Here is a 115343-nt window from a genome sequence, read left to right on the forward strand (position 1 = left end):
TAGGCCAGACCGCGGTCATCGCCCGGCACACGATCGGCGCGTTCGCCATCGATGATCATGGAATCAGCCATGCGCATTGCCGGACGAGTCCACGAAGCTTCTGAGCACGCCTCGGGCCTTGACACGCGTTTCCTCCAGTTCCTTGCCCGGATCTGAATCGGCGACGATTCCCGCTCCGGTGCGTAACGTCAGCTGCCGGCCTTGCTGGGTGAGCGAACGGATCACGATATTGCTATCCATGCGTCCACAGCGGCTCAGGTAGCCGATCGCGCCGGTATAGGCGCCGCGACCCTCACCCTCGAGCTCGGCGATGATCTCCATGCAGCGCACCTTGGGACAGCCCGTGATCGTGCCGCCGGGAAACACTGCCGCGAGCGCACGGCCCGGGCCGACGCCTTCGGCCAGAACCCCGCGTATGTTCGACACGATATGATGAACGTGCGCATACGATTCGGTGACCATCAGTTCGTCGACCGCGATACTGCCCGGACGACAGACACGGCCGAGATCATTTCGTTCGAGATCGATCAGCATGATGTGCTCGGCCCGCTCTTTCGGATGCATCAGAAGCTCCCGGGTCATCCGTCGATCGGTGCCACGCGTGCGTGGTCGGGTTCCCGCGATCGGCCGCGTTTGTGCGACGCGAGCGTCGATGAGCAACAGTCGTTCGGGCGAAGAGCAGCATAGTGCCACGCCGGACCATTGAACGAGTGCCGAAAATGGTGCGGGATTCGCCGCACGCAGCGCTGCATAGACGCTCGCAGGCGGCACATCGTCGGCGAGTTTGCCCGACCATTTCCGCGACAGATTCACCTGAAACACGTCGCCTGCGCGGATCAGCGCGCGTATCGCCTCCACCTGCTCGCAATAAAGTTCGCCTTTGGATTCGCACCATGCGGCTACCGGTGCGTATCGGGCCGCGTCTCGATGGCGACGCAAATCCTCGACCATTGTCGTTACACATTCGTGGTCGCGATTCTCCGCAAGCACGTACAGGCGTCCGGCCTGGCGATCGTGCACGACAGCGGCCGGACATCGAACCGCCAGCGCATCCGGCAACGCCGCATCGGAGGGCCGAGGCAACGCAAGCCTCGGCTCGACACCGGCTGCCATCTCATAACCGAGATACACGAACCAGCCACCGATGAATGGCATGCCCGGTATCGGGTGCGCAGCGGTCGTTTCGGCGAGATGGTCCAGCGTATCGAAGAACCGGGATGCGGGAGCGTCGGCGCCCACCGCGATCTGCTCGCTCGGAAAAGCGAGTAGCAGATCGTAGCGACTTTGTGCCGACGCACCGGCACTGCTCTCCAAAAGAAACGGATAGCGATCCGGGCTCGCCGAGGCTAGCGCGAGCAGATCGGCGGACCCTGCCGGAGACGACCACTCCGCCACCGCTACATCGCCTGCCTCATATCGGCGCGGCGCACTGGTGTACACCGGGTCAGACCCGACGAACGACGCTCAATCGAGACGCTTGAAGATCAGCGACCCGTTCGTGCCGCCGAAACCGAACGAGTTCGACAGCGCAGCATTGATTTTCATCGAACGCGCCTCGTGCGGCACATAATCCAGATTGCATCCGTCGGCCGGATTGTCGAGATTGATGGTCGGCGGTGCGACCTGATCTCGGATCGCCAGCAGCGTGAAGATCGCCTCGGCAGACCCTGCCGCGCCGAGCATATGGCCGGTCATGGATTTCGTGGAGCTGACCGCCACGTCCTTCGCTGCGCTGCCCAGCACCGACTCGATCGACTGGCTTTCGGCGACATCGCCCACGCTGGTCGACGTGCCGTGGGCATTCACGTACTGGATATCGGATGGGTTGAGCTGAGCGTCGGCCAGCGCATTGGCCATGCACTGACGGGCGCCGCGGCCACTCGGCTGGGTGATGTGATACGCATCGCCGCTCATTCCGAACCCGACGACTTCACCGTAGATATTCGCGCCGCGGGCCTTGGCCTGCTCGTACTCCTCGAGCATCAGCACGCCAGCGCCATCCGAGAGCACGAAGCCATCACGGTCGACGTCCCAGGGCCGGCTCGCGGCCTGCGGATCATCGTTGCGCGACGACAGTGCCCGGGCGGCGCAGAAACCGGCGAGACCGATCGGGTTGACGGCCATTTCACAGCCACCCGCGAGCATCGCATCGGCATCGCCGGCCGCGATCAGACGGGCAGCCAGACCGATGTTGTGAACACCGGTCGTGCAAGCAGATACCGCCGCGATGTTGGGCCCGTGCAGGTTCAATTGAATCGAGACCTGGCCGGCCGCCATGTTGGCGATACTGCTGGGAATGAAGAAGGGGGAGACTTTCTTCGCGCTGTAGTTCGACTCGTGGAAACCGACACAGGTCTTCAGGATCGTGCCGATCCCGCCGATACCGGAGCCGACGGCCACGCCGACCCGGTCGTTGTACTCGTCGTCGAGCGTCAGCCCACTGTCGTTGAACGCCTGTACGGATGCCGCCACGCCGTAGTGCACGAACGGATCGTAGCGCTTGGCTTCCTTGGCAGACATGTACTGCGTGACATCGAAGTCACGAATCGGCCCGCCGAAGCGGGTCGGATAACCGGACACATCGAAGCTTTCGATGGTCGAAATCCCACTGCGACCGGCGAGGATTCCCTCCCAGGTCGATGCGACATCCAGTCCGAGCGGGGAGATCAATCCGAGCCCGGTTACCACTACGCGACGCTGTCTCAACGACGCCCCCTATTGCTAATCGCCGCCACTGGCGACGGTTTGGAGTTCAGCCGGCCGGCATGACGCGCGGCCGACAGCGTGGAAGTGCCTAGCCCTCGGCGTGCGACTTGATGTAATCGACCGCGTCCTTGACGTTGACGATCTTCTCGGCTTCCTCGTCGGGAATATCGATTTCGAATTCCTCTTCCAGAGCCATCACCAGCTCGACGGTGTCGAGCGAGTCGGCGCCCAGATCGTCGACGAACGACGCTTCCGAGGTGACCTGATCTTCGCTGACCGACAGCTGCTCGGCAATGATCTTCTGTACTCGTTCTTCCACACTACTCATCGGGTTCTCTCCTGTTGACTATCATTTACGCGCGTCGCAGACGTGTCCGCCGATGCGAAACGCGCGCCATTCTAGGGAAAAAGGGTGGCTCTCGCCAGCGTCATGCCCCCATGTACAGACCGCCGTTGATCGACAGCGTCTCGCCGGTAATATACCCGGCGGAAGGCGATACGAGAAACGCCACGCTCGCGGCGATGTCATCGACCGCACCAAGGCGCTGCAAGGGAATCTGCTCGAGCATGCGGCTGCGGGTCTTGTCGTCCAGATCGCGTGTCATGTCGGTCTCGATAAACCCTGGTGCAACGGCGTTGACCGTAATCTGACGCGATCCGACCTCGCGTGCAAGCGAGCGGGTGAAACCAAGCAGTCCTGCCTTGGCGGCGCTGTAGTTTGTCTGACCGGCGTTGCCCATCAGCCCGACCACTGAGGCCACGTTGACGATCCGCCCGCCCTTGGCCTTCATCATGCCGCGCAGCACCGCCTTTGAAACGCGGAACACGCCCGTGAGATTGGCATCCAGCACCGACTGCCAGTCGTCTTCCTTCATGCGCATGAGCAGGTTGTCACGGGTGATCGCCGCGTTGTTCACGACAATCGTAGGCGCGCCGAATTCGCTGCCGACGGTCTTGATGAGGGCGTTGACGTTCTCCTCGTCGGTCACGTCCAGCCGACGGCCGGCGCCGCCACTGGCTTCCAGCCGCTGCTGGATGCGCTCGGCGCCATTATCGGTGGTAGCAGTCCCGATCACCGTGGCCCCGTCGGCGGCCAACCGGTCGGCGATCGCCTCTCCGATACCGCGCGAGGCGCCGGTGACCAGGGCGATCTGTCCACCCAGGGGTTTGTTGCTGGTGCTCATCTAACTCTCGGTGCGTCGCGTCGACGCAGTCGTTGTTACTCGTCTTCGACGCGGGTGGCGTCCAGCGCTTGTCGAAGGCTTTCGATATCCGACAATGGCAGCGATTGTGCGCTTTTGTCGATACGCTTGTTCAATCCGCTGAGCACCTTGCCCGGGCCGCATTCGACAAACAGCTCGCAGTTGGCGGTACGCATGGCGCGGATCGTATCCGCCCACAACACTGAATGATCGAGCTGACGAACCAGTGCCTTGCGGATACCGTCGACCTCTTCGCGCGGCTGCGCGTCGACGTTGTGCAGCACGGTGAGCTTCGGCTGTCGCAGCGGAATTTCAAGCAGATGGGACTGTAGCCGCTCGGCGGCCGGTTTCATCAGCGCGCAATGCGACGGCACGCTCACCGCCAGCGGTTTGACCAGCTTTGCGCCCTTGGCCTTGGCGATACGCCCAGCGGTCGCAACGGCGTCTGCATGGCCGGCCACCACGACCTGGAGCGGCGCATTGAAATTGGCGGCAGATACGACCAATTGTGCATCCGCGTGTTCGGCTTCCGCCTCGCTGCAGGCCGCCTTTACCGCATCGTCGTCGAGACCGATGATCGCCGACATGGCACCCTCGCCCGGACCAACGGCGCTCTGCATGGCACGGCCGCGCATCTGCGTGAGCCGCAATGCGTCGCCGAAATCCAGCGCATCAGCGGCAACCAGAGCGGTATATTCGCCCAAGCTGTGCCCTGCCAGAAGCGTGGGCGCGGGGCCGCCGCGGCTCTGCCAAACACGCCAGGCCGCCACCCCGGCGGCAACCAGCGCGGGCTGGGTGAACTCGGTCTGATCGAGACGCTCGCTCGGACCCTGGTCAATCAAGGCACCCATGTCGTAGCCCAGCGCTTCGCTGGCCTCGGCATAGGTCTCGCCGACCACGGGATAACGCTCGGCCAGCGCCGACAGCATTCCGACCGACTGGGCCCCCTGGCCCGGAAACAGCATCGCAAAACGCGACATATATACGACATCCTGCAAACGGTGTCGGCATCATACGCAGCCACCGCGGCCTTGGCCACGTGAAAAGATGCCATTTGTTAAACTCAAGCTCGTTATCGCCTGCTCAACGACCGGAGTTGTCTGACTTGGTACACGCCGAATTGACCGTGGCCGCCGTCGTCGAACGCAACGCGCGTTTCCTGGTGGTCGAGGAGATCGCCGGCGGAACGCGTGTGCTCAATCAGCCGGCCGGGCACGTTGAACCCGGCGAGAGCATTCTCGAAGCGGTGATCCGGGAAGCTCGCGAGGAAACCGCCTGGGGCTTCACGCCCACCGGTCTCGTTGGCATGTATTACTGGCCCCACGTCGATGGCCGTACGACACTGCGCTTCGCGTTCTGCGGCCAGGTGGACGACCATGCCGTCGATCAGGCACTGGATGAGGACATCATCACCACCCACTGGATGACCGCAGCCGAACTCGCCCGACGCAACGATTTGCGCAGCCCGCTGGTACTTCGTGCGATTGAAGACTATGCCGATCATCCGCCGCTGCCCTTGGAGCGGGTGCGTCATATCCGGAGTGCGCCGTGAACCCGAGCTGGAGCCAGCGGCCCGCGAGCCAGATCAGAGTGATCGTGGGCATGTCGGGCGGCGTGGATTCATCGGTGGCCGCGCTGAGGCTGGTCCAGGCGGGCTATCAGGTCGAAGGCCTGTTCATGTTCAACTGGAGTGACGACGAGGCCGGCCGCTGTCAGGCCGCGGAAGATTTCGACGACGCAGCCGCCGTAGCCGAGGCGCTGGATATACCCTTGCATCGCGCCGATTTCTCGCGCGAGTACAAATCACGCGTCTTCCGCTATTTCCTGGATAGCTACGCCGCTGGACGCACCCCCAACCCGGACGTGTTGTGCAATCGGGAGATCAAGTTCGATGCGTTCCTCCGTCATGCCGAACGGCTGGGCGCGGACGCCATCGCCACGGGACATTACGCCCGGCTGATTCACGACACCCGTTCCACACAGCTGCTACGCGGGCTCGACCCCGGCAAGGACCAATCCTATTTTCTCGCAGCCGTACCCAGGGCCGCACTTTCGCGCGCCCTGTTCCCGATCGGGGACATGCACAAAAAGGATGTTCGTGCGCTGGCCCGGGCCGAAGGCCTGACGATTCATGCCAAACCCGACAGCACCGGCGTTTGCTTCATCGGCGAGCGCGACTTCGAAGGTTTTCTGCGTCAATACCTGGCGGGACGCGCCGGGCCGGTGCGCATATCGGGCGGCCCGCTGGACGGACGCACCATCGGCGAGCATGCCGGACTGATCTACTACACCATCGGCCAGCGGCGCGGGCTCGGTCTGGGCGGCGTTGCAGGGGCCTCGGATGCGCCCTGGTATGTAGCCGCCAAGGATCTGGACAGCGATACCCTCTGGGTTACCCAGGACGACGCGCACCCGGCGCTGATCGAGACCGGATTGCGCACCGGCAAGCCCCACTGGCTGATCGAGCCACCCGAGCTGCCGCTGCACTGCAGTGCTCAGGTACGCTACCGTCAGCGCGCGCTCAAATGCAGCGTGGCCCCGGACGCCAACGGCGGACTGCGTGTGCACTTCGATACACCGCCGAGAGCCATTGCGCCCGGCCAGTACGTGGTGTTCTACGACGGCGATCACTGCCTGGGCAGCGCCGAGATTCTGGCGGCCGGGCTGACCGACGACGCAGGGAGCACCATGCACCACGACCACGCGGTTTCCTCGGCATGAGCGAACGACCTGCCCATACCCTGCGCGACCAGGCACTGGCTTTGGCCGGGGTGGCCCAGTTCGCGCTCTATGCCCATGAGCTCGGCGCCGACGGCCGCGACGAGCCGGCCCGGATCAACGCGGCCCGGCACGCAATCTTCTGCACCGACCCGGATCGCGTGATCGATGTTTACGGCGACCTGTCCCAGGTCGGCGACGGCATTGCGTTTCTCAAGACTCAGCTTGCCGGGGAAAAACCCGATCGCAAGTCGGCTGTGGTCGCACGGTATATCGGCCAGCTGCTGCGCCTGTCGGGCAATCTGTTGAAGGACGATGCTGCGCTCAGCCGCATCCGCGGCGCGATCGATCGGGCACGTCTGGCCGACCCTGCCGAGGTGCCCGACATTCTGGACGGCGCATATCGCAACAGCATCAGCCCGATCCGGCCTCAGATCATGCTGCACGGCCATCCCACCTATCTCGGCAATGAGGCGATTCAGGCGCGGGCCCGTACTCAGCTGTTGGCGGCGGTACGCTGCGCGATTCTCTGGCGCCAGTGTGGCGGTGGCTTCATCACCCTTTTCTTCCGTCGCAAGGCCCTGTTGAAATCTCTCGAGGGTATTGGCCCGTCCGGCGCCGTGCGCTGATCGCGTTCCGCGTCCGGGTATCCGTGCCCCACCACGCGGGCGATCCGCCTTGATTGAGAATCCTTCGCGTCTGCATGCCGACACGCGAATGGCTATACTGTGCGCCGCTTTATGGTAGCCATAACGACCGGCAATGCATCGGCTCGTTCCACTGAGTGTTTTTGGAGAAGAACCCTATGTCGGACAGTTTCAATACGCGTGCGCAATTCACCGCCGGTGACCGCAGCTTCGATTATTTCAGCCTGAAAACGCTGGAGGAGCAGTTCCCGAACGTGGCCAAGCTGCCCTATGCGCAGAAGATTCTGCTGGAAAACCTGCTTCGGCATGAAGATGACAGCAGCGTATCCAAGTCCGATATCGAAGCGCTGGCCAACTGGGACGCCAAGGCCGAACCGGACACCGAGATCGCCTTCACGCCGGCGCGTGTGGTCCTGCAGGATTTCACCGGCGTGCCGGCGGTCGTCGACCTGGCCGCCATGCGTGATGCGATGGCCAAGCTCGGCGGCAGTCCGGACAAGATCAACCCCCAGTCACCGGCAGAGCTGGTCATCGACCACTCGGTCATGGTCGACGAATACGGTTCCAGCGGTGCCTTCGATCTGAACGCCAAACTCGAGTTCAACCGCAACAAGGAGCGCTATGCGTTCCTGCGCTGGGGCCAGGGTGCGTTCGACAACTTCAAGGTCGTGCCGCCGGATACCGGCATCGTGCATCAGGTCAACCTGGAATATCTGGCCCGTGTGGTGTTCGGCAACGAAGACACCAACCTGGCCTATCCCGATACGCTGGTCGGCACCGACTCGCACACCACGATGATCAACGGTGTGGGCGTACTCGGCTGGGGCGTCGGCGGCATCGAGGCCGAAGCCGCCATGCTCGGCCAGCCGATCACCATGCTCATCCCGCAGGTCGTCGGCTTCAAGCTCTCCGGCAAGCTCGCCGAAGGCTGCACGGCCACCGATCTGGTGCTCACCGTGACCGAAATGCTGCGCGCCAAGGGCGTGGTCGGCAAGTTCGTGGAGTTCTTCGGCGACGGCCTGGCCGATCTGCCGCTGGCCGATCGTGCAACCATCGCCAACATGGCCCCCGAGTACGGTGCTACGTGCGGTATCTTCCCGGTCGACGGCGAAACCATCCGCTACATGGAACTCACCGGTCGCCCGGCCGAGCAGCTGGATCTCGTCGAGGCCTATGCCAAGGCCCAGGGCCTGTGGCGTGAGGACGGCGCGCCGGATGCCAACTACACCGACGTGCTGGAACTGGACATGGGCACCGTGCAGCCTTCCCTGGCAGGGCCCAAGCGCCCGCAGGACCGCGTGCTGCTGACCGACATGCAGGATACCTATCGACGCGAAGTCGAATCCTTCGTCAAGGCTCGCCAGGACAAGAGCGACAAATCCATGGCCGAGGCCCGCGAGGAGGGCGAAGGCGGCATCCCGAGCAAGAGCGTCGGCGGCAGCGCCCCGGTCAAGTACAAGGACGCGGAGTTCGACCTGCACGACGGCTCGGTCGTCATCGCAGCCATCACCTCCTGCACCAACACGTCCAACCCGGCGGTGATGATCGGCGCAGGCCTGCTGGCTCGCAACGCCATTCGCCGTGGTCTGCAGGTCAAGCCTTGGGTGAAGACCTCGCTGGCGCCGGGTTCCAAGGTCGTGACGGAATATCTGGAAAAGGCCGGTCTGAACGTTGACCTGGACAAGCTCGGCTTCCAGCTGGTCGGCTACGGCTGCACCACCTGTATCGGCAACTCCGGCCCGCTGCCGGAGCCGATCGGCGACGCCGTGCGTGATAACAATCTGAACGTCGCTTCGGTGCTGTCGGGCAACCGCAACTTCGAAGGCCGTGTGCATGGCGACGTGCGTATGAACTTCCTGGCCAGCCCGCCCCTGGTCGTCGCCTATGCGTTGGCCGGCACCATCGATACGGATCTGACCAACGACCCGATCGGCCAGGACAGCGACGGCCAGGATGTCTATCTGAAGGATCTGTGGCCGTCGCAGAAGGAAATCTACGACACCATCGGCACGTCGTTGAACTCCGAGATGTTCAAGGACAGCTACGGCGACGTCTTCGCCGGCGATTCGCGCTGGCAGGGCCTGGACACGCCGGAAGGCGAGATCTACGAGTGGGACGAGGACAGCACCTATGTGCAGAACCCGCCCTATTTCGAAGGCATGACCGCCGATGTCGCCGATATCCCGAGCATCCAGGGCGCGCGTTGTCTGGCCCTGCTGGGCGACTCGATCACTACCGACCACATTTCACCGGCCGGTTCGATCACCAAGGACTCGCCGGCCGGTCAGTACCTGCAGGAACAGGGCGTCAAGCCGTCCGACTTCAACAGCTACGGCTCGCGCCGCGGCAATCATGAAGTGATGATGCGTGGCACCTTCGCCAACGTGCGTCTGCGCAACCTGCTGGCACCGGGCACGGAAGGCGGCTGGACCCGCTACCAGCCCTCCGGCGACGAGATGTTCATCTACGACGCTGCCATGAAGTACAAGGCTGAAGGCACCCCGCTGGTCGTACTTGCCGGTAAGGAATACGGCACGGGCTCTTCGCGAGATTGGGCTGCCAAGGGCACGCTGCTGCTCGGCGTCAAGACGGTCATCGCCCAGTCCTTCGAGCGTATCCATCGCTCGAACCTGGTCGGCATGGGTGTGCTGCCACTGCAGTTCAACGAGGGTGACTCCGCTGAATCGCTGGGCCTGGACGGCAGTGAGACCTTCGCCATCGAGGGGCTGAAATCCGGCGCGACCCAGGTCACCGTGAAGGCGACCAAGGATGGTGGTGACGTGACCGAGTTCCAGGCCAAGGTGCGTATCGATACGCCCAAGGAATGGGACTATTACCAGAACGGCGGCATCCTGCACTACGTGCTTCGCCAGCTGGCACAGGCGGCCTAGCCCGGCCGCAGACCGTAAAAGCCCCGCTTCGGCGGGGCTTTTTTTTGGGTCGTCTCATAGGTTCGGCGTGATCCGCCGTGATAAGCCAAGGCGCGATCGAGGCCGGCGTGTTCGCGCCGAGCACCCGCCCCCCAAGGCCTCGTCGCCTTGCCGGCGACCGCCGCGCGCATATCCGTTGGCTCCGGGCACCGGGGCGGCTATTTGCTCGCCGGAGTATGACCTGCCGCGGCTCGCCGCCCGTTCTGGCCAGCGGCATGGGGCTTGCGGTGGATGCGCCGGCGCGCCTCGACGCAGCGCCAGACCAATCCCTCATCTCGCTGGGGCATCGACCTAGCGCCCACCCGCGTGGGGGCGACATCGATCAGCGGCCGTATACGGCTGCGCCAGACGTATCGAGCCTGGCTGCCGGGTCGCGGTTTACGACGCGGACCGCGGCCGAGGTACGCAGTGACCGAACAGGCCCCGGCCGATCCGTAGTACGTCCCATCAATACGTGCAACGCCGGCGACCGCAATCAACCCAGTTCGGCGGCGAGGATCGCCTCCTGTTCGGGCACATGGCAACCGTCTCGTCGAACCTGGCCTGCGATGACCGACGGAGTACAACCCGGCCACGCGCGACGCGCCTTGACCGGGCCAGCCCCCGTCGGATCTTCGGGGGCTGGCCCTGGCGCTTCACGCTAGCCGGTCAGCAGCGCGTCGAGCTCGGCGGGCGCCTCAAGCACGACGTCGACCGATTCGCTACGGCTGAGCGCTTGCTTGAACTCCTGTATAGCCACCCGTGCGGGTTCGGTTACCTCTGCGACCGGCATGTCCGCCCGGCGGGCGACTTCGTTGAAGAACGTGTCAACGCTGACACCCTTGTCGGTCTGCAGCGCCTGGCGGGCCCCGTCTTCGGCGGCCTGAGCCAGTTCCCGTGGCAGCTGTGAGGCCAGGCGCCGCGTCTGTTCGGGCGGCAGGTAGACACAGATCGTCTCGATGACCGCCCGGGATACGGCATACGCCTGCGCGTGCTCATCGATACCGGCCGCCTTGGCCACGTCATTCACGAACTGTTCGGTCTGCATCGGGATCTCCTGTTGCTTGGCGCGCAGGATGGGCCAAACAACGAGACCGACCTATCCGCAGACCTACGGAGTCCTGGCCCGCATCGGCGCCGAGCTCACTCGCCCCAGGTAGCCTCGAGCGTGCGCAGCCAGTTGTCGCGGCACAGACGCGCCAGCATCAACGCGTCATAGCCGTGATCGGCCATGGCTCGTCGCAGCACCGCCAGCCCGGCCCCGTCGCCGATCGCTTCGGGCACGAGCGCGCCGTCGAAATCCGAGCCGATTCCGACGTGCTCCGGGCCCATGATATCGAGCATGTGGTCCAGATGCGCGAGCATCGTATCCACGCCGGTCGCAGCGATATCGCGGCCGTCGGGGCGTAGGAAACATACCGCGAAATTCAGGCCCGCGATGCCGCCGCTGTCCCGGATTGCGCGCATCTGGTCATCGGTGAGGTTGCGGCTGTGCGCACAGATCGCGTGCGCGTTCGAATGGCTGGCGATCAGCGGCGCATCGCTGAGCCGTGCGACATCCCAGAAACCGCGTTCGTTGAGATGCGACAGGTCGAGGGCGATACGCCGGTCATTACAAGCCCGCACCAACGCCTTGCCATGGCTTGTTAGCCCGGCGCCGGTATCGGGACTGGCCGGATACCGGAACGGCACACCGTGGCCGTATGCGGTCGGCCGGCTCCATACCGGGCCGAGCGAGCGAAGCCCGGCGGCATGAAACACATCCAGGGCATGAAAATCCGTATCGATGGGTTCCGCGCCCTCGAAATGAAGCACGGCGGCAATGACATCGGCCGCCATGGCGGCCCGGATATCGGCGACCGAGCGACAGATACGCAGCGCACCGGCGGATTCCCGTTCGATCCGATGCAGGATCGCTGTCATCGACAGAGCCGCGGGCAGTGCCTCTGCCTGGCTCATCGCCGGAGGCAGCGGCTCGTCGTAGGCGCTGGCCTGCACATCGGTCTTTCGCTCGCGTCGATGGGTGGGTGACGGCACGAACACCGCGAACAGCCCGCCAGCGAATCCACCCTCGCGCATACGCGGCAGATCCAGATGCCCGGCCTTGCGGCCATTCACGAACAGACGGGCTGCATCCTCGGGCTCGCCCTGATGCAATCGCAACAGCAGGTCGTTGTGGCCATCGAATATCGACGGCAGATCGGACAGGCTCATGCGCACTCCTGCAGATGACGATACCGGCAAAATCCTCGCACGCAGCCGGGCCGGCTGTCTGCCCTGGAGTCCGCGCGTCGGCGTTCTAGAACGCCGACGCCACGCGCCCGACATCGGCCAGAACGCGGTCGCGGGCGGTATTGTCCGCCCGTGACCCGGCGTAATACGCGCTCACCAGTATCGGGCCGCGGCCGTCCCGCCAGACGACAGCGACATCGTTGGCGCTGTTATGATCCCCCGAGCCGGTCTTGTCACCGACCTGCCAGGTCGAGACCAGCCCGGCCCGCAGCCGCCGATCACCCGTGCGGTTGGCCTTCATCCATGTCTGGAGTTGCGCACGCGAGTCATCGCTCAGCGCGTTTCCAAGTACCAGCCGCTGGCTATTGGCGAGCATGGCATCGGGCGTTGTCGTGTCCCGTTCATCACCGGGCGCATAGGCGTTGAGTTCCGGCTCATAGCGATCCAGACGCGTCACGCGATCACCCAGGCCGCGAAGATAGGCGGTCAAGGCGTCGGGCCCGCCGAAGCTCTCGAGCATCAGATTGCCGGCGGTGTTGTCACTCAAGGTCAGCGCGGCTTCGCACAGCTCCGCCATCGTCATGCCGTCGCTGACATGCTGCTCGGTCGCCGGCGAATAGGTGACCAGATCGGCCTCACGGTAGGTGATGCGCCGACTTAGGCGCTCCTGGCCGGCGTCCACGCGCGCGAGCACCAGGGAGGCGGCCAGCAGCTTGAACGTACTGCACATGAGAAAGCGTTCGTCGCCTCGGTGGGATAGGCGGCGCCCACTGTCCAGATCGAGAATCGATACACCCAGACGTCCGCCGTGGCGACGTTCCAACGCCTCGAGTTGATTGGCGAGGCGATCGTCGTGTGCGATACCTGCAGAGGCGACCGGTACAACGAGCCACGGCGCGGTCGAGGCCAGACCCAGTACAAACTGACGACGAGATAGCATAGACGCTCCCATTCCGAAACCGGCCCCCGCCGCACGCGCTGATCATACCGTTGAAGTACGCGCCTACTGAATGGCCGGGCCGGCTCAGGCGCAAGAAAAACCAGTCGGGCCGGTTTTTTGTGCCCGATCATTGACGGGCCCGCACGCCAAGTCAGGCATCATGGGTTTCGACACCCGTTGCCTCAGGCCATGCCCGCCGTTCGTCGGGTTTGTACCGGGCCACGTTCTAACCGACCGCAGGAGACCCGATGAGCCAGGCCGACACCACCCGCGAAGCACTCTACGAGCAGGCCCGACAACGCGATGTCCCGGGGCGTTCGAAAATGACCAAGGAAGAGCTGGCGCAGGCCCTGGAAGGCCAGGACAAGCGGCCGGTCGTGGCCTCGCGGCTGGATGCATTCGAGCGGCTCGCCGAAGCCGCCGCGGCGGGCGAGTTTGTCATGTTGCCCCGGTCGCTGACCGGACACGACCGGCGCCGCCACGTGCGGCAGTGTCTTCGCGAGGATCACGAGACCCGTATTGCCGAGCATTCGGACGATGCACAGATCAAGTTCGATGAACTGTCGGATTCACTGTTTTCGTTCTTTCGCGGCACTGCGCTGTTGTTCTATCGGGACATGGCCGGCGACGACGCCTGGATGCCGACCGTACTCACGCTGGGCGACGTGCATCCGGAGAATTACGGAATCATGCCCAACGTCAACAACGTGCCGATCTTTTCGGTGAACGATTTCGACGAAGCCTATTACGCGCCGTTCACCTGGGACATCAAGCGCGGCGCGGTGGGCTTCATGATCGCTGCCCAGGCCGAAGGCGGGCTCAAGCGCAAGCATCAGAACAAGATTGCGAGGCACTTCGTGCGCGGCTATGTCGAGGGCATGCAGCGTCTGGCACGCGAAGGCACCGAGCAGGACGAGGAAATGCGGGTCGACAACGCGCCCAAACTCATCCGGCAGCTGATCAAGGACTCCATGAAAGAACGGGCCGAATGGCTGGCCAAGGGGTATCTCAACGAGCACAAGACCGGATTCCAGTCCAACGACGATCTGGTGCCGGTCTCCTCGCGTCGCGAGGAGTTTCAGGCGATCACCGATCGGCTGGTGAGCGAAAATCGCATCGAGGTCCCCGCCCGGGCCGCCGAGATGCGGGTCAAGGACGTAGCGCTTCGCAGAGGTCAGGGCACCGGCTCGCTCGGGCTCAACCGCTACTATATTCTGGTTGAAGGTCCGGCCCGCGATGGCACGGACGATCTGATCATCGAGTACAAGCAGGCACGTCGCTCGGCCCTGGCCGGGCTGGTCCCGCCGTCGTCCTACGAAAACGACGGTCTGGGCGAACGCATCGTGCACGCCCAGGCCGTGCAGTTGGTCCGCGGTGACGTCTTCTACGGCCATATCGAGTTCAACGGCCTGAGCTATCTATCACGCGAACGCGCTCCGTTCCGCGACGATATCGATCTCGACGACCTGTCCAAGAGCCAGTGGAAAGACTATGCAGGCATCTGCGGACGGGTGCTGGCGCGCGTTCATGCGCTGTCCGACGATGCCGGCAACATCGACTACGACATCGAACCGGCGATCAACAACGCTATCGGTCCGCCCGAACTGTTTGTCGACGACATGCTCGAGTTCGCCACCGAGGCTGCGGATCGGGTCCGCCGCGATCACGAACTTTTCCGCGCCGACCACGCCCTCGGTGCATTCGAACAGCTGGATATCGTGCACCGATAGACGAATCAGCGCATTCGCTGAAGGATATCGTCGCGCACGACCCAGTAGTGATACAGGGCGGCGACCGCGTGGAATCCGATCAGACCGGCGAACACCCAGGCTACGATTTCGTGAAACTCGCCCAGCGCCGCACCCAGTCCCTTGGATTCGGGCAGCAGCTGGGGTATCTCGAACAGGCCGAACAGTGGCACCGTGTGCCCGTGCAACATGGTCATGGCGATACCGCCCAGCGGCTGGACGAACAGCAGCAGATACAGTGACCAGTGTACGAGCGCCGACAGTTTCTGCTGCCATACCGGCAGCCCGGCGTTCGACGGCGTGGCGGTGGTCAGGCGTGCCAGCAGGAGCAGCGCGCCGCCAATCAGAATGATGGTCCCGGTGGTGGTATGGGCGACGAACAAAACCGTATGCCCGGTCGAATGTTCGTCGAACAGTCCGAAAGAAAACACGATGGCGAACTGGAGTATCAGCGCGGCGAGCAACAACCAGTGCAGGCTGCGGAACACGCTCGCGTAGCGTGATGGGACGGGTGTCATCAGTCTTTACTCCTTATCTGGTATCCGGGCCCGGCGGATGGAACGATCATAGCCCAGCCAAGCGAGCCCGCCGCCGATGCGTGGCCCCCGCTGCATCGGTCGAGGCGTGGGGCATGTGCTGGACAATCACGCGGCCGAGCGGCGTGCCGCTCTGACGCCCGAGTCGGTCACCGACAGTCAGGCGAACACGGCCACTGGCAGCGCGAAGCAGACGGCCTACGCGACCGCACCGCGGGGCGGACGCTTGTCGATGGTCAGCACGGCGGGCCCATACCGGAATGAACGGGCCGAGGAAGACGGCGAGTGCACTGCTACCGATATGCCGCCCTGGCGGACTGCGAAAAACGCCGCGTGTGGTTTGGGTCATGATCGATCCATGGGGTGGCGGCCCGGTCGAACAGGCGAACAGGCGAACAGGCGAACAGGCGAACAGGCACGACCCTAGCCGGTGCAGGTTATCGGAGGCTTAAGCCACACGCCCGGTACGCCAGAGCCCGGGCCGCCGCACAGGCGCACCGCGCTCGGATGTCCGAAAACCGCAAGACCGCCGGGGTACACACGGCCTAAACTCGGCCCATGCGCCTGCACGACGACCAGTACTACGCCGCCTTGAGCGCACGTGACGCCCGTTTCGACGGCCTGTTCTTTGTCGGCGTGACGACGACCGGTATCTATTGCCGACCGATCTGTCGTGTGCGCTTGCCCGGGCGCGACCGCTGCCGTTTCTTCGGACATCCGGCCGCGGCTGAGGCCGCCGGTTTCCGTCCCTGTCTGAGATGTCGCCCGGAACTGGCCCCCGGCGACCCGACCACGGGCAGTGCCCGGCGGGTCTGCGATCGGGCCGTGGCACGAATCGAAGCCGGGGCGCTGTCGGAGGCGTCGGTCGACGAGCTCGCTGCGGAATTCGAAATGACCGCACGACAGCTTCGCCGGGTGGTCAAACAGGCCTACGGCGTCACGCCGATCGAACTCGCCCAGACCCGCCGCCTGCTCCTGGCCAAGCAACTGCTGGCCGATACGAGCCTGCCGATCGCCGACATCGCCTTCGCCAGCGGCTTTACCAGCGTACGCCGCTTCAACGAGCTTTTCCGAAGCCGCTATCAGTTGAGTCCGAGCGGCATGCGCCGACCGACCAACCGGACCGCGCCGGATTCGCTCCGGTTGACACTCGGCTATCGGCAACCGCTGGCCTGGTCAGCGCTGCTCACATTCCTGCGTGATCGGGGTGCCGACTGTGTCGAGCAGATCCATGGGCAGGTCTATCGACGCACCGTAGCCATAGGTGGGGCCCGCGGCTGGATCACCGCACAACTGGCCGGCCACGACGGTCGGCTAGTCGTGGATGTGTCGGACGGGCTGGTCCCCAAGCTGGATCAGTTACGTATGCGTCTGCGCCGGTTGTTCGATCTCGACGCCAATCCGCGGGTGATCGATGCCCATCTTGCCCTGGACCCGACGTTCGCTGAAGGTGTGAACGTTCTGCCCGGGCTGCGCGTACCCGGCACGCTGGACGGGTTCGATCTGGCCGCACGGACGGTGATCGGCCAGCAGGTCAGTATTGCGGCTGCCACCACGCTCTATACCCGTTTCGTTCACGCATTCGGCCGATCGTTGGACACGCCCTATGCCGGGCTGACCCATCTCACACCTCAGGCAGAGCACGTCGCCGGCTGCGATCCCGGGCGCCTGGCAGCGATCGGCCTGCCGAGGCAACGGGCGCGGACTCTCCATGCCCTCGCCTGCGCAGTGGCCGAGCGCCGTCTGATACTCGATCCCGAGGCCGATACGAAGACGATGCTCGACCGGCTCGCCGCGCTGCCCGGCATCGGTCCGTGGTCCGTACAGTACATTGCCATGCGCGCCCTCGGCCAGCCCGACGCGTATCCGGCCACCGATCTGGTTCTGCGCCGTTTCGCGCGCGATGCGCGCAGCTCTGGGTCGGCTGCGGCCGCGCGTCCCTGGCGTGCCTATGCCGCCATGCAACTATGGCACCATGCCGCCCACGGAGGATGACCATGCCCGTCTTTTATACCTTCATCGACAGTCCGCTGGGCCCGCTACGCCTGGTCGGCGACGGTCACGCCCTCTCCGGGCTGACCATGTCCGAACATCGCCATGCCCCGGACACGAAAGGAGACTGGATACGCGAGGATGCCCCCTTCGAGGCCACCCGGTCGCAGCTGGACGAGTATTTCGCCGGGCGCCGATCGACCTTCGATCTGGTAACGGCCCCGGCGGGGACCGCCTTCCAGCAGCGCGTGTGGCAGGCGTTGCAGCAGATCCCTTACGGACAGGCCGAAAGCTATGGACAGCTCGCCGAACGGATCGGCTCGCCGAAGGCCGCACGTGCGGTCGGCCTGGCCAACGGCCGCAACCCGATCTCGATCGTGATCCCCTGCCATCGCGTCATCGGTGCCGGCGGGCAGTTGACCGGTTACGGCGGCGGACTGGAGCGAAAACGCTGGCTGCTCGACCACGAAACACAAAACCGCTCGGTGGCCCGCGACGCGGTTTCCTGACAGGGGTATTTCAGCGCTGTTCCGATTTGGCTCGGATCACGCAGGCGCCGATAATGGCACGGATCCGTCGACTCGACCCAAGTGCAGCGATGAACGAGCAACGAATACGCGCCGGCGTACTGGATGTCCATTATCAGGAACATGGCCCGGACGACGGCACCCCGGTCGTGTTGTTGCACGGCTTTCCCTACGACATCCACGCCTTCGACGAAGTCGCGCCGCTCGTGGCCGATGCCGGGGCTCGCGTGATCGTGCCGTATCTGCGCGGCTACGGACCGACGCGCTTCCTCAACGCCGATACGCCACGCTCGGGCCAGCAGGCCAGTCTGGCCGCGGATCTGCTGGCGCTCATGGACGCCCTGGCCCTGGAACGGCCGGTTCTGGCTGGCTTCGACTGGGGCGGTCGCGCTGCATGTATCGTCGCCGCGCTCTGGCCCGAACGCGTACAGGCGCTGGTGTCCTGCGGCGGTTACAACATCCAGGATATCGCCCGCGCCGGCCAGCCTGCGTCCCCCGAACAGGAACACCGTTACTGGTATCAATACTATCTGCATGGCGAACGCGGACGGGCCGGACTCGAACGCTATCGAGCCGAGTTCTGTCGCCTGTTGTGGCAGCTCTGGTCGCCGACCTGGATGTTTTCCGACGAGATATACGAAATAACGGCCGAGGCCTTCGACAACCCCGACTTCGTCGAGGTGGTCGTGCATTCGTATCGACATCGTTACGGCCTGGTCGCCGGCGACCCCGACGTGGCCTCGATCGAAGACGCGCTGACCGAGCAACCCATGATCCGGGTGCCTACGATCGTCCTCGACGGTGCCGTCGACGGCATTCCGGCCTATGGATCACCGGTCGGCCACGACCGCCATTTCACCGGTGCTTACGAGCGACGGCTGCTCGGCGATGTCGGCCACAACCCGCCACAGGAGGCACCCGAGGCCTTCGCCGATGCCGTGTTGAGCCTGCTGGGCAAGGACTGAACGTCCGACGCTCAGTGGGCATCGAACCGTTCCGCCCGGAACGGCCGCATATCCACAACCGGGCTTTCGCCCGCCATCATCTCGCCGACCAGCCGGCCGGTGATTGGGCCCAAGGTAAAGCCCTGGTGGCCGTGCCCGAAGGCCAGCCACAGATTATCGTGCCTGGGCGCCGGGCCGATGACGGGCTTCATATCGCCCATGCACGGCCGCGCGCCTTTCCAGGGCTGCGCTTCGCGGCGTTCGCCCAGCGGAAAGATGGTGCGTACCTCGGCCTCCGCCGCTTCCAGCTGGCCGGTACGTGGCGGCGCTTCCAGGGTATTGAGCTCTGCACCGGTCGTCAGGCGCAGCCCGGCACGCTTGGGCGACAGCAGATAGCCTTTTTCATGGTCGAGAAACGCATGATCAAGCGTGGCGCCGTCGGCCGCACTGTAATGCATGTGGTAGCCGCGCATATGGAACAGCGGCATCTCGTAGCCAAGCCGCTCCAGCCATTGGTTGGACCACGGGCCGGTCGCCAACACCACGGCATCGCTGTCGATCGTCCCCTGGTCGGTATGCAGACGCCAGTGCCCGGCCTCGTTGTCGATGTCGTTTGCCTGCGCCTGGACAAACTGCCCACCGAGGGCTTCGAAAGCCGTTGCATACGCCTGCACCAGCGCCCCCGGATCGCTGACCGACCAGGAGTTGGTCCAGTGAATGGCGCCGATCAGCGCCTGGCCGAGATACGGCTCGGCTTCGGCCAGCGCTGTCTGATCGAGTACCGCATACTCGACGCCGAATCGCGTATGGATATCGGCCGCCCGTGCCTGCGCCTGCTCGAACACCGACGACGTACGGAAGACTTCGAACCAGCCATCACGGCGGATCAGGGACTCAGCGCCGGCGGCAGTGAACATACGCTCGTGCTCGGCGGTGCAATGCACGATCAGCGATGCATACTCCGGCACGATCTCGGCGAATCGCGCCGGCGCCGAACTGCGCCAGTATTCCAGCAGCGGTTCGGCGGCTGCGAACATCGCGCCCGCGCGGTAGCGGATATCGATACTGCGGTTGGGAAGCACTCGCCACATGTTGGCCAGATCACGCGGGAACGGATGCGGCATGACCGCTTCGCGCTGGATCAGACCCGCATTGCCAAAGGACGTCTCCCGACCGGGCGCACGCCGGTCGACCAGGGTGACCCGCTGGCCACGTAGTGCGAGATGGTAGGCAATGCTGACGCCGACCATGCCGGCGCCCAGTACGGTGGTGTGCTGCACGTCGTCGATACTCCGGCCGTGAATACTGGACATGAGAATGCGTCGGACCCGGGGTCGGGCGCCTAACCGTGTTCTGCCCGATCGCGCTCGGGCAGGCGCCAGCCGGGCCGGATGAAGTGACAGGTATAGCCGTTGGGATAGTGCTGCAGATAATCCTGGTGTTCGGGCTCTGCTTCCCAGAAATCACCGGCCGGCGCGACTTCGGTCACCACCTTGCCCGGCCATAGGCCGGAGGCCTCGACATCGGCGATGGTGTCTTCGGCGACGCGTTTCTGCTCATCGTCGAGATAGAAGATCGCCGAGCGATAGCTGGGCCCACGGTCGTTGCCCTGTCGATTGGGCGTGGTCGGATCGTGAATCTGGAAAAAGAATTCCAGCAGCCGGCGATAGCTGATGCGTGCCGGATCGAACACGATCTCGATCCCTTCGGCATGGTTGCCGTGATGACGATACGTGGCATTGGGAACTTCGCCACCCGTGTAGCCGACACGTGTCGATACGACACCGGGGTAATCGCGTAGCAATTCCTGCATCCCCCAGAAGCAGCCGCCGGCCAGTAGTGCGCGTTCGTTATCTTGCGTCATGGGTCGTCCGATTTTTCACAAATGGGTTCTATGCGGATACAGGGCTGTGTTTATGGGCGACACCGGAACAATTCCAGTGCCCAACGCGCCACTGCGTAGAACACGGGATTGGCAAGCTCCGGTCAACTGCGGATACTCGAACGCTCCTTCAGACTGCAACGTCATCGAGGTCATCATGAAACGTGTCGCCACATCCGTCGCCCTGCTGGGCACTCTTGCTCTGGTCGCCTGCGGCAACTCCGACCATCACCCCAAACCGCCGCCGGGCAGCGTGGTGGCGCCACCGGCCTCGCCGGCGATCCATTTCAAGGTCAGCGACGGCAACGGGAACCTGCTCGACCTGATGATCGAATGCGGGGCCGACACGTCGATCAAGGAATGCGCCAAGGTCAACGAGTCGATCATCGACAAGGTCAGCCGGATTCGCAGTCAGGCGGCCAACGGCGGTGCCCGGCCACCGCAACCCGGCCAGAAGGACTAGTCGGGCACGGTTTCGGGCCGCCGCGACATCGGCCCTGCGCCGGTGTCGCGGCCATGCCCGGCCCGCTCAGGCGTTCGGTTCGTCCAGATCCGACTCGGCCTGGGCGAGCAGGGCGAATTCCTCATCGGCTGTGGCCGCGACCAGCCGGTGACGGCTGAATACGAAGAAATAGATCGCTCCGACCACGAACAAGGCAATGGTATAGCCGAAGGCACGCGGGTCGAACGCATACACGCCGGTCAAAGCGACCAGCGATAGACACAGCGCGATCGACGAAGTCACGATCCCCCCCGGTGTGCGATATGGACGCTCAAGCTCCGGCCGGTTGCGCCGCAGCAGAATATGACTGGCCGCCATGAGCGCATACGACAACGTGGCCCCTACAACTGCCATGCTCAGAATCAGATCGCCCGCGCCGGTCAGCGAAACCGCGAAACCGAACACGCCCGGCACGATCAACGCCCAGGTCGGCGCCTTGCGCCGACTGGTCAGCGACAGGAAACGCGGCAGGTAACCGGCCCGCGAAAGCGCGAACACCAGCCGGCTGTAGCCGTAGATGATCGAGAAAAACGATGCGATGAGACCGGCCAGGCCGAGCACGTTGACCACAGTCGCCAGGGTCTGGCTACCGCTGTCCTGCAAGGCGGTGACCAGCGGCACGGCGCTGTCGCCGATCGCCTGCGCACCGGCTGCCCCGGCCAGCAGAAAGACGACCAGTACGGCCGTGCCGATCAGAAACAGCATTGCACCGATGATGCCGCGCGGCACGTCGCGCGCGGGATCCTTGGCTTCTTCGGCGGCCAGCGGCACGCCCTCGACCGCCAGGAACAGCCACATCCCGAACGGCAGCGCCGCCCATACGCCGTAGAAACCCAGCGGGAGAAAGCTCGATGCGCCCAGCGCGTCGGTCGGGGGCATGTCGAACAGGCGGCTGCTGTCGAAGTCACCGATCAGCGCCACGGCGGTAGCCACGATGGCCAGCACCGCAAGCCCGCTGATCACCATCATCACCTTCAACGCCTCGCCCACGCCGGCCAGATGAATCCCGATGAACAGCGCATAGAACACGGCGTAGACGATCGGTCCGTCGATGCCGATCAGCTCGGAGACCGCGGCCCCGATGAAGATGACGATGGCCGCCGGCGCCAACGCGTATTCGATGAGCACCGCCAGCCCAGTCAGATAGCCACCGGCCGGGCCCATCGCCTGTCGGGCGAAACTGTAGCCGCCCCCGGCGGCCGGTATGGCGGCCGACATCTCGGCCAGCGACAGCACCAGCGTGAAGTACATGATGCCCATGAGTACCGCGGCGATCGCAAATCCGCCCCAGCCGGCCTCGGCGATGCCGAAGTTCCAGCCGGCGAAATCACCCGAGATGACGTACGACACGCCCAGACCCGCCAGCAACACCCAGCCGGCCGTGCCGCGCTTGAGCTGGCGCTTGGCCAGATACGCTTCATCGACTGTCGCTTGCCCCATGACCGCCTCCCCCTGCCTTGAAATTCAGGAAATCAGAAAATTGCCCGTCCCTTCGTCGTGTTCGATGACATCCTCATCGCTGCGATCCTTGAGCTCTACGCCCGACAGATCACGCGTTCGTGCTTCACTCAGAAGGTATAACGCACGCTCGCTGGCCTGATCCGCGGACAATCCGGCCGGCCGGATGTTCGAGATGCAGTTTCGATATGCATCTGTCGTGCCGATTGTCGGATTCCAGGTCATATACAGCCCGAGACTGTCAGGCGAACTCAGCCCCGGTCGTTCGCCGATCAGCACGATCACCGCATCGGCGTTGAGCAGACTTCCGATCTCGTCACCGATTGCGACCCGCCCCTGTTCCACCACGGCCAACGGGGCCAGGTGCCAATCGTGGTTCGTGTCCGCGGCCAGCGCCTCACAGAAGACGCGCAGAAACGGCACGGCATTGTTCTGTACCCCCAGCGACGACAGTCCATCGACCACGACCAGGGCAAGATCCCGCCGCGTCTCGGCCTGGCCCGTGTGTGAGGCCAGGCGCTCGCACGAGGCCTCGTCCAGCCGGCGACCGTGATCCGGGCGCTGCAAATACGCCGTACGATCCTCGGCACGGCTATGCAGTCGAATCGGGGCGTCGTCCACGCCCGCCAGCGCCGCCTCGTCGAGCGCTTCACACAGCGCATCGACGTCCAGCGGCAGATGAACCGCGTCCTTGGCCTGGGCATGGGCAAGCTGGAACTCCAGCAGGCGGCGCGTAGGCAGACTGATGCCCGCCCGCCCCAGCCCGATACGTGCGTCGGTGAACGCGCGCAGCCCCCGCCAGGGGTTGGCGATCACACCGCCACCATCGCCCCGATCATTTCGGTTCGCGGGCTCTATCTCCGAACCGGGCGCCCCATGGTCATCGTCAACCATCCTGGGCCTCCGCGGGCAGCCGAGCCAGCGCATTATCGAACAACGCCGGCACGCTATCGTTGAGCTCATGGCGATCGATATCGCTGAATATGCGCGTGTCCGCCAGCCACTGCTCGAACTCCGGCGCCGGGCGCAGCCCGAGTGCGCGTCGAACGTACAGGGCATCATGGAAGGAGGTCGTCTGGTAGTTGAGCATGATGTCGTCCGATCCAGGGATGCCCATGACGAAATTGCAGCCCGCGACGCCCAGCAGCGTCAGCAGCGTGTCCATATCGTTCTGATCGGCTTCGGCATGGTTTGTGTAACAGACGTCGCAGCCCATCGGCACGCCCATGAGCTTGCCGCAGAAGTGGTCTTCCAGTCCGGCCCGAATGATCTCCTTGCCGTCGAACAGATATTCCGGGCCGATGAAGCCCACTACCGTGTTCACGAGCAGTGGCTCGAACTTGCGGGCCACGGCATAGGCCCGTGCTTCGCAGGTCTGCTGGTCGAGCCCGTGGTGGGCATCGGCCGATAGCGAGCTGCCCTGGCCGGTCTCGAAGTACATCACGTTGTCGCCGATCGTGCCCCGGCCCAGCGAAAGTGCAGCCGAACGGGCCTCGGCTAGATCGGCCAGGCCAAAGCCGAAGCTGCGGTTTGTGGCCTCGGTGCCCCCGATCGACTGGAACACGAGGTCGACCGGCGCGCCCTGCTCGATCGCCTCGAGGGTATTGCTGACATGCGTCAACACACAGGACTGCGTGGGGATCTCGTATTTACGTATGACGTCGTCCAGCAGCCGCATAAGACGCACCGACTGCGCGACGTTGTCGGTTGCCGGATTGATGCCGATCACCGCGTCACCGTTGCCATAGAGCAACCCGTCGAGAATGCTCGCCGCGATGCCGGTGGCGTCGTCGGTCGGGTGATTGGGTTGCAAGCGGGTCGACATGCGCCCCGGCTGGCCGATGGTATTGCGGAACGCCGTCTGCACGGGAGATTTCTGGGCGACCAGAATCAGATCCTGGTTGCGCATGATTTTGGCTACCGCAGCCGCCATTTCAGGGGTGATGCCGCTGCGTACCTGCTGCAGTACGGCCGGCGTGGTCGCATCGGCAAGCAACCAGTTGCGGAAATCGCCGACGGTCAGATGGGAGATCGGCGCGAATGCGGCGGCATCGTGATCATCGAAGATCAGGCGCGTGATCTCATCATCCTCGTAGGGAACCAGGGCCTCGTCGAGGAACGTCTTGAGCGGCAACTCTTCCAGCACCATCTGGGCCACGACACGCTCTTCGGCGGTCTCGGCTATGACCCCGGCCAACCGGTCGCCGGATCGAGCCGGCGTTGCCTTGGCCATCACGTCCGCCAGGTCTCGATACCCGTAGGTTCGCTCGCCGAGCGTGTAGCGGTATTTCTTCATGCTGTGCCTGGGCCGAATCCGCGTGCTCTCAGAATGCGCCGACTATCGGCAGAATGAAAGCGGAAGGCGCGCACGCTGTCTGCGAAGCGCGCAGCGGGCCGGATAACGCTAGTGTGGTGATCCGGCCGATACCGATCCACCCGTATCGGCAAACATCCGGGTCAGCACGATGCCCAGTCGCTCGATGATCGTATCGATCTCGACTGCCCTCAGTGGCACCAGCTCGAAAACCAGACGGGCCTGGCCGAGCTCGTGGGTCATCATGCGGATCGACGGCCGGTCGCCAGCCAGCGCGGCACAAACAGCCGCGGCGGCATCCCGCTGCTGCGTGTCGTCCAGCTGCAGCCGGACCCGATCGACCGGCATCCCGCCCGCGTCGGGCAACAGCGAGACATCGACGACGCCTGGCAGGTCGGCGATGCCGGCAACAAACCGATCGATCTTGGCCCTTTGAACGCGCTGCCATTCGACATCCGGCTCGGCGGCACGTGCTTCCAGCGCAGCCAGCACGCCTACAAGCGCTTCCTTGGTCGGCTTCATGGCGCGTCCGATACCGCGGCCCTGGGCACGTACCGCGGCCACCAGCGGTGCCGTACCGACCACCACGCCGGCCGTCGGCGACGCCAGATATTTGTGCGCGCTGACGAGCACCAGATCGGCCCCGGTTGCAACCAGCTTGCTGATCTGCCGGTCTTGCGCCGCCCCATCGACGATCGCCGGAACCCCGGCGCGATGTGCCGCTGCCACGGCGGCCGCAAGATCGATGGGTGCGCCGCGGACGAGGCGCGAGGCCACGATGAGCAGACAGGCCGTGTCGGGCTGTGCCAGGGCCTGCTCGAGTTCACCTATCTCGCAGCCGGCTTCACTACCAACGATCACCGGACGGGCCCCGGCCAACCGCACGGCGGTCGTGATCGGATGACCATAGTCGACACAATGGCCGGCCGGTATCACTACGCCGTTTGCCATGCCCGTGGTATCGGGCAATGCCGCAATCCGTTCGGCATCGACGCCGCTCATCGTGGCTGCGACCGAAAGCGACAGACCGGCAGCCACGCAGTGGCACACGGCACCCGACTCGGCACCGCTGTATCCGGCGAGTGCGCGACTGACGAGGTCTTCCAGCTCGTCGATCACGAAGAATTCGCCGAGCGCTTGTGCAACACGCTTTTGAACCAGCTCAGGCGAGCGCGACACGCCCAGCGGCGTATAGGTTCCGGCTGCATTGATCACCGGGGTCAACCCGTAACGTTCATGTAGGGACATGTGAGATCCGTAACATTGCGCAACCGTGATCGGCGGTCACAGCCGCTGAGTGGATGATCGATGCATGGACGAAGCGCTGGTCCGGCCATCGCGGCGGGTTCGGCGCAAGCCGCGCACCGTTGCCGAACGACCCGCAAGAATAATTGTACGGCTCGATTCGGTGCACAACGATTGCGGGATGGCCATGCACAGGCGCAGGATTGGAATCATCCAGTGCGCCGGAGAAATCGCATGAAGCCCATCGTCGGTCTTGTCATCGTGGCCTGTCTGGTCTGTAGCGGCAGTGCGGCTTTTGCGCAAAACGATACCGCGGCTGCAGACAGCACGTCGGAAACACCACAGACGCGTTCGATCGCGGGTCAACCGTTGACCCCGCGTGCGCTCGCCGCCGCCTTGAGCACGGTCAATGCGCTGCTCGGCGAGATGAACGACGGCCAGAGTGCGCCGGGTTACGACCTGCTCGCGCCATCGGCCCAGGAAACGGAAACCCAGGCGCAGTGGAACAGCCTGTTCACCGAACTGCACGATGCCGCCGGTGCGCGCAAACGCAGCACGTTCGGCTTTGCGCTGCGTACCGACCAGTTACCCAATGCGCGCCCCGGTGAATATGTGGTGATCGGCCTGAACAGCGATTTCGAAAAAGCCAGCCTCGCCGAGACGATTATCCTTACCGATGTGAATGGCCGGTATCTGATTTCCGGTTACCACTTCCAGAACCGAAGCCCGACGGTGTCACAGCCGTAACGTCGTATAGGTGGATTGCTGTCTTGGCCGCAGTCTTCGGCCGGCGCGATCTCAACCGATCCACTCGGCAACGATTAACGAAAGCTTCACGGTGCATGCGATAATATTGCCCGCTATCTATCTCTGCCCGATGATGTCCGCAACCACCCGGCCGCAGCTGCGCGGGCTAGGCAATCTTTCGCATTGCCCTGAACGGCACACGGCGCTATAACCGACCCACGCGCACGGCAAAACGTGCCCGATGGCGCGATCGTGCCCCGGCTCGACTCGTCATCTTTCGACCCGAGAGCCATGGAGGCCCCGATGGATTCCAACAACGCCCCCACCGATACCACCGTTTCCTTCCGTATCAACGGCCAGATGCAGCAGCTGGACCTGCCGCCCAACGTGGTGCTGCTCGATGCGCTGCGAGACCGGCTCGGCCTGACTGGCACCAAGAAGGGCTGCGATCACGGCCAGTGCGGTGCCTGCACCGTGCTGATCAACGGCGAAGCCGTCAATTCCTGTCTCGCGCTGGCCGTGGTGCACGACGGCGACGACATCACTACGGTCGAAGGTCTGGCAGACGGCGATGACCTGGCCCCGCTGCAGGCGGCCTTCCTCGAGCACGACGCCTACCAGTGCGGCTATTGCACACCCGGCCAGCTGATGTCGGCCACCGAGCTGCTGACCAACGAGCAGGTCGGCAGCGCCGACGCGGATGTGGCAGAAGCCATGAGCGGCAATATCTGCCGCTGCGGCGCATACAAGAACATCCTCGCGGCCATCCAGCAGACGCGGCAGAGCCGCTGAATCCAACGAACAAGGCTTAATACGCTATGCGAGAATTCAGTTACAGCCGAGCCGACAGTGCCGACCACGCGGTCAAGACCCATGCCGGCCAGCCGGCGGCCTATCTGGCCGGCGGTACCACGCTCATCGATCTGGTCAAGCTCGACGTCATGCAGCCCGAGCGGCTGGTCGACGTCAATCGACTGCCACTCGACGACATCGAGCCGACACCGGACGGCGGGTTGAAGATCGGCGCGATGGTGCGCAACACCGCGCTCGCCTACGACACCACCGTCCAACGGGACTACACGGTACTTTCGGAGGCTCTGCTGCAAGGTGCATCGCGCCAGCTGCGCAATCGGGCAACCACCGGTGGCAACGTGATGCAGCGTGTACGCTGTTCCTATTTCAGGGACGGCGTCTCGCCCTGTAACAAACGCGAGCCCGGCAGCGGCTGCTCGGCGATTGAAGGCCATAATCGCGAAGTGTTCGCGGTTCTGGGTACCAGCGCCCATTGTATTGCGAGCCATCCGTCCGACATGTGCGTGGCCATGGCCGCGATTGGTGCAACGGTGCATGTACAGGGTGATCAGGGTAGCCGAGAGATCGATTTCACCGACTTTCATCGTCTGCCCGGCGACACCCCGCATATCGAGCATGCGCTGGACGCCGACGAACTGATCACCCATATCAGCCTCGATGCGCCGATCGCCGGCGCCGGGTCGACGTACATCAAGCTGCGTGACCGGACGTCCTATCAGTTCGCCCTGGCCTCCTGTGCGGCCATTGTCGCCCTGGACGGCGATCGTATCGGCTCCGCCCGTATTGCGCTCGGCGGCGTCGGTACCAAGCCGTGGCGCTGTACCGAAGCCGAAGCCGCGCTGGTAGGCCAGCCGGCGACCGAGGCGGCTTTCAAGCAGGCTGCCGAGCTGGCCATGGCTGGTGCCACCCCGTACAAGCACAACGCATTCAAGATTCCGCTGGGCCGCAAGGCGATCGTGCGCGCACTGCGCGATGCCGCCGCACGCAGCCAAGGAGAAACGGCATGAGCAACCCCATCATCGGCGCGGCGTTGCCGCGCATCGAAGGCCCCGACAAGCTGACCGGCCGTGCCCGCTATGCTGCGGACTTCCATCCGCAAGACATGACGTACGCCTACGGCGTGTTCAGCACGATCTCCAACGGCCGGATCGTGTCGATCGACACGGCCGCAGCGATGAAATGTCCGGGTGTGATCGAGATTTTCCACCACGATAACTTCCCCGCGCTGCACCATTCGCCCGGCAAGTTCCCGGAAGAGAATGTAGTCGACGAGAAGCGCATCCCGTTCGAGGATGACGTGGTCTATCACAGCGGTCAGTTCGTCGCTCTGGTCGTGGCCGATACCTTCGAACATGCCCGCGCTGCGGCTTACCGGGTCAAGGTCGACTACGATAGTCAGGCCGCGACCGCCAACTTGGCGCAGGCGATCGAATCCGGGTCCAGCACGCACGCCAACGACAGCGAACGCGGCGATCCGGAAGGTGCCTATGACAGCGCCGCACACCGTATCGACGCCGTCTACACGACCCCGGTCGAGACCCATAACCCGATGGAGATGCATGCCACGACCGCCCAGTGGGTCGGCGACCGCCTCGTCGTGCACGACTCGACCCAGGGCGTGATCTTCACTCGAAACACCCTGTCCAAGGTATTCGACCTGGACCCGAGTCAACTCGAAGTCCATGCCGATTTCATCGGCTCGGGCTTCGGCGGCAAACTCTGGGTATGGCCGCACTGTGTGGCCACCTGTGCCGCGGCACGCGAGCTCGGCCGGCCGGTGCAGCTGATGCTGCCGCGTCAGCAGATGTTCACCACGGTCGGTCATCGTCCAGAGACACGCCAGCACGTACGACTGGCCGCGGACGATCAGGGCAAGCTGGCCTCGATCCGTCACGAGACGATCAACAGCACCTCGCCGCTGGGCACCGTAGTAGAGGCCTGTGGCGGCTCTACCGAAGGTCTGTACGACTGTGCCAATCTGCGCATCAGCCATGCCACGGCGATCACCCACCGGGGTACGCCCACCGCGATGCGCGCGCCGGGTGCCGGGGTGGGACTGTTTGCGCTTGAATCGGCCATGGATGAACTCGCCGCCGAACTCGGCATCGACCCGCTGGAGCTGCGACGCAAGAACTTCACGGCTCACGATCAGGGCGCGGACAAGCCCTATTCCAGCAACCATCTGCTGGAATGCTACGACCGCGCCGCGGAATCGTTCGGCTGGAGCCGCCGCACGGCCGAGGTCGGTTCCATGCGGGATGGCGATGCCATCCTCGGCTGGGGACTGGCCGCCTGCAACTGGGATGCCATGCGCAATCCTTGCGATGCGCGCGTGACCCTGCGCGTCGACGGAACTGCGACCGTCCACTGTGCGAGCCAGGATATCGGTACCGGCACGTACACCATTCTGGCCCAGATCGCGGCCCACGAGCTCGGCCTGCCGGTCGAGCGGATCAAGGTCATGATCGGCGACTCCACGTTCCCGCACGGCCCGATCTCCGGCGGCTCATGGGCGACGGCTACGCTGTTGCCGGCCGTCGCCGAGGCCGCACGAGCCGCGATCAAAAAGATCAAGGAATATGCCGCGGATCCGACCGGTCCGCTGGCCGGCACGAAGAAAAAGGAGCTGGTCTACGAGCAGGGCATGATCAAGGACGGCAACGGTAAGGCGGTATCCATTGCCGACGTGCTCAAGCCACAGTCGTTGGTCAGCGCCATGGGCGAAGCGCATACCGGCGGTGCGCCCGACAGCGGTTACTCCTTCGGCTCGTTCGGGGTGCATTTCGTGGAAGTCGCATGGGAGCCCGATATTGCCCGTCTGCGCGTTCGACGCGTGGTCAGCGCCATCGATGCCGGCCAGATCATCAACGACAAGTCGGCGCGTAATCAGGTCGAAGGCGCCGTGGTGATGGGTCTGGGTTCGGCGCTGTTCGAAGCTACCGAGTACGACGCCCGCAACGGCAAGCCCGTCAACAACAACTATGCCGAGTATCTGGTACCGGTCAACGCCGACATGCCGGACCTGGAGGTGATTCTGCTCGACCACCCCGACTATGAGCTCAACGAGTTCGGCGCCCGCGGTATCGGCGAAATCGGGCTCACCGGCATGCAGGCCGCCGTCGCCAACGCGGTCTACCACGCCACCGGCAAGCGGGTGCGCGATCTGCCGATCACGCTCGATAAACTCATGGACGACGACTGACCGTTAGCGTCCTGTTTTCTGAGCCGGGCCCGCGTGGCCCGGTTTTTTTTGGCCGCTGGCCGGCCCTATCACTGACCTATGGAACCCGCATGCTCCAGACAATCGACTTTCCCGCCGATCATGATGCTGTCGTCGCGCTCGAACTCGACGGCGAAATCGGCGATCGCGACTTCGAACAGGTACTCGCCGCGGTCGAGGCTCGTTTACGCCAGTGCGACACGCTCCGCCTGTATGTCGAAGTCCGATCGCTGGGCAAGGTATCGCCACAGACGGTCGTCAAGGACCTCCGGGCCGCCGTCAAGCATTGGAATCGGTTCGACAAACTCGCGCTGGTCACCGATATCTCCGCTATCAGAACCGCCATCGGCACGGCCAGCCGATTCATGCCCGGGATCGAGCTTGAAGCCTTCGATTTCCACCACCGCGAATCGGCCCGTCAATGGATCATCGCGTGAATAGACCGTAGCCCGGGCCGGCCGTTGCGACAGCCAGCCCGCTGAGCCGCCCCGTCCCATGTCAACCCCGGTACTCCCCTAACGTCGACTTGACCGAGTCGCTCATCACGGCAATGCTGCCCCGGTCGCTGACCCCAGCGCGGTCGGCCGCAGCGAATACACCGGCCCGCTTCGCGTGCCGTCTGCCACCCGAACGAACCCAAGGATCTCTTCGAGTATGAAACGTCGCCAATTCATCGCCGGCGCCGCGGGCGCGGCCGCCGCTGCCAGCACCGTCTTTTCCCCGCTGACCATTGCCAAGAACAAGACCTTCAAGCTGGACATGGTCACCTCGTGGCCGACTTCGCTGGACACCCTGTTCGGTACGGCCCAGTACATCGGCAAGGCGCTGGAAACCGCCACCGACGGCGATGTGAAGGTCGAGGTGTTCCCGGCCGGTGCGCAGGTCGGCGGTCTCGAGGTGTTCGACAGCGTGTCCAGCGGCGCGTTCGCCATGGGTCACACGGCCTCCTATTACTATATCGGCAAGGATCCGGCACACGCTTTTTTCACCGCCATGCCCTTCGGCCTCACCGGCGATCAGCAGGATGCCTGGTTGATGTCCGGCGGCGGTGAGGATTTATGGAACGAACTCAACGCGCCCAGCAATCTGATCGCGTTCACCGCCGGCAACACCGGCGGCCAGACCGGCGGCTGGTTCAACAAGGAAATCAACTCGCCCGCCGATCTGAAAGGCTTGAAGATGCGTTTCCCGGGTGTCGGGGGGCAGATTCTCGGCCGTGCGGGTGTGAACATTCAGAATCTGCCGGGCGGCGACGTCTACTTCGCACTGGATCGCGGTGTGATCGACGCCGCCGACTGGGTCAGCCCCTACGACGACGAGATTCTGCAGCTGCACAAGGCGGCCAAGTACTACTACATGCCGAGCTGGGCTGAACCGGGCGCAACCCTTGGGCTGTATCTGAACCACGACATTTTCAAGGATCTGCCCAAGGACATCCGTGAAACCATTCCGGTCGTGGCCCACGCAGCCAACGCCCGCATGTTCGCCGAGTACACCGCTCAGAATGGTCCGGCCCTCAAGCGGCTAATCGACGGCGGCGCCGAGGTGCGCACTTTCCCCGCGTCCGTGCTTGATCTGTTGTCCAAGTACAACGACGAGATCCAGGCCGAGCACGTCGAAAAGAATGCAATGTACGCCAAGATCCACAAGCAGTGGTCCGGCTTTCGCGACAACGTCCGCGCCTGGACCAACGTCAGCCAGTACAACTACCTGCGGTATATCAACGGCGACCTCAAATAGGCCGTTCGTTCCGGCAAGGCCGGGGCACGCAGTGGCCTACTGCGCCAGCCCCGGCAGCCAGAGCACCAGCTGCGGCCACAGCCACAGCATTACCAGCGCCAGCATCTGCACGCCGATAAAGGGAACGACGCCCCGATAGATGTCGGTCGTGCGGATTGCCGGCGGTGCGACGCCCTTGAGATAGAACAGCGCGAAGCCGAACGGCGGCGTCAAGAACGAGGCCTGCAGGTTCACTGCAATCATGACCGCGAGCCAGAGCGGATCGACTCCCAGCTTGATTGCGATCGGCGTGACCACCGGCACCACGATGAAGCTGATCTCGATGAAGTCGATGAAAAAACCGAGCAGAAAGATCACGAGCATCGTGAAGAACAAAAAGCCCAGGGTGCCGCCGGGTAACGCCAACAGCATTTCCTCGACCAGTTCCGGCCCGCCGAGCGAGGCGAAGACCATGGTGAACGCGGTCGCCCCGATGAGAATCACGAACACCATACCGGTGAGCTTGACCGTCTGATCCATGACCGCGCGCAGATTCGGCCAGTTCAGGCGTCGATTGAAGATCGCCAGCAACGTGGCCCCAAGCGCGCCCATCGCGCCGGCTTCCGTGGGTGTGGCCACACCGGCGAAGATCGTGCCCAGCACGATGAGGATCAGCGCCAGCGGCGGCACCATCAGGCCGAGTACGCGCAGCGCCAGGGCGCCGCCGGTGAAGTCGCGCGCCGAGGCGGGCAATGCCGGTGCGCGATCGGGATATCGCCAGGCGACCAAGGCGATCCAGGCAATGAACAGCATCGCCAGCATGACGCCCGGGATGAGCGCGCCCAGGAACAGATCGCCGACCGACACGCCCATCTGATCGCCGAGGATGATCAACACGATACTCGGCGGAATGATCTGGCCGAGCGTACCGGAGGCGGCCACGACTCCGCTGGCCAGGCCCTTGTCGTATCGATACTTGAGCATGACCGGCAGCGCCAGCACGCCCATGGTGACGACCGAGGCGCCGACCACGCCGGTCGAGGCCGCCAGCAGCGTACCCACCAGTACGACAGAAATCGCCAGCCCACCGCGCACTCGCCCGAACAGAACGCCCATGGTTTCCAGCAGATCCTCGGCCAGGCGCGATTTCTCGAGCATCACCCCCATGAACACAAAGAACGGCACCGCGACCAACTGGTAGTTGTCCATGATGTTGCCGAATATGCGCCCGGGCAGGATATTCAGGCGCGCCATCCGGAACAGCGGCTCCCACGGCAGACTCAGTCCCCAATGCGTGAGCATGTCGCTGCCGATCACGGTGAACAGCACGGCGGTGCCACCGAGCGTGAAGGCAACCGGGTAACCGATCAGCAACAGCCCGATGGCCACGACGAACATCCAGAGCGATAGATAATGCATCTAGAGCCCCTCGGTCTGGTCGGTCGCCGGCTCGGCCTCGACCACCCGGCCATAGCCCGGCACGCCGCGCAGGAACGCGACGTTCTTGATGACCTCGCTCAGGCCCTGACCAATCAGCATGACAAACGCCACAAGCATCATCGCCTTGATCGGGTAGCGAGGCAGACCGCCTGGGTTCGGGCTCTGCTCGAGATAGGACCAGGAGCGCTCTACGTAGCCGTAGCAGAAATACAGCGCGAACACGCAGAAGGGAATCAGGAAAACGAAGGTGCCGACGATATCCACCCAGGCACGACTGCGCGGCGACAGCCGGCTATAGACGATGTCGACCCGCACATGCGCGTCCGAGCGCAAGACATAGGCCGCGCCCAGAAGAAAGATCAGATCGAACGCATAGGTCTGCATCTCCAGATACACGTTCGCACTGAGTTGCATGCCCAGATAGTTGCCGAGATAGCGTGTGATCACGTTATAGGCGCCGACCAGTACCATTGCAGCGGCCAGCCACCACATCAGCTTGCCCACGGCCGTGGAGAACGCATCGATAGCTCGCGCCACCGCCAGCAGGATTGTCATCGCCACCCCCGGAAATCGAAACGCGGCCCGCGCCGCCAGCCCGCCACTTTAGCCGACACCGCCGCGGCCGACCAAACCCTTATCGTTCGTGCAGGCAACCGAATCCGCGCGGCACGCGTAGCACCGTCTCCGGTTCTGAACAAGACAACATCATGGCGAGACAAACAGGCGATCGGGTCACCTGGTCGTGGGGCGACGGTACCGCGGAGGGTCGCATCACGCAGATCTATACCGAGCGAGTCGAAAAGATGATCAAGAATTCGAAGATCGTCCGGAAGGCCACCCCCGACAACCCGGCCTATCTCATCGAGCAGGATGACGGTGATCGCGTACTCAAGCTCGGCTCCGAGCTTGACTGATTCACCTCGCACGACACATCGGCTAGGCTGAGCCGATGTGTACAGTGCACGACAACGCGACGCGACCGACCCGATGAGCCGAAACATCCTGATCACCGGCGGCAACAGCGGCATCGGCCTGGAGATGGCCCGTACCCTGGCCGGCCAGGGTGAGCGCGTCGTCATCGCCTCGCGCGATACGGAGCGCTCGGCGCGCGCGGTCACGCACATCAACCAGAACGCCCCGCCGATCCCGGTCGAGAGTATGCACCTGGATCTGGGCGACTTCGCCAGTATCGATAGATTCGCCGCCGACTTGCGACAGCGAATGCCGGTGATCGACGTGGCCGTACTCAATGCCGGGCTCTATACCCACGGCACGCGGCGTCTGGACAACGGTCTCGAGGCCATGATCGGCATCATGCATTTCGGCCATTTCCGGCTGATGCGCCATCTGAGCGAGTCGGTGACGGCCGCCGATGCCGGACGGGTCGTCATCACCAGTTCGTATGCTCACCGTATCGGGCGAATCCGTGCCCGGAGCTTCGAAGACCCCACGGTGCATCGCCTGTCGCTGGAAGGCTATGCACAGGCCAAGCTCGCCAACATTCTGTTCACCCGCGAACTGGCCAGGCGGCTGACCGATACCCGGGTGACCGTGAACACATTTCATCCCGGCTCGGTGGTCACCGGCATCTGGCAGGAACTGCCTGCCTCGCTCCGCCGGCTGTTCGGCCTGTTCCTTGTCGATGCTGCCACCGGGGCCGATACCGGTATCTGGCTGGCAAGCGCTCCGGAGGCGCGCGAGCACAACGGAGAGTATTTCTACAAGCGTCGACCGTCCAAGACCTCGAAGGCCAGCCGGGACCGCTCGCTTGCCGAATGGCTCTGGACGGAAAGCCAAGCGCGCATGTAGCCGTTCACGCCCCGGGTTGCCCGGGCGTGCATCCTGTGGCGATCGAAGTTCCACCAACCGAATCGGGTCCGACTCCGCCGCCCGTCGGCTCGCCTGGCGCCTAGCGGGCGAGGCCCGTCTTGGCCGACGCGCTTTCGACGATGGCGGCGACCGCATCGGCCGTGCCAGCCGACAATGTCCACCCCAGATGACCATGCCCGGTGTTGTAAAACACCCGGGGTGAGCGGCCGGTGCCGACTCTGGGCATCATGTCCGGCAACATGGGGCGCAGCCCGGCCCATGGCACGACACGCCGCGTACTGACGCCGGGAAACAGCGTGGCCACCCAATCGATAAGCGGCTCGATCCGATCGGCCCGAATATCGCGATTGAACCCGGTGAATTCGGCCGAACCGGCGACCCGGAACCGGTTGCCCAGGCGACTGGACACCAGTTTCGTGGCGTCGTCCAGCAGACTGACCTCCGGGGCCGCCTGTTGCGAGGCGGCATCCTCGAGCTCAACGGTAATCGAATACCCCTTCACGGGGTAGACGTTCACCCGATCACCGACCTGGGCGGCCATCGCACGGCTGGCCGTGCCCGCACAGATCACCAGGCCATCGAAGCGATGGTCGACCCGACCCTCCGCTGTCTCGGCAGCGACTGCGACCCCCGCAGCGCCGGCCGACAGCGACTGTACGTCATGCTCATAAGCCAGCGTTACGCCGCGTCTCTGGGCCGCCGCCGCCAGGCCAACCGTGTATTTGTGAATATCGCCCGTCGCATCGCTCTCGGTGAAGAAGCCGCCGTAGAAATCGCCGGAAAGCGCGGGCTCGATCGCACGCATTTCCTCGGGCGTGACCGGGCGTCGCTCCAGTCCGCCCGCGGCCAGCAGTCGGGTGACATCGGCGGCGTGATCAAAACCTGCCTTGTCGCGATAAATATGGAGGATACCCTTGCGCTTGAGATCGAAGTCGATGTTCTCGGCCTCGGCCCAACCGAACAGGTGCTCACGCGCCGCAATGGCCATGCGCGCGGTTTCGGTGGTGTTCCGTGCATAGTGCGGGATGGCCGCCAGAAATTCGGCGAACCAGGACAGCTTGTGCCAGGTCGGTTTCGGATGGACCAGCAACGGCGCATCGCGCCGGAACATCCACTTCAGCCCCTTGGCCACCATCGGCCAGTGATTCCACACCTCGGCGTTCGAGGCGGACAGCTGACCGCCGTTGGCGTAGGAGGTCTCCATGGCCGAATAGCGATTGCGCTCGAACACGGTGACATCGAACCCGCGGGCAACCAGTGCATAGGCCGTGGTCACGCCTGAGATGCCACCCCCGATCACTGCGATATGTTTCATGTCGATGATCCTGGAGAACGGGTCGAACAGCGTCTTGCGCCGCGCAGGCGCGGCGTTGGAGTCGATACGGTCGGCCGGGACACGTTGCTCGGCCGGGCGTGAAATCCTGCGCTCGGATCGCAGGCTGCGTACGGCGCCTGCCGTTCGCCAGGTAGCGGCCTTCGTGTCGCTGGCCGAACGGGCCGAACCGCCGACGCCAAGCCAGCGAGCGGCGGCAACCCCACCCCGAGCCTGTCGAGAAGATGTTGTCTCGAGCCCGCCCCGCACTGCGATAGAATAAAGAATAAACCAATCCCCGAGCCCCACCAAGCACGGCCGGCCGCGCTTGGGCGCCGTCGCCAGCTGGCGTAGTCTGGCGTGAACAATCGCTTTGTCACACCGGAGTCCAGTATGGCCGATTCAACCCCTGCGTTCGTCGTCGTCGCCGAATTCCAGATCAAGCCCGGCCAGCGCGAGGCGTTTCTCGCTCTGGCGTTCGAAGACGCCCGCCGGTCACTCGCGGACGAGTCCGGCTGTCATCAGTTCGACGTGCTGGCCTCCACGACCGATGATACGGTCATGCTGCACGAGGTTTATAGCGATCGCGACGCCTACGAGACGCACCGCCAGATGCCCCACTACGCGCCTTTCAAGCAGGGATCGGCGCCGCTGCTCGAGCACCCGCCGACGGTCCGCTTTTTCGCACCGGCCAAAAGCTGACTCGTCTGCCATCCGACCGCGCACCTACGCACGATCGGAACTGACCATCGAATCCCGGCGGCGAGCCCATTGGTGAACGGGCCCGGCTGACCGACAGCCGCTGGGTCGATCCACTGACCGGGCGTCGCACCGAGCGAGCCGCCAAACCGGGCTCGACAGCTAGAACGCCCAGGCTAACTACGTGCCTTCCGAGGTTTTTTCGCAGCCGGCTTCTTGCCGGCCCGGGTCTTGGCCTTCTTTTTCGACTTGGTCCGCGGTTTATCGTCGCGTTTTGACTTGCGTCCCGGCGCCGGCGCAGGAAACGCGCCGTCCACCCGGCTGATGGCCAGTTGTCGGTTGGCCACCCATACCGTCTTGAGATGCGCGAATATGTCGTCGGGCATGCCCAGCGGCAGGTCGACCAGACTATGATCGTCGCGAATATCGATCCGCCCGATGTCGCGGCTGTCCACGCCCGCCTCGTTGGCGATGGCCCCAACGATGTTACGCGGCTCCACGCCGTGCGCATGGCCGACCTCGATCCGGAATGTCTCCAGCTCGGAATCGGGGGCGCGCTTGGTCTTGCGTGCGGCTGGCTTGCTTTCGAACTGCCCCGCGCCCTCAGGCTCGCGCGAACCGACCGAAGACGGCGGGGTCAGATCCGCGCCTTGTGCCATGCGGGCGAGCGCGGCGGCCAGGTCCAGCAGATCGATATCGTGTTCGCGGGCATAATCGCCGACCAGCGTGCGGTGGTCGTCGAGCGATTCGCTGGCAAGTGTCTCGCTGATCCGAGCAGTGAATTTGGCCACGCGCTGAGCCTGCACGTCTGCCCGGCTGGGCAGCGACATAGGTTCGATCGGCTGCCGAGTGGCATGTTCGATCGCCTTGAACAGCCGCTTTTCACGCATCGTGACGAACAGGATGGCGTCTCCGGTGCGCCCGGCTCGACCCGTTCGCCCGATCCGGTGCACATAGGATTCGGTATCGTGCGGAATATCGAAATTGATGACGTGGCTGATTCGCTCCACGTCGAGCCCACGTGCGGCGACATCGGTGGCCACGATGATGTCGACCGCCCCGTTCTTCAGTCGTGCCACCGTACGCTCGCGCTGCTGCTGAGGGATATCGCCATTGAGCGCTGCGCAGGCGTAACCGCGCGCGCTGAGCCTTTCGGCCAGTTCGTCGGTCGCCTTCTTGGTTCGTGCGAACACCAGCATGCCGTCGAAGGGCTCGGCCTCCAGCAGGCGCGTGAGCGCATCCAGCTTGCTCATGCCGCCGCCGACGATCCAGTACCGCTGACGAATATTGATCGCCGTCGAGGTCTTGTTCTGGATCGTCAGTTCCTGCGGATCACGCAGGTGCGTTTTGGCAATCCGCCGGATCGCCGATGGCATGGTCGCCGAGAACAGCGCGACCTGGCGCTCGGCCGGCGTGTGCTCGAAGATCCATTCCACATCCTCGATGAAGCCCATTCTCAGCATCTCGTCGGCTTCGTCGAGCACTAGCCAGTCGAGCGAATCCAGGCGCAGCGTGCCGCGCTTGAGATGATCCATCACGCGCCCGGGCGTACCGACCACTACGTCCACACCGCGCTTGAGCGCGGCCAGCTGCGGGCCATAGCCCTGGCCACCGTAAATCGGCAGCACGTGAAAGCCCTTGATGTGTGATGCGTAACGCTGGAACGCCTCGGCGACCTGGATGGCGAGTTCGCGGGTCGGTGCCAGCACCAGCGCCTTGGGTGTACGGCTCTGGCCGGCCGCCAGTCGCGAAAGTATCGGCAAGGCGAACGCCGCCGTCTTGCCGGTTCCGGTCTGGGCCTGGCCCAGAACATCGCGTCCGGCCAACAGAGGCGGGATCGTGGCTGCCTGGATGGGCGACGGGGTTTCGTAACCGACCGACGTCAGCGCCGACATCACGGCGTCCGACAGTCCCAGCGCGTCGAAAGTGACGGGGGATGATTCGAGTGACTGAGGGGAAGTCATGCAATGCCTATATGGGCAGGGGCACGGAGGATATGCCCGCTTGAAAAAAGCCGCGATCCTCGGATGCGGCATCTCATTCTAACCGTTTCCGGTGGTGCGCGTGGCGCCGCACTTGGCGCCGTCTCACGCCCGGGCCATACTCGTAGCAAGCGGAGGCGGGATCATGGACAAGCAACTGCTCGCGCTGACGGGTGGCGTTCTGGTAGCCGTATTCGGTTGGATGAGCAAGCAGCTCGCCACGTGGTACCTGCGACGCCGTGCGATTCGGCACGCCCTGCTGTTCGATATCCGTCTTCACGCTGCGGAGTGGGTCGATCATGCCCGGTTCATGAACGCCCTCATCGATACGGGATTGCAGCCCGGGCGCCCGATCGCCCACGGCGCACATTTCACGCCGTCGGATTTCACCCTCTACGACCGGCTGCTACCGGAGCTGTCCGCGTATCTGCCCCTGTGCTTTGCACGGGTGGTGCGTTTCTACGGCGCGCTCAAAGCCGCAGATTTGTTGCTGGCATGTCTGCTTGCCGATATCCAGACCTGGCGTGCCGACGGTCGTCAGCTGTCGGCCGACGATATCGACCATCTCACGCGCCGCTGGTGGCGAATCGGCTCGCATGTCGATATCTTTCACCGGCGTCCGATCCGACGCCTGAGCGACCTCCCCGAGGACTACAGCGGCCTGTTCGAGGCGACTACGGTCTTCGACTCGCGTCACCCGCCGCCGATCGGCGGCGGTGATCGGCCCCGCGAGGCCCCTGCAAGCGATTCCCGGACATCGGCGTGCCAATCGCCCAGACGCTGATCCGTAGGCCGCGCGTGTCGCCCGATGACGAAAGCCCGCCTCAGGCGACCACCCGGTTACGGCCGCCGGCCTTGGCCTGATAGAGACGGGCATCGGCCGCCGAGAACAGCGAATCGAACTCGTTGCCGTCCACATCCACACAGCCGATACCGATGCTTGCGGTCACCCGAATCGCATCCGACCCGTGCCGGGTATGGGTGTCGGCGATCGACCGGCACAGACGGTCGGCCCGGGCGCGGGCATCGCGGCGATCGCAGTCGACCAGCAACACGGCGAACTCCTCGCCGCCCAGGCGCGCCGCCAGATCCTCGGAGCCGACCTGCCTGCGAATGACGTCAGCAATCGTGCGCAACACGATATCGCCGACCGCATGCCCATGGCTGTCGTTGACCTGTTTGAAGAAATCCAGATCGACAATCAGTACGGCAAAGGGCGTGCCCTTGCGCGCGTGTCGTGCCTGCTCTGCGGCCGTACGATCGAGAAACCGAGCCCGGTTGGCCAGGCCGGTCAGCGGGTCGGCCATCGCCAATCGCAGCAACGCCCGATCGGCCCGCTCCCGGCTGTATTCATGGATATGCGAGAACACGAAAATGCACAGCGCGGCGAGCAGGATATTCGCGATGACCTCGATCGACTGGCTCTCCACGCTGTTCGTGCCGTGTCGCCATACAAAGATCCCCGCCGCGATCACCAGGTAGGCCAGCGCCAGCGCCCCGCCCAGCCAGCGCCCCAGCAACAGATGCGAAACCACCGGGATCAGCAGCACCCAGATGAAGACACTCGAGCCCGTCAACGGGCTGGCGAGTGCAAACATCATCACGGTGCAGAAAGGCAACAGATACGCCAGCGCCAACCGCTCGAGCCGACGCGTGCGCTTGACTACCAGCATCAGCACCAGCGCATAGAGCCCCATGCCGGCTTCGGCCATCGCCAACGGCAGATTGCCAATACGCAGATTGATGACGATAAACACCGCGCCGCAGATCACAGTCAGCGCGAGCAGGGCCTGCAGCACCGCCCGGCGATAACCGGCCGGCTGAAACCGAGGCGTGGGCGACTGTTCGGCAAGACCGCTCACACACGCCTCCGACTCTGGATGCCGCACCGAACGTCTGCCGGCGCATGCGGGGTGATCCAGATCAACACTCATTCTCCCGTACGAGGACTTCAAGTATCGCGCACCCTGGCGATCGCATAAAGCACCGGCCACAAATACGAAACGCCATCTCCTGTCCGGACCGCGTCTCGAGCGGCGGGCCACCTCGACAACGCCCCGCCCGCGCGGCCTGATTTCCCACGCAAGGGCAGCTCAGCTAGGCTGGCGCTCCCACGATGGCCGGCGGCGATCGTACGACGTTTCATTTTCGAGATACCGCGTTCATGCATATCTGGGTCGATGCCGACGCCTGCCCGGTGGTGATCAAGCAGATCCTGTTCAAGGCCTCCCGTCGGACTGGCGTGGCCGTCACCCTGGTGGCCAACCAGCCGATTAACGTGCCGCGCGCTCCGCAGATCGATGCGGTACAGGTGGCTTCGGGTTTCGATGTAGCCGATGACGAGATCGTCAAACGGCTGAGCGCGGGCGATCTGGTGATCACGGCCGACATCGCCCTGGCCGCCGAGGCACTTGATCGTCAGGCCCGTGCGCTCAGCCCTCGTGGCGAGCTCTATACCGCCGACACCATAAAAGCGCGGCTGGGCATGCGCGATTTCGTGGAAACGCTACGCGCATCCGGCCTGCACAGCGGCGGCCCGGATGCCATGAACCACACCGACCGGCAACGCTTTGCCAACCAACTCGATCGTCTTTTAACGCGACAGCTCAAATCCTGACGAGTAGGCGGCGTTTTGTCCGGCCCCGCCGTGTGCATGTCGGCCGAAATGCGACCGGACGAGCCGTGCCGAGCCTGCAGGGCAGCCTCGCGCTGGACGAACCCGAAAGCACCGACGACCAAGCGCCCCCGATGCCAACAGCGCTGCCCGCCGACGCGCCTCCGGCCAGGGCCTGTCCGGCACCGCGCGCTATCCATCCGATCGGCCCGGAGCGGTCGGGCTGAGCAGGCTCGCATGAATAGCGACAGCAGCAGAGCGACGCTTGGTCGTATCGACCGCGCGATCGGGCGCACGGGCGATTCGTTCGTCATATTCGAAGCCGGCATGCTATACCGCGCTCGCATGAGCGTGCGTCGCTGATCCGTCCCCTCGTCCCGAGCGCGGACGCGGGCGTTCGGCACGTTTCGTGAGTGACCGTCCCACCCGAGGTGACCGCCATGGTCGAGCCAGAGATCGATATCAAGCCGCGCCATGTCGAGCGCCATCGCATCGGACGGATCGGCTGGTTGCGGGCGGCGGTGCTAGGGGCCAACGACGGCATTGTATCGACGGCCAGCTTGATCATGGGCGTGGCGGCCGGCCACGCGGATGCCGGGAGCATTCTGCTGGCGGGTGCGGCGGGCCTGGTTGCCGGTGCCATGTCGATGGCCGCCGGCGAGTATGTCTCGGTCAGTTCCCAGGCCGATACCGAGCGCGCCGAGCTGGAACGGGAACGCCGTGAGCTGGCCACCGATCCGCTGAACGAACAGGCCGAATTGACCGCGATCTATGTTGAACGTGGCCTGGAGCACGCGCTCGCAGCCCGGGTCGCTACCCAGCTCATGGCCCACGATGCACTGGGAGCCCACGCGCGTGATGAACTCGGCCTAACCGACACCGCCTCGCCCCGACCGGTACAGGCGGCGCTGGCCTCGGCGCTGACTTTCGCCATCGGGGCGAGTTTGCCGCTGCTGGTGGCCTGGCTGTCGCCGCCAACCGTTCGACTATGGAGTGTCAGCGTAAGCGCGCTGGCATGCCTGAGCCTGCTGGGCGGCCTGGCGGCCGCTGCCGGCGGCGCGCCCGTGGGCCGGGCTACGGCTCGTGTGACGTTCTGGGGCGCATTGGCCATGGGCTTGACCGCGGCGGTCGGCGCCCTGGTCGGCACAGCGATCTAAGGCCCTGCTGACCGCCGACGGCGCCGCAATGACACCCGGATGCGCGGCCCGCAAGCGTATGTTGCCCAAGTTGCCGGGCCATACGGTGTGCGCATCGGCGCGATCCCGGCCATGGGGCGGCCGTCGTCCGGCATCTAAGCGCGCTTGATAGCAACACCGTTCCAATCCGCACAGGCATCGTCCAAGGCGAGGTTTTGCCCAACGCCGCGTCCGGGTATTCTGCATTTTCGTCCTATTGCCGTGCGCGTGCCGTGATGAGTACCGACAAGCCGCCGTTTCCGCCCTTTGATCTCGACAGCGCCACCCGCAAGGTCCGGCTGGCCGAAAACGCATGGAACAGTCGCGACCCGGACAAGGTTTCGCTGGCCTATACCGTCGATAGCGCATGGCGCAACCGCGCCACGTTTCTGACCGGCCGCGAGGCTATCGTGGCGTTTCTCCGTCATAAATGGGACACCGAACACGAATACCGGCTCATCAAGGAGCTCTGGGCCTTTCACGAGGCTCGTATCGCGGTGCGGTTCCAGTACGAGTATCACGACGACGATGGCCGGTGGTTTCGTGCCTATGGCAACGAGCAATGGGCGTTCGACGACCATGGGCTCATGGTTCGACGTGAAGCGAGCATCAACGATGTAGCAATCAGTTCATCCCAGCGGCTGTTCCACTGGCCCGCCGGTCAGCCGCGCCCCGAGGATCATCCCGGGTTGAGTGAGCTGGGCTTGTGATCACATGGCCGTGAGTCGACAGCACAATACCGGCTTTTTCGTGGCGCCAAAGCCTGTGGTTATACTGCGGCTGCCAACCCATCGATCGACGCAAGGATTTCTACGCGCATGCTGACCGCCGAACAAGCTCTCGATAGGCTCAAGAAGGGAAACCAACGGTTCGTCGAAAACATCGAACAGAACGAAACCCTCGCCAACCATGCACCGCGTGCCGAGCTGGTGCAGGAGCAGAAGCCGATCGCCATTATCCTAGGCTGTTCGGATGCGCGGGTGCCGGCCGAACTGGTGTTCACTCAAGGCCTGGGTGATCTGTTCGTGATCCGGGTGGCCGGTAACATCGTATCGCCGTCGCAGATCGGCAGCGTCGAGTTCGCGGCTGCCATGTTCGGCACGCCGCTGGTCGTTGTGCTGGGGCATACGCAGTGCGGTGCCGTGACTGCCACATTGTCAGAGCTCCAGCAACCGACCGAGAACCAGTCGCCGAATCTGCAGGCGATCGTCAAGCGTGTGCAGCCTTCGGTCGAGAAGCTGCTACTCACCGATCTACGCCACGACCACACCGCACTGATACGGGAAGCGGTACGGGCCAATGTACATCGCTCGGTTCGTCAACTCCGGCGCGGCTCTGACATTCTGGAAAACCTGATCAGCGACGGATCCCTGACCATTGTCGGCGCGGAATACGCCATCGAAACCGGCAAGGTCGAATTTCTCGAAGACAGCGTTCAGGCCTGAGCCGCGCCGCTTTCAATCCTTTCCCGGACGAGCGTTTGTCATGACCACACCCGGACAACTGCCACGTATCCTTGCGTTCGACGTATTCGGCACGGTAGCCGACTGGCATACCAGCGTCGCACGGGAGGTGGAGTCGCTCGGGCTCGGCGTGGACGGCGCCGATTTCGCCCGAGCGTGGCGGGCCGAGTACAAACCCGCGATGGCGCGGGTACGGTCCGGCGAACTGGGCTGGACACGTATCGACGATCTGCATCGCATGAATCTCGACGAGGTGCTCGCACGATACGACGTGGCACTCGACGAGACTACCTGTCATGCGCTCAACCGAATCTGGCATCGGCTCGATCCATGGCCGGATACCGTTGAAGGGCTGACGCGCCTGAAGACCCGTTTCACCCTTTGTACGTTGTCGAATGGCAATCTTGGCCTGCTCGCCGACATGGCCAAGCATGCCGGCATGCCCTGGGATCTGATCCTGTCGGCGGAGGTGTTTCGTCACTACAAGCCGGATCGACAGACCTATCTGGGCGTTGCCGACATATTCGACGCCGATCCCGCCGAGGTTATGATGGTAGCCGCGCATCAAAGCGATCTGGACGCAGCGCGTGAATGCGGACTGAAAACAGCCTATATAGAACGCGTTCATGAATTCGGCGCGGATCGACCCAAGGACGTGACCGGCTCCGAACACAACGATTTCCACGCAGCGGATCTGATCGACCTCGCCAGGCAGCTCGACTGCACATCCTGAAGCACGGCTGGCGGCCACCGTCAAACCGTGTCGAGAACAACTATAACAATTTTATCAATCGATTATTCCGGTTTTCTCGAAACAGGATGAACAACGGAGCCTGCGTCACGCGGGACGAGAGAATAAACAAAAGGCTCACATATGCGCCGTATATCCTTGTTTTCCTCAGTTTTATTGTCGGTCGTCATGTATGGCCATGCACTGGCAGCCGATGGCTTGATACAGCGCCAGAGCCCTTATTCAGTCGACCAGACCGTGGCGCGCTTCGTCGAACGCGCAGAAGACAAGGGGCTGACGATCTTTGCTACGGTCGATCATGCCGCCGGCGCCCAAACGGCCGGACTGTCGTTGCGCCCCACCACCGTGGTGATATTCGGCAACCCGAAAGGCGGGACTCCGTTCATGCAGTGCGCACAGACGGTCGGTATCGATCTGCCGCTCAAGGCGTTGATCTACCGCGATGCCAACGGCCAGGTCTGGCTGAGCTACAACGATCCGGACTATATCGCCAAGCGTCACGATGTCGACGATTGTGCGGCCGTCGCACCGATCACCAAAGCGCTCGCCGGTCTCGCCGAGGCTACCGTAGCACGCGGCGACGATTAGGCTCACACTGATCGCTCGGCGCGGTTCGTACCGGAGCGTCGAAACAAATGGGAGATGCGTGATGACCACTGGCTTGAAAACCTTGCGCTCGGTTTCCGGGCTGAGCGATCAGCCGCCGGGATTGTCGGATTCGGCGTTGATTCTCATCGATTGCCAGAACACCTACCGTGAGGGCGTCATGGCGTTGAGCGGCGTCGAAGCCGCTCTGGAACAGGCCGCTCGACTGCTGGAACGGGCGCGCGGGCTGGGCGTACCGATCTTTCATATCCGCCACGATGCCGGCGAAGGCTCCCCGTATGATCTCAATACGCACCTCGGTCAGATCGCCGACGAAGTCGCACCGGCCGACGGCGAGTCGGTGGTGACCAAAACACATCCCAACAGCTTCGTGAATACCGATCTCGACAAGGAACTGCGTGCCGCGGGCGTGAACAATCTCGTGCTGGGCGGCTTCATGACACATATGTGCGTCAATTCGACCGCGCGCGGCGCATTCAACCTCGGTTATGCACCGACCGTCGTGGCGGCAGCGACGGCGACGCGCGATCTGCCTCGTGGCCGCGACGTCGTATCGGCACGCGCCCTGCACGACGCCAGCCTGGCCAGCATCGCCGATCTGTTCGGCGTGGTCGTTGACGACGTCGCGGATCTGCCGGACTGACGTACAGACCACGGCGACCGCAAGGGCATTCAGTCGATACCCGGTGTATGAAGCAAGCTGCGCCAATCGACTGGTATTTCGACTTCGTGTCACCGTTCGCGTATATCGCGCGGCACCGTTTGGCCGAACTCGACACGCACCGGCCCATCCAGCCGCGGCCCGTCTTGCTCGCTGCCATACTGGGACACCATGGCCAGCTGGGTCCGGCCGAGATCGAGCCTAAGCGACAGTGGACCTACCGCATGGCCCACTGGCAGGCCTGCGACGCGGGACTGCCCTTGCGTTTCCCGTCCGCGCATCCGTTCAATCCGCTGGGTTGGTTACGCCTGGCTATTGCCGGCGGCTGTCGTTGGCAAATCATCGATACCATCTTCGAGCGGCTGTGGACGACGGGTGCAGACCCCGCCGACGAGCGTGGCCTGGCAGACACAGCCCGCGAATACGCGATTGACCAGTCGGCGCTCACGGCCGAACAGGTCAAGCAAACGCTTCGCGAGCAGACCGAATCGGCCATTCGGGCCGGCGTGTTCGGCGTGCCGACGCTGGCGATCGACGGTGAACTGTTCTGGGGCGCGGATGCAATCCCGTTCGCTGCCGCCTATCTGGACGACCCGGCCATACTCGACGACCCCGAGCTACGGCGCCTGGATACCCTGCCCACCGGTGTCGTACGGGCTCGCTAGCGGCTCGGGAGGTTTCGCACGATTGCGGAGTGACACCAGCGCCCGTCGCGTTCGGCGGGCCACCAGGTCGGCGACCGCTGCGATCGGCGCAGATTCAGGCAACCCGCACCCTGCGGCACGCGCAGACAAGCATGTATCCTACGACACCGCCCCGCGCGCGGTGACGTCGGCCCGGGCCTTGGCGACATGCACAAGCGCCTGTTCGAAGCGCGCGACCGCCTCATCCACGTGCTGCAATTTATCCAGCCCGAACAGACCGATACGGAACGAACTGAACGATTCGCCTTCATCGCACATCAGCGGTACACCCGCGGCGATCTGGACACCGGCTTGGGCAAACCGTCGGCCGGACTGAATCTCGTCATCGTCGGTATAGCTGACCACCACACCCGAGGACTGAAACCCGTCCGCGGCGACACTGGCAAAGCCATGCGCCTCCAGTAATCCGCGCACTTTCCGGCCCAGTTCGTACTGGCGCTCCCGCAGGCGCTCGAAACCGAGGACCTCCGTTTCGCGCATCATATCCAGCAGCCGGACGAGGCCATCCGTAGGCATGGTCGCATGATAGGCCTGCCCACCCGCCTCGTAGGTTTCCATGATCTCAAGCCACTTGCGCAGATCGCAGGCATAGCTGCTGCTTCGCGTATCTTCGATCCGCTTGCGGGCATGCGCGCTGAGCATCACCATCGCGCAACAAGGCGTTGCACTCCAGCCTTTCTGCGGCGCACTGATCAGCACATCCACCCCGCAGGCCTGCATATCGACCCAGTCGACACCCGAGGCGATACAGTCCAGCACGAACAAGCCGCCGTGCTCGTGGACCGCGGCGCCAACCGCTTGTAGATAATCGGCCGGCAGTCGCAGGCCGGCGGATGTTTCGGTGTGCGGTGCGAACACCACGGCCGGCCGTTCGCAACGGATCGTGGCCACGACTTCGTCGATCGGCGCGGGTACGAAGGGCGCATGATGGTCGTGTGCGTTGCGACGCGCCTTGAGTACCGTTGTGGATATGGGTATACCGCCGGTGTCGAGAATCTGCGACCAGCGATAACTGAACCAGCCGTTGCGCAGCACCAGGACCGGCTCGCCGCCAGCGAACTGCCGCGCGACCGCTTCCATCCCAAAGGTGCCGCTACCGGGGACGATGATCGATGAATAAGCGTTGTAAACGCGCTTGAGCACCGCCGAGATATCAACCAATACATGCTTGAAGCGTGCTGACATGTGATTGAGCGCGCGGTCGGTATAGACCACGGAATATTCCATCAACCCGTCCGGGTCGACGTGTGACCATGTATCCGTCATCGGCTGTCTCCGCAGCGCTGTATCCGGCACTCATGGTGGCACAAATGCCGCAACGGCGGCGCGTCGCGGTATTGCGGTTACACTTGTGGGACGCCCCGATCGAGCCGACCCTAGGGATGCATTCTGAGAGCTACTGGCCGCAGCGTTCAAATCCGGCCCTACGACTACCCCCGAGCGCCGGTTACGGGCCCTGCCAGTGGCCTTGCGCACGCGTCGTGGCTGCAGCAGACGTGCCCGCGCTGTGCGTCGTTCAACCGATACCCGTGAACGGCGGCTCGCCAACCCGGGCGACGGCTCGGGGCACGCGGCTCCCCCAGCCGCTCGACGATTGTCGTTCACGACGCCTAAAAACGCGTGGATCGCTCGTGCATCCGGTAACCGTCGGACTGGTTTGGCGGCCGCTCGCTGCCGGCAAGCGCGGCCCGAGCCGGTGCGAGCGGACGCGTAGCCTGGTGGCGCCGGATTCTTGGCCCCGAGGGTATATGCGGACGTACGGGCATGGCCGGCGCCGGCGATGAACCTGCTCGCGCACTGCCTGCTGGCACACCGTAGCGGTACCTCTTTCGCCGGACAGATTCTGGGCGACATGATCAAAGGCAGGCTCGTCGGTGACTATCCGGCCCCGATCGAACAGGGCATCGCGCTCCATCGCGCTATTGACCGGATCAGTGACGATCATCCGGCCCATCGTGATCTACGTCGGCAATTTGCACCGCCGCTTCGACGCTACGCCGGCATCCTCGTGGATATCGGCTTCGATGCCAGTCTTGCCCGTGCATGGCCTGCCTATCACTCGGACGATCTTCGCCGATTCACGCAAATGGCCCAGGATCAGGTCATCGCGGAATGGCCGGCCCACGCGCCGGTCCCGGCCGGGCGCATGCAAGGACTCGGGCGTGTCATGGCTGACTATCAACGGCCCCGGGGTATCCAGCGAGCGCTGGATTCGGTCGCCTCGCGCCTCCGGCGCGACAATCCGGTCGGCGAGGCGCTGCCCAGGCTCGAGGCGCTCGAACCGCTGTTCGACGAAGCGCTTGCTTCACTGGTAACCGATCTCGAGGCCCATGTGTGCTTGCTCGTGCGCACGACGGACCAGCCACCCGCAAGCGCTACCTAGGCGTTTTTCTCAAGCCGGGCGGCGACGTCGATATCCCGCATCTCGCGAATGCGATCCGAGTCGATCTGGCGGGCGATCTGACGCGCGACGACCCGCTTGAGCTCGCCTTCAACGTCCGCTACGACATCCAGCACCGAGGCGCGCAGGCCCTGCGCGGTCACATTGACCTCCACGTCGCGCTCGGTCGGCGCCGGGACGTCGATGAAGATTCGCAGGGTATCGCGCGGCCGCGCCGTCAATGTCAGTCGAGCCGCCATCTCCGCGACAAAGCGATGGTCGTGGGCCGCCAGGCGCACGACCAGTTCGAGCTCGATCGGCAGTGTGATCGCGTAACGCACCGCCTCACCGGCCATCGGCGCGACGCTGGGCTGGCTGACCGCGCCCTCGGCACGGATACTGGCCAACCCACCCGGGCCGACCTTGCGGGGGCCGAAATCGATCTGATTGCCGGCCAGATTCGCCAAGGCGGCTTCGACCCGCGCCTGGGTTACCGCATGGCGCAGAAAGTCCCGCCCGAAGGCGGCGAACGCCGCCGTGTCATCGGCCGGATTCTGCTCGGCAAACGCACTCATCACACCCCTCCCTTGCAGCCCTCGACACCCTCCCGACGATGGCGATGGCGGGCCGACGCTTGGAAAAACCGGCGCCTAGCCGCCGCGGATCGCGTTGTCGGCGTCCGTGAAACCCTGCAGCGAGACCTTGAGATCGATTCGTTCGCCGCGCGGGCCGATCAGGCTGACCGTGGCATTGCTGCCCGAGCGCAGACGATTACGCAGACCGTCCTCGACCGGGAAGTCGGCTCGGCATCCCTGCTCGAGACAAATCTGGAATGGAAACGTATTGGGCTTGCCACCGTCGACGGTCAGCTGGACACCAGGCGCCAGACGAGTACCCAGCGGCAGGATGAAGATCATCGCTGCGGTCTGGATTTCCGGCGGATACCCCATCACCACCCGCAGAATCGGCTTGCCGTTGTCCGGATTGTTGACCAGTTGGGTCATCTCGCAGCCGCCGTTGCTGCGATCCTTCGGGCAGCGGACCTGCCAGTCCTGGTAGGTCTTTACATCGGCATTGTCCGCGGCGGATTGAGCGCCGGACTGAGCCATGCCGGGTGCGGCAAACACCACGCCGGCCAGCAGGACAAACGCAGCGAACCCGGACAGAAAACGTTCGGACATCTTGTTCTTCCCCAATACGATTTAAACACACCTTACTAAAGATAATGCCGGACATGGACCCTTCGAACCAGCGTCATGCGTGCGCCATCTCCGTGTCGCGGGTTTCGCGCCCGAGCATGGCGACAACCGCGATCACCACGGCAACGGTCGCGGCCACCACGGCAAGCGCCAGAGAGTAGTTGCCGTGGTCGAGACTGGCAATTGCCGCTTGCAGGGTCGCATTCGAGGCCGCCACGAAATTGCCCAGCTGGTATACGAATCCGGGCAGCACGGCGCGACTCCCGGGCGGCGAGGATTCGTTGAGATAGGCCGGCACCACGCCCCATGCTCCCTGGACCATGAACTGCATGGCAAAGGCGCCGATCGTTAGCCAGAGCACGCTGCCTGCATACGCCCAGAGCGGAATCACTGGCAATGAAAGCAGCGCGGCCAACGCAATGGCCCGACGTCGGCCGATCCGCTGTGAAAGCATGCCGAAAGACAGTCCACCCAAAATGGCGGCGATGTTGTAGCAGATCGCGATGAAGCTCACGGTATGGGGTGCGAAGCCGTGCTGCTCCTTGAGAAAGGTCGGATAAATATCCTGGGTGCCGTGGCTGAAGAAATTGAACGCGGCCATCAGCACGACCGCATAGGCGACGAATCGCGCGTGTCGCCGGATGAGTGGCCACAGCGCAGGGTTGGCCTCATTTGCCTGTCGGGCCTTTTCCCAGACCGGCGACTCGGGCACGAAGAAATACACGTAGACCGCAAGCAGTAGCGGCAGTACGCCGAGCATGAACAGGCCGCGCCATCCGATGAGCGAAAACAGCAGTCCGTACACCACCGAGGCTACGAGGTAACCGGCCGGATAACCCGCTTGGAACAGCCCCGACACGAATCCCCGCGACGCGCGCGGAACGGTTTCCATGGCAAGCGAAGAGGCAATGCCCCAGATGCCGCCCATGGCAATGCCGTAGAACACGCGAACAACCAGCAAAGAAATGAGTCCGGGCACAAAACCCGAGGCCAGCTCGAATACCGAGAACATGACGATATTGATCATGAGCAGCGGCCGGCGGCCGAACTTCTCCGCCGCCCGACCGAACAGCAATGCCCCGATCGGGCGCACGGCGAGCGTGAGCATGATCGCCAGCGAGACCCTCTCGACGCTGTCGCCGAAGTCGTCGGCGATATCAGAGAGGATGAATACCAGTACGAAGAAATCGAAGGCGTCGAGCATCCAGCTCAGAAAACAGGCGATCACGGTATGCCGTTGTACGGGTGTCCAGGATGTCATCTCGGTACCGGCGCTTCGCGCGGTGGGGCCACGCATTCAAATTAGCGCCGCCTGCATGTGCCATGCAACCGACAGATCCCGACAACACGCCGCACAACCGCGCGATAGTCGAACCGCACGGGGCCCCTCCATTGCCCCGTCGATCCCGCGGGCAAGCGTCGGCGCGGTTTTCAGATCGGCCGTAGTCGGCCATATTGGTCGTTCATGTCTGGCCGCATCGCCCAAACCGATGCCGCCTGCCGCCCGAAATAGCGATCGTTGCCATGACCTATACCCTCATTCTGATTGCCCTGATCGTATTCATCGTGCTGGCCACGTCGTGGGCCAAGCTGCATCCGTTCGTGGTATTGCTGTTCACCGCTCTGGTGGCCGGTCTGGCCTACGGGTTGGCGCCGATGGATATCGTCGATGCCATCGGCCAGGGCTTCGGCGGTATTCTCGGCAGCATCGGGCTGGTGATCGTGCTCGGCACCATTATCGGCGTGATTCTGGAGAAGACCGGTGCGGCTCTGACCATGGCCGAGAGCATCATCCGACGCCTCGGCGATCGTTTTCCAACGCTGACCATGACGCTGATCGGCTATCTGGTCTCGATTCCGGTCTTCTGCGATTCGGGCTATGTGATCCTCAACTCGCTGAAGAACGCCGTAGCGGCACGGATGAAGGTCTCGGTGACCGCCATGAGCGTAGCCCTGGCCACCGGGCTGTATGCGACTCACACCTTCGTGCCGCCCACGCCGGGGCCGATCGCCGCCGCCGGTAATCTCGGGCTGGGCGACAACCTCGGCCTGCTGATCGTGCTCGGTGCCGTGGTTGCGCTGGTCACCGCACTCGCCGGCATGCTCTGGGCCAATCGTTTCCTGAGCCTGGACGACGCCGACGCCGGCCTGCTGACAGACGCCGGCCAGCAGATCGAAGATGAAGATGCCTTTGCAGCGTTTCGGCGCGAACGCGGCGCCCTGCCCGGCGTTGCAGCCAGTTTCGCGCCGATCGTACTGCCGATCGCCCTGATCTGCCTGGGCTCACTGGCTGCCTTCCCTTCGGCACCTCTGGGCGACGGCCTGGTCGCGAACACGCTGCGGTTTTTCGGCAGCCCGCTGATTGCACTCAGCACCGGTGTTGTCGCCGCGTTCTTTCTGATCGGCCGCGATAATCGCCTGCCCGTCTTCCAGGAGCATGTCAGCGCCGGCATCACCGCGGCCGCACCGATCCTGTTGATCACCGGCGCCGGCGGGGCCTTCGGCGCCGTACTCAAGGCGACACCGCTGGCCGGCTTCATCGGCGAAACCCTGTCCTCGCTGGGCATCGGCGTGTTCATGCCTTTTGTCGTAGCGGCGGCACTCAAGAGCGCACAAGGATCGTCCACGGTGGCACTGGTCACGACCTCCGCGCTGGTTGCACCGCTGCTGGGCGATATCGGCCTCGACAGCGACATGGGCCGCACCCTGTGCGTGCTGGCCATCGGTGCCGGTGCGATGACCGTCTCGCACGCCAACGACAGCTTCTTCTGGGTCGTATCGCAGTTCAGTCGCATGCCGGTCGCGCTCGCCTACCGCGCACAAACCGTGGCGACGCTGATCCAGGGGCTGACCGGCATCGTCGTCGTGTGGCTGTTCAGCCTCGTGTTGCTCTAATCCGGCCCTGCACGGTCGATCGAGCCTGGCTATGACGGCACGCCGTACCGCGGCCGGCCTCGGGCTGGCTGCCGGGCTCATGGTGATCACAATGCTCGGCCTGGCCCTGGCCGACTACCTTCGTATCGGCTCGGCTCCCGTGCCCTGCCCACTGGAGCCGCGCGGCGCGCACACGGTCGCGCTGGTGCTCAGCGGCGGCCCGGCCTTTCGCCGCACCCGACACGCGGTGGCACTGTATCAAGGCGCGCGGGTCACAGACCTGCTATTCAGCGGTGCCGGACATGGCGGCGATTCCGCGCCGCGGCTAGCCCGCGAAGCCGTGCGCCTGGGCGTGCCATCCACGGATATCGCGATCGAAGACAACGCCCGCTCGACGGCACAGAACTTTGCGTTCAGCTGTGCCCTGCCGGCCCTCAGCGAGGCCGACCGTGTAGCCATCGTCACGGACCGTTTTCACGCCGCCCGAGCGTATCTGACGGCCAAGCGACAGTGCCCGCGGCTGGCGTTCTGCAGCGCGCCGGCCGCTGTGCCCATGTCGAGGGACCGGCGCCTGCGCGAGACCTACAAGTTGTTTGCCTACCAGCTACTCGGGCGCGCGGCGTGGTGGTGAGCCGCCGGCTAAAGCTCGGCGAGTACGCCATCCAGCCGCTTGGCCGATACCTTGATCGCCGTACCCAGGGGCTGTGCAAAGACCTGTACCCGGTATTCCTCGATCATCCAGCGCAGCTCGATCAGCGTCGACGGTATCTCGCCGCGCCGCACGGCGCGTTCGGCACGCTGTTTGTACGCCTGCCAGTACGGGCTGATCTGGCGCATGCGTGCCTTGTCGGCCGCTGCACCTTCGCGTTCGAGCTTGTCCAGTCGCTGTTCGATGGCGTTCAGATACCGGGCCAGGTGGCGCGCGTGGCCGCCCGCCTCGCGCGAAGCGGTGATGAAGCCCACGGGCAGCAGATGAGCCAGTTGATCGTTGATATCTTCGATAGCGGTCATCCAGTCGAGTCCGACGTTCTTGCCAAGTCGCTTGCGCACCGCTTCCCAACGGGTCAGCGCGGCGCGGACCGGTTCCCACAGCGCCACGGCATCGGCCATGAGATGGCGTTGCAATGAATCGACGAGCGTATCGAAACCCGCCCGATCCCGGGGCACATCGCCCATACGCCGGGCGATCAGCGTGGTCAGCAGATCCGCCAGCAACGCCGGCTCGGCGTCCGCCACCAGCCGCGCGACCAGATCGCCATCGATCAATGCGGTGCTCGGCGGGTCGACCTGCTTGATGACGGCGAAACGCTTGAGCTGATCCAGATCCCGCTTGATCAGCCGGCACTGCTTGGCGGCGGCCAGGCGGGCGAGACGGATCACACCGTAACGATGCGCCCGTTCGGCCTCGCCGGCATCGTCCAGCAGTTCGAGATCGACCGAGTCGCCGCGATCGATGAGTGTAGGCGTCGCCTGTACCGTCACTCCGGCATGGCGCAGCGCCACAGGGTCGGCCATGGGCTGATCCGGCCATGCTGTCAGACCGCGCTGGGTCAGATCGTCATCGGCAGCGCCCACCACCGCGGCGCGCGCCCGCTCACCGAGTTCCTCCCGAAGCACGTCGAGATCGCGGCCGGTCGCGACCGTCTCGCCGTCTTCGTCGACGATCGCAAAGCGCATGCGCAGATGCGCGCTGGGCGTGAAATCGTCCCAGGCGTCGTCGGGGATGATGACGCCGGTCATCGCGCGGATCGCCTCTCGCAACGCGGTTTCCGGGTCGCCGCTGCCGAACTCGGCACGCTCGGCGGCCGCCCGTGCGAAATCGGGCACCGGCACAACCTGGCGGCGCAGTGTCTTGGGCAGCGCCTTGAGATATTCGCGATATTTTTCCTCGAGCAGGCCCGGCACGAGCCACTGCGCGCGCTCGGTCGACATCTGGTTCAACGCCGCCAGCGGTACTCGAGCGGTCACCCCGTCGACCTCGGTGCCGGGCTCGAACGCGTAATCAAGTGCGACCGGGAGATCTCCCAGTCGCAACGTCTGCGGATAGGCGGCCTCGGGCAGTTCGATGCCCGCGTGACGCTGCAGCGCGTCTTCGTCGAAATACAGCGCCGTATCGTCGTGTGTCTTGAGCCATTGCTCCAGCGTCTTACGGTCGCACACCTCGGCCGGCAGCACGGCGTCGTAGAAGCGCTCCTGTGTGGTCTCGTCGACGAGCAAGTCGCGACGCCGGAAGCGCGCCTCCTGGTCCGCGATGTCCTCGACGATCATCCGGTTGTGCGCGACGAAGTCAGGCTCGCGCCCGCGACGGTCGGTCATCTCCAGGGCGACAAGCCCATCGCGAATGAATATCTCCCGCGCCACTGCCGGGTCGATACGGCCGAAGTCGACCTTGCGTCCGTCGGCAAGGGTCAGCCCGAACAGCTTGACCCGCTCGCGCGCGGCGACTTGGCCGCGCCGCTTTTCCCAATGCGGGTCATAATGCTCGCGGGTCACCAGATGCCCCGCGGCGGACTCGATCCATTTCGGATCCACGCCGGCAACCGTATGCGCGAACAGACGGCTGGTTTCGATCAGCTCGCCGGCTACCAGCCATTTTGGGTTCTTCCGCGCCAGGCCCGATCCGGGAAAGATACGGAATTTGCGGCCACGCGCCCCCAGATACTCGCCCTTGTCGTCGAGCTGTCCGATATGGTCGAGCAGCCCGGTCAGCAGTGCCTGATGAAGCAAGGCGAAGTCAGCCTCGGCGAGATACTCACGTGACGGCGAGCCGCCCAGCCCCAAATCGTGTCCGATACGGCGCAGCTGACGGGCCAGGTCCTCCCATTCACGCATCCGCATGAAGTTTACGAAGTGGTCGCTGCACCAGCGCCGCAGTTCCCGGTTACTCGATAGCCGACGGGCCGCACCGTACGCATCCCAGAGCTTGAGCAGGCTGACGAAATCCGACCTCGGGTCGGCAAACACCCGTTGTGCCTGATCGGCGGCCTCACGCTGGCCCGCCGGGCGTTCGCGCGGGTCCTGAATGGTCAGACCGGCCGCCAGCACCCGCATGGCCGTTGTCTGACCGGCCGCATGCCCGGCGACCAGCATGCGTCCAATGCGCGGGTCGAGCGGCAGACGCGCCAACTGGCGGCCCAACGCCGTGATACGGCCGTCCGCGAGCGCCTGCAGCTGCACGAGCAGATTGCGCCCATCGTTTATATAGCGACGCTCGGGCGGATCGATGAACGGAAACGATTCGATGTCGCCCAGCCGCAGCTCGGCCATCGTCAGCAAAACGTTCGCCAGGTTGGTGCGGCGAATCTCCGGGTCGGTGAACGCCGGCCGATTGTCGTAGTCGTCTTCGTCGAACAGACGGATACAGATGCCGGGCGCCACGCGGCCGCAGCGGCCGGCGCGCTGGTTGCAACTGGCCTGGGACACCGGCTCGATAGGCAGGCGCTGGACCTTGGCCGCGGTGGAATAGCGGCTGATGCGTGCCAGTCCGGTGTCGATGACGTAACGGATACCCGGCACGGTCAGCGAGGTCTCGGCAACGTTGGTCGACAGTACGACGCGGCGGCCTCGACTGGTCGAGAAGATCCGGTTCTGCGCGGCACGTGTCAGGCGCGCATACAGCGGTACGATCTCGGCGTTGTGCTTGTCGCCGGCCAGCGCCCGGGACAGGTGTCGTTCGCAGTCGCGGATATCCCGCTCGCCCGGAAGAAACACGAGAATATCGCCCGGGCCTTCCCGCCAGAGCTCGCGCACACCGCGTTCGACCGCATCGGGCAGATCGCGGTCGCTGTCCGGGGGGCGATAACGCACGCTCACGGGATAACCCCGACCTTCGACGTTGATTACCGGCGCGTCGTCGAAAAACCGAGCGAATCGGTCCGGGTCAATGGTCGCGGAGGTGACGATCACCTTCAGATCCGGGCGACGACCAAGCAACTGCTTGAGATAGCCCAGCAGAAAATCCACGTTGAGAGTACGCTCGTGCGCTTCGTCGATGATGATCGCTTCGTAGGCATTGAGAAACCGATCGCGTGCGGTTTCCGCCAGCAGAATGCCGTCGGTCATCAGCTTGATCTGCGTTGCATCGCCGAGCCGTTTCTCGAAACGGGTCTGGAAACCGACCAACGCCCCGAAGGGTGTATCGATTTCCTCGGCGATACGCTGACCGACACTGCGCGCGGCGAGCCGGCGCGGCTGGGTATGGCCGATCAGTCCACGGGCGCCCAGACCTGCCTGCATGAGGATCTTGGGCAGCTGCGTGGTCTTGCCCGAGCCAGTCTCGCCACAGACCACGATGACCTGATGGGTCTCGAGCGCCGCGGCGATCTCCTCGGCCCGCGCGGTGACCGGCAGACCCTCGGCCAGCGTGACTTCGCCGCGTGCGGCGCGGCGTTCTCGGGTGATTGCGGCACTGGCCTGAATACGGCCGGCGATCCGCTTGCGCGCCGCATCGGTATTCGCTCGTGCCCACTGGCGCGCCAGTCGATGACGCTCGCGGGTCTGCACATCGCCCAGCGCCCCGAGCATTTGTTTATCGGCCGATTCATTCATGGGCGCGTGCTTGAGCAGCGATAGGACATGACGGGTTTCAGACAACGATGCGATCGACAAGACCGAGCTGATGATCCTGCCGGATGCACGGAGATCGGGCACGACCAGCCCCAATTTTGACAGAATACGGCCATTGTTTTCGTGCCTCGCCACTCGCTCGGTTATTCATGGTCTTCGATTCTCCCCGGCCGTCTCACCGGCCGACCCGACTCTGGGCTGTCGTCGGGCTGTCGCTGTTGCTTGGCGCCTGCACTCCCGCCACCCTGAAGCAACGCAATGGCTACTGGTCGGACCAGAGTCTGGCCGCCCAGGCCTACAATCAGCGTGTGCGCTTCATCGTGATGCACTACACCGGCGGCGACGAGCCGCGCGCGGTGAAAGTGCTGACCGGCCCTTCGGTCAGTTCGCATTATCTGGTCGCTCCCGCCCCGCCGACCAAGGGTGGCACGCCGGTCGTGCGTCAACTGGTCCCCGAGTTCGAACGCGCATGGCATGCAGGGACCAGCAGTTGGGCAGGTCGGCATCATCTCAACGACAGTTCGATCGGTATCGAGATCGTCAATGCCGGGCCGATCAAGACCGCAAACGGATCGGCCTGGGCCGGCTTTGGCGACGCCCAGATCGATGCCGTCATCGCCCTGACACGCGATCTGATCGCCCGCTACGATATCGCACCCGAGAACGTGGTGGGTCATGCCGACATCTCGCCCGGCCGCAAGATCGACCCGGGCCCGGCGTTTCCATGGGCCAGGCTTTATCAGCACGGCATCGGCGCGTGGCCGGATGAAACAACCGTCGCAGCCTATCGCTCCCGCTTTGCCGGTCGACTGCCGGATCTGGCCGACATCCAGCGCGCGCTGGCCCGCTACGGCTACGACTTGCCGGTGACCGGCCGACTGGACCAGACCACGCACGCGGTGCTCGTGTCGTTCCAGATGCATTTCCGACCGGCGCGCTACGATGGCACCCCGGACCTGGAAACCGTCGCGCGCTTGTGGGCGCTCAACGACAAGTATCGCTGATCCGGCTGCGGCAAAAAAAACGGCGCCCGAAGGCGCCGCTGCGTTCGTGATGACAGGCCGTGGCCCGTTCACCGTTTTTACATCGGCGGTACGGTGCCGTCGATGCCGACCAGCACTCGCTTGGCTTGTACCGGATCATTATCGCCCGCCGGGGCCACGACGAATACGTGCGCGTCCTTCTTGATATCGCTCTGGCTACCCTTCTGGACCGCCACCACCGGCACGTCCTTGGGGATGGTGATCATCTTGCTGCCGTCGCCGTAGTCGACCTTGACCTGCATCTGATCGCCATCGTTCGACTCGGTGACCGTGCCGTTGGTCATCGTCGATCCGCCCATGCTGAAGTCCGAACTCATCTTCGAACCATTGTCCGGCGATTTCGTCGATTCGACCGTGCCGTTGGTCATGCTGGAGCTGTTGTCCATCGACATCTGCGAGGAGCCGCTGCTCTTGACCTCGGACGGCGACAGGTCCCATGCGTAGTCACCCAGTCCGGTGCCCTTCATGGACTCCGGAAACACCACCACTTCCAGCGCCTTGTGGCCACTGCCATCATCGACGTTGGCAGTACCGATGAACGTTCCTTCGGTGACCTCGTCCAGGCTGCTCTCGACCACGCCGGCGATACCGGTGTCCTGGCCGACGGCGATCTTGCGGGTCTTGCCGTCATCGGTCTTCATCGTGAAACCGCTGTCGCTGACCTGGGTGATCTGGCCGCGCAGATGCACGGTCTTGGCCTGACTGCTGTCGGCGGCCTGTGCCGTGCCGGCCATGAACAAGCCGCTGGCCAGCAGCGCCCCGGCGATGAACGAAAATTGGCGTCGTATCGTATGGTGCATGGGTGCTTCCACTGTGAGTGTGTAATCACGGTAACACAGCCATGGCGGGATACTGTCAAGGACACCGCATCCAACTAGCGACAGCGTAATAATCGGCGTAACCGATCGGTGGATACGCTTATTTGAGCGGCAGCGTGGCGACCTCGTGCAACATGCGCTCGACCTGTTCAGACAGCCGCTGGGCCAGCCAGTAGGAGCCCTGCAATTCGTAGGCAAGACTCTGGTCGGGCGCCGGCCCGGCGCCGGTTGCCGCTTGGCGAGCGACCATGCGCTCCAGACGCGTGACATCGCCCGAGCGCAACGCTCGTCCGGTCGCCAGCAGCTGGCGCCGAATAGTCGACCGACGGGCGATCAGCACCGAGTACGTATCGCCCCAGTCCAGTTTGGCGTCGCGATCCACGGCAGCCACCGCCAGCATTTCCAAGGCGCTGATGATCGACCGATGCAGGCGCTGGATCTCCTCGAGCCGGGCCACCGGCACGTGCATCTCCTTGGCCGCCGGGGCAATCAGCGAACGCAGGCCGACCAGTCGACCGGACAGACGCGCGAACTGTGTCACCTGTTCCTGCGCGCTCATCGGCTGGCCGATCATCACCCAGGGATACAAACGCGCGCACTCACGCAGGTTCTCGGCCAGGCGATAGCGCCAATCATAGGTGGCATACAGCGGGAAGCCGAAAGAGAACACCAACGCGATAACGGTGCCAATGGCGACATTGAACGCCCGCCACAGGCCGATATCGATGGAATTGTCGCCGTGTCCCGCCACGATACTGAGCGTGATCGCGGTCAGCAAAGCGATATAGCCGCCCTTGCCGATGGCGAAATAGGCACAGACACCCGCAAGCACCGAGACCAGCAGATAGGTCAACGCCATCGAGCCGATCACGCTGTGCTGACCGATGAGGGCCAGGCCGAGTGCCGCGCCAATGGCCGTGGCCATGGCGCGCTCGGCCGCCTTGCGGCGGATGTTGCCGTGATGCTGCAGCCCGCCGATCACCACCAGCAAGGTCACCGAGGCCCAGAAACCGTGGGGAATACCCAGGCCCGAGGTGAGCGCGATCGAGAACAACATCGCCACTGCCACACGTACGCCGTGCAGATAGCGCGCGTTCCGATACCGATAGTAAGGCGAACGCAGCTGATGCAGAACGTGGGCCACCACGTTACGCCGGGCCGGTGCCCCGGACGGCGATTGCCTCATCTAACCCGACCGCGGCCGAACCGTGCGGCGGAGCGGCCGCCTGTCATCGACGCAACAGCGCGTCGCGTGCGGCGATCGCACGGCGCGCGGCCTGTTCGCCGTCGTCGTCGAACGCCACCATATGCCCCATCTTGCGCCCGGGACGGGCCTCGGACTTGCCGTAGAGGTGCAGCTTGAGTGCCGGGTCGGCGAGTGCCGCCCGCCAGTCCGGCATCCCCTGCTCCCAAAGGTCGCCCAGCAGATTGACCATCGCCGACGGGCGGAGGCGCTGCGTATCGCCCAGCGGCAGCGCACAGACCGCACGCAGCTGCTGCTCGAACTGGCTCGTGATACAGGCATCGAAGCTGAAGTGGCCCGAATTATGCGGCCGCGGTGCGAGTTCGTTGATCAACAGCGACCCATCGCGGCACAAAAAGAACTCGACACACAAGACCCCCACGACATCGAGCGCATCGAGGACGCCATGTGCAATCTCGACCGCACGTTCGACAATCGCCGGATCAAGGTCCGGATCGGGAATCGACACATCCAGAATATGGTCGGCATGACGATTCTCGGTCACACCGAAGTGTGCGAATGCCCCGTCACAGCCGCGTGCGGCCACGACCGAGATCTCGCGCTCGAAGTCGATGAAGCCTTCCAGCACGGCTTCTCCTGCACCGATGCTCTGCCAAGCTTGATCGATCTCGGCGCTATTGCGAATGACCGCCTGGCCCTTGCCGTCGTAGCCGAAACCCGCGGTCTTGAGCACACAGGGCGTACCCAGCCGTTCGACGGCGGCGCCGAGCGCCGCCCGATCGGGGACGTGCTCGAACGGCGCGGTGGGAAAGCCGGCGTCGGCGAGGAAATCCTTCTCGCGCTGGCGGTGCTGGGCGATATGCAGCACTCGGCCGTCGGGGCGCACCGGGACGTATTCGGCCGCGGCGAGCGCCGCTTCGTGAGGCACGTTTTCGAACTCGAAGGTGACCACGTCCACACGGCTGGCAAATTCGGCGACCGCGGCGAGGTCGCTGTAATCGCCGACGGCTTCGCGGTCGGCGACCTGGCCCATGGGCGTATCGTCACCCGGAGAGAAGGTGTGAACCCGATAACCCATGCGCCGTGCGGCTATGGCGAACATGCGCCCGAGCTGGCCGCTACCTAGCACACCGACGGTCGCACCCGGAAGGATCGGCCGGCTCATGGCAGCGTATCCGCGCGGACCTTGTCCGCCTGACGCGTACGGAACTGCTCCAGCGCATCGCGCAGCGCGGGCCGGCTGTTGGCGAGCATGGCAATCGCGAACAGGGCCGCATTCTTGGCCCCGGCCTGACCGATGGCGAAGGTGGCGGTCGGCACGCCACCGGGCATCTGCACGATGGATAGCAGCGAATCCAGCCCCTTGAGCGCGCGGCTCTCCACCGGCACGCCCAGCACCGGAACCGTCGTCTGCGCGGCGACCATGCCGGGTAGATGGGCTGCGCCACCGGCGCCGGCGATGATCGCCTCCAGGCCGCGTCCGGCCGCCGAATGAGCATAGTCGCGCATGACGTCCGGTGTGCGATGCGCCGAAACGACGCGACATTCGTGGATCACGCCGAATTCTTCGAGCATCTCATGGGCATGCGCCATCGTGTCCCAATCGGACTTGCTGCCCATGATCACGCCGACCAACGGCTTGTCGTCACTCATCTCGCCCCCTGCAGCCATCGCAGAAAAGCCGATTATTCTAGCAAGTTCGTCTGGCCGGCGAACCCGTGTTCGGTCTCGACGCCTTTCAGTACATGCCAAAGCCGCTCGCCGAAGGCGTTCGGACGAGTCTCGCCGCGCGCGATTTACGGCCTTCCGGCCTGCACTTGCTAGAGGCCGCAATGCCCGCGAATGCCGGGAGTGATACGCACCGATCTTCGAGCGGCCCGGCCGCCCCACAGCGCTAGAGCGCGCACGAGATATCAGTCGAGCACCACCAGCCGATTCGGTAATTCATTGCGTTCGTGCGTCGCAGGCACAGCCTCGCGTAGACGCGCGCCGCAGGCATCGACACATTCGATGAACCCATCGAGCGTCTGACCGGCGCGTACACGCTCGGTAAAACGTTCGACGATCGACTGCCAGACGTCGTTGCCCACGCGTTCGGAAATACCGCGATCTACCAGGATCTCGACATAGCGTTCGGCCTCGCTGACGAAGATCAGCATGCCGGTGGCATCCGCTGTGTGATGCAGATTCTGCTCCAGGAACTGCCGTCGGGCGAGATTGGCGGCACGCCAGTGCCGAACCGAGCGCGGCACCAGGCGTGTAGTCACCGTCGGTAGCCGGCAGATCAATGCCAGCACCACGAACAGCACGCACTGAACCTGGAACAACAGGTGCGCGCTCAGATCGGTGATCACGAAGAGCGCCGCCCCGGGTACGACCAGTGCCACCAGGCCGGCCCAGAGCAACGGAATATACCGATAATCGTCGGCTTGTTCGGCCAGCACAGTCACAAGTTCGGCGTCGGTATCACGTTCGACCCGCACGATGGCTTCGGCCACCCGAGCGCGCTGTTGTTCATTGAGCATCGTCATGTATCTGACCTGGTTGGTCGAGGAAACGGCTACCAGCCGCCCGAAGCGCCGCCGCCACCGAAACTGCCGCCGCCGCCGGAAAAGCCGCCGCCGCCGAAGCCGCCGCTACTGCCGCCCATGCCGCCGCCCATCAATATGGGTGCGCCGAGAAAGCCGCGTCGGCGGCGTCCCCGGCCGCCACCGCCGCCACCCCCACCGGACACCAGGATGATGACAACCATGAGCACGAAAAATCCGATTGAAGGCAACAGCGAAGGGCCGTCATGCGCGCGCCTTCGCCGATCCGGCTCCGCCATCGGGTTGCCGCCCAGCACGCGCACTATGGCGGCGGTGCCCTCGACGATGCCCTTGGCATAATCACCCTGCTGGAAGGCCGGACGAATGATGTCGTTGATGATCACCGATGACTGGGCATCGGTCAGCCGGCCTTCAACGCCATAGCCGGCCTCGATACGCACCCGCCGCTCGGCCTTGGCCACGATCAGCAGGGCGCCGTTGTCCTTCTCAGCCTGACCGATACCCCAGTGGCGGCCGAGCTGGTAGCCATAGTCAGATATGGTCTCGCCGCCCAAGTCCGGCAGGGTCACCACGACGACCTGTTCGCCGGTCGCCTGTTCATGGGCTGCCAGCATATCCGTGATCCGCGCCTCGTCCGCGGCACCGAGCATGCCGGCGTTATCGACCACGCGGCCGGTCAGGGGCGGGAATTCGGGCGCGGCAACGGCGGTGGTGCATACCCAGACCAGCAGTGCCACCAGCCCGGCCCAGCGCAAAGATCGCATCAGAATTTGACCTGCGGCGCCTGCTCGGCGTTATCGGCCGTCGCTTCGAAGTTGGCATGGGGCTGCATGTCGCTATACATCAACGAATGCCAGATGCGACCCGGGAACGTACGTAATTCGGTGTTGTAGCGCTGAACCGCCTGGATGAAGTCCCGACGCGCCACGGCGATACGGTTCTCCGTACCCTCGAGTTGTGACTGCAGGGCAAGGAAATTCTGGTTGGACTTCAGATCCGGATAGCGTTCGGACACGGCCATCAGCCGGCTCAGCGCGCCCGACAACTCACCTTGTGCCGCCTGGAACTGCTGGAGCTTCTGCGGGTCGTTGAGGATGCTTTCATCGACCTGGATCGATGTCGCCTTGGCCCGCGCTTCGGTTACTGCCGTCAGCGTTTCCCGTTCCTGGTTGGCATAGCCCTTCACGGTCTCCACCAGATTGGGTACGAGATCGGCACGCCGCTGGTACTGGTTCTCGACCTGTGCCCAGGCGGCCTTGACCTGCTCGTCGTAGGTCGGAATGTTGTTGATGCCACAGCCAGACAGCATCAGCACCAGATAGATTGCCAGAAAGGCGCAGACAAACCGCGCGGGCCTCGACGGCCGGGACACGAACATGAGCGTTACTCCGCGACAAGACGGTGATCAAACCGACACTTTACGGCAAACGAGGCGCCCCGACAGCGTGCCGCCCACTTGGTGGACGTGACGTGCGCGGTATACATTGGCCAAACCGTCTGGCCGTTGGCCGGGCGTTTATCGCCATAACAAGATAACGAGGAGTACCGCATGAATATTCGCGCATCGCGCAGGGTCGGCCGGGCCACGTTCGCTTTGAGTGTCGTTGTCGCCGCCAGCTGGGCCACTTCGGCCATTGCTGCCGACGATATGACAAAGATGGATTCTTCGAAGGCGGGGAGCATCACGGTTACCGAAACCCAGACCGTGGACGCCGCGCCCGATGAAGTCTGGAGCACCATTCGGGATTTCGATGCCATCAGTCTGTGGCATCCGGCCGTGGAAAGCAGCGACATCACCGAAGGCGAGAACAACAAGCCGGGCGCAAAGCGACACCTCACCCTCACCGACGGAGGGACAATCGACGAGCAACTGATCACCTGGGACGACCAGGGGATGCGCTACAGCTACAAGATTCTCGACGGCGTATTGCCGGTGGCCAACTATCGCTCAACGATCGCCGTCGAAGCTGAAGGCAACGAACAGTCGAAGGTGATCTGGAAAGGCCGGTTCGACCCGGCCGAGGGTCAGACCGCCGACAAGGCCCGCGAGGTCATGAAGACGGTCTATCGCGCCGGACTGGACAATATCAAGACCATGATGGACGGCAACGACTAGCCGGCCGAACGATGGAGCGGCGACCGCGCCGCTCCATCGCGCCCGCGGCGAACATCGGATGAACCGGTGTTCGCCGTCGCCGCCGGCTTACAGGCAATACTGAACGGGGCTACGCAATTCGCCGCTGTCGAACGGGCGGGCACGCGCCATGGCCATCCAGTGTCGGGTGTGAAGTTCGTACTCACGTCGCGGCGCATCGCGTGCAATGCGATAGCCGCCGCTCGTATCCCAGAAACCGACGCCGTAGGCGCTGGGTATCTCGTCGGGTTCGGCCACGCCCGGGCCGAGCACGAAAAATATCTGACCTGCGAGCTCGTGGTAGCGCTCGGTCTTGCCGGACCGCAGCTCGTGCAGCAGGTCCGAGCGTCGACACTTGATTTCGTGCACTTGCGCGGCCAGATGGTCCGGGCGCAGACCGCGCACAAGCGAATACACATCGGGCTTGCACACCCGCCAGCCGTTGTCGCCCTCGGTACGAACCGACAGCTCGGTGAATACAAGCCGTCCGGTGTCGGCCAGGTGCTCTGCCACCGCCCCGACCAGCCGTGCATGCGGCCGCCGTCGTGCGCGGCTGTCAGCCAGCCCGGCGCCAAGCGCATCGCGCCCCGCCGCAGTCAAGACGAACCGGCTCGCCCGACCGGCGTCCTCGATTTCGCGTACCAGACCGAGAGCGAGCAGATCGATATCCACGCTATCGTGATGCGCCCAGCCAAGGCTTGCCCAGTAATGGCGCAATCGCGCCGCGTGTCGCCGGTTCATGCCCGCTGAAAGATCGTGCGGTCGCGGTATGCTCGCACCATGGTTGCTCATACGCCTACCCTACGTACGGCCGGGCGGCGCTGGATTCGAACAAAAAATGCCCGGCTCGCGGCCGGGCAATGAACGGGCGAACCTGGGTCGCCTATTTCTTGGAATCCGAAGACTCCGACTCGTCCCCGGACATTTTGTCGGTTTCCTTGAGCTGCTCTTTCTGGGCTTTGGTCGCCGGCATCCCGCCGGCTTTTGCGCCCTGCTCTCCGGTCATCCCGCCGGCCTGGTCATCAGGCACTTCGCGCAGCTGTTCGGCCTGGGCCTTGGTCGCCGGCATTTCACTGCCTGTAGCCGACGCTTTGTCCTTGCCCATGCTGTTGTCGCTATCCGCGGCCAGCGCCGGGACCGATACGGCGGCCGCCATCAACAGGCCCGCGGTCAACGCGGGCATCCACAATCGGGTCGATTTCATTGGTTTCTCCTCATTTGCTAGAACACAGCGTGTGGTCAACCGCGACGGATCTGCTGTGCGCGGCCGCCGTTTCGCCGTCGTGTCTTGTGCACAACCAATATCGACCACTACATCGACGCGGTCAACCGCTCGCACGGCACAAAGCGGCCCAGACCCTTCACGAAAAAGGCCCGGCATAGCCGGGCCTTTTCATCCGATGCGAACCCGTGATCAGGCAGCACTTTCCATATCGGAACTGTACTCGCCGCGGGCAGCCGCGCCGTTGTTGCGCGCGCGCTTGAAATAGGCGCTCTGCGCCGCCTCCACATTCTCCGGCTTGCCCTGCCAGGCCGCCAGCGCGGGCGCCTGCAGCGCCCGACCATAGGAAAACGACAGCGCCCAAGGATGCGGACCGCGTTTGTTCATTGCATCCAGGTGGGCGGTGGCGAGCTCATCGCTCTGGCCGCCCGACAGGAACACGATGCCCGGCACTGCGGCCGGCACGCGACGCTTGAGACAACGAATAGTGGCTTCGGCGACCTGGTCGACGCCGGCCTGCTGCGGGCTGCTCTTGCCGGCGATGACCATGTTCGGCTTGAGGAGCATGCCTTCCAGCAACACGTTCTGGCGCTTGAGTTCGGTGAATACGGCATCGAGCACCCGATCGGTGACCGCTTCACAGCGCTCGATCGAGTTCGCGCCATCCATCAGTACTTCCGGCTCGACGATCGGCACGATGCCGGCTTCCTGACAGAGCGCCGCGTAGCGTGCCAGCGCGCCAGCATTGACGTGCACGCAGTAGTCGCTCGGGCGTTCGTCGGTGATATCGATCACCGCCCGCCATTTGGCGAATCGAGCACCCGCTTCGCGATATTCGTTCAAGCGATCACGAAGGCCGTCCAGTCCCTCGGTGATCTTTTCGTCCGGACTGCCAGCCAGCGGCTTGGCCCCCTTGTCGACCTTGATCCCGGGGATGACGCCCTTGTCGGCCAGCAGCTTCGAGAACGGCGTGCCGTCATCAGCTTTCTGGAACAGCGTTTCCTCGAACAGGATGACGCCGCTGATGTAATCCTCTGCGCCCTGCGTGGTGAACAGCAGATTGCGATAGGCCTGGCGGGTCTCCTCGGTCGATTCGACGCCGATGCCATCCAGGCGTTTCTTGATGGTGCCGGTCGATTCGTCTGCGGCGAGAATCCCCTTGCCGTCGGCGACGAGCGCCTTGGCGGTATCGATCAGTGCTTGTTCGTGCATGCGCGAGTCCTTCATGAGCCAATTTCGCGGGATTTTACCCGAAAATCCCGGTCGGCGAGAACCGCTCGATTACGCATGAAATGGCGGAGAGGGTGGGATTCGAACCCACGAGGGGCGTGAACCCCTGCCGGTTTTCAAGACCGGTGCATTCAACCGCTCTGCCACCTCTCCGTGCAACCGCTCGCAGGTCGCATGGCCACCACCTGGCACGACCGCGCCGCATTGTCCTCAACAAACGCCGCCCCGCGCAAGTCATGCCATGCCCGAACGAACGTCGCCAGCGGCCGTGGCATCGAAATTGCATTTCGCCAAGCGACGCGCCGAGCGGCTTCGCCTCGCGCGTCGTTGCCATTCGTCGCGTTCGCGACGCGCGCTTTTATCACTGATCCAATGGGGAACCGAATGAAAACCAGGTTATGGCTTGCGGCATTGCTGGCCGCGGGGCTTCTGAGTGGCTGCAACGACTCGAACGATTCGTCGGTCAGCGCCGGGGGCTCGCCGGATACGCCGGATACGCCGACCGATCCCGCAACGTTCTCGTTCGTGGAAGGCACCATCGCACAGGCTCATGCGGCCATGCGTGACGGCACTCTGACCTGCGAGGCGCTGGTGCAGGGTTATATCGACCGTATACAGGCCTACGACTCCCAAGGGCCCGAGCTACGTAGCGTGGTTCGCGTCAACCCGCTGGCTCTGCAGCGCGCACGCGAGCTGGATATTGCCTATCAACAAAGCGGGCCGAGCGGACCCTTGCATTGCGTGCCCGTGTTGCTCAAGGACAATTTCGACACCGCCGATATCACCACCAGCGCCGGCGGAATCGCACTCGCCTACAACCAGACACCGGACGATGCGTTTTCGGTGGCTGGCATCGTAGCGGCCGGCGGGCTGGTCCTCGGTAAGGCCAACCTCGACGAATTCGCGTTTGGGTTCCAGGGCAGCAGCTCGATCCGCGGCCAGGTCAAGAACGCCTATGATCCGACCAAGGGACCGGGCGGCTCGTCGTCGGGGACCGGCGCTGCCATCGCCGCCAGCTTTGCCATGGCCGGTACCGGCTCGGATACCGGCGGTTCAATCCGCGTGCCTTCGAGCCTTGAAGGTCTGGTCGGCATCCGCCCGAGCCTGCGCCTGGTCAGCCAGGACGGCATCGTGCCATTGGCGGCATCGCAGGATACCGGCGGCCCGATGTGCCGTACGGTCGAAGATTGCGCGCTCATGCTCGACGCCATGACCGGCTTCGATGCGTCACAGACCAGCAACCAGCGCCAGGCGTTCGCCTACGATGCGCCCCTTCTGGATTCTGCCGACGCCTACCAGACACTGACCAACCGGCCCGCCACCTATACGGACTTCCTCGACGCCGAGGGGCTGGACGGCGCCCATATCGCTGCCCTCATGCCGCTGTTCGGCGATGGCAGCGGCGAGAATGCCCAGGTTCAGAGCGTGCTCATGGCCGCGATCGATCGTATGCGCGATGCCGGTGCAACGGTGGATATTCTTACCGCCGAGGATCTGGCCGCACGCGATGTAGCACTGTCGGATCTCACCGATTTCGATAGCAACTCGCGCTACGAATTCCGCCAGGATCTGACGGCCTATCTGATGAGCTGGCCGTCGTCGGCCGACGGTCATCTACGCAGCTTCGATGCCGTGGCAGACAGCATGCTCTATGAACAGCGCAACCAGGGCACGTTCGACTTTTACGGGGCCATCGGTCGCGCGCTGGAAAACACCGACGACGACAGCGAAGAAGCCGTGGCCTACCGTGCCGCCTACCAGCGCAATCTCGAACAACGGCCAGGTATCGTTCGCGGCGGTCTGCTCCGGATCCTGGACAATCAAGACGATCAGGGCGCCGCCCTCGGCGCACCTTACGATGCGCTGCTCTACCCGTCGGTTCTGAGTCTTGCTCCCCAACTGGGCAGTTCGCCCAGCACAGGCAGCAACAACCGGCTCAGCCCGTTCTCCGGCTTTCCAGCGCTCTCGATGCCGGCCGGCATGGCCGACACGGATCCCGCCTTGCCGGTAGGCATGGAACTGCTCGGCCGCGAATTCGACGAGCCAACACTCATTCGCCTGGCCTACGGTTATCAGCAGGTCGCCCAGCCGCGCGCGGCACCGACCTATACTCCGGAACTGGCCGCGACCGAGGACTGATTCCGCAACAGCCTCGTTCAACACGGGCAGCCGAACGACCGGCTGCCCGTTCTGTTGGCTCGTGTCCCGAGACCACCACCCGACACGTACTCCGACTCGCCGCGAAAGCAACGGGCCAGGCCCGTTGTCCATCGCCGGCCAATTCTCTATAATCCGCGCCTTGCCGAATCGGGCCGGGGTAGCTCAGTCGGTAGAGCAACTGATTCGTAATTAGTAGGTCGGAGGTTCGATTCCTCTCCCCGGCACCATCGCTTCTCTCGTCTTCAGGGCCGAGGCGCGGCTTCTTGATCAGAGACGGGGCCAGCCTGCGCCGCCGCTATTGCCCATTTCGGGCGTTCCTGTTCGCAAGGACGGATCGCCGCACGGTCGGCCACCGCGGGCAGAAACCAAGCCATCCCCAGAAAAACGCGATTTAACCGAAGCAGTCCGGTATTTGATACGGGGTGTCATGGACTCCGATCACCATCGCGCAAAGATGGCGGCCTACTGATCGCCTGATTCGGCCATGGCCGGACGATTCATCGATCGTTCGATTGACGCCCCCTGCCCCGGACCGATCGTCGAACGTCACCTCCGAACCGGCGTTCCGGCCCGACGTTCGTTTGGCACAGAACGTGCCGCGTCGCGCAGACTAGGATTCGCAGGCGAAGCCCGTCATCGGGGAAAGCGCACACAACCGGCCCGAACAGCATGACCCGATGCGCGACATGTCAAGAAAAGACCGCCCCGACGAGCGCACGTCGCTCCGGCCGCCGCTGCCCAGACTGTGCCATGTGTTCGCTGGCCTGTCGGCCATCGCCTGACTGACGCACAGCGTCATTGAACAAAAGTCGGCTTGCCGGCATTTAGCTGTATCAGACATAAAGAGCCTGGAGCGCGAATAAATATTCTTACAACCAAAGCGCTGCGAGGGGGTGCTCATGGCCAAGCAGAACGATGCGGATGCGATTCCGCAAGGAACGGTTGTGTGTCTGGCAGACGGGCTAGCCGTGGTCGGAGACGGCCCGGATTCGGACGATCAATACCGTATCGTGCGCCTGTTCACGGACCATTCGGGGCCGGGGTTTGCCGACGAGGCGTGCCTGACGGAGATCGTCGGCCGTATTTCAGCATACGGATCCTTCGATTCCGACTTCGCGGCCGCCGTCACGAGCCCCGGGCGGTCCGCATCGGTGAAATAATACCTGCGGTACGAACGCGCCCTCGTATGAGCCGGACCCGGCGACGCTGATCGACCGACCACGAGTCGGCACCCTGCGCGGAGGGTGGCGAGGTCGCGCCACAGATCATCGGCCACAAGCTGATGGCGCGACAGACCCGCCTGCGAGACATTCGCCGTGCCGCGTGGTCAGGGTGGTTCACGAACCGCAACATGCCTGGCGTCCTTCGGTGGCGAGTCCGCAGGGAACGCGGACCCGGCCACGGCCGCTGATTGAGAACTGCGGCCATCGCGATCGCTGGTTGCAATCGGCCCACGCTCACTGACGCCGTCGTCTTCGAACGTGCACCACGGGTGACGCTCCACGTCACCATTCATCGGCGTGGCGCGCGCGTTGGTCGGCGCGTGAACGATCTCGGTCACGGCGGCAGCCGATACTGGGTGCATGGGGGAATCATCGTTCGAACACGATTGCGTCGGCGCGGCTGCCAGCCGAGGCTTCACGCTGCTTGAACTGCTCGTGGCACTGGCGGTTGCCGCGATCCTGCTCGGCATCGCCATCCCCTCGTATCGCAGCATGGTGCAACGCAATGCCATGGCCGCCAGCGTCAACGATCTCGTCGGCGCTCTGAATTATGCGCGAAGTCAGGCCGTCACCCGGGGGCGGGCGGTGTACGTGTGCCCGAGTGTCGACCAATCCAGCTGCAGCCCCAACAGCGGCTGGGGCGTGGGTTGGATTATCTATGCCCCGGATCCGGGCAGCGATACGCCGACCAGCGTCAATCGGGTCCGCGTACGCGGCGCGCTCGATGCCGATGTCCGGATATCGTTCAACGGCAACGGCAATCGCGTGATCTTCGATGCCAACGGCTTCGCGATCCTCAATGCGGGCACGTTCATCGCGACAGCAGCAACCAGCCCTCAATCCACGGCGGTCAAACTGGCTACCACCGGCCGCGTGGCGACCGAAACGACGGCGGCCGGATCATGACGACTACACGCCAATCCGGTTTCACACTGCTGGAAGCCCTTGTGACGATCGTGGTCATCTCGATCGGCATGCTCGGACTGCTGGGGCTGCAGACGTTCAGTCTCGTCAATACGCAGCTGTCGGCCGCTCGCAGCCAGGCGACCATCGCCGCCGACAATATCGCCGACCGAATGCGCGCCAACCCGGCCGGCGTGGATATCAACGCCTACGATCAGATCGACAACCCCTCCGCTGCGAGCGCGGCGCCCAGGAGTTGCCGCGCGGGCGCTTCGTGTACGCCCTCCGCGATGGCCGCTTACGACGCATGGGCATGGGACAAGTCGATAGCCGATCAATTGCCGGGCGGACGCGGCAAGCTCAGCTGCACTACGACCGACGGCAGCCGGTGTGTCAGGTATCGCGTTCAGATCACATGGAACGAACGTCAACGCAATACCGACACGACCGGCACGGGCAGCCAACCGATCACCTTTGAAACCATGGTGCGACCGTGAGTCCGTATCCAACGACCCGACACCGGCATTCGGGCTTCAGCCTGGTCGAACTGATGGTGGCCATGGTCATCGCCCTGATCCTGCTGGCCGGCATCCTGCAGATACTGCTCGGCAATCGCGAGAGTTTTCGCTATCAGCAGAATATGGCGAGCCTGCAGGAAAACAGTCGGCTGGCCAGCTTCATCATCGAAAACGTGATCGCCCATGCCGGTTTTCGCGCGGATCTTGGAGCCGAGCCGTTCCGGCGCGGCACCTCCAACGGCACACACAAGGCGGACTATGTCGATCGCGCGGTGGTCGCGGGCGTCGATGGAGGCGGCGGCAAGAGCGATGTGCTGCGGCTGCGTTTCGAAGCCGCAGGTGGCGTTCACGATTGTCAGGGCCGCGAGATCGGGGAGGCCGGGAGCAGCCCTCTGATCGAGTCGGCCGATATGGAGCTGTATGTCAACGATCAGGACACGCTGCTCTGTGCCGACTATAGCGGCAAGGGCTCCAAGATCTCCCAGCCGATCATCGAGCAGGTCCAGCGATTCAACGTGGTCTACGGGGTCGACACCTCCGGCGACGGATCCGCAGACACATATGTGGACGCACCGACGGCCGCCAATGGCGCCGGTGTGGTCAGCCTGCGGATACAGCTGCTGCTGCGTAGCGAAGCCAACGTGCTGCCGAGTCCGGTAACGCGAACCTATCCGTTTGCCGACGGTAGCTCGTTCACGACATCCAGCACCGACCGCCACGCCTACCAGTTCATCGACCAGATGGTCGCACTTCGAAATCGACTACCATGAACCGAATTCCGCCTCGCATGCCTTGCCACGCTCCGCGCGGTTTCGTGCTGATCACCAGCCTCATCTTTCTTGTGGTGATCACGTTGCTGGCGGTATCGGCGCTCAACTCGTCGACCTTGCAGGAGCGCATGAGCTCCAACCTGCGAGAAAAATCACGCGCCCGCCAGGCTGCCGACGCCGGGCTCCGACACGCCGAACGACGTCTTGGTTCGGCGACGTTCGCCAGCCTACCCTCCTTCTATGATTGCAACCCGGGCGGCACCACCACCGGTTCGAACACGCAGACGCCTATCCGTGTCTGTCGCGAGAGCAGCATGCTCAAGCTAGACGGCTCGTCGGGCGGCGCCTACAAGACGTTCCTGGACGACGCGGTATGGAACAACCCGGCGGTGGCGGTCGATAGCGATAGCGACGACGACGTGGGTGACCAAAAGGTGGAGTTCTTCGTCGAAGCCATGCAATACCAGTTCCATGGCGCGGATCTGGACCCTGATCGGGCCGCGGTCGGCGATGGCGGCGTGTACTACCGGATCACCGCCCGAGCGCACGGCCAGAACCCGAACGCGACCGCCGTGACCCAAAGCATCTACGAGAAAAACTACTGATGGCGAGGATAGCGGGATCACGCCGCGGGGCCTGGATACGACGTTGCCTGTACGCCGTGGCATGCGTCATGGCTGGCACGGGCATCGTCGCCCCCGTCATGGCAAAGGACCTGAATCTGTCCAATCGCCCATTGTTTTCTGGCGGCAACGTCAAGCCGAACATCATGGTCGCACTCGACAACTCGGGCTCGATGGATTTCGAAACGTTGTTCCCGACCGACAGCGGGCTGCTCTATTGGAACGACTCGACCCGCTCGGCCTGGCAGAGCGGCACCTATGTGCAGAGCAGTCCGGTCGGCTATGCCTATCTGTTTCCCAACGGCTACAACGGCTGCAACGCGGACGGCAGCGGCTGCAGTGCACGCGACCGACGTATCTATTCGAACTACTCGGCCGTTCCGCCGATCCCGAGTCTGGGATTCGCGCGATCGCCGGAATTCAACGTGGCCTATTTCAATCCGGCCGTGTCGTACGATCCGTGGGTCGGCTACGCCGATGCCAACGCCACGTCGGCTTATTACGACCCCAAGGTGCGTTCGGCAACACTGAACCTGACCGTCGCCAGACAGTCGACGGCCGATGGTGAATTGTTCGATTTCCGTAGCGGCATGGTGATACCGGCCGGGGTGAGCTACTACCAGACGATCACCACCGGGTCACAGACAACGATGTCGAACGTCTGTGTCCGATCGGCGAGCGATTTCTACTCCGCAGGTCTTTTCGAAGCGCTGTTCGGTTATTGCAGCCGCAGCGGCTACACCTTCTATCGTTCGGCGACGGTCAATGGTGGCAACACAACAGCTACGGGTTTCTATCCGTCTACCACCGACAAGACTACGGGCAACGAAAGCATCCCGGTCAGCTATTATCCGGCCACGTTTTATTTGCTTCGATCGACGACGCTGCCCAGTAATTTCGGATGGAGTAACAGCGCAGCGAGGATTCTCGGCAAGGGATCCAACGGCGAGGACCTGTACGGCTACGAGATCAAGCCCGAGAATTTTTCGAGCACGGCCGCCTACAACGCCGCCATGCAGAATTTTGCCAACTGGTTTTCCTATTACCGCAAGCGTCACCTGGCCGTGCGAGGCGGGATCACGGGCGCTTTCAGCGAGATCAACGGTGCCCGTGTCGGTAGCTGCACAATCAACAACCCCGCCACGCTCACGATGCGCGATCTGGATTCGACCACCGACCGGCAGGCGTTCTACGATCAGATATTCTCGACGGACTTCGCAGCCGCCCGCGGTACACCCAATCGCAAGGCCCTGAAGTTCCTCGGCGAACAGCTCGAGAACAACGCGAACATCATCACATCATCGTGCCAGCAAAACTTCGCGCTCCTGTTCACAGACGGTTACAACACCGACTCGGTCAACGGCGTCGGCAACGCCGATCAGAGCAGTAATGCGCGCAAGACCTTCGGTGCACCGTTCGGCGATAACTACTCGAACACGATCGCCGATGTGGCGATGAAATACTACGAGAATCTCGGCTCGGTCCCCAACGAAAGACAGCGCGGAATCGAACGTCACCGTGTACCTACGCCGCTGGGCTGTGACGATAACCCGCCCGACCCCTGGCTCGACTGCGAGGACGACCTGCACATGGTCACCTTCGGCGTCACCCTCGGGCAACGCGGACTGATCTTCGGTAATACGGCCCAGTACCCAAGCCAGAACGCCGACCCATACCGCAACCCGCCGGACTGGTCCAAGCTGAACCTGAACGACAACAGCTACGGTCTGAGCGAGATCGACGACCTCTGGCATGCCACGATCAACAGCCGCGGCACGCTACTCAACGCGAACACCCCGGCCGAAATCGCCAGCTCGTTCGCCACCGCCCTGGAAGAGATCATCAACGCCGCGGGCTCCGAGGCCGCCGTATCATCCAATACGCGAAGCCTGAGCACGAATTCGGTCATATATCAGTCCAGCTTCACCGGCGGCGCTTGGGAAGGCGACCTCAAGGCCTACGCATTGAACGGCGCGTCGATCGGCGATACGCCGATCTGGTCGGCGGCCAACCGCCTGGTCGATACGAGCAAAACCAACGCCACGATCGCCAACAACCGCCGTATTGTCATTTCCCTGGCCCAAGGCACCGCGGCGAACCCGAATTATCGGGGTTATGCCTTTCGTCCGACGGCTCTCCAAACGGTGCTGGGCGGCCTGACGTCGCTTCTGGGCGATCCGCTGACCGCCAACCAGATCAACTACCTCAGAGGCGACCGCAGTCTCGAGCAATCCCGTTCCCCGATCGGTTCGTTCCGCAACCGCGGCACGACCGTCCTCGGTGATATCGTCCATTCGGCGCCGGTATACGTGGGCGCACCCGACCGTCTGCGTTATCCCATCAACTGGCAGGATCTCCGATTGGGTGCGAACGCCCCCGTTTCACCGGAAGCTGCCGCAGGGCCCTACAGCGCGGCGGGCAACAGTCGCGCGTTCGCCCAGGCCAATGCGAGCCGCAAACCCATGGTGTATGTCGGCGCCAACGACGGCATGTTGCACGGTTTCGCGGCCAGTGACGGCAGCGAGCAATTCGCCTTCATCCCCGGCGGCGTGACCGCCAATCTGTCGCAGCTGACCCGTACCGACTATCAGCATCAATACTATGTCGACGGTACCCCGGCTACCGGCGATGTCGCCTACAACGGCGCATGGCATACCGTGCTCGTCGGCGGCCTGGGCAACGGCGGCCGAACGCTCTATGCGCTCGATATCACCAACCCATCCGCGTTTTCCAGCGTCGAGTCCAATCCGTCCAGTCTATTCATGTGGGAGTTCTCGCATCCACGTTTGGGCAAGACGTTCGGACAGCCGTCTATCGTACGGCTGCATAGCGGTCAGTGGGCAGCCATGGCCGGCAACGGCTATAACAGCAATGGAGAGAGCGCGTCGCTGTTTCTGATCGATATCCAGAGCGGCAATCTCATCACCAACGGTCCCATCGAAACCGGAGCCACACCGCCTAACGGGGGCAGCAGCAACGGGTTGAGCGAACCCTTTCCTGTCGACGTCGATGGTGATTTCATCGTCGATTATGCCTACGCCGGCGATCTGTACGGCAACGTCTGGCGCTTCGATCTGACCGCCAAGACACCGGCGAACTGGCGCGCAACCAAGCTGTTCACCGCGCGCGATCGCAATGGCAACCCGCAACCGATCACCACCCAGCCCCAGGTCGGCCTTCATTCGTTCGGCAACAACTATGGCGTGATGGTATATGTGGGCACGGGCAAATATATCGAAAACAGCGATGCGACCCTGAACACGGGCCTGCGCAATAGCGTCTATGGCGTATGGGATGTCGGCACCTTCAACTTCGCCCCGGGCGACGGCTGGGTACCGACGAGAACCGCCAATCTCAGCCGCTCGGATCTGGTCGTCCAGGATGTCCTGGCGCAAACCGTGGACAGCAACGGCGAAACCTATCGAGTGGTGACGGACAACCCGGTGGTTTATCAGCAGAGCAACGCCAGCAACGATCCGGGCAAGCGCGGCTGGGTTCTCGATCTGCCGGCAGGTACGGGCGAGCTGATCGTCAGCAATCCGGCACTTGAAGGCCAGACCGTGAGTTTCAGCACGACCATCCCGGACGTACAAGCTTGTACCACGGAGGGCTCGGGTTATTTCATGAAGGTTAAAGCCCGTACCGGCGGCCGTACCGACTTCGCCAGCTTCGATCTCAACGGCGATCGCCAATACACGACGCCGACGGATACCGTGACCGTCAACGGTCAGAAAGTCGTGGTGTCGGGCGTCGCGATCAAGGGCGGCGCCCCCGGAGCGGCGTTGCATCTGAACGATACGTCCCAAATCGGGGATCGGGTCGTGGTGGGCGCCTCGGACGCCTCACGACGCGTGATCAACATATTTTCAGGCGCCCAGGCCGACGGACGCCGCAGCTGGCGGGAGATTCGACGCTGACATGAAACAACGACACAGAACACGGGGTTTCACGCTCATCGAACTGATGATTACCGTGGCGATCATCGGCATTCTGGCCGCTATCGCCTACCCCAACTATGTGAAATACGTGCGCAAATCCAAGCGCGCCGATGCCCAGAGCCTGCTGATGCAGGGCGCCAATCGGCAGGAGCAGTTCTTCTCCACGAATTACAAGTACACGCCCACCCTCGGCACTGGCGGCCTCGGATTGCCGAACAAGACCGAGAACGGCGCGTACGTACTGTCCGTGGCAAACGCGAAGTCGGACACGTTCACCATTACCGCCACCGCACAGGGTGACCAGCAGAACGACGCCTGCAAGACGCTATCCATCAATCAGCTCGGGCAGAAGAGCGCCAACGGCACGGCGGCTACCAGCCAGATCAGTCGCGATTGCTGGTAGTACGATCCGTAGCTCTGGCCGCGGGCCGGAATGATCTGCCGGCGTTCGGCCCGGGCCCGGCGTCAATCCGGTCGGTCGGCCGCCCGGCGGCGCGGCCAGACCATGTCGATCCCGAGTAGAATCGCACCCAGCACGATTGCGCTGTCGGCCACATTGAAGGCCGGGTAGTGCCAGCCGGCGATATGGAAATCGACGAAATCGATCACGAATCCGCGCGTGGCGCGGTCGATGGCGTTGCCGAGCGCCCCGCCCAGAATCAGCGCCAGCGATGCGGCGACCAACCGCTCGCCGTGCGGGTGACGACGCATCCAGACCAGGATCCCGACGGAAACAACGACGCTCAGGCCGACGAAGAACCACGGGGTGGCCCCGGCGAATATGCTGAACGCCGCGCCGGTATTGTGCATTCGCGACAGGTTCAGCCAGTCGAACAGTCTTATCCGGTCGAACAGTTCGAGGTTGTTCACGACCAGCTGCTTGGTCAGCTGATCCACACCGATCACGAGCACGGATAGCCACAACCAGTGGACATTCTGCAGCTGGAAGCCGCGCTCGTGGGCTATGCCCTTGTCGGTATCGGAAGATGGCGTCATGGGTTGTCGTGCTCTGTCAGACAGCGGCGCACCTGCTCGACGTCACGGTGCATCTGCCGGGTGAGCGAGTCCAGCGATTCGAACCGCTCCTCGCCGCGTATGAACTCTACGAAGGATACGTCAATACGACGACCGTATAAATCGCCGTCGAAATCGAGCAGGAACACTTCCAGCAGCGGCTCGCGCCCGTTGACCGTCGGCCGCACGCCGAAACTGGCCGCGCCGCCATATTGCCTGCCCTGGCCCAGGTCGACTCGTACGGCATAGACGCCGTAGCGCGGTGCCGGGCGGCGCGCAAGACGCAGATTGGCCGTCGGGAAACCGAGGGTGCGGCCGAGTTGCTCGCCTTTGACGACGCGCCCACTGACCCAGTAATCATGCCCGAGCAGGCGTGCGGCACGGCGGACCGCCCCCTCCGCCAGTGCCTGGCGCACGCGCGTTGAACTGACTCGGGCGCCATCGACACACACTTCGGGCAACGGCGCGATTTCGATATCGCGATCGGCAGCGAAGCGAGCGAGCGTATCCAGATCACCGGCTCGCGCCTTGCCAAAGCGGAAATCCTCGCCGACCAGAATATAGCGCGCGCCCAGTCGACGCCCGATCAGCTCTTCGAGAAACCGCTCGGGCGAGAGCGCCGCAAACGCCGAATCAAAGCGTGCACAGACGAATAAATCGATGCCTAGATCACGTGCGGATTGCATCTTCTCGCGCAGCGACGACAGCCGCGCGGGCGCACCCTGCGCATCGAAGAACTCGCGCGGCATGGGCTCGAAGCTCATCATCGCGCACGGTACGTCCATGGCCCCCGCACGTGATTTGAGCTGCGCTACGATCGCACGGTGACCGCGATGCAGGCCATCGAAGTTGCCGATCGTCAACGCGCACCCGCCGGCCAGCGGCGTCATCCGTCGAACCGAGCGTACAACCCGCACGGTCAGCCTTCACCGACCGCGGTGAAATCCGCCGGGCGTACGCCCAGCAACGCCAGACAGGCGAAATAGATGCCGACGCCGGCGGCCAGCCAGACCAGGAGCCACTGCACACGCTCGAATGCCGTACGGGCGACCCATGTCTCGAGATCCGCGGCACCGAAGCCGAGCACGACGCCCATGGCCAGACACGACAGACCGACCTGGATCAGCAAACGGCGCCATACCGCGCCCGGCTGGTAGACGCCGTCGCGTCGCAGCCCGCGATACAGCAGGCCCGCGTTAATGAATGCACCGATCGAGGTTGCCAGCGCCAGACCGGCGTGCGGCGCCGGCCAGTCCATCAGAATGAACGCGCCGACGAACACGAGATTCAGAATCATGGCGCTGATCATCGAAATCACGCCGCAGCGCACCGGGGTGCGCGAATCCTCGCGCGCGAAGAAACCGGTAACGAGTACTTTGACGAATGAAAAACCCATGAATCCCAAGGCATAAGCCATCAACGCATACTGACTCATCAGCGCGTCGTGACCGGTGAACGAACGATAGTTGAACAGCGTGGTCACCAGCGGCCCGGCCAACACGAACAGGCCCACCATCGCCGGCAGCCCGACAAGCGCGAGCAGGCGTAGCGCCCAGTCCAGCGTATCCGAAAATTCGGCGGCCGACTTGCTGGCGTGTCGTGCCGACAGACTTGGCAGGATAACGGTGGCGATCGCGATCGAAAACACGCCCAGCGGAAACTCCATCAGCCGATCGGCGTAGTACAGCCAGCTGACGCTGCCCGATGCCAGAAACGAGGCGATGATCGTGTCCAGCAACAATGTCAGCTGCGCGATCGACGAGCCAAACAGGATCGGCAGCATCAGACGCAGGATCCGCCGGACCTGCGGGTTGCGCCAGCCCCATCGCGGCCGGGGCATTCGATCCAGGCGGATCAGAAACGGGACCTGAAAGGCCAGCTGGACCACGCCGGCCAACAGAACCCCGATGGCCAGCGCGATCTCGGGCCGGGCGAACAGGGGCGACAGAAAGGCCGCCGCGCCGATCATGCATATATTAAGGAATACCGGCGTGAACGCGGGCACGCCGAACTGGCCATAGGTATTGAGGATGCCGCCGGCGAATGCCGTCAACGAAATGAACAGCAAATAAGGAAACGTCAGACGAAGCAGGTCGACTGCGAGGTCGAACTGCGCCGGCTGGCTGGCGAATCCGGGTGCGAACAGATAGATGAACAGCGGCGCCGCGAGAATACCGACCAGCGTGACCCCGATCAGAATCACGCCCAGCGTGCCGGCGACCACATCGACGAGCTCTTGGACCTCCTGGCCGCTGTCTCGGCTTTTGGTGGCCGACAGCACCGGCACGAACGACTGGGCAAATGCGCCTTCGGCAAACAGGCGGCGCATGAAGTTGGGTATCTTGAAGGCCACCAGAAAGGCGTCCATACCGGCCCCGGCACCGAACATGACCGCCAGTACCACGTCGCGCAGAAACCCGAGCACGCGCGAGGCCAGCGTCATCACACCTACCGTGCTCGTCGATCTTGCAAGGGATGCCATCGGGCCTGTCGTTAACAGTTAAACGCGGCGCACTATAGCGGCATTTGCGTACCCCGCGAAACAACCCCGGCCGCAGATCAACCGGGCTGGAACCGGCGGTGCCCGACCTCGTCGAGGTTGACAATGGGCGCCCGAATCACAATAATCGCGCGCTCGAACGCTTTCTCAAACCGATTTCTTCAGGAGCTGTCTGTGGCGAATTCTGCCCAAGCCCGCAAACGTGCCCTTCAGGCCGTTACCCGTCGTGAGCGCAACGTTGCCCAGCGCTCGCTGGTGCGCACCCATATCAAGAAGGTGCAGAAGGCAATTGCGAGCGGCGATGCCAACGAGGCGCAGGCAGTCTTCAAGGCCGCCGTGCCGATCATTGATCGCATGGCCGGCAAGGGCCAGATCCACCGTAACAAGGCTGCCCGTCATAAATCGCGCCTGAACGCGCAGATCAAGGCGATGGCGAATCAGGCCTGACCCGCGATCGGCCGACACGATCGGCGCGACGAAAAAAGCCCGCGATATGCGGGCTTTTTCATGTCCGGAGCCCGGGCTCTCCGCTCAGTCTTCGCGGGTGACCACCAGGTTGTCGCGGTGAATGAACTCGGCCTCGCCACCATAGCCCAACAGCGCATTGATGCGCTCACTGGCCTGGCCACAGAGCAAACGAGCCTCGCGCGCATCGTAATTGGCCAGCCCCTGGGCGATTTCGCGCCCGTCCGGATCAATACAGGCCACGAGATCACCGCGGCGAAACTCGCCCTCGATCTCGGTCATGCCGATCGGCAACAGACTGCGCCCGGCTTCACGTAGAACGCGAGCAGCGCCTGCATCGATTCGCACCGAGCCTCGCAGCCGGCGTTGACCGGCGATCCAGTTCTTGCGTGCGGCGCGACGGGCCCCGCTGGCGGGCAACAGCAGCGTACCCACTTCGTCGCCACTCGTGACCCGGGCCAGCACGTCCGGCGCCAGCCCATCGGCAATGACCGTGAACGCGCCGGAATCCGCGGCCTGCCGCGCCGCCAGGATCTTGGTACGCATCCCGCCCCGCCCGAGCGCGCCACCGGTGCTGGCAGCCGAGACCAGCAGGTTCCGATCATGGGCTGCGCATTGAGATATGAGGCGGGCATCGGGCTGCACGCGAGGGTCGGCATCATATACGCCGGCCTGATCGGTCAGGATGATCAACCCGTGTGCGTCCAGCAGATTCACTGTTAACGCTGCCATCGTATCGTTGTCGCCGACGCGAATCTCGTCCGTGGCGATCGCGTCGTTCTCGTTGACGATGGGTATCACGCCCAGTTCCAGCAGGCGGAGCAGCGTACTGCGCGCGTTGAGGTAGCGTCCTCGATGCGCCACGTCGTCGTGCGTCAGCAGAACCTGCGCCGTACGCAAGCCGTAGGCGTGGAAACAACGGCTATACGCTTCCACCAACCCTGCTTGCCCGACCGATGCGGCCGCCTGGACTTCGCTCAGTGCCGAGGGCCGCGTGAGCCAACCAAGCCGGGCCAGACCTTCTGCGACCGCGCCCGAGGACACCAGAACGACCTCGCATCCGCGCTGGTGCAGCGTCGCGATCTGGCCGGCCCAGCCGCGCAGCCGTTCCACGTCCAGGCCACGGCCGTCAGCGGTCAGCAGTGCACTGCCGATCTTGACGACCCAGCGCCGGGCCGTCGGAAGCTGTTCACGAGTCGAGATCATCGTCGAAATCGGCGGCGTCGTCTGCTGCGGTCGTCGAATCCTCGGCCAACGCTCGCTCGGCCTCGGCGTCCAGATGGTCCATGGCATCGCCCAGCAGCCGATTGAGGCTGTCCGGGCGAATCGCGGAGATCGCATAGACCGGCCCTTCCCAAGCCAGTTCCTTGACGATGCGCGCGGTCAGCTGCTCGATCTCCTCCGCGTCTACCCATTCGGTTTTGTTGAGCACGATCCAGCGTGGCCGCGCCGCCAGCTCCGGACTGAACTGTTCCAGCTCGGTCTCGATGGTGTGTATCTGTGCTATGACGTCGCGATTTTCCGGATCCATCAGATCCACGAGATGAAACAGCAATCGCGTACGCTGAATATGACGTAGAAACCGGTGCCCCAGCCCGATCCCTTCGGCTGCCCCTTCGATCAGCCCGGGCAGATCAACCAGCGTAAAGCTGCGCAGCGGGCCCACGCTGACCACGCCGACCTGCGGCGTGAGCGTGGTAAACGGGTAGTCGGCTATTCGGGGCCGGGCCCCGGACACCGCGGCCAGCAGCGTCGACTTGCCTGCGTTGGGCAGCCCCACCAGCCCGACGTCGGCCAAGAGCTTGAGCTCCAGGCGCAGTTCACGAATCTCGCCCGGGGTGCCATCGGTGGTCTTGCGCGGCGCCCGATTGGTGCTGGATTTGAAACGCGCATTGCCCAGACCATGGAAGCCGCCCTGCGCGACACACAGGGTCTGACCGTTACGCGTGAGGTCGCCGATCAGCTCACCGGTCTCGCGCGAATAGCAAAGCGTACCGATAGGCACCGGCAGATAGCGGTCCTGCCCTTTCGAGCCTGTACGGTTCTTGCCAGCGCCGTTGGTCCCGCGCTCGGCCTTGAATACCCGATTGACCCGGTAGTCGTACAGCGTGTTGAGATTGTGATCGGCCAGCAGATAAACGCTGCCGCCATCCCCTCCATCTCCGCCGTCCGGTCCGCCGTGTGGCACGTATTTCTCGCGCCGGAAACTCAGGCAGCCGTGGCCGCCGTCGCCGGCTTCCACACGCAGATTGGCTTCATCGACGAATTTCATGACGCTTGTCGCGCTCCCGCTGTCCGGCCGACCTCTCGGTGCCGGCCTGTCGCATCATACAGACACAAAAAAGCCCCGCTCCAGGCGAGGCTTCCTGCGACCATGGGGCCAGTCGCTCAGTCGGCCGGTACGATCGATACGTACTTGCGATTGCGCGGACCCTTCACGCCGAAGTTGACCACGCCGTCGGCGTTGGCGTACAGCGTATAGTCGCGGCCCGTACCCACGCCGGTGCCGGCATGGAAAGTGTTGCCACGCTGGCGCACGATGATGTTGCCGGCCTTGACCTGCTGGCCGCCGAACTTCTTCACGCCAAGACGTTTGGATTCGGAATCGCGACCGTTGCGAGTACTGCCGCCTGCTTTCTTATGTGCCATGTGATCTGTCCTCTAGCCTGTTCTGTATCTACCGCGAATACCGAAAACGCTTCAGGCGCCCGGAATCGAGGTGATCTTGAGCTGGGTGTAGTGCTGACGATGACCGTGAGTGCGCCGATACTTCTTGCGGCGCTTGAACTTGATCACTTCGATCTTGTCGGCGCGGGCGTGCTTGACGATCTCGGCTGATACCGCCTTGCCGTCGAGCAGCGGCGTGCCGATCTGGGCGTTGTCGCCGTCGGAGATCAGCAGCACGTCGGCAATATCGATCGTGTCGCCGGCCTCGCCGTCCAGTTTCTCTACGCGCAGAATATCGCCCTCTGCTACTCTGTATTGCTTACCGCCGGTGCGAATTACCGCGTGCATGACCACTCCACGTCGCGTGAACACAAGGGCTTTCGCCCCGATTGAAGACCGCGAATGATACGGTCTAAGCCGGCCGGGGTCAACGCACCATTGCTCACGGCACGATCCTTGACAGGAAACTGGTGCGCGCCTAAGTTTGCCGCTGTTTTCCCGAGCCTCAACCCATGGATATCCAGCCGCTATTCAAGCCGGTCGACGATGACATGCGCGCCGTCGATGCGCTGATACGCGAGCGGCTGAACTCCGACGTGGTGCTGATCAACACACTTGGCGAGTACATTATCGCCAGTGGCGGAAAGCGCCTGCGCCCGGCCTTGGTGTTGCTGGCTGCGCGGGCCAGCGGTTACGAAGGCGAGCAGCATCATCTGCTGGCAGCCATCATCGAGTTCATTCATACCGCGACGTTGTTGCATGACGATGTCGTTGATGAGTCCACCCTGCGGCGTGGCCAGCAGACGGCCAACACCGTCTGGGGCAACGATGCGAGTGTTCTCACCGGAGACTTTCTGTATTCGCGCGCGTTCCAGATGATGGTGGAGCTGGAATCGTTCGACGTCATGCAGGTGCTGGCCGATGCCACCAACCGCATCGCCGAAGGCGAGGTCATGCAGCTGATGTACAGCCACAATCCGGACCTCGCCGAAGCAGACTATCTGGAAGTCGTCGACCGCAAGACCGCGAGCCTGTTTTCAGCCGGCTGCCGCCTGGCGGCGCAGTTGGCCGGATGCAACGCCGAGCGTCAGCAGGCCATGGCTGATTACGGCCGCCATCTGGGTATTGCGTTTCAGGTCATCGACGATTCGCTGGATTACGGGCGCGGCGACGACGGTTACGGCAAGAACCTCGGCGACGATCTTGCCGAGGGCAAGGCGACGCTGCCGCTGATCTGCGCGCTGTCGCGGCTGTCGGCGGACGAGGCCGCGCCGATTCGCACGGCAGTTCGCGATGGCGATCTCGACGCGCTGGATTCGATCATGAAAGCGATTGAATCCACACAAGCAATGGCATACACTTGCCGCCGCGCCGAGGAGGAATCGCATAAAGCGATTGCCTGTCTCGACGTTTTCGACGATTCGCAGGCCAAGGCCGCGCTCGTCTCGCTGGCTCAGTTTTCTGTCCAGCGCCGCCACTAGTCCGGGGTATAGCTCAGCTTGGTAGAGCGCCACGTTCGGGACGTGGAGGTCGTAGGTTCAAATCCTGCTACCCCGACCAACTAGCGGCCACTTTTTACTGCTTCGCACAGACACACCGCCCGGTGGCGGCGGCGCCGCATGCGTCGGGCGACTCCCGTGGTCGCCGCCCGACGTCGCGAATCAGCCGGCCTGCTCGGCCATCATTTCGTCGTAGCGGCTTGCCAACTCATTCTTCTCACCCTCGCCCAGCACACGGCCGGCCTGCTGGAAGACCTCTTGTTCCTCTTCGTCCAGGTGATGGGTCACCAGATGCTCGAGCTTCCGCGCCGAGACCAGCCACCCGGGCGAGCTGAATTCGGTGTTTTCCAGCGTCTCCACCAGTTCGTCGATCTCATGGTGTTCCGCCACGCTGTGCCGCGCCTTCTCCTGGGTCTGGTCATACTCCATCAGCGGCACGTAGAAATGGCGCTCTTCGGCGTTGGCGTGGTGCTCGAGCTCGGCCTTGAGCACGGCGAACAGCCCTTCCCGCTTGTCGGAATCCCCGTGGGTGTCGGTCAGGGCAGCGAGCAACCGGCGCTGCTTGTCGTGGCTTTCGCGGAGTGCTTCGAAGATCGTTTTCATCAGCGGGTATTCCTGTATCGGTCAAACGTGTGTCGCCAAGGATGGTACCTTGGTGCGCATCGCCGTAAAATCGTGAATATCACGCACAATCGAATTTCGGGCCGCCAGCCCAGCTGGCAGGCGCGGACGCTGACCCACGGCCGGACGTTCTCATGGCGATCACTCGCAACAATCCCAGCACGCCTCCACTCGGCGGACTCGCTCGACAGCTGATCGAAGACGGGCTGATCGATGCCGACAAGGCAGCCGAGATACACCGAGAAGCGGCGCGCGAAAACGAGTCGTTCGTGGCCCGCGTGGTCTCGCGAGGTGTGCTCAGCGCCGCGGTACTGGCCAAGGCGGCCTGTGAAGAATTCTCCATGCCGCTGCTGGATCTGCGTGCTGTTGACCTTGGCCAGGCGCCGATCAAATCGGTGTCGGAGCCGCTCATCCGAAAGCACGGCGTACTGCCGATCTTCAAGCGCGGGCGCAGCCTGTATGTCGCAGTTGCTGACCCGACCGATCTTCAGGCACTCGATGAATTCCGTTTCAACACCGGCCTGAACATCGAGCCGGTCCTGGTCGAACAGGACAAATTGGCACGTGCCATCGACAATGCGTTCAGCGCTATCGACAGCGCCATGGCCGGGCTCGATGACGTGGCCCTGGACAACCTCACCCTCGATTCCAACGTCGATGGTGATGCATCGACCGATCTCAACCGCGTCGATTCAGAGGACGCTCCGGTCGTGCGTTTCGTCAACAAGGTGTTGCTGGACGCCATCCACCGCGGGGCCTCGGATATTCACTTCGAGCCCTATGAGAAGAAATACCGCGTCCGGCTCCGTCAGGACGGTGTCCTGCGCGAGGTCGCCGCGCCGCCGGTCAATCTGGGCATGCGACTGTCGGCTCGCCTGAAGGTCATGGCACGGCTGGATCTGGCCGAACGGCGCATACCGCAGGACGGCCGTATCAAGCTCAATCTGTCCAAGAATCGTGCGATCGATTTTCGCGTATCGACCTGCCCGACACTTCACGGTGAAAAGATCGTGCTGCGTATTCTCGATCCCAGCAGTGCGCAGATGGGCATCGAGGCGCTCGGCTATGAACCTGACCAGCGGCAGCTGTTCGAAGAGACGATCGCTCGCCCCTACGGCATGGTGTTGGTCACCGGGCCCACCGGCAGCGGCAAGACCGTGTCGCTCTACACGGCACTCAATATTCTCAACACGGCCGACCTTAATATATCCACGGCCGAAGACCCGGCCGAAATCAATCTGCCGGGCATCAACCAGGTCAACGTGCAGCCAAAGGTCGGGCTGACCTTCGCCACCTGTCTACGCGCCTTCCTGCGCCAGGATCCCGACGTGATCATGGTCGGCGAGATCCGCGACCTGGAAACGGCCGAGATCGCCATCAAGGCAGCACAGACCGGTCATATGGTGCTGTCGACTCTGCACACCAACGATGCACCGCAAACGCTTACACGACTGATCAACATGGGGGTGCCGGCCTACAATATCGCCGCCTCGGTGTCGTTGATCATCGCGCAACGACTGGCGCGTCGCCTGTGCGGCCAGTGCAAACGCCCCGGTACGATCCCTGCCGGCGAACTGGTCGCCGAAGGCTTCAGCGCTGAGGAGGCGGAGCGTCTCGAGATATTCGAGGCCAACCCCGACGGCTGCGACGCATGCACCAACGGCTACAAGGGCCGCATTGGCATCTACCAGGTGATGCCGGTGACCGATGCGATCGGTCAGATCATCATGGGCGGCGGCAATGCCGCTGACATCGAGCGCCAGGCCACGGCCGAGGGCGTGATCGATCTGCGTCAGGCCGGGCTCAACAAGGTACGTGCCGGCGTCTTGAGCCTTGCCGAGGTCAATCGCATCACCGTCGAATGACTGCAGTCGCCCGACTCACCGGGCGCGAATCCGCCAACCGCCCACGATAGCCCGCGACGCGGCGATCGGGTTCGCACGCCGCGACATCCAAGTGTGAACGGACTCGAAAAAAAGGGCGGCACAGTGTGCCACCCTTGATATCCCCCGGACTGTCCGAGCCTGTCAGGCTTCGGCTGTCTCTCTGGGCGAGACATCGAGCTCGATACGGTCATCGGCCACCCGAACGACCACACGGCCACCGCTTTCCAGGCGACCGAACAGCAGCTCTTCGGCCAGCGGCTTCTTGATGTGCTCTTGGATGACGCGCGCCATGGGCCGCGCGCCCATCTTCACATCGTAGCCGTGCTCGGCCAGCCAGCGGCGCGCCTCGTGCTCGACGACCAGCTCGACCCCGCGGGATTCGAGCTGAGCCTCCAGCTGCAGCAGGAACTTGTCCACCACTCGTTCGATGACCTCACCGGCCAACGGCTGGAACTGGATGATCGAATCGAGCCGGTTCCGGAATTCGGGCGTGAAGCCCCGCCGGATGGCCTCCATGCCGTCGGTGCTGTTGTCCGACGGGTTGAACCCGATCCCGCGACTGGCCATCGCCTCGGCGCCAGCGTTGGTCGTCATTACGAGAATGACGTTGCGGAAATCGGCTTGGCGACCGTTGTTGTCAGTCAGCGTACCGTGATCCATCACCTGCAACAGCAGGTTGAAGATATCAGGATGGGCCTTTTCGATCTCGTCGAGCAGGACCACCGAATGCGGTTGCTTGGTGACCGCCTCGGTGAGCAGCCCGCCCTGGTCGAAGCCTACATAGCCCGGCGGCGCACCGATGAGCCTCGACACGGTATGCCGCTCCATGTATTCCGACATATCGAACCGGATCAGCTCGACGCCCAGGTGCAGGGCAAGCTGGCGGGTCACCTCGGTCTTGCCGACGCCGGTGGGGCCGGCAAAGAGAAACGAGCCGATCGGCTTGTCGCGGTTGTCCAGGCCCGAGCGCGACATCTTGATTGCGCTGGCCAGCGAAGTGACCGCTTCGTCCTGGCCGAAGATCACGAGCTTGAGGTCACGCTCGAGCGTCTTGAGTACGTCGCGATCGTCCCGCGAGACCGTCTTCGACGGAATCCGCGCGATTCGGGAGACCATGTCCTCGATATCCCGTACCTGGACGGTCTTGCGGCGCTTGCCCGAGGGGCGCAACCGCAAGCGGGCACCGGCCTCGTCGATCACGTCGATCGCCTTGTCGGGCAGATGCCGGTCGCTGATATGCCGGGCAGCCAGTTCGGCGGCTGCCTCCAGTGCCGGCTGGGTGTAGCGAACCTGGTGATGCTCTTCGAAGCGTTCCTTGAGCCCGCGCAGGATCTGTACCGTATCGGCCACGCTCGGCTCGGGCACATCGATCTTCTGGAACCGGCGTGCGAGCGCACGATCCTTTTCGAAAATGCCACGGAATTCCTGGTATGTGGTCGCCCCCATGCAGCGCAACTCGCCCGAGGCAAGCTTGGGCTTGAGCAGATTCGAGGCGTCCATCACGCCACCCGAAGCGGCGCCGGCGCCGATGATGGTATGAATCTCGTCGATGAACAGCACCGCGCCGTCCTGCTTGGCCAGTTCGGCCAGCACGGCCTTGAGCCGTTTTTCGAAATCGCCGCGATATTTGGTACCCGCGATGAGCGCGCCCAGATCCAGTGCGTAGATCACGCTGTCGGCAAGGATGTCCGGCACATCGTCCTGCACGATCAAACGGGCCAGCCCTTCGGCAATCGCGGTCTTGCCCACGCCTGCCTCGCCGACAAGCAGCGGATTGTTCTTTCGCCGCCGGCATAGTGTCTGAATGACGCGTTCGACTTCGTGATCGCGCCCGATCAACGGGTCGACATCGCCCTCGGCGGCCTTGCGATTGAGATTCGTCGCGTACTGGTCCAGCGCCGACTTGCCGGTCTCGCCGGCGTCTTCGGCGGACTTGTCGGCGGCGGAGGCGCCCTCCGAGTTCTCGCCGGCCGACTTGGACATGCCGTGCGAGACGAAATTGACCACATCCAGGCGGGTGACGTCCTGCTCATTGAGCAGATAGACCGCATGGGATTCCTGCTCGGAGAAGATCGCGATCAGCACGTTGACCGCGGTGACCTCTTTCTTGCCCGAAGACTGAACGTGGTAGACCGCGCGCTGCAGCACGCGCTGGAAACCCAGCGTCGGCTGAACCTCGTGGTCCTCGCCCGCCGGTACGACCGGGACATGGGTGTCGATATAGGTTTTGAGCTCGCGCTCCAGGCGCGCGATGTCGGCGTTCACCGACTCCAGCACCTCGATGACCGCGGGGTTGTCCAGCAGCGACATCAGCAGGTGCTCGACGGTGAGCATCTCGTGGTGCCGGCGGCGCGCCACCATGAAGGCGGCATCGAGAGCGGTTTGAAGTTCCTGACTGAGCATTTTGCGTCCCCGAACGTAGCGTTCGATTGAGGCCGTTTCAGATCGCCCGGCGAGCGACGATCAGGCTTTTTCCATAGTACACAACAGCGGATGCTGGTGGGCGCGCGCGTGGTCGTTGACCATGGCGACCTTCGTCTCTGCAATCTGTGCAGTAAACGTGCCGGCCACCGCCCGCCCGCGTGTATGCACGGTGAGCATCACCTGCACCGCCTGCTCGCGATCCAGGTTGAAATAGGTCAGCAACACCTCGACCACGAACTCCATCGGCGTGTAGTCATCGTTGTGCATGATGACCTTGTAGAGCGGGGGCTGGGCGGTCTTGGGCTTGCTGGCCTCGACGACGGCTTCGCCGTCGTCTTCGGTCGTCGGTTTCGGTCGATCGGTCTGGCTCATCACACGTTCCTGGCTGCGCGTCTCGGCACGAGCCGAAGTCGCGCGGGTCGCACCCGTGTCTGGTATACGCAGGATATAAGGATACAGGGGCAGTTGTTCAATCCGTTGACAGGGGATTGATTGCGCGCGAGCGGCCCTGGGGGTCGGCGCCGTTCGACGAAACTGCCGGCGCCTGCCGCGCGACTACTCGCCGAGATTGTGCGCCAGCAGCTCGCGGATGCGTCCGGGCACGTTATGCTCGACTTCCATCCGTGCAACGTCGATCGCACTGGCGAACGCGATCGCGTCCGCGTCGCCGTGCGACTTGATGACCGTGCCCTGCAGGCCGACGAACGTCGCACCGTTGTATTGCCGGGGATCGACACGCTGACGGAACGCCTTGAGCACCGGCATCGCAAACAGCGCCGCCGTGCGAGTCAGCGCATTACGGGAAAATTCCTCGCGCAGGAACTGTGCGATGAGCTTACCCAGCCCCTCGCTGGTCTTGAGCGCGACATTGCCCACGAAGCCATCACAGACAACGACGTCCACATCGCCGATATAAATATCATCGCCTTCGACAAAACCGATGTAGTTGAGCTGGCTATCCGTGAGCAGCTTGCCTGCCTGCTGGATCTGCAGGTTGCCCTTGATCTCTTCGGAGCCGATGTTGAGCAGCCCGACCCGAGGCGATTCGATGCCGTGTACCGCGCTGGCCAGCACGGCGCCCATCACCGCGAACTGGAACAGCTGCTCGGGCGTGCATTCTGCATTGGCACCGAGATCGAGCATCAGCGTATGTCCGCGCCGGGAAGGAATCGGCGAGACGATGGCAGGCCGGTCGATGCCGGCCAGTGTTTTCAACACGAAGCGAGACGTCGCCATCAGTGCGCCGGTATTGCCGGCCGACACGCAGGCACGCGCTTCCCCCTGATGCACGAGGTTGATCGCCACGCGCATGGACGAGTCTTTCTTCTGACGAAGAGAGCGCGCGGGCGACTCGCACATGCCCACCACTTCGCTGGCGTGACAGACCTCGATCCGATCCATCCCAGCGCTCTTGCGATGGCGTGCAATTTCCGTCTTGAGCGTTGCCTCGTCGCCCACGAGCAGGACATGAAGATCCTCGTGGGCGGCCAGACATGACTGAACGGCGTCCACGGCCACTCGTGCGCCGCGGTCGCCGCTCATGGCGTCGACAGCTATACGTGTCATGAACGATCGGCGACCGGGCACGGACACGCCGGCCCGGTCGCGACGAGGACGCTAGACGTCGTCGCCGATGTTGACCACGCGACGGCCACGGTAGAAACCATCGCGGGTCACGTGATGACGGCGGTGGGTTTCACCCGTGGTCGCGTCGATCGACAACGTCGGATGGGTCATCCGATCGTGGGTACGACGCTTGTCGCGCTTGGAACGGGATTTGCGGTTCTTCTGGACGGCCATGGCTTATTACGTCTTCCAGCGTTGGTTAATCTGATCAATCGCCATGCTTGAGTCGACTCAGCACGGCGAACGGGTTGTCCTTTGCATCTTCTCGATCCGATTCCGGCGCCCGTGGCCGATACTGCTGCACGCACTCGGCGCGATCACAGCGGGCCACGCTGGGCAACCCAAGCAGCAGCTCGTCGCTCACCAGGGCATGCAGATCCAGCATGTCGCTGTCTGCGAGAATCGGCTCGTCGGCACGCGGTACGTTGGCCGCGGCCTCGTCATCGCCAACGACCACCCCGGCCACCGTCAGGTGCATCGGTCGGTCAAACGACGTCAGGCATCGCTGACACATCAGCGTCAGCGTGGTTTCGATCGAGCCCGCGACGACGACGCGCCGCTGACTGTCTTCAGTGAAACGCAGCGAAACGGCGACGGCCCGATCGGTATCCGATCCAGCGACCGTTTCACCCGCCACCCTCGGCAGACGGGCCAGTTCGATCCCTGCGTTCACATCACGCCGCTGGCTCGCCAGTCGTCGGTAGTCGACCCGATGTGGCAGCGTTTCCGGCGTGCTCATGGCGCGCGATGATAGGGCCGAACCCGCCGCAAGTCAAAGCATTTCGCGCGATCACAGGCCGTATTCGCGGCCGCAGACCACGCGGGTCGCGGGTATCGTTTATCCTGCCCGGCCCTGCCATGGCGTCACGACGCCCGCTTCGAGACACAGACAACGACAGGTGATCATGGCCTCATCGACTTCCCCTCTGCTCATTCTCGCCTCCAGTTCTCCCTGGCGGCGCCAGCTGCTGCGCCAGCTTCAGGTTCGCTTCGAGGCCACCTCGCCGGACATCGACGAATCGCCGCGCGATGGCGAAGCGCCGATCGAGCTGGCCCGGCGCCTGGCCCAGACCAAGGCCGAAAGCATCGCCGAAGCCTGGCCGGAGGCAATCGTCATCGGGGCGGATCAGGTGGCCGATGTCGACGGTGAGATCCTGGGCAAGCCCGGCACAGCCGAACGCGCTCGGGCGCAGTTGCGCAAGCAATCCGGCCGGACCGTGGCGTTCCATTCCGGTCTGTGCGTCTGTGCCCCGAGGCTCACCGGCCCGCTGATCACGGTCGAAACCGTGACCACGCGCTTTCGCGAACTCAGCGACGCCCAGATCGCGCGCTATGTGGAAGCCGAGGACGTCACGGCCACGGCCGGCAGCATCAAGTCGGAAGGTCTGGGCATCACGCTGGTCGAATCGATCGAATCGCGCGACCCATCGGCGCTGGTGGGTCTGCCGCTGATTGCACTGCGCGGCTTTCTCGAACAAGCCGGACTGGCCCTGCCCTGAGTCGCCTCAGCGGGCGTCGAGCCAGGCGGGCAGCTGTTCGACCGTATCGAGCACATCCAGCGCACCGGCTCGGCGTAGCCGGGCCGTATCGTGCACGCCGCAGGCAACGCCCAGCGCATCCACGCCCGCTGCCCGGGCCATGGCCATATCGTATTCGGTGTCTCCGATCATCAGCGCCTGTTCGGGCATCGTGGCCGCGCGCAGCAGAATTTCTTCGAGCATGTCCGGTGCCGGCTTGGGCACCGACTCGTCGGCACAGCGCGTGAACCGGAAAAATTCTCGTGTCGAGGTACCGAGCATGGCCGCGTCCAGCCCGCGGCGACCCTTACCGGTCGCCACCGCCATCACGTAACCGTCGTCACGCAGTCGCTCCAGGGCGCTGCGCACCGGCTCGAACAGACGGGCGCGACTGCGCCGCATGCCATATCGGGCCCGATAGCGCTCGATCCGCGCACGCACCGCAACGGTATCCAGATCGGGGAACAGCCGGGCGAGCACGTCGTTCAGACCCAGGCCGATCAACTCGCGCATCTGCTCCGGCGTGCGTTCCGGCAATCCGGTGTGCTGGATCGCCTGCTGCATTGCCGAGACGATTTCGCCGGCCGAGTCCATCAGCGTGCCGTCCCAGTCGAACACCAGTAATTCATAGCGCTTCATTCGTCGCGCTCCAGGCGATCGATAACAGTCGTCAGTTCAGCGGGCATCTCGGCACGCAGATCCAGGGTCCGGCCGGCATACACCATCTGCAGATTCTCGGCGTGCAGGAACATTCGCTGCAATCCGTGTGCCTGCCAGTATCGGTGCCGGCTGCTGTCTCCGTACTTGTCGTCGGCTGCGATCGGATGCCCCATGTGCGCCGCATGCACGCGGATCTGATGCGTCCGGCCTGTGCGTATCTCGACCGACATCAGCGTCGCATGCCGATATCGGGCGATCGGTGCAAACAATGACAGGCTCGTGCGCCCGCGCACGCGATCCACTTCCACCATGCGTTCGCCGCTGCGCTCGTTGTCACGCGACAACGGCGCGTCCACCTCGATCGCGCCGTGAGACCACTGGCCTTCAACCAGCGCAAGATAACGCTTGCGTGTGGATACATCGTTCAACGACGCACGCAGGCCATCCAGCGCCGCCCTGGAGCGCGCGACCAGCAAACAGCCGCTGGTCTGGCGATCCAGCCGATGCACCAGCTCCACATATTCGTCGGCGCGCGCGGCTCGCAGGATCTCGATCAGACCGAATCGCACACCGCTGCCCGCATGCACGGCCAACCCGGCGGGCTTGTTGAAGAACAGGAAGTCCTCGGTGCTGCACTCAAGCGCGCGCTCGACACGTTGGATCAGATCGTCGGGCGGCCGCCCCGGGCCGGGCCGGGTCTTCTGGCGCACCGGTGGTAGCCGAACCTGGTCCGCGGCGGCCAGACGCGTGCCCGGTTTCGCACGGCCGCTGTTCACCCGCACCTCGCCGCTACGGATGATCTTGTAGATCCGCGATTTGGGAACGTTCTTGAAGACGCGCAGAAGATAATTATCCAGCCGCATGCCGTCGTCGTTGGCATCGATGACGACATGGCGTACTTGAGCGGGTGCCGTAGTCAGATTACACTCCCAAGGTCGAGCCGATAAAAGCAGCCTGCCGATGCCTTTCCCGCGCGGGCCGCAATCGCCGACCGACAGTTATTGCCACACGCTGCGTCGCTAAGACCAAAGCCTAGCATGGGCTCCGGACAGCGTGTCCTCCGCCAAGAGTCACTTAATTCATTTATGCGCTCCTGTCTCATTGTTGCTGCTTGCCGCGCGATCCTCGACGCCCTGTTCGGGCCGGATCTTCGCGTCGCTGCGGCAGCCGGCGCCCGTTTGCGCCCGCTGTATTCGACAATGACCGACAGTCGAGCGCCCGTCGGGATTCACCTGCATGAAACGTATTCTCATCAATGCCACCCAGCCGGAAGAGCTGCGCGTGGCCATCGTGGACGGCCAGAAGCTTCATGATCTAGATATCGAAGTCGGCAGCCGGGAGCAGCGCAAGGCCAACGTCTACAAGGGGCGCGTCACCCGGGTCGAGCCCAGCCTGGAAGCCGCCTTCATCGATTACGGCGGCAACCGCCACGGGTTCCTGCCCCTCAAGGAAGTCGCCAAGGAATATTTCGACAAGTCGAAGCAGAACGCTGACGGCGGCAAGGGCAACGGCAAGGACAGCATCAAGTACGCGCTGACCGAAGGCCAGGAAATCATCGTCCAGGTCGAAAAGGAAGAGCGCGGCAACAAGGGCGCCGCGCTCACGACTTTCGTCAGCCTCGCCGGCCGCTATCTCGTGTTGATGCCCAACAATCCGCGTGCCGGGGGTGTGTCGCGCCGTATCGAGGGCGAAGAACGCAACGAACTGCGCGAAGCCCTCAACCAGGTCCAGGTACCCAACGGCATGGGCGTGATCGTGCGCACGGCCGGCGTGGGACGTTGCGCAGAAGAGCTGCAGTGGGATCTGGATTATCTGGCCCAGGTCTGGAAAGCGATCAACGACGCGGCCGACGAGCGCAAGGCACCGTTCCTGATCTATCAGGAATCCAACGTCATCATCCGTGCACTGCGGGACTATCTGCGTGACGACATCGGCGAAGTCGTCATCGACCAGGACGATATCTACGCCACCGGGCGCGAGTTCATGCAGCAGGTCATGCCGCATGCGCTTAACAAGCTCAAGCATTACACCGACGAAACGCCGCTGTTCTCGCGTTTCCAGGTCGAATCCCAGATCGAATCCGCGTTCGAGCGCGAAGTCACGCTGCCATCCGGCGGTTCGATCGTCATCGACCATACCGAGGCCATGACCTCGGTGGATATCAACTCGGCCCGCGCCACCAAGGGCGGCGGCATCGAGGAAACGGCCTTCAACACCAACCTCGAAGCCGCCGAGGAAGTCGCCCGTCAGCTGCGCATCCGCGATCTGGGCGGACTCGTGGTCATCGATTTCATCGACATGGAAAGCGCCAAGAACCAGCGCGAGGTCGAGAATCGGCTTAAACAGGCGGCCAAGGTGGACCGCGCTCGCGTACAGATCGGGCGTATCTCCCGGTTCGGACTGCTCGAGATGTCGCGTCAACGGCTCAAGCCGTCGTTGTCCGAATACTCGAGCCAGGCCTGCCCGCGTTGTCTCGGTCGAGGCAGCATCCGCAGCGTCGAATCGCTGTCGCTGTCTATCCTGCGCCTGCTCGAGGAGGAAGCGATGAAGCCGGCCACCGGCCGCGTCATCGTGCAACTGCCCATTGCCGTGGCGAGCTTCCTGCTCAACGAAAAGCGCGACGATATCGCCGGCGTGGAGAAACGCTCGAACACGCAGGTCACTCTCGTGCCCAACAGCACGCTGGAGACCCCCCACTACGAGATCAAGCGCGTCCGCGGTGATCAACTCACCGAAGACCAGAACAACGCGACCAGCTACCGGATCGACACCAACGTCGAAATCGAAAAGCCGGCCGAACCCGACCATGCCGGACGTGCATCGGCCACGCGCGAAGAGCCGGCCGTCAAGCGCGTCGCGCGCCCGGAAGCGCCGGTCATCGAACCCAAGCCCGCGCCCGAACAACAGCCGCAGCAGGCCGCGGTTGCGGTCACGACCATGACGCCCTGGCAGCAGTTGTGGGACGCGTTGCGGCGCATCTTCGCCGGCGAAGCCGCCTCGGCCGCACAGAGCGACAGCGAAAAACGTACGGCCGAGCAGACGAAGGACTCGAGCAGCCGCCAGACCCGCGGCAAGCGCTCGAACAACAACAACGACAGCAGCGAGAGCCAGGCCAGCGATGGCAACAGCGGCGGCGCGCGCAAGTCGCGGCCCAGCCGTAATCGCCGCGGTGGTGACAGCGACGGCAACAGCGGCAAACGTTCCCGTCGCGGCGGCCGTAATCGCCGTGGCGGTACGAAGAACGACGATCAGAAGTCCAACGATCAAAAGGCCGGCGACCAGAGCGGCGATCGCCAGAAGTCCGGTGGCAAGAACCAGGACACGCCGAAGAAAAACGACAAGACGGATAACGACAGCGCCGGCAGCGGCCAGCGCGTATCCGCCCAGTCAGGTACGCAGGACAATCTGGATCGAGCCAACGAAGCACGCCAGCAGGCGCGCCAGGACCGAGCCAAGGCACGCGAGGAAGCCGAAGCCAAGCGCGACGACACCGCGCCCGCCGACGCCGACAATACGGCCGACAGCGACAAGCCGACCGACTCGGACTCTCCGGCTGGACAGAACGCAAGCGACAGCAGCACGGACAACAACGGCAACGGCGGCCGTCGGCGCCGTCGGCGCGGCGGACGCGGGCGACGCGGCGGACGCAACCGTGGCGCCAACAACGCCAATGAGCGTGGCGAGACCGACAACAGCAACGAGGCCGGCTCGAACGAATCGGCCGCACGGCAGCAGGACGGCCCGGACACCTCGGCCGCCACGGACGCCGAAGACGGCACACATGCCACGCCGCAGGCCCCCCGGCCAGCCGACGATCGCTCGCAAAACAACCGGAGCGGCCCCGCGGCCGATACGCGGCTGGATGACAGCGAAACCGACGACAGCGCACCGGCGGCCGCCCCGGCCGAACCGGCAGATGACACGCGCAACGCCGCCAAGCCGGAGCCGCTGACGGCCCCCGCACCGGAGGAGGAAGAGCCCTGGTCGGCCGTCACGGCCAGCGACAACGCACGGGCCGCCTCCGCGCGCAAGAACGCGACGCCCGATGCACCCGCCGAACCCGAAACGCCCGTACCGGATGTCTCCGACGACCGCTCGACATCTGCAACGCCGGACCAGCCCGAGGCCGTATCGGTCGCTGACAACGACGACAGCGCCGATACAAACACAGAGGGCGGCACACCGGAAAACGACGAGGGGACGGCCAGCCAGGCCAAACCGGCCAAGACCCGTTCGCGTACGCGCCGCCGGCGCAAGCCGGCAACAGCCGCAGCCGACGCGGAACAGACGTCGACGACGGCCAACAGCGGCGATTCGAACGGATCGACGCCGACGCCAGCCGCGGCCGCGGCGGCAGACGCCCGCGACAAGGCCGACACGGCGCAGCCGTCCGAGGCCGCAGCCGAGACAGACGATACGCCGCCAACTCTGCATGACGAACCGGCCGCGGCGACGGTACCGACAAGCGAGAGCACGACACAGGACAGCACGCCGCTCGACGAGCCTTCGGCGGCTGACGAGACTCGTGCCGAGGCTCCGGAGGCCGTCGATACGGCGGCCCAGGATGCCACCTCGCTCGAGCAGGTCGAAACCTCGGCAGAACAGGCGCGCACGCAGGCCACGGTCGACGACTCCGTGGTCGAAGAGTCGGCCGGTCAGGCGCAGGCGGATACCGAGACGCTACCCAAGGCCCGTCAAAGCGCGTCCGTGGACGACGTAACCGCTGCGGTCGACGACACCACCGAGCGCTCGCTCACCCAGGTCGAGACGCGCGCGTCGAAGGCTAGCAAGCCGTCGGAAGACGATATCGCGTCCAGCAGCTGAGCACCGCGCACAAAACCGCCCTGCCCACAGCCGCCCCGCCCGACGAATGTGTCGGGCGGGGTTTTTTGTTTCCTCAGGCCACGCGGGCGGTGGTCAGTCCAGGCGAGCCGTGATCTCGGCCAACAGGCCGTCGGTCGAATCCTCGATCATGTCGAGAACGCGCTCGAAGCCATCGTCTCCGCCGAAATACGGATCGGGCACGGATTTGCCACGATAGCGATCACTGAACTCGCTCAGCAGTGCGATCCGGGCACGCCGCTCGGACGCGCGGCCCGACAAGCCTTGCAGGTCGGCAAGATTCTCGCCGTCCATGGCCAGCACGTAGTCGAACGTGTCGAAGTCCTCGACGCGGACCTGACGGGCGCGGAGATCATCGATATCCACGCCCCGGTTGGCCGCGCTGGCCGCGGCCCGTGCATCCGGCGGCTTACCGATATGCCAGTCGCCGGTACCCGCGGAATCGATCTCGATGCGCTCGGCCAGACCGGCAGCGTCGACACGCGCACGGAACACGCCGTGGGCCGTCGGCGATCGGCAGATATTGCCAAGGCAGACGAACAGGACACGGATAGAGGCTTGTTCGTTCATTGGGTTTTCTCCCCCAGCTGTTTCTCGACCCGTAACAGATCGGCTTCTGTATCCACGCCGGGACCCGGCAATTCCCACGCCTCGACCATGGAGATAGTCAACCCCAGATCGAAGGCCCGCAGCTGTTCCAGAGACTCGTGCTGTTCGAGCGCTCCCGGCGGTGCAGCCGAAAACCGCTTGAGCGCGCCGACGCGATAGCCATAGATGCCCAGGTGTCGACAGGCCAGCGGGCTGAACTCGCGATTGCCGCTGTCCCGGTGAAAGGGGATCGGCGCGCGTGAGAAATACCGCGCCTGACCACGTGCATCGACCACGACCTTGACGATATTCGGATCGACGAACGCCTCATGCGTATCGATTCGGGTGTAGGCGCTGGCCATATCCGCGCTGCGGTCGCCGACCAGCGCGTCGCCGACCTGATCGATCAGACTGGGCGGCATCAACGGTTCGTCTGCCTGAACGTTCACCACGATCGCCTCGTCGGCCAGGCCACGCGTGACCACGACCTCGGCGATACGGTCGCTACCGCAGGCGTGATCGTCCCGTGTGAGTACGGCCTCGACGCCGTTTGCCTCGGCAACAGCGGCAATCTGCGGACTATCGGCGGCCACGATGACCGTCTCGGCGCGACTCGCCCTCGCCGCCCGGCAGACATGCGCGAGCATCGGCTCGCCGGCGATCTCGCGCAGTACCTTGCCGGGTAGCCGCGTGCTGGCCAGGCGCGCTGGAATGACGACGACGAAACTCACGATGGGGTTATCTCCTGTGGCGGGATGCCGGCACACAGCCGATCGAGCAACGCGTCGATACGACGCTCGCCGGTGGCGCTCAGCCGAGGTTGCACATCGACCGCCCAATGCCGGCGATCGGCAAACGCGCTGCATTTTACCGCGTCCTTTGCGGTCATGAGCACGGGCCGGCCGTCGTCGAAGTCGATATCCGCGCGCACGAACCGGTGATGATCGTTCATCGGATGGGCGATGACGCGCAGCCCGGCGTCTCGCAGCATGGCGAAGAACCGTTCGGGATCGCCGATGCCGGCTACCGCATGCACCTCGGCCGCCTCGAAGTCGCTGAGCGGGCGCGCGTGGTCGCCGACCACCGCGGTTACCTGGTCCGGCACGAGATAAAAATCGCCGTCGCGCCCGTGACGTAGCGACAGATCGACTTCATTCAACCGCGAGGCCGGCTCGCGCAGCGGCCCGGCCGGCAACAGCCAGCCGTTGCCCAGTCCCCGTCTCGTGTCGGTCACCGCAATCTCGGCGTCGCGGGCCAGCGCATAGTGCTGAAGTCCGTCGTCGGCGAGGATGACCTGCACGCCGTATCGTTCCACCAGATACCGCGCCGCCCGCGGCCGTACCGGGTCCACCGCAACCACCGCCCGGCCGGTACGGGCGAGCAGCAACGGTTCGTCGCCGGCTTCGGTCGCGGGCGTTGCGGTGCTCACAACCAAGGGATAGCGATCAGCCTGGCCACCATAGCCGCGCGATACCACCCCCACCCGCAACCCGCGTGCGCCGAGCCGATCGATGAGTGCGAGCGCCAGCGGCGTCTTTCCGCTGCCGCCGACGGTAATATTGCCGATCACCAGGACCGGCACGCCGACGCGCTCGACCGTCAGCCAGCGGCGTGCGTACGCCCATCGGCGCAGCCGGACGATGAGACCGAACAACCACGCGAGCGGGCGCATCAGGTACCACGCGCCGCCAGGCCGATACCAGCTCTGTTCGAGTCTGTGGCGGAATGACGACATCGCGCCGCCTCGGCTCAGCCGGGCCGCGAAAACTGGATGTCGTGCAGGCTGCGGTAGTGGCCGTCTATGGCCATCAACTCGGCGTGGGTCCCCTGCTCGACCAGCGCGCCGTCGTGCATGACCACGATGCGGTCGGCGTCCTGAATCGTCGACAGCCGGTGGGCGATGACCAGCGTCGTACGATCGCGCATGAGATTGTCGAGCCCTTTCTGAATCGCGCGTTCGGATTCGGTGTCCAGCGCCGACGTGGCTTCGTCGAGAATCAGGATCGGCGCATTCTTGAGCAGCGCACGCGCGATGGCGATGCGCTGGCGCTGGCCGCCCGACAACATGATGCCGTTCTGTCCCACCAGTGTGTCGTAGCCATCGGGCAGCGACTCGATGAAATTCGCTGCATACGCCCGCCGGGCCGCGTCCTCGACGGCGGCTCGGTCCGCGCCGCCGAGCACGCCATAGGCAATGTTTCCGGCGACAGTATCATTGAACAGCACCACATTCTGGTCCACCAGGCTGATCTGGCTGCGCAGATCGGCCATGCGGTAGTCCGGCAAGGGGTGACCGTCCAGACAGATGCGTCCCTGCTGGTAGTCGTAGAACCGGGGCAGAAGCGACAGCAGCGTCGATTTGCCACTGCCCGATCGACCCACGAAAGCCACCGTCTGGCCGGGTTCGACGTGGAAGCTGACGTCACGCAGCACGTCCGTATCCGTACCGGCATATCGGAAGTACAGATGCTCGACGTCGATTCGCCCCTGCGCGCGATCGATACGCCGCGTGCCCCGATCAACCTCGGTGGGCTCGTCGATCAGTTCGAAGATGGCGCCCGCCGCGGCCATGCCCGCCTGAATGGTCGCGTTGACGCTGGTCAGCCGCTTGATCGGACCCATCATCGCCATCATCGAGCCGAAGAAGGCGGCCAGATCGCCCGGCGACATCACTCCGCCGCCGGTATCGCGCACGGCCACGGCAACCACGAAGGCCACGGCAAAGGCTGCAATCAGCTGAATGACCGGGACGCTCGCCGCGGTGGTGGTGGCCTTGCGCATCGACATGCGTCGATTGCGTTCGTTGATCCGGTCGAAGCCGCGCCGCTCGTGCTCCTCGCCGCCGAAGACCTTGACCACGCGCTGGCCGGTGAGCACTTCCTCGCTGATGTGCGTGATATCGCTCATCGACTGCTGGATGCTCACGCTGTACCGCCTGAAGCGTTTGGACACGTGGCTGACGATGACCGCGATCACCGGCCCCACCAGCAGCGTGATCAGCGCCAGCGACCAGTTGATCCAGAACATCAGGAAGGTGAAGCCCACGATACGCAGCGAATCCTGGATCATGATCGTGATCGCGCTGGTCGCGGCACCCGAAATCTGACCGGTGTAGTAGGTCAGCTTGGCCGTGGTCTTGCCCGTGGAGTTGGCATCGAAAAAGCTCGACGGCAGACGCAGAAACTGCGAGAAGATATCGGTCCGCACGTTGTATATGACGCGGTTAGCCACCCACGACATGCCATAGCTGGAGGCAAACCCGAATGCCCCGCGAAACAGGAACAGCAACAGCATGAACGCGGGAATCCAGCGGATCATCCAGGGATCGCGATCCACGATGCTGCCGTCCAGCAACGGTTTGAGGATATAGATCAGCGCCGTGTCGGCCGCGGCGTAGCCGGCCATGCCCACCGCCGCGATACCCAGCCACCGCTTGTGGGCCCAGGTATAGCGCAACAACCGCGGATAGATTTCCGCGATCGGCATGTCGGTTTCGATTTTCTTGCGTGCCAAAACGAGCCGTTCCTGTAATCAGTGGGTGCGCGTCGCGATATCCACGCGCGCAAAACCGGCGGCGCTGGCGGCGTCCATGGCGTGAACCACGGCGGCATGTCGTGCATCGCCGTCGGCGCGCAGGCGCAGCGGACGGTGCGGATACCGTGTCCGCAGCTTCGCAAGCGATGCCGCCAACGCCGGGCCACTCACGCGCGCGCCGTCGACACGATAGCCCCCGTCGGCCGCGACCGCGACGATCAACGCCCGCGCCGACGGCGTAGCCGTGGCCGCGTCCGCCGCCGGCAGATCGAGCGCCAGATCATGTTCGTCGACGAATCGTGCCGACACCATGAAGAAGATGAGCAGAATGAACACCACATCGATCAGCGGCGTGATATTGATCGTAGGCTCGACGTCGTTTGGGCGGGTGAACTTCACGAGGCCATGGCCTGGCGCTGGGCATCCATCAGTTGCAGCGCTTGTCGTTCCAGCATCAACGCACGCTGTTCGATACAGCCGTTGAAATAGCGATAAGCCACGAGTGCCGGAATGGCGACACACAACCCCGCTGCAGTCGTGACCAGCGCCTGACCGATACCGCCCGCCAGCGCCTGTGCATCGCCGATACCGGCGGCAGTCATACCGGCGAACAGATGAATCATGCCCGCCACCGTACCGAGCAGGCCCAGCAGCGGTGTGATCGCAGCGATCGTGCCCAGCGTGTTCAGATAGCGCGCCATATCCTGTGCCGCCGCGCGGCCGGCCTCCTCGATATGTTCGCGTCTGAGTTCCTGCGGCTCGTTCCGTGTGGCGAGAACGGCCGCCCACACTCGTCCGAGCGGGCTATGCGCTTCAAGCGATTGCCGATCGGCCGTCGAGAGCGTGGCGCGCCCGGCCAACCGGGATTTCTGCTCGCTCAGCGACGGCGGCACCACAGAGGCCGCGCGCAGCGTCCATGCCCGTTCGATCACGATCGCCAGGCCCAGCACCGAGCACAGTCCGATCGGCAGCATCAGCCAGCCGCCGGCAGCGAGCATCTCGCCCATGCGTGTCCTCTCGATCTACAGGCAAGCCGGCATGATAATCGTCGCAGCCAGCCACGACCACCCGTTCACGGTACCTGCCAGAAGCGGCGATGCTGGCGGCGCCACCGGGATACGGTGATTCGCCCGCGCTCGGCGCCCACACGCACGCTCAAGGCGCCGCCGGTGGCGGTATCGGCCAGGCGGGCGTCCTGTCGGCGCAGCCGATCGACCACGGCAGCCGCCGGAAACCCCCAGCGGTTATGCCAACCGGCCGAGATGAGCGCGTAGCTCGGTGCCACTGCGGCCACGAAAGCCGGCGAAGTGGACGTCGCGCTGCCGTGATGTGCGACCAGCAGCACGTCTACCTTTATTCGGCCCGGTTCTGTCGACACCAGGGCTCGCTCGGCGGGCGCTTCGATATCGCCAGTCAGCAGCACGCTGCCGCCGGGCCCGCCGATTCTCAGCACGCAAGAGCGTTCGTTGCGAGGCGCCGATACATCCTGGCCGGCCGGCGGGTACAGAAAGGCGAATTCGACCCCGTCCCAGGTCCAGGACTCGCCGGCGTGACAATCCCGGCCGATCGCGCCCCAGCGCTGGCTGACCTCGAGGCCGGCCATGATCGCCTCGGCGCCGCCGATATGGTCGTTGTCGGCGTGGCTCACGATCAGCCGGTCTATACGGTCGCGCCCGACCTGGCGCAGATAGGGCACCACGAACGCATCCCCGGCGTTGAAGCCGGTCCGGTACGACGGCCCGGTGTCGAACACCAGGGTATGGGCACGCGTGCGCACCACCGTGGCCAGTCCCTGGCCGACATCGAGGACCGTCAGCCGGTAGCCGCCCGGTTCGATTGCCTGCCCGGCCGGCCGCCAGCCAAATAGTGCGGGCAACAGAAACCATACGGCCAGCCATCGGCCGGGTATCCCGCGCGGCAAGGTGAGCAGCGCCAGTCCGGCAAGTGCCAGACCCAGTGCAAACGCCCCGGGTATCGCCAAATGGATGGCTGCCCACGACCAATCGGCCACCCGCGCCAGGCCGTGCCAGCCGAACTCCATGCCTGCGGCGATCGCGCGCAGCAGCGGTGCGCCCACCGCCGGCCAGATCAAGGCAAGCAGCACAGCGCCCAGCAGCAGGGGCACGAGCACCACGGCCAGCGGAATCAGCACCGCGTTCACGACCGGCGCGACCAGCGACGCCTGCCCGAACAGCCACAACGTAACCGGCATCAGACCGGCCACCAGCCCCAACTGCAGGATGACGAGCGCGGCCAGGCGGCTGTGATGGCGGACCAGACGGCTGAGATGGATCAGCCACCCCACGGCACCGAACGACAGCCAGAACCCCGGCGCGGTGACCGCCGACGGCTGCCAGAACACGACCGCGATCGCGGCCAGGGCAAGCATGCGCAATGCGCTGACGCGGCGCATGGACAGCCCCGCCAGCAAGGCGATCGATACCATCACCAGCGCGCGCTGGGTCGGCAAGGCAAAGCCGGCAAGCAGCGCATAGCCGAATGCGCACACCAATGCCGCGGCCACCGCAGCACCCTGGCCGCCCCGGTGGCCTGGCAATCGGAGGCTCAGCCAGCGCATGGCGAAGAACACCAATCCCGCGATCAGGCCGATATGCAGCCCCGAGATCGCGACCAGATGGCTGGTACCGGTGGCCCGAAGAACCTGCCACTGGTCGTTGCTGATATGGTCGCGCACCCCCAGCGTCAGGGCCTGGATGATGCCGGTCATAGGGGCGGCGTCCAGCATCACGGCCACACGCCGTGCCGCCGCGGCCCTGGCTCGGTCGACCCACGCCCCTTCGACCGGCGCATCGCAGGACCGCTGTCGTTTCACATAGCCGGTGGCATCGATGCCCTGGCGCCACAGCCAGCTTTCATAATCGAATGCGCCCGGATTGGCCGAACCATGCGGCGCATCGAGCTTGGCCTGCACGCTGATGCACTGGCCGGGTGTGAGTGTCGGCGCGCTTTCGTACCAGGACAGACGAACACGATACGGCGGTCGGTCGCGCCTGAGCTCGAAACGGGTCCGGTAGGTATCGTGGCTCGGCAGGCCGGTGACGTGGCCGTCGAGCCAGACCACCTCCCCGTGGCGCGCCGCCGGCCAGCGGCCATCCAGCTGATTCTGCGCCCACCCGCTGCTCCAGGCGACCGTGATCACGAACAGAGCGATCAGACCCCGCCCCGGCCACCGTCCAACAAGGCACACGCCGAGTGCGAGCACACAAGGCCACAACGGTGGCAGCGTGGCACGGGAATAGACGAAACACGCCCCACCGATACAGGCGATGGCCAGAGCCAGCGGCTCCTGTTCGATACCGCGCAGCCAGCGCCCGGCATTCGCGAGGCGTGCCTTCGCCCTGTCCCCGTCCGCGCTGGCCATGCGCGCCCCGTCGCCGTCGTTCTTGTTATGGGTCCAGCCTACAACGCGGCGGCGCGGCGCGCCCAGCCAATGGCCGGGTCAGACGATCAGGACAACTCCTCGAGACGTGCCGGGGCAAGCCGGCCCTCGGCGAGCGTCCATACCTCATCCATACGCTGAGCCAGTTGCCGGTCGTGGGTCACCATCACCAGGCTGGTGTTCAACGACTCATTGAGCTCGAGCATCATGTCGAACACGCTCGCGGCCGTACGGTGATCGAGGTTGCCGGTGGGCTCGTCTGCCAGAATACAGGCCGGGCGCGTGACCAATGCGCGTGCCACGGCCGCTCGCTGACGTTCGCCGCCGGACAATTCCGTGGGCTTGTGATCCAGACGCTGGCCCAGACCGACCCGCTCGAGCAGATCACGCGCTGCATCCAGCGCCGGCTGCGGCTTGCCACGCCGGATCAGCAGCGGCATCGCCACGTTCTCGACCGTCGTGAACTCCGGCAGCAGATGATGGAACTGGTAGATGAAACCCAGTTTCTCGTTGCGCAGCTTGCCGCGGGCAGCGTTCGACAGGGCCGTCATGTCCTGGCCGCCGATACGGATCGAGCCCGAACTGGGCGTATCCAGGCCGCCCAGCAGATGCAGCAGCGTGGACTTGCCCGAACCCGAGGCCCCGATCACCGCGATCCGTGCCCCCGGGGCAACCGACAGATCGATGGCATCAAGCACCGTCACGGGTTCGCGTACCTCCGTGAACGTCTTCGACAGCTTCTCGCAGGCAAGCACGCTGGTGGCGTTCTCGTCGGTGGCCGGTTTATTCATAGCGCAGTGCCTCCGCCGGCTGGACCCGGGCCGCACGCCAGGCCGGGTAGAGCGTGGACAAGAACGACAGCACCAGCGACAGGCCGGCAATGCGGATCACGTCGGTCTCGTGCAGTTCGGCCTTGAGCTGGCTGATGTAGTAGACATCGGCAGACAGCAGGTCGGTATTCAGCACCTTCTCCAGGAACGGCACGATATGTTCGATATTGATCGACAGCAGCACGCCCAGGGCAACGCCGACCGCGGTGCCGATGACCCCGATCAGCGAGCCCTGCACCATGAAGATCGCCATCACCGAGCGCGGCGTGAGCCCGAGCGTCCTCAGAATAGCGATATCGCCCTGCTTGTCGGTAACCACCATGACCAGCATCGAGACGATATTGAAGGCCGCCACCGCGATGATCAGGCTCAGGATGATGAACATCACCGTCTTTTCGGTGGCGATCGCATGGAAGAAGTTGGCGTGCTGGCGGGTCCAGTCCGACACGCGGCGTCCGCGCGGCAGCATGATCTCGAGCTGCCGACTCACATCCGGCGCGTCGAACATGTCCTTCAAATGCAGCCGCAGCCCGGTTACGCCCTGGCCCATGTGATAGAGCGTGGCCGCATCGCCCATGTGGATCATCACCATGCCGCGGTCGTACTCGTACATGCCGACCTGGAAAATGCCGCCCACGGTAAAACGGCGAAAACGCGGCACGATGCCCGCTGGGGTGATATTGGCCTCGGGGATCATCAGATCGACCTTGTCGCCGACATCGACACCCAGCAGAGCGGCCAGCTCTGCGCCGATCACGATCCGGTACTTGCCGTCGGCCAGCGAATCGAACGACCCGGCGACCATGTGGCTGGCCACATCAGACACCTGTCTTTCCTGCTCGGGCAACACACCGCGGATCAGCGTGCCCGACAGCGAACGTCCGCTGCGCAGCATTCCCTCCCCACTGATATAGGGCGCCGCGCCGTCGACGTCGGAAATCCGCGAATCGACCTCCTGCTTGAGCGACTGCCAGTCCTGCAGCGGACCGCGCCCGTTGGAGATCTCCACATGAGAGGCCATGCCCAGAATACGGTCGCGCAGTTCGGCTTCGAAACCGTTCATCACCGACAGGACCGTGATCAGAAGCATCACCGCCAGCGCGATCCCGCCCATCGAAATGGACGAGATGAAGGAGATGAAATGGTTACGCCGCTTGGCCCGCGTGTACTTGAGGCCGACGTAAAGTTCGAGGGGTCTAAACATGGGCGCGCATTAAAGCATAATGGTGCACCACGGCGCAGCGGTGGTGCGCCGGGTATGCATCGTCGGGGAAACAGGGCATGCGCATGAGATCGTTACGACGGGATTTAGTTCAGATCGTGTGGCTGACGCTGGCACTGTCGAGCGTGTCTGCCCTGGCCCAGCCGGCCGATTACGGCGCGCAACCGGGACCGGCCCGGTCCACGGTCGTGGAGATGCCCGGCCCGCGTGCCTCGGCCGATGCCCCCGCGCCCGGTGTGATCGAAGACCGGCTCGACTCAACGGCGGCCCCCCAGACCCCGCCCAGGGGCATGCGCATGACCGCCGTCGTTTCGCGCTACGGCGAACCGTTACGACGCCACGCAGCCATAGGTCAGCCACCGATCACCCGCTGGGATTATCCCGACTACCGACTGTACTTCGAATACGATCATGTCCTGCATGCCGTGGTGCCGCAGTCGCCGGTACCGATCGCGCATACCGCCCAACTGGAGCACGCCCCTTGAGTCGTTATCTGCCGCCCGAATGGGCGCATCAACACGCCACGCTGCTGGTCTGGCCAAGAACCGGCGCAGACTGGGGGCACGGCCTGGCCGCGGCGCGCGCGGTGATCGCCGACATGGCCGCCGTGCTCTGTGGTCATCAGCAGGTCATACTGGTTGCCGCCGACGACGAAGCGCTGAGCAGTATCGCCGGCCACCCGGTGCTCGGCGAGCTGGGCCACCACCGGCTCCGGGTCGTGTCTGCGCCCAACAACGATATCTGGGCCCGGGATACCGGCCCGATCACGGTCGTCGACACGGGCGAGCGAATTTTCACCGACTTCCGCTTCGACGGCTGGGGCGGCCAGTTCGAAGCCGACAACGATGACCGCCTCACGGCAACACTGTTCGAAGCCGGTGCATTCGGCCCGGGCCAGCTCGACCGCCGCGAGCAGACGCTCGAAGGCGGCAGTATCGAAACCAATGGCGCCGGCGCGCTTCTGACCACCGAGCGCTGCCTGATCGCCGGACGCCGCAACGCCGGCATCGACCGCCCACGGGCCGAGGCACTGCTGGCCGACGCATTCGGCATCGAGCGGGTGCACTGGCTCGCCCACGGCGATCTGATCGGCGACGACACCGACGGCCATATCGACACTCTGGCGCGCTTCGTGGCCGACGATACGATCGTCTATCAAGCCTGTGACGACCCGGCCGACGCCCATCACGAGCCACTGGCGGCCATGGCCGATGAGCTGGCCGGTCTTCGCACCGCCGACAACCGCGCGTATCGGCTCGTCGCCCTGCCCTTGCCCCAGCCCGTGCACGACCCGGACGACGGGCACCGGTTGCCCGCCGGCTACGCGAATTTCCTGATCGCCAACGGCTGTGTGCTGGTGCCCGCCTTCGGCGACCCGGCCGATGAGGTGGCCCAGCGGGTCATCGGCGAACTGTTCCCCGGCCGCGTCGTCGAGCCGATCGACAGCCGTGCCCTGATCCGCCAGCACGGCGGCCTCCACTGTGCTGCGATGCAGATTCCTGCCGTCTAGAGTGATTCATGACTGATCGAGAGACTCTGCGTATTGCCATCGCCCAATACGCCTGCTGCCCGGACCCGGCCACCAACCTGGACACCGCGGTCGAGCACATCACACGCGCCGGCGCCGCCGGCGCCCAGCTGGTGCTGCTGCCGGAGCTGCACAACACGCCCTATTTCTGCCAGCGCGAGGATCCAGCGCTGTTCGACCTGGCCGAAGCCGTACCCGGGCCGTCGACCGAGCGCCTGGCCGCGGCGGCGCGTAAGGCCGGTGTGGTGGTCATCGCATCCCTGTTCGAACGACGCGCGGCCGGGCTGTACCACAACACCGCGGTGGTACTGGATGCCGACGGCTCGCTCGCCGGCCGCTATCGCAAGATGCATATTCCCGACGACCCGGAATACTACGAGAAATATTATTTCACGCCCGGCGATCTCGGCTTCACGCCGATCGATACCTCGGTCGGCCGGCTGGGCGTACTCGTCTGCTGGGATCAGTGGTACCCGGAAGCCGCACGCCTCATGGCCCTGGCCGGCGCGGAGTTGCTGATCTATCCGTCCGCGATCGGCTGGGACGACGCGACCGACGACGAGGCCGAGCAGGCACGCCAGCTGGGCGCCTGGCAGGCCGTACAGCGTGGCCATGCGGTGGCCAACGGCTTGAATCTGATCACATCGAACCGGGTAGGCATCGAAGGCGACGACAACACCGAAATCCGGTTCTGGGGCCATAGCTTCGTCTTCGGCCCGCAGGGCGAAACCCTGGCCGAGGCCGGTGAACAGCCCGAATTGCTGGTCGCCGACGTCCACCCGAACCGCACCGAACAGGTACGTCGTGTCTGGCCATTCCTTCGTGACCGGAGAATCGATGCCTTCGACGACCTGGTTCGGCGTTTTCGCGACTGAGCCGCTGCACGCCCGGCTCGTGCGCGTGGGCCGGACTATGCAATAATCCGCCGCCTCGTGGATGGCTCAATCGACAATCCAGAGCGCTGCAGCGCGCTCGGCCCGCCGGCCCTGACCCCCGCCGCACATGATCGCTGGCAGGGGCTGACCGGCTGCGCCGGGGCCATTGCCCTGGCCGCCGCTGCCCAGTCGCATCCGGGGCTGACCGTGGCTGTGGTCGCCGACGAACACCGCGCGTATCGTCTCGAGGAAGAGCTTCGCTTTTTCGCAGCCGACGCGCTGGCCGTCCGGCATTTCCCCGATTGGGAGACGCTGCCCTACGACGTGTTCTCGCCGCATGCGGATATCGTCTCGCAGCGGCTGGCATTGCTGCACGCGCTGCCCGGCATGGCACGCGGCGTGCTCATCGTCGCCGCCGATACGCTGCTCCAGCCGCTGCCGCCGACCGAGTTCGTCGATGCCCGTGCGATGGTGTTCGGCGTCGGCGATACGCTGGATTTTCACGCGCTGCGCGAACGTCTGGCTGCGGCGGGCTATGCCGCGGTCTCCGAAGTGCGCGTTCACGGTGAATATGCGATTCGCGGCGCGGTGATGGACCTGTTCCCGATGGGTGCAGACACGCCGTATCGGCTCGACCTGTTCGACGACGAGATCGATACGATCCGTGCGTTCGACCCGGACTCGCAGCGGTCGACCGACCGGATCGAGTCCATCCGTCTGCTGCCGGCACGCGAGTTTCCGCTGGACGACGATGCCATCAAGTCTTTCCGGCAGCGATACCGCCAGCGCTTCGATGGCGATCCCGGGGCCAGCGTGATCTACCGTGATGTCTCGCGCGGGATTCCGCCCGGCGGCATCGAGTCCTATCTACCGCTGTTCTTCGACACCACGGCCTCACTCTTCGATTACCTGCCCCGCGACTGCGCGGTCGTCGAACTGGGTGATGTGGACGCCGCACTCGATAACGCCTGGACCGCGATCGCCTCGCGTCATGAACAGCGCAGCGTAGATCCGGAACGCCCGTTGCTGGCCCCCGAGGAGGCCTTCGTCACGCCGGCCACCCTGCGTACCGGGCTCGACGGCCTCACCGCCGCACGAATGGACAGCGACAGCCCCGCCGAGGCGGTTCATTTCGACGTCGAGCCGGTGCCCGCGCTGGCCGGCGACGATATCGTGGCAACCGGCCAGGCGCTCAAGACTTTTTTCGAACGCTTCGAAGGCCGACTGCTGATCACCGGCGATTCGGCCGGCCGCCGCGAGGCGCTGCGTGATTGGCTGACCTCGCTGGGCATGGCCCCGGCACGGGTGGAGGACTGGCCCAGCTTTCTGGCCCAGAACAAATCCGTGGCTGTCACCAGTGCCGCGCTCGAGACCGGCTGTGTTCTTGCCGGTGATGGCATCGCCGTCATTGCCGAAAGCCAGCTCACCGGTACGCGGCCACCGGCCAAGCGGCGCCGGCGCGTGGTGCGCGATCCGGAAACCGCGATTCGTGAGCTGACCGACCTCGCGCCGGGCGCCCCGGTTGTGCACCAGGACAACGGTGTCGGTCGCTACAAGGGGTTGATCAAGCTCAACGCCGGCGGCGTCGAGAACGAGTTCGTCTCGATCGAGTATGCCGGTGGGGATCTGCTCTACGTACCGGTCGGCTCGCTGCATCTGGTGCATCGTTTCACCGGCGCCGATGCCGAAACCGCACCGCTTCATCGGCTGGGTAACGACCGCTGGGCCAAGGCGCGCAAGAAGGCGGCCAAGCGAGCCCGCGATGTCGCCGCCGAATTGCTGGAAATCCAGGCCCGCCGCGCCGCACGCGAAGGCGTATCGATGGTGCCCGACGAAGCCGACTACGCGAAATTCGCCGCCGGCTTCCCCTTTACCGAAACGCCCGACCAGCAGCGGGCTATCGACGAGGTGCTGGCCGACCTGGCCAAGCCCACCCCAATGGATCGCGTGGTCTGTGGCGATGTCGGCTTCGGCAAGACCGAGGTCGCCCTGCGCTCGGCGTTCGCCGCGATCTCCGCTGGTTATCAGGTCTGCGTACTGGTGCCGACCACCC

Annotated in this window: 109 protein-coding genes and 3 tRNA genes (2 of these 112 only partly in view); 51 read left to right on the forward strand and 61 right to left on the reverse strand. The window is 64.2% G+C overall.

Annotated features, from left to right (window positions below):
• From pabC to fabD, 6 genes are all read right to left on the reverse strand, one after another.
• Positions 1–71 carry the beginning of an aminodeoxychorismate lyase gene (gene pabC / locus T31B1_RS08450; protein WP_353249046.1) on the reverse strand. It extends 739 nt beyond the left edge of the window, so 71 of the gene's 810 nt are visible here — the first part of the coding sequence; the start codon lies at positions 69–71; its stop codon lies off the left edge, out of view.
• Entirely contained in the window at positions 64–1395 is a 1332-nt protein-coding gene (locus tag T31B1_RS08455) for an aminodeoxychorismate synthase component I (RefSeq protein WP_353249047.1), read from the reverse strand. Before T31B1_RS08455 ends, pabC begins: the two co-directional genes overlap by 8 nt.
• A 69-nt stretch (positions 1396–1464) precedes the next feature.
• Positions 1465–2706 (reverse strand): beta-ketoacyl-ACP synthase II, encoded by a 1242-nt coding sequence (gene fabF / locus T31B1_RS08460; protein WP_353249048.1) that lies wholly within the window; start codon positions 2704–2706, stop codon positions 1465–1467.
• 88 nt (positions 2707–2794) lie between these two features.
• Positions 2795–3034: an acyl carrier protein gene (gene acpP / locus T31B1_RS08465; RefSeq protein WP_006912784.1), complete on the reverse strand. Its 240-nt coding sequence runs from the start codon at positions 3032–3034 to the stop codon at positions 2795–2797.
• Between the two features lie 100 nt (positions 3035–3134).
• Positions 3135–3890 (reverse strand): 3-oxoacyl-ACP reductase FabG, encoded by a 756-nt coding sequence (gene fabG, locus T31B1_RS08470; RefSeq protein ID WP_353249049.1) that lies wholly within the window; start codon positions 3888–3890, stop codon positions 3135–3137.
• Positions 3891–3925: 35 nt separating this feature from the next.
• On the reverse strand, positions 3926–4888 hold the full coding sequence (gene fabD / locus T31B1_RS08475) for an ACP S-malonyltransferase (RefSeq protein WP_353249050.1): 963 nt from the start codon (positions 4886–4888) through the stop codon (positions 3926–3928).
• A 116-nt stretch (positions 4889–5004) separates the two neighbouring features.
• Here fabD and T31B1_RS08480 point away from each other — a divergent pair, with 116 nt between their 5' ends.
• From T31B1_RS08480 to acnA, 4 genes are all read left to right on the forward strand, one after another.
• The gene (locus T31B1_RS08480; RefSeq protein WP_353249051.1) at positions 5005–5460 is read left to right on the forward strand and encodes an NUDIX hydrolase; all 456 of its coding nucleotides are present in this window, start codon (positions 5005–5007) and stop codon (positions 5458–5460) included.
• Positions 5457–6629, forward strand: coding sequence for a tRNA 2-thiouridine(34) synthase MnmA (gene mnmA / locus T31B1_RS08485; protein WP_353249052.1), 1173 nt, complete (start codon positions 5457–5459; stop codon positions 6627–6629). Before T31B1_RS08480 ends, mnmA begins: the two co-directional genes overlap by 4 nt.
• Positions 6626–7255: a lysogenization protein HflD gene (locus T31B1_RS08490; RefSeq protein WP_353249053.1), complete on the forward strand. Its 630-nt coding sequence runs from the start codon at positions 6626–6628 to the stop codon at positions 7253–7255. Before mnmA ends, T31B1_RS08490 begins: the two co-directional genes overlap by 4 nt.
• Positions 7256–7431: 176 nt before the next feature.
• Complete coding sequence (acnA, locus tag T31B1_RS08495; RefSeq protein ID WP_353249054.1) at positions 7432–10164, forward strand: aconitate hydratase AcnA; 2733 nt, start codon at positions 7432–7434, stop codon at positions 10162–10164.
• A 679-nt stretch (positions 10165–10843) separates the two neighbouring features.
• On the opposite strand, the gene T31B1_RS08500 is transcribed toward acnA, so the two are convergent.
• From T31B1_RS08500 to bla, 3 genes are all read right to left on the reverse strand, one after another.
• Entirely contained in the window at positions 10844–11230 is a 387-nt protein-coding gene (locus T31B1_RS08500; RefSeq protein ID WP_353249055.1) for a DUF2267 domain-containing protein, read from the reverse strand.
• A 95-nt stretch (positions 11231–11325) separates the two neighbouring features.
• Complete coding sequence (locus tag T31B1_RS08505) at positions 11326–12396, reverse strand: dipeptidase (RefSeq protein WP_353249056.1); 1071 nt, start codon at positions 12394–12396, stop codon at positions 11326–11328.
• 85 nt (positions 12397–12481) lie between these two features.
• Positions 12482–13354, reverse strand: coding sequence for a class A beta-lactamase (bla, locus tag T31B1_RS08510; RefSeq protein WP_353249057.1), 873 nt, complete (start codon positions 13352–13354; stop codon positions 12482–12484).
• Between the two features lie 248 nt (positions 13355–13602).
• Between bla and T31B1_RS08515 the strand changes: the two genes are divergently transcribed.
• Positions 13603–15084: a DUF2252 domain-containing protein gene (locus T31B1_RS08515; protein WP_353249058.1), complete on the forward strand. Its 1482-nt coding sequence runs from the start codon at positions 13603–13605 to the stop codon at positions 15082–15084.
• 5 nt (positions 15085–15089) lie between these two features.
• On the opposite strand, the gene T31B1_RS08520 is transcribed toward T31B1_RS08515, so the two are convergent.
• A complete protein-coding gene (locus T31B1_RS08520) occupies positions 15090–15620 on the reverse strand; it encodes a cytochrome b (RefSeq protein ID WP_353249059.1) in 531 nt (176 codons plus the stop codon).
• 576 nt (positions 15621–16196) lie between these two features.
• On the opposite strand from T31B1_RS08520, the gene T31B1_RS08525 reads away from it, so the two are divergent.
• From T31B1_RS08525 to T31B1_RS08535, 3 genes are all read left to right on the forward strand, one after another.
• The gene (locus T31B1_RS08525) at positions 16197–17633 is read left to right on the forward strand and encodes an AlkA N-terminal domain-containing protein (RefSeq protein WP_353249060.1); all 1437 of its coding nucleotides are present in this window, start codon (positions 16197–16199) and stop codon (positions 17631–17633) included.
• 2 nt (positions 17634–17635) lie between these two features.
• Positions 17636–18139 carry a methylated-DNA--[protein]-cysteine S-methyltransferase gene (locus T31B1_RS08530; RefSeq protein WP_353249061.1) on the forward strand — a complete coding sequence of 168 codons (504 nt, stop codon included), beginning with the start codon at positions 17636–17638 and terminating at the stop codon, positions 18137–18139.
• An 89-nt stretch (positions 18140–18228) separates the two neighbouring features.
• Positions 18229–19122, forward strand: coding sequence for an alpha/beta fold hydrolase (locus T31B1_RS08535; RefSeq protein WP_353249062.1), 894 nt, complete (start codon positions 18229–18231; stop codon positions 19120–19122).
• A gap of 11 nt (positions 19123–19133) precedes the next feature.
• Here the strand turns inward: T31B1_RS08535 and T31B1_RS08540 are convergent, their stop codons facing one another.
• Both T31B1_RS08540 and msrA read right to left on the reverse strand, forming a co-directional pair.
• Positions 19134–20414: an NAD(P)/FAD-dependent oxidoreductase gene (locus tag T31B1_RS08540; protein ID WP_353249063.1), complete on the reverse strand. Its 1281-nt coding sequence runs from the start codon at positions 20412–20414 to the stop codon at positions 19134–19136.
• 29 nt (positions 20415–20443) lie between these two features.
• Positions 20444–20965, reverse strand: coding sequence for a peptide-methionine (S)-S-oxide reductase MsrA (msrA, locus tag T31B1_RS08545; protein WP_353249064.1), 522 nt, complete (start codon positions 20963–20965; stop codon positions 20444–20446).
• Positions 20966–21140: 175 nt separating this feature from the next.
• Between msrA and T31B1_RS08550 the strand changes: the two genes are divergently transcribed.
• On the forward strand, positions 21141–21446 hold the full coding sequence (locus T31B1_RS08550; RefSeq protein WP_353249065.1) for a hypothetical protein: 306 nt from the start codon (positions 21141–21143) through the stop codon (positions 21444–21446).
• A 66-nt stretch (positions 21447–21512) separates the two neighbouring features.
• Here the strand turns inward: T31B1_RS08550 and eat are convergent, their stop codons facing one another.
• From eat to T31B1_RS08570, 4 genes are all read right to left on the reverse strand, one after another.
• Positions 21513–22925 (reverse strand): ethanolamine permease, encoded by a 1413-nt coding sequence (gene eat, locus T31B1_RS08555; RefSeq protein WP_353249066.1) that lies wholly within the window; start codon positions 22923–22925, stop codon positions 21513–21515.
• Between the two features lie 24 nt (positions 22926–22949).
• Positions 22950–23837 (reverse strand): ethanolamine ammonia-lyase subunit EutC, encoded by an 888-nt coding sequence (eutC, locus tag T31B1_RS08560; RefSeq protein ID WP_353249067.1) that lies wholly within the window; start codon positions 23835–23837, stop codon positions 22950–22952.
• The gene (locus T31B1_RS08565; RefSeq protein WP_353249068.1) at positions 23830–25239 is read right to left on the reverse strand and encodes an ethanolamine ammonia-lyase subunit EutB; all 1410 of its coding nucleotides are present in this window, start codon (positions 25237–25239) and stop codon (positions 23830–23832) included. The genes eutC and T31B1_RS08565 overlap by 8 nt, the downstream gene beginning before the upstream one ends.
• 108 nt (positions 25240–25347) lie before the next feature.
• On the reverse strand, positions 25348–26505 hold the full coding sequence (locus tag T31B1_RS08570; RefSeq protein WP_353249069.1) for an aminotransferase class V-fold PLP-dependent enzyme: 1158 nt from the start codon (positions 26503–26505) through the stop codon (positions 25348–25350).
• A gap of 231 nt (positions 26506–26736) precedes the next feature.
• Between T31B1_RS08570 and T31B1_RS08575 the strand changes: the two genes are divergently transcribed.
• The 6 genes from T31B1_RS08575 (at position 26737) to T31B1_RS08600 (ending at position 33022) form a co-directional block, all read left to right on the forward strand.
• Entirely contained in the window at positions 26737–27249 is a 513-nt protein-coding gene (locus tag T31B1_RS08575) for a DUF4019 domain-containing protein (RefSeq protein WP_353249070.1), read from the forward strand.
• Between the two features lie 249 nt (positions 27250–27498).
• Complete coding sequence (locus tag T31B1_RS08580) at positions 27499–28041, forward strand: (2Fe-2S)-binding protein (protein ID WP_502950962.1); 543 nt, start codon at positions 27499–27501, stop codon at positions 28039–28041.
• A 26-nt stretch (positions 28042–28067) separates the two neighbouring features.
• The gene (locus T31B1_RS08585) at positions 28068–29069 is read left to right on the forward strand and encodes an FAD binding domain-containing protein (protein ID WP_353249071.1); all 1002 of its coding nucleotides are present in this window, start codon (positions 28068–28070) and stop codon (positions 29067–29069) included.
• The gene (locus T31B1_RS08590; RefSeq protein WP_353249072.1) at positions 29066–31264 is read left to right on the forward strand and encodes a xanthine dehydrogenase family protein molybdopterin-binding subunit; all 2199 of its coding nucleotides are present in this window, start codon (positions 29066–29068) and stop codon (positions 31262–31264) included. The genes T31B1_RS08585 and T31B1_RS08590 overlap by 4 nt, the downstream gene beginning before the upstream one ends.
• Before the next feature lie 89 nt (positions 31265–31353).
• Entirely contained in the window at positions 31354–31719 is a 366-nt protein-coding gene (locus T31B1_RS08595) for a SpoIIAA family protein (RefSeq protein ID WP_353249073.1), read from the forward strand.
• 217 nt (positions 31720–31936) lie between these two features.
• Positions 31937–33022, forward strand: coding sequence for a TRAP transporter substrate-binding protein (locus T31B1_RS08600; protein WP_353249074.1), 1086 nt, complete (start codon positions 31937–31939; stop codon positions 33020–33022).
• A 36-nt stretch (positions 33023–33058) separates the two neighbouring features.
• On the opposite strand, the gene T31B1_RS08605 is transcribed toward T31B1_RS08600, so the two are convergent.
• Together T31B1_RS08605 and T31B1_RS08610 are read right to left on the reverse strand one after the other, a co-directional pair.
• Positions 33059–34420, reverse strand: coding sequence for a TRAP transporter large permease (locus T31B1_RS08605; protein ID WP_353249075.1), 1362 nt, complete (start codon positions 34418–34420; stop codon positions 33059–33061).
• The gene (locus tag T31B1_RS08610; protein ID WP_353249604.1) at positions 34421–34996 is read right to left on the reverse strand and encodes a TRAP transporter small permease subunit; all 576 of its coding nucleotides are present in this window, start codon (positions 34994–34996) and stop codon (positions 34421–34423) included. It lies immediately after the preceding gene.
• Between the two features lie 152 nt (positions 34997–35148).
• Between T31B1_RS08610 and T31B1_RS08615 the strand changes: the two genes are divergently transcribed.
• Complete coding sequence (locus tag T31B1_RS08615; protein WP_353249076.1) at positions 35149–35355, forward strand: hypervirulence associated TUDOR domain-containing protein; 207 nt, start codon at positions 35149–35151, stop codon at positions 35353–35355.
• Between the two features lie 73 nt (positions 35356–35428).
• The gene (locus tag T31B1_RS08620) at positions 35429–36250 is read left to right on the forward strand and encodes an SDR family NAD(P)-dependent oxidoreductase (protein ID WP_353249077.1); all 822 of its coding nucleotides are present in this window, start codon (positions 35429–35431) and stop codon (positions 36248–36250) included.
• Positions 36251–36350: 100 nt separating this feature from the next.
• Here T31B1_RS08620 and T31B1_RS08625 read toward each other — a convergent pair whose 3' ends face one another.
• The gene (locus T31B1_RS08625) at positions 36351–37586 is read right to left on the reverse strand and encodes a D-amino acid dehydrogenase (RefSeq protein WP_353249078.1); all 1236 of its coding nucleotides are present in this window, start codon (positions 37584–37586) and stop codon (positions 36351–36353) included.
• Positions 37587–37976: 390 nt separating this feature from the next.
• On the opposite strand from T31B1_RS08625, the gene T31B1_RS08630 reads away from it, so the two are divergent.
• The gene (locus tag T31B1_RS08630) at positions 37977–38285 is read left to right on the forward strand and encodes a putative quinol monooxygenase (protein WP_353249079.1); all 309 of its coding nucleotides are present in this window, start codon (positions 37977–37979) and stop codon (positions 38283–38285) included.
• A 173-nt stretch (positions 38286–38458) separates the two neighbouring features.
• On the opposite strand, the gene T31B1_RS08635 is transcribed toward T31B1_RS08630, so the two are convergent.
• Positions 38459–40246 carry a DEAD/DEAH box helicase gene (locus T31B1_RS08635; RefSeq protein WP_353249080.1) on the reverse strand — a complete coding sequence of 596 codons (1788 nt, stop codon included), beginning with the start codon at positions 40244–40246 and terminating at the stop codon, positions 38459–38461.
• A gap of 163 nt (positions 40247–40409) precedes the next feature.
• Between T31B1_RS08635 and T31B1_RS08640 the strand changes: the two genes are divergently transcribed.
• Complete coding sequence (locus tag T31B1_RS08640) at positions 40410–41048, forward strand: hypothetical protein (RefSeq protein WP_353249081.1); 639 nt, start codon at positions 40410–40412, stop codon at positions 41046–41048.
• A 40-nt stretch (positions 41049–41088) separates the two neighbouring features.
• Here the strand turns inward: T31B1_RS08640 and T31B1_RS08645 are convergent, their stop codons facing one another.
• The gene (locus T31B1_RS08645) at positions 41089–42126 is read right to left on the reverse strand and encodes a GGDEF domain-containing protein (RefSeq protein WP_353249082.1); all 1038 of its coding nucleotides are present in this window, start codon (positions 42124–42126) and stop codon (positions 41089–41091) included.
• A gap of 302 nt (positions 42127–42428) precedes the next feature.
• On the opposite strand from T31B1_RS08645, the gene T31B1_RS08650 reads away from it, so the two are divergent.
• From T31B1_RS08650 to T31B1_RS08685, 8 genes are all read left to right on the forward strand, one after another.
• Positions 42429–42881 carry a YaiI/YqxD family protein gene (locus T31B1_RS08650; protein ID WP_353249083.1) on the forward strand — a complete coding sequence of 151 codons (453 nt, stop codon included), beginning with the start codon at positions 42429–42431 and terminating at the stop codon, positions 42879–42881.
• Between the two features lie 458 nt (positions 42882–43339).
• A complete protein-coding gene (locus T31B1_RS08655) occupies positions 43340–44035 on the forward strand; it encodes a VIT1/CCC1 transporter family protein (protein ID WP_353249605.1) in 696 nt (231 codons plus the stop codon).
• Positions 44036–44289: 254 nt separating this feature from the next.
• Entirely contained in the window at positions 44290–44763 is a 474-nt protein-coding gene (locus T31B1_RS08660) for a nuclear transport factor 2 family protein (RefSeq protein ID WP_353249084.1), read from the forward strand.
• Between the two features lie 108 nt (positions 44764–44871).
• Positions 44872–45498 (forward strand): carbonic anhydrase, encoded by a 627-nt coding sequence (locus tag T31B1_RS08665; protein WP_353249085.1) that lies wholly within the window; start codon positions 44872–44874, stop codon positions 45496–45498.
• 40 nt (positions 45499–45538) lie between these two features.
• Entirely contained in the window at positions 45539–46249 is a 711-nt protein-coding gene (locus T31B1_RS08670; protein WP_353249086.1) for a haloacid dehalogenase type II, read from the forward strand.
• Between the two features lie 141 nt (positions 46250–46390).
• Positions 46391–46855 (forward strand): DUF302 domain-containing protein, encoded by a 465-nt coding sequence (locus tag T31B1_RS08675; protein ID WP_353249087.1) that lies wholly within the window; start codon positions 46391–46393, stop codon positions 46853–46855.
• 61 nt (positions 46856–46916) lie between these two features.
• Complete coding sequence (locus T31B1_RS08680) at positions 46917–47516, forward strand: cysteine hydrolase family protein (protein ID WP_353249088.1); 600 nt, start codon at positions 46917–46919, stop codon at positions 47514–47516.
• Positions 47517–47563: 47 nt separating this feature from the next.
• Positions 47564–48199: a 2-hydroxychromene-2-carboxylate isomerase gene (locus T31B1_RS08685; protein WP_353249089.1), complete on the forward strand. Its 636-nt coding sequence runs from the start codon at positions 47564–47566 to the stop codon at positions 48197–48199.
• 138 nt (positions 48200–48337) lie between these two features.
• Here T31B1_RS08685 and T31B1_RS08690 read toward each other — a convergent pair whose 3' ends face one another.
• Positions 48338–49504 carry an aminotransferase class V-fold PLP-dependent enzyme gene (locus T31B1_RS08690; RefSeq protein ID WP_353249090.1) on the reverse strand — a complete coding sequence of 389 codons (1167 nt, stop codon included), beginning with the start codon at positions 49502–49504 and terminating at the stop codon, positions 48338–48340.
• Between the two features lie 514 nt (positions 49505–50018).
• Here T31B1_RS08690 and T31B1_RS08695 point away from each other — a divergent pair.
• Positions 50019–50621: an acyl carrier protein phosphodiesterase gene (locus T31B1_RS08695; RefSeq protein WP_353249091.1), complete on the forward strand. Its 603-nt coding sequence runs from the start codon at positions 50019–50021 to the stop codon at positions 50619–50621.
• On the opposite strand, the gene T31B1_RS08700 is transcribed toward T31B1_RS08695, so the two are convergent.
• From T31B1_RS08700 to T31B1_RS08710, 3 genes are all read right to left on the reverse strand, one after another.
• Positions 50618–51193, reverse strand: coding sequence for a hypothetical protein (locus tag T31B1_RS08700; RefSeq protein WP_353249092.1), 576 nt, complete (start codon positions 51191–51193; stop codon positions 50618–50620). The genes T31B1_RS08695 and T31B1_RS08700 overlap by 4 nt on opposite strands.
• A 75-nt stretch (positions 51194–51268) precedes the next feature.
• A complete protein-coding gene (locus tag T31B1_RS08705; protein WP_353249093.1) occupies positions 51269–51799 on the reverse strand; it encodes an invasion associated locus B family protein in 531 nt (176 codons plus the stop codon).
• Between the two features lie 73 nt (positions 51800–51872).
• On the reverse strand, positions 51873–53078 hold the full coding sequence (locus tag T31B1_RS08710; RefSeq protein WP_353249094.1) for an MFS transporter: 1206 nt from the start codon (positions 53076–53078) through the stop codon (positions 51873–51875).
• A 263-nt stretch (positions 53079–53341) separates the two neighbouring features.
• Between T31B1_RS08710 and T31B1_RS08715 the strand changes: the two genes are divergently transcribed.
• Together T31B1_RS08715 and T31B1_RS08720 are read left to right on the forward strand one after the other, a co-directional pair.
• The gene (locus T31B1_RS08715; RefSeq protein WP_353249095.1) at positions 53342–54712 is read left to right on the forward strand and encodes a GntP family permease; all 1371 of its coding nucleotides are present in this window, start codon (positions 53342–53344) and stop codon (positions 54710–54712) included.
• A gap of 31 nt (positions 54713–54743) precedes the next feature.
• On the forward strand, positions 54744–55322 hold the full coding sequence (locus tag T31B1_RS08720; RefSeq protein WP_353249096.1) for a YdcF family protein: 579 nt from the start codon (positions 54744–54746) through the stop codon (positions 55320–55322).
• A gap of 8 nt (positions 55323–55330) precedes the next feature.
• Here the strand turns inward: T31B1_RS08720 and hrpA are convergent, their stop codons facing one another.
• Positions 55331–59284, reverse strand: a complete 3954-nt coding sequence (gene hrpA, locus T31B1_RS08725; RefSeq protein ID WP_353249097.1) for an ATP-dependent RNA helicase HrpA — start codon at positions 59282–59284, stop codon at positions 55331–55333.
• Between the two features lie 122 nt (positions 59285–59406).
• Between hrpA and T31B1_RS08730 the strand changes: the two genes are divergently transcribed.
• Positions 59407–60261, forward strand: a complete 855-nt coding sequence (locus T31B1_RS08730) for an N-acetylmuramoyl-L-alanine amidase (RefSeq protein ID WP_353249098.1) — start codon at positions 59407–59409, stop codon at positions 60259–60261.
• 77 nt (positions 60262–60338) lie between these two features.
• Here the strand turns inward: T31B1_RS08730 and T31B1_RS08735 are convergent, their stop codons facing one another.
• The 7 genes from T31B1_RS08735 to T31B1_RS08765 form a co-directional block, all read right to left on the reverse strand.
• A complete protein-coding gene (locus T31B1_RS08735; RefSeq protein WP_353249099.1) occupies positions 60339–61100 on the reverse strand; it encodes a metal ABC transporter permease in 762 nt (253 codons plus the stop codon).
• 118 nt (positions 61101–61218) lie between these two features.
• The gene (locus T31B1_RS08740) at positions 61219–62304 is read right to left on the reverse strand and encodes an FUSC family protein (RefSeq protein ID WP_353249100.1); all 1086 of its coding nucleotides are present in this window, start codon (positions 62302–62304) and stop codon (positions 61219–61221) included.
• Positions 62305–62347: 43 nt separating this feature from the next.
• Positions 62348–63487 (reverse strand): 5-(carboxyamino)imidazole ribonucleotide synthase, encoded by a 1140-nt coding sequence (locus T31B1_RS08745; protein ID WP_353249101.1) that lies wholly within the window; start codon positions 63485–63487, stop codon positions 62348–62350.
• Entirely contained in the window at positions 63484–63975 is a 492-nt protein-coding gene (purE, locus tag T31B1_RS08750) for a 5-(carboxyamino)imidazole ribonucleotide mutase (RefSeq protein ID WP_353249102.1), read from the reverse strand. The genes T31B1_RS08745 and purE overlap by 4 nt, the downstream gene beginning before the upstream one ends.
• A gap of 260 nt (positions 63976–64235) precedes the next feature.
• A complete protein-coding gene (locus tag T31B1_RS08755) occupies positions 64236–64853 on the reverse strand; it encodes a TPM domain-containing protein (protein ID WP_353249103.1) in 618 nt (205 codons plus the stop codon).
• A gap of 29 nt (positions 64854–64882) precedes the next feature.
• Entirely contained in the window at positions 64883–65635 is a 753-nt protein-coding gene (locus tag T31B1_RS08760) for a TPM domain-containing protein (protein ID WP_353249104.1), read from the reverse strand.
• Entirely contained in the window at positions 65635–66180 is a 546-nt protein-coding gene (locus T31B1_RS08765) for a LemA family protein (protein ID WP_502950963.1), read from the reverse strand. Before T31B1_RS08765 ends, T31B1_RS08760 begins: the two co-directional genes overlap by 1 nt.
• A gap of 348 nt (positions 66181–66528) precedes the next feature.
• On the opposite strand from T31B1_RS08765, the gene T31B1_RS08770 reads away from it, so the two are divergent.
• Positions 66529–66987 (forward strand): SRPBCC family protein, encoded by a 459-nt coding sequence (locus T31B1_RS08770; RefSeq protein ID WP_353249106.1) that lies wholly within the window; start codon positions 66529–66531, stop codon positions 66985–66987.
• 87 nt (positions 66988–67074) lie between these two features.
• On the opposite strand, the gene T31B1_RS08775 is transcribed toward T31B1_RS08770, so the two are convergent.
• From T31B1_RS08775 to T31B1_RS08790, 4 genes are all read right to left on the reverse strand, one after another.
• Positions 67075–67746, reverse strand: coding sequence for a hypothetical protein (locus T31B1_RS08775; protein ID WP_353249107.1), 672 nt, complete (start codon positions 67744–67746; stop codon positions 67075–67077).
• Between the two features lie 142 nt (positions 67747–67888).
• The gene (locus tag T31B1_RS08780) at positions 67889–68209 is read right to left on the reverse strand and encodes a hypothetical protein (protein ID WP_353249108.1); all 321 of its coding nucleotides are present in this window, start codon (positions 68207–68209) and stop codon (positions 67889–67891) included.
• A 210-nt stretch (positions 68210–68419) separates the two neighbouring features.
• Positions 68420–69439 (reverse strand): class I fructose-bisphosphate aldolase, encoded by a 1020-nt coding sequence (locus T31B1_RS08785; RefSeq protein ID WP_353249109.1) that lies wholly within the window; start codon positions 69437–69439, stop codon positions 68420–68422.
• 81 nt (positions 69440–69520) lie between these two features.
• Positions 69521–69610, reverse strand: a tRNA-Ser gene (locus T31B1_RS08790).
• 231 nt (positions 69611–69841) lie between these two features.
• On the opposite strand from T31B1_RS08790, the gene T31B1_RS08795 reads away from it, so the two are divergent.
• The 9 genes from T31B1_RS08795 to T31B1_RS08835 all read left to right on the forward strand — a co-directional run bounded on the left by T31B1_RS08795 (position 69842) and on the right by T31B1_RS08835 (position 79995).
• On the forward strand, positions 69842–71596 hold the full coding sequence (locus T31B1_RS08795) for an amidase (protein ID WP_353249110.1): 1755 nt from the start codon (positions 69842–69844) through the stop codon (positions 71594–71596).
• Between the two features lie 172 nt (positions 71597–71768).
• Positions 71769–71844: transfer RNA gene (locus T31B1_RS08800), tRNA-Thr, on the forward strand.
• 672 nt (positions 71845–72516) lie between these two features.
• On the forward strand, positions 72517–72777 hold the full coding sequence (locus T31B1_RS08805; protein ID WP_353249111.1) for a hypothetical protein: 261 nt from the start codon (positions 72517–72519) through the stop codon (positions 72775–72777).
• Positions 72778–73200: 423 nt separating this feature from the next.
• Positions 73201–73746 carry a GspH/FimT family pseudopilin gene (locus T31B1_RS08810; protein WP_353249112.1) on the forward strand — a complete coding sequence of 182 codons (546 nt, stop codon included), beginning with the start codon at positions 73201–73203 and terminating at the stop codon, positions 73744–73746.
• Complete coding sequence (pilV, locus tag T31B1_RS08815) at positions 73743–74240, forward strand: type IV pilus modification protein PilV (protein ID WP_353249113.1); 498 nt, start codon at positions 73743–73745, stop codon at positions 74238–74240. The genes T31B1_RS08810 and pilV overlap by 4 nt, the downstream gene beginning before the upstream one ends.
• Positions 74237–75031, forward strand: a complete 795-nt coding sequence (locus tag T31B1_RS08820; protein ID WP_353249114.1) for a PilW family protein — start codon at positions 74237–74239, stop codon at positions 75029–75031. The genes pilV and T31B1_RS08820 overlap by 4 nt, the downstream gene beginning before the upstream one ends.
• 17 nt (positions 75032–75048) lie before the next feature.
• Positions 75049–75636, forward strand: a complete 588-nt coding sequence (locus T31B1_RS08825; RefSeq protein ID WP_353249115.1) for a pilus assembly PilX family protein — start codon at positions 75049–75051, stop codon at positions 75634–75636.
• 68 nt (positions 75637–75704) lie between these two features.
• Positions 75705–79571 (forward strand): pilus assembly protein, encoded by a 3867-nt coding sequence (locus tag T31B1_RS08830; RefSeq protein ID WP_353249116.1) that lies wholly within the window; start codon positions 75705–75707, stop codon positions 79569–79571.
• Position 79572: 1 nt separating this feature from the next.
• The gene (locus T31B1_RS08835) at positions 79573–79995 is read left to right on the forward strand and encodes a type IV pilin protein (RefSeq protein WP_353249117.1); all 423 of its coding nucleotides are present in this window, start codon (positions 79573–79575) and stop codon (positions 79993–79995) included.
• A 62-nt stretch (positions 79996–80057) separates the two neighbouring features.
• Here T31B1_RS08835 and lspA read toward each other — a convergent pair whose 3' ends face one another.
• Genes lspA through murJ form a run of 3 tightly spaced genes read right to left on the reverse strand, consistent with a single transcriptional unit; the run spans position 80058 to position 83088 of the window.
• Positions 80058–80588 carry a signal peptidase II gene (gene lspA / locus T31B1_RS08840; protein WP_353249118.1) on the reverse strand — a complete coding sequence of 177 codons (531 nt, stop codon included), beginning with the start codon at positions 80586–80588 and terminating at the stop codon, positions 80058–80060.
• On the reverse strand, positions 80585–81523 hold the full coding sequence (locus T31B1_RS08845) for a bifunctional riboflavin kinase/FAD synthetase (protein WP_353249119.1): 939 nt from the start codon (positions 81521–81523) through the stop codon (positions 80585–80587). Before T31B1_RS08845 ends, lspA begins: the two co-directional genes overlap by 4 nt.
• Positions 81524–81525: 2 nt before the next feature.
• The gene (gene murJ, locus T31B1_RS08850; RefSeq protein WP_353249120.1) at positions 81526–83088 is read right to left on the reverse strand and encodes a murein biosynthesis integral membrane protein MurJ; all 1563 of its coding nucleotides are present in this window, start codon (positions 83086–83088) and stop codon (positions 81526–81528) included.
• 192 nt (positions 83089–83280) lie between these two features.
• Here murJ and rpsT point away from each other — a divergent pair, with 192 nt between their 5' ends.
• Positions 83281–83553 carry a 30S ribosomal protein S20 gene (gene rpsT, locus T31B1_RS08855; RefSeq protein WP_353249606.1) on the forward strand — a complete coding sequence of 91 codons (273 nt, stop codon included), beginning with the start codon at positions 83281–83283 and terminating at the stop codon, positions 83551–83553.
• Between the two features lie 84 nt (positions 83554–83637).
• Here rpsT and proB read toward each other — a convergent pair whose 3' ends face one another.
• The 4 genes from proB to rplU form a co-directional block, all read right to left on the reverse strand.
• The gene (proB, locus tag T31B1_RS08860) at positions 83638–84777 is read right to left on the reverse strand and encodes a glutamate 5-kinase (RefSeq protein ID WP_353249121.1); all 1140 of its coding nucleotides are present in this window, start codon (positions 84775–84777) and stop codon (positions 83638–83640) included.
• Entirely contained in the window at positions 84761–85843 is a 1083-nt protein-coding gene (gene cgtA, locus T31B1_RS08865) for an Obg family GTPase CgtA (RefSeq protein ID WP_502950947.1), read from the reverse strand. The genes proB and cgtA overlap by 17 nt, the downstream gene beginning before the upstream one ends.
• Before the next feature lie 116 nt (positions 85844–85959).
• Complete coding sequence (gene rpmA / locus T31B1_RS08870) at positions 85960–86220, reverse strand: 50S ribosomal protein L27 (RefSeq protein ID WP_353249122.1); 261 nt, start codon at positions 86218–86220, stop codon at positions 85960–85962.
• A gap of 51 nt (positions 86221–86271) precedes the next feature.
• A complete protein-coding gene (gene rplU / locus T31B1_RS08875) occupies positions 86272–86586 on the reverse strand; it encodes a 50S ribosomal protein L21 (RefSeq protein ID WP_353249123.1) in 315 nt (104 codons plus the stop codon).
• 164 nt (positions 86587–86750) lie between these two features.
• Between rplU and T31B1_RS08880 the strand changes: the two genes are divergently transcribed.
• Both T31B1_RS08880 and T31B1_RS08885 read left to right on the forward strand, forming a co-directional pair.
• Positions 86751–87719, forward strand: a complete 969-nt coding sequence (locus T31B1_RS08880; RefSeq protein ID WP_353249124.1) for a polyprenyl synthetase family protein — start codon at positions 86751–86753, stop codon at positions 87717–87719.
• Positions 87720–87721: 2 nt separating this feature from the next.
• Positions 87722–87798, forward strand: a tRNA-Pro gene (locus T31B1_RS08885).
• Positions 87799–87899: 101 nt separating this feature from the next.
• Here the strand turns inward: T31B1_RS08885 and T31B1_RS08890 are convergent.
• Positions 87900–88340, reverse strand: coding sequence for a hemerythrin domain-containing protein (locus tag T31B1_RS08890; RefSeq protein WP_353249125.1), 441 nt, complete (start codon positions 88338–88340; stop codon positions 87900–87902).
• A 152-nt stretch (positions 88341–88492) separates the two neighbouring features.
• Between T31B1_RS08890 and pilB the strand changes: the two genes are divergently transcribed.
• Complete coding sequence (gene pilB / locus T31B1_RS08895; protein ID WP_353249126.1) at positions 88493–90223, forward strand: type IV-A pilus assembly ATPase PilB; 1731 nt, start codon at positions 88493–88495, stop codon at positions 90221–90223.
• Positions 90224–90385: 162 nt separating this feature from the next.
• Here pilB and clpA read toward each other — a convergent pair whose 3' ends face one another.
• The 5 genes from clpA to T31B1_RS08920 all read right to left on the reverse strand — a co-directional run bounded on the left by clpA (position 90386) and on the right by T31B1_RS08920 (position 95033).
• Entirely contained in the window at positions 90386–92647 is a 2262-nt protein-coding gene (clpA, locus tag T31B1_RS08900; RefSeq protein ID WP_353249127.1) for an ATP-dependent Clp protease ATP-binding subunit ClpA, read from the reverse strand.
• Between the two features lie 60 nt (positions 92648–92707).
• A complete protein-coding gene (clpS, locus tag T31B1_RS08905; protein ID WP_353249128.1) occupies positions 92708–93040 on the reverse strand; it encodes an ATP-dependent Clp protease adapter ClpS in 333 nt (110 codons plus the stop codon).
• 183 nt (positions 93041–93223) lie between these two features.
• Positions 93224–94234, reverse strand: a complete 1011-nt coding sequence (gene plsX, locus T31B1_RS08910) for a phosphate acyltransferase PlsX (protein WP_353249129.1) — start codon at positions 94232–94234, stop codon at positions 93224–93226.
• A 51-nt stretch (positions 94235–94285) separates the two neighbouring features.
• A complete protein-coding gene (gene rpmF, locus T31B1_RS08915) occupies positions 94286–94468 on the reverse strand; it encodes a 50S ribosomal protein L32 (RefSeq protein ID WP_353249130.1) in 183 nt (60 codons plus the stop codon).
• 34 nt (positions 94469–94502) lie between these two features.
• Positions 94503–95033 carry a YceD family protein gene (locus T31B1_RS08920; RefSeq protein ID WP_353249131.1) on the reverse strand — a complete coding sequence of 177 codons (531 nt, stop codon included), beginning with the start codon at positions 95031–95033 and terminating at the stop codon, positions 94503–94505.
• Between the two features lie 166 nt (positions 95034–95199).
• Between T31B1_RS08920 and T31B1_RS08925 the strand changes: the two genes are divergently transcribed.
• Positions 95200–95793, forward strand: coding sequence for a Maf family protein (locus T31B1_RS08925; RefSeq protein WP_353249132.1), 594 nt, complete (start codon positions 95200–95202; stop codon positions 95791–95793).
• 6 nt (positions 95794–95799) lie between these two features.
• Here the strand turns inward: T31B1_RS08925 and T31B1_RS08930 are convergent, their stop codons facing one another.
• Entirely contained in the window at positions 95800–96450 is a 651-nt protein-coding gene (locus tag T31B1_RS08930; protein ID WP_353249133.1) for an HAD family hydrolase, read from the reverse strand.
• Positions 96447–97334, reverse strand: a complete 888-nt coding sequence (locus T31B1_RS08935; protein ID WP_353249134.1) for an RluA family pseudouridine synthase — start codon at positions 97332–97334, stop codon at positions 96447–96449. Before T31B1_RS08935 ends, T31B1_RS08930 begins: the two co-directional genes overlap by 4 nt.
• Before the next feature lie 382 nt (positions 97335–97716).
• Between T31B1_RS08935 and T31B1_RS08940 the strand changes: the two genes are divergently transcribed.
• Positions 97717–101295 (forward strand): ribonuclease E/G, encoded by a 3579-nt coding sequence (locus T31B1_RS08940; RefSeq protein WP_502950964.1) that lies wholly within the window; start codon positions 97717–97719, stop codon positions 101293–101295.
• A gap of 93 nt (positions 101296–101388) precedes the next feature.
• Here the strand turns inward: T31B1_RS08940 and T31B1_RS08945 are convergent, their stop codons facing one another.
• The 9 genes from T31B1_RS08945 to T31B1_RS08985 all read right to left on the reverse strand — a co-directional run bounded on the left by T31B1_RS08945 (position 101389) and on the right by T31B1_RS08985 (position 110869).
• Positions 101389–101883 carry a low molecular weight protein-tyrosine-phosphatase gene (locus T31B1_RS08945; RefSeq protein WP_353249136.1) on the reverse strand — a complete coding sequence of 165 codons (495 nt, stop codon included), beginning with the start codon at positions 101881–101883 and terminating at the stop codon, positions 101389–101391.
• On the reverse strand, positions 101880–102632 hold the full coding sequence (gene kdsB / locus T31B1_RS08950) for a 3-deoxy-manno-octulosonate cytidylyltransferase (RefSeq protein WP_353249137.1): 753 nt from the start codon (positions 102630–102632) through the stop codon (positions 101880–101882). Before kdsB ends, T31B1_RS08945 begins: the two co-directional genes overlap by 4 nt.
• Positions 102629–103573, reverse strand: coding sequence for a tetraacyldisaccharide 4'-kinase (gene lpxK, locus T31B1_RS08955; RefSeq protein ID WP_353249138.1), 945 nt, complete (start codon positions 103571–103573; stop codon positions 102629–102631). Before lpxK ends, kdsB begins: the two co-directional genes overlap by 4 nt.
• A gap of 77 nt (positions 103574–103650) precedes the next feature.
• Complete coding sequence (gene msbA, locus T31B1_RS08960; protein ID WP_353249139.1) at positions 103651–105414, reverse strand: lipid A export permease/ATP-binding protein MsbA; 1764 nt, start codon at positions 105412–105414, stop codon at positions 103651–103653.
• Positions 105415–105432: 18 nt separating this feature from the next.
• On the reverse strand, positions 105433–105834 hold the full coding sequence (locus T31B1_RS08965) for an ExbD/TolR family protein (protein ID WP_353249140.1): 402 nt from the start codon (positions 105832–105834) through the stop codon (positions 105433–105435).
• Positions 105831–106442, reverse strand: a complete 612-nt coding sequence (locus T31B1_RS08970; RefSeq protein ID WP_353249141.1) for a MotA/TolQ/ExbB proton channel family protein — start codon at positions 106440–106442, stop codon at positions 105831–105833. Before T31B1_RS08970 ends, T31B1_RS08965 begins: the two co-directional genes overlap by 4 nt.
• Positions 106443–106507: 65 nt before the next feature.
• Positions 106508–108817 carry a DNA internalization-related competence protein ComEC/Rec2 gene (locus tag T31B1_RS08975; RefSeq protein ID WP_353249142.1) on the reverse strand — a complete coding sequence of 770 codons (2310 nt, stop codon included), beginning with the start codon at positions 108815–108817 and terminating at the stop codon, positions 106508–106510.
• Positions 108818–108903: 86 nt separating this feature from the next.
• Complete coding sequence (lolD, locus tag T31B1_RS08980) at positions 108904–109626, reverse strand: lipoprotein-releasing ABC transporter ATP-binding protein LolD (RefSeq protein ID WP_353249143.1); 723 nt, start codon at positions 109624–109626, stop codon at positions 108904–108906.
• A complete protein-coding gene (locus tag T31B1_RS08985; RefSeq protein WP_353249144.1) occupies positions 109619–110869 on the reverse strand; it encodes a lipoprotein-releasing ABC transporter permease subunit in 1251 nt (416 codons plus the stop codon). Before T31B1_RS08985 ends, lolD begins: the two co-directional genes overlap by 8 nt.
• A gap of 83 nt (positions 110870–110952) precedes the next feature.
• Here T31B1_RS08985 and T31B1_RS08990 point away from each other — a divergent pair, with 83 nt between their 5' ends.
• The 4 genes in view from T31B1_RS08990 to mfd are tightly spaced (at most 57 nt apart) and all read left to right on the forward strand, a layout consistent with a single transcriptional unit that may run on beyond the window.
• Positions 110953–111372 carry a hypothetical protein gene (locus T31B1_RS08990; protein ID WP_353249145.1) on the forward strand — a complete coding sequence of 140 codons (420 nt, stop codon included), beginning with the start codon at positions 110953–110955 and terminating at the stop codon, positions 111370–111372.
• Complete coding sequence (locus T31B1_RS08995; RefSeq protein ID WP_353249146.1) at positions 111369–112397, forward strand: agmatine deiminase family protein; 1029 nt, start codon at positions 111369–111371, stop codon at positions 112395–112397. Before T31B1_RS08990 ends, T31B1_RS08995 begins: the two co-directional genes overlap by 4 nt.
• An 8-nt stretch (positions 112398–112405) precedes the next feature.
• A complete protein-coding gene (locus tag T31B1_RS09000) occupies positions 112406–113290 on the forward strand; it encodes a carbon-nitrogen hydrolase (RefSeq protein WP_353249147.1) in 885 nt (294 codons plus the stop codon).
• 57 nt (positions 113291–113347) lie between these two features.
• Positions 113348–115343, forward strand: the 5' portion of a protein-coding gene (gene mfd, locus T31B1_RS09005) for a transcription-repair coupling factor (RefSeq protein ID WP_353249148.1). 1502 nt of this gene lie beyond the right edge of the window; the window shows 1996 of its 3498 coding nt (coding positions 1–1996); the start codon lies at positions 113348–113350; its stop codon lies beyond the right edge, outside the window.

Origin of the sequence: Salinisphaera sp. T31B1, from assembly GCF_040361275.1 — a bacterium.
GTDB lineage: Bacteria > Pseudomonadota > Gammaproteobacteria > Nevskiales > Salinisphaeraceae > Salinisphaera.

Bases quoted from the DNA above. Each gene is read 5' to 3' on its own strand.
- acpP (WP_006912784.1), bottom strand. From the start codon at position 3,034: ATGAGTAGTGTGGAAGAACGAGTACAGAAGATCATTGCCGAGCAGCTG.
- fabG (WP_353249049.1), bottom strand. From the start codon at position 3,890: ATGAGCACCAGCAACAAACCCCTGGGTGGACAGATCGCCCTGGTCACC.
- fabD (WP_353249050.1), bottom strand. From the start codon at position 4,888: ATGTCGCGTTTTGCGATGCTGTTTCCGGGCCAGGGGGCCCAGTCGGTC.
- T31B1_RS08490 (WP_353249053.1), top strand. From the start codon at position 6,626: ATGAGCGAACGACCTGCCCATACCCTGCGCGACCAGGCACTGGCTTTG.
- acnA (WP_353249054.1), top strand. From the start codon at position 7,432: ATGTCGGACAGTTTCAATACGCGTGCGCAATTCACCGCCGGTGACCGC.
- T31B1_RS08500 (WP_353249055.1), bottom strand. From the start codon at position 11,230: ATGCAGACCGAACAGTTCGTGAATGACGTGGCCAAGGCGGCCGGTATC.
- T31B1_RS08505 (WP_353249056.1), bottom strand. From the start codon at position 12,396: ATGAGCCTGTCCGATCTGCCGTCGATATTCGATGGCCACAACGACCTG.
- bla (WP_353249057.1), bottom strand. From the start codon at position 13,354: ATGCTATCTCGTCGTCAGTTTGTACTGGGTCTGGCCTCGACCGCGCCG.
- T31B1_RS08515 (WP_353249058.1), top strand. From the start codon at position 13,603: ATGAGCCAGGCCGACACCACCCGCGAAGCACTCTACGAGCAGGCCCGA.
- T31B1_RS08520 (WP_353249059.1), bottom strand. From the start codon at position 15,620: ATGACACCCGTCCCATCACGCTACGCGAGCGTGTTCCGCAGCCTGCAC.
- T31B1_RS08525 (WP_353249060.1), top strand. From the start codon at position 16,197: ATGCGCCTGCACGACGACCAGTACTACGCCGCCTTGAGCGCACGTGAC.
- T31B1_RS08530 (WP_353249061.1), top strand. From the start codon at position 17,636: ATGCCCGTCTTTTATACCTTCATCGACAGTCCGCTGGGCCCGCTACGC.
- T31B1_RS08535 (WP_353249062.1), top strand. From the start codon at position 18,229: ATGAACGAGCAACGAATACGCGCCGGCGTACTGGATGTCCATTATCAG.
- T31B1_RS08540 (WP_353249063.1), bottom strand. From the start codon at position 20,414: ATGTCCAGTATTCACGGCCGGAGTATCGACGACGTGCAGCACACCACC.
- msrA (WP_353249064.1), bottom strand. From the start codon at position 20,965: ATGACGCAAGATAACGAACGCGCACTACTGGCCGGCGGCTGCTTCTGG.
- T31B1_RS08550 (WP_353249065.1), top strand. From the start codon at position 21,141: ATGAAACGTGTCGCCACATCCGTCGCCCTGCTGGGCACTCTTGCTCTG.
- eat (WP_353249066.1), bottom strand. From the start codon at position 22,925: ATGGGGCAAGCGACAGTCGATGAAGCGTATCTGGCCAAGCGCCAGCTC.
- eutC (WP_353249067.1), bottom strand. From the start codon at position 23,837: ATGGTTGACGATGACCATGGGGCGCCCGGTTCGGAGATAGAGCCCGCG.
- T31B1_RS08565 (WP_353249068.1), bottom strand. From the start codon at position 25,239: ATGAAGAAATACCGCTACACGCTCGGCGAGCGAACCTACGGGTATCGA.
- T31B1_RS08570 (WP_353249069.1), bottom strand. From the start codon at position 26,505: ATGTCCCTACATGAACGTTACGGGTTGACCCCGGTGATCAATGCAGCC.
- T31B1_RS08575 (WP_353249070.1), top strand. From the start codon at position 26,737: ATGAAGCCCATCGTCGGTCTTGTCATCGTGGCCTGTCTGGTCTGTAGC.
- T31B1_RS08585 (WP_353249071.1), top strand. From the start codon at position 28,068: ATGCGAGAATTCAGTTACAGCCGAGCCGACAGTGCCGACCACGCGGTC.
- T31B1_RS08590 (WP_353249072.1), top strand. From the start codon at position 29,066: ATGAGCAACCCCATCATCGGCGCGGCGTTGCCGCGCATCGAAGGCCCC.
- T31B1_RS08595 (WP_353249073.1), top strand. From the start codon at position 31,354: ATGCTCCAGACAATCGACTTTCCCGCCGATCATGATGCTGTCGTCGCG.
- T31B1_RS08600 (WP_353249074.1), top strand. From the start codon at position 31,937: ATGAAACGTCGCCAATTCATCGCCGGCGCCGCGGGCGCGGCCGCCGCT.
- T31B1_RS08605 (WP_353249075.1), bottom strand. From the start codon at position 34,420: ATGCATTATCTATCGCTCTGGATGTTCGTCGTGGCCATCGGGCTGTTG.
- T31B1_RS08610 (WP_353249604.1), bottom strand. From the start codon at position 34,996: ATGACAATCCTGCTGGCGGTGGCGCGAGCTATCGATGCGTTCTCCACG.
- T31B1_RS08615 (WP_353249076.1), top strand. From the start codon at position 35,149: ATGGCGAGACAAACAGGCGATCGGGTCACCTGGTCGTGGGGCGACGGT.
- T31B1_RS08620 (WP_353249077.1), top strand. From the start codon at position 35,429: ATGAGCCGAAACATCCTGATCACCGGCGGCAACAGCGGCATCGGCCTG.
- T31B1_RS08625 (WP_353249078.1), bottom strand. From the start codon at position 37,586: ATGAAACATATCGCAGTGATCGGGGGTGGCATCTCAGGCGTGACCACG.
- T31B1_RS08630 (WP_353249079.1), top strand. From the start codon at position 37,977: ATGGCCGATTCAACCCCTGCGTTCGTCGTCGTCGCCGAATTCCAGATC.
- T31B1_RS08635 (WP_353249080.1), bottom strand. From the start codon at position 40,246: ATGACTTCCCCTCAGTCACTCGAATCATCCCCCGTCACTTTCGACGCG.
- T31B1_RS08640 (WP_353249081.1), top strand. From the start codon at position 40,410: ATGGACAAGCAACTGCTCGCGCTGACGGGTGGCGTTCTGGTAGCCGTA.
- T31B1_RS08650 (WP_353249083.1), top strand. From the start codon at position 42,429: ATGCATATCTGGGTCGATGCCGACGCCTGCCCGGTGGTGATCAAGCAG.
- T31B1_RS08660 (WP_353249084.1), top strand. From the start codon at position 44,290: ATGAGTACCGACAAGCCGCCGTTTCCGCCCTTTGATCTCGACAGCGCC.
- T31B1_RS08665 (WP_353249085.1), top strand. From the start codon at position 44,872: ATGCTGACCGCCGAACAAGCTCTCGATAGGCTCAAGAAGGGAAACCAA.
- T31B1_RS08670 (WP_353249086.1), top strand. From the start codon at position 45,539: ATGACCACACCCGGACAACTGCCACGTATCCTTGCGTTCGACGTATTC.
- T31B1_RS08675 (WP_353249087.1), top strand. From the start codon at position 46,391: ATGCGCCGTATATCCTTGTTTTCCTCAGTTTTATTGTCGGTCGTCATG.
- T31B1_RS08680 (WP_353249088.1), top strand. From the start codon at position 46,917: ATGACCACTGGCTTGAAAACCTTGCGCTCGGTTTCCGGGCTGAGCGAT.
- T31B1_RS08685 (WP_353249089.1), top strand. From the start codon at position 47,564: ATGAAGCAAGCTGCGCCAATCGACTGGTATTTCGACTTCGTGTCACCG.
- T31B1_RS08690 (WP_353249090.1), bottom strand. From the start codon at position 49,504: ATGACGGATACATGGTCACACGTCGACCCGGACGGGTTGATGGAATAT.
- T31B1_RS08695 (WP_353249091.1), top strand. From the start codon at position 50,019: ATGAACCTGCTCGCGCACTGCCTGCTGGCACACCGTAGCGGTACCTCT.
- T31B1_RS08700 (WP_353249092.1), bottom strand. From the start codon at position 51,193: ATGAGTGCGTTTGCCGAGCAGAATCCGGCCGATGACACGGCGGCGTTC.
- T31B1_RS08705 (WP_353249093.1), bottom strand. From the start codon at position 51,799: ATGTCCGAACGTTTTCTGTCCGGGTTCGCTGCGTTTGTCCTGCTGGCC.
- T31B1_RS08710 (WP_353249094.1), bottom strand. From the start codon at position 53,078: ATGACATCCTGGACACCCGTACAACGGCATACCGTGATCGCCTGTTTT.
- T31B1_RS08715 (WP_353249095.1), top strand. From the start codon at position 53,342: ATGACCTATACCCTCATTCTGATTGCCCTGATCGTATTCATCGTGCTG.
- T31B1_RS08720 (WP_353249096.1), top strand. From the start codon at position 54,744: ATGACGGCACGCCGTACCGCGGCCGGCCTCGGGCTGGCTGCCGGGCTC.
- T31B1_RS08730 (WP_353249098.1), top strand. From the start codon at position 59,407: ATGGTCTTCGATTCTCCCCGGCCGTCTCACCGGCCGACCCGACTCTGG.
- T31B1_RS08735 (WP_353249099.1), bottom strand. From the start codon at position 61,100: ATGCACCATACGATACGACGCCAATTTTCGTTCATCGCCGGGGCGCTG.
- T31B1_RS08740 (WP_353249100.1), bottom strand. From the start codon at position 62,304: ATGAGGCAATCGCCGTCCGGGGCACCGGCCCGGCGTAACGTGGTGGCC.
- T31B1_RS08745 (WP_353249101.1), bottom strand. From the start codon at position 63,487: ATGAGCCGGCCGATCCTTCCGGGTGCGACCGTCGGTGTGCTAGGTAGC.
- purE (WP_353249102.1), bottom strand. From the start codon at position 63,975: ATGAGTGACGACAAGCCGTTGGTCGGCGTGATCATGGGCAGCAAGTCC.
- T31B1_RS08755 (WP_353249103.1), bottom strand. From the start codon at position 64,853: ATGACGATGCTCAATGAACAACAGCGCGCTCGGGTGGCCGAAGCCATC.
- T31B1_RS08760 (WP_353249104.1), bottom strand. From the start codon at position 65,635: ATGCGATCTTTGCGCTGGGCCGGGCTGGTGGCACTGCTGGTCTGGGTA.
- T31B1_RS08765 (WP_502950963.1), bottom strand. From the start codon at position 66,180: ATGCTGTCTGGCTGTGGCATCAACAACATTCCGACCTACGACGAGCAG.
- T31B1_RS08770 (WP_353249106.1), top strand. From the start codon at position 66,529: ATGGATTCTTCGAAGGCGGGGAGCATCACGGTTACCGAAACCCAGACC.
- T31B1_RS08775 (WP_353249107.1), bottom strand. From the start codon at position 67,746: ATGAACCGGCGACACGCGGCGCGATTGCGCCATTACTGGGCAAGCCTT.
- T31B1_RS08780 (WP_353249108.1), bottom strand. From the start codon at position 68,209: ATGAAATCGACCCGATTGTGGATGCCCGCGTTGACCGCGGGCCTGTTG.
- T31B1_RS08785 (WP_353249109.1), bottom strand. From the start codon at position 69,439: ATGCACGAACAAGCACTGATCGATACCGCCAAGGCGCTCGTCGCCGAC.
- T31B1_RS08795 (WP_353249110.1), top strand. From the start codon at position 69,842: ATGAAAACCAGGTTATGGCTTGCGGCATTGCTGGCCGCGGGGCTTCTG.
- T31B1_RS08805 (WP_353249111.1), top strand. From the start codon at position 72,517: ATGGCCAAGCAGAACGATGCGGATGCGATTCCGCAAGGAACGGTTGTG.
- T31B1_RS08810 (WP_353249112.1), top strand. From the start codon at position 73,201: ATGGGGGAATCATCGTTCGAACACGATTGCGTCGGCGCGGCTGCCAGC.
- pilV (WP_353249113.1), top strand. From the start codon at position 73,743: ATGACGACTACACGCCAATCCGGTTTCACACTGCTGGAAGCCCTTGTG.
- T31B1_RS08825 (WP_353249115.1), top strand. From the start codon at position 75,049: ATGCCTTGCCACGCTCCGCGCGGTTTCGTGCTGATCACCAGCCTCATC.
- T31B1_RS08830 (WP_353249116.1), top strand. From the start codon at position 75,705: ATGGCTGGCACGGGCATCGTCGCCCCCGTCATGGCAAAGGACCTGAAT.
- T31B1_RS08835 (WP_353249117.1), top strand. From the start codon at position 79,573: ATGAAACAACGACACAGAACACGGGGTTTCACGCTCATCGAACTGATG.
- lspA (WP_353249118.1), bottom strand. From the start codon at position 80,588: ATGACGCCATCTTCCGATACCGACAAGGGCATAGCCCACGAGCGCGGC.
- murJ (WP_353249120.1), bottom strand. From the start codon at position 83,088: ATGGCATCCCTTGCAAGATCGACGAGCACGGTAGGTGTGATGACGCTG.
- proB (WP_353249121.1), bottom strand. From the start codon at position 84,777: ATGATCTCGACTCGTGAACAGCTTCCGACGGCCCGGCGCTGGGTCGTC.
- cgtA (WP_502950947.1), bottom strand. From the start codon at position 85,843: ATGAAATTCGTCGATGAAGCCAATCTGCGTGTGGAAGCCGGCGACGGC.
- rpmA (WP_353249122.1), bottom strand. From the start codon at position 86,220: ATGGCACATAAGAAAGCAGGCGGCAGTACTCGCAACGGTCGCGATTCC.
- rplU (WP_353249123.1), bottom strand. From the start codon at position 86,586: ATGCACGCGGTAATTCGCACCGGCGGTAAGCAATACAGAGTAGCAGAG.
- T31B1_RS08880 (WP_353249124.1), top strand. From the start codon at position 86,751: ATGGATATCCAGCCGCTATTCAAGCCGGTCGACGATGACATGCGCGCC.
- T31B1_RS08890 (WP_353249125.1), bottom strand. From the start codon at position 88,340: ATGAAAACGATCTTCGAAGCACTCCGCGAAAGCCACGACAAGCAGCGC.
- pilB (WP_353249126.1), top strand. From the start codon at position 88,493: ATGGCGATCACTCGCAACAATCCCAGCACGCCTCCACTCGGCGGACTC.
- clpA (WP_353249127.1), bottom strand. From the start codon at position 92,647: ATGCTCAGTCAGGAACTTCAAACCGCTCTCGATGCCGCCTTCATGGTG.
- clpS (WP_353249128.1), bottom strand. From the start codon at position 93,040: ATGAGCCAGACCGATCGACCGAAACCGACGACCGAAGACGACGGCGAA.
- plsX (WP_353249129.1), bottom strand. From the start codon at position 94,234: ATGACACGTATAGCTGTCGACGCCATGAGCGGCGACCGCGGCGCACGA.
- rpmF (WP_353249130.1), bottom strand. From the start codon at position 94,468: ATGGCCGTCCAGAAGAACCGCAAATCCCGTTCCAAGCGCGACAAGCGT.
- T31B1_RS08920 (WP_353249131.1), bottom strand. From the start codon at position 95,033: ATGAGCACGCCGGAAACGCTGCCACATCGGGTCGACTACCGACGACTG.
- T31B1_RS08925 (WP_353249132.1), top strand. From the start codon at position 95,200: ATGGCCTCATCGACTTCCCCTCTGCTCATTCTCGCCTCCAGTTCTCCC.
- T31B1_RS08930 (WP_353249133.1), bottom strand. From the start codon at position 96,450: ATGAAGCGCTATGAATTACTGGTGTTCGACTGGGACGGCACGCTGATG.
- T31B1_RS08935 (WP_353249134.1), bottom strand. From the start codon at position 97,334: ATGCGGCTGGATAATTATCTTCTGCGCGTCTTCAAGAACGTTCCCAAA.
- T31B1_RS08945 (WP_353249136.1), bottom strand. From the start codon at position 101,883: ATGAACGAACAAGCCTCTATCCGTGTCCTGTTCGTCTGCCTTGGCAAT.
- lpxK (WP_353249138.1), bottom strand. From the start codon at position 103,573: ATGCGCCCGCTCGCGTGGTTGTTCGGTCTCATCGTCCGGCTGCGCCGA.
- T31B1_RS08970 (WP_353249141.1), bottom strand. From the start codon at position 106,442: ATGGGCGAGATGCTCGCTGCCGGCGGCTGGCTGATGCTGCCGATCGGA.
- T31B1_RS08975 (WP_353249142.1), bottom strand. From the start codon at position 108,817: ATGGCCAGCGCGGACGGGGACAGGGCGAAGGCACGCCTCGCGAATGCC.
- lolD (WP_353249143.1), bottom strand. From the start codon at position 109,626: ATGAATAAACCGGCCACCGACGAGAACGCCACCAGCGTGCTTGCCTGC.
- T31B1_RS08985 (WP_353249144.1), bottom strand. From the start codon at position 110,869: ATGTTTAGACCCCTCGAACTTTACGTCGGCCTCAAGTACACGCGGGCC.
- T31B1_RS08990 (WP_353249145.1), top strand. From the start codon at position 110,953: ATGAGATCGTTACGACGGGATTTAGTTCAGATCGTGTGGCTGACGCTG.
- T31B1_RS09000 (WP_353249147.1), top strand. From the start codon at position 112,406: ATGACTGATCGAGAGACTCTGCGTATTGCCATCGCCCAATACGCCTGC.